Source organism: Jiella sp. M17.18 (assembly GCF_041027365.1).
Taxonomy (GTDB): domain Bacteria; phylum Pseudomonadota; class Alphaproteobacteria; order Rhizobiales; family Rhizobiaceae; genus VKMB-3413.
Map to the genome: position 1 here is coordinate 109,681 of NZ_JBFTEH010000006.1, position 109,569 is coordinate 219,249.

A 109,569-nucleotide genomic window follows, 5' to 3' on the forward strand; every position below is an offset into this window, starting at 1 on the left:
AGCCGCCGCGCCGGAGCGCCGGCGCCTGGCGGTCCTCTCCGGCCCGAGCTTTGCCAGCGATGTGGCCAAGGGCCTGCCGACTGCCGTCACCATTGCCGCCGGGACGACGGAAGAAGCCGACGCCGCCGCGCAGATCCTCTCCACCGAGACGTTCCGCGGCTACGCCTCCGGCGATGTCAGGGGCGTCGAGGCCGGCGGGGCGCTGAAGAACGTCCTGGCGCTCGCCGCCGGCGCGGTCGCCGGCAAGGGGCTCGGCGCCTCGGCGCAGGCCGCCATCGTCACCCGCGGCTTCGTCGAGCTGAGGCGCCTCGGCGAGGCGCTGGGCGGCCGGCCGGACACGCTGATGGGCCTCTCAGGTCTCGGAGACCTGGTGCTGACCTGCTCCAGCCCGCAATCGCGCAACTTCGCCTATGGCCGGGCGCTCGGCGAAGGCGCGGATCTCGGCCGGATGAAGCTCGCCGAAGGCGTCTTCACCGCCGACATCGCGGCCAGCCTTGCGCAGGATCGCGGCATCGACGTCCCGATCATCGCGGCGGTCGCAGCCATTCTCGCCGGCCGGATCACCGTCGACGACGCCATCCACGCGCTGCTCGCCCGGCCGCTGAAGCGGGAGATCGGCTGAACAGAAGTCGGGTAAGGAGAAGGTCGGTTGAAGTCCGGCCGTCGGCACGATAGCTGACGCGCGACATTTTCCTCCGCCCCGCGGTTTCGCCTGCCGGGCGCAACATCGAGGTTTCCCATGCTGTTCGCCATTCTGTGCAACGACAAGCCCGGCTCCCTGCAGCTGCGCATGGACACGCGGCCCGAGCACGTGGCGCATCTGAACGGCCTCGGCGACACGCTGAAGTTCGCCGGCCCGTTCCTCGACGCCGAGGACAAGCCCTGCGGCAGCCTGCTCGTCGTCGACGCCCCGAGCGCCGAGGCGGCGACGGCGATCGCCGAGAAGGACCCCTATGCCAAGGCCGGCCTGTTCGCCAACGTCACCGTCCGGCGCTGGAACTGGACGGTGAAGAACCCGGACGCCGCCTGAGCGCGAACCGGGCAGAGAGAGGGGGATCGGCGATGCGCTACTGGCTGTTCAAATCCGAGCCGTTCAAGTGGTCCTGGGACCACCAGAAGAAGGCCGGCGACAAGGGCCAGGAATGGGATGGGGTGCGCAACTACCAGGCGCGCAACTTCATGCGCGAGATGGCGATCGGCGACCGCGGCTTCTTCTACCATTCCAACGAGGGCAAGGCGGTCGTCGGCATCGTCGAGGTGATCGCCACGGTCCATCCGGACTCCACCGCCGACGACCCGAAATGGGAGTGCGTCGACCTCAAGGCGCTGATGGACGTGCCGCAGCCGGTGACGCTCGATCAGATCAAGGCCGAGCCGGCGCTGAAGGACATGGTGCTCGTCAACAATTCGCGCCTGTCGGTCCAGCCGGTCGCCGAGGCGGAGTTCGCCCGGGTCTGCGAGATGGGCGGCCTCGATCCGAAGGCGGCGGCTGGCTGAATGGCGCCGCCGACGCCGGATCGGCGCCGGCGGCAACGGGTTCTTGTCAGCACTTGCCGAAGGTTTCCGACACGACGGTGATGCCGGCGACGATGACCGACACCTTGACGCCGGTCGGGAAGCCGAACGTGGTGCAGATCGACAGGCACGCGCTGCCCGCCTCCCCGTTCGGGATGTTCAGCGGGATCGGAATGCAGTGCTTGCCGAGGCCGAGCGGAAGATCCACGCAAACCTTGTGATCTTGCACGCTGACCGAGACGCACTCGGCGAGCAGGCTGCGCTCCGAGCTCTTGGTGACCGTGCCGTTCGCGGTCAGGGTCTGGATGTCGCCTTCGGCGAAATCCTGTTTGGCGGCATCCAGGGCGGCCTGAACGGCCTGGGGGCTGAACTGATAGAATTGCGGCATTTCCATTCCTCCCGTTTTGGTTGTTACACCCAAAGATATATTCCTGCCTTTCGCTCATGTAAATCGGAAGTTGCTCCTGCGTCGTGGGCCGATCATCGTCCGCGCAGCGGGAGGAACAATCGGCAGAGCGGAACATTCTGTGAACGAAGCAATTGCGGGAGCATCATCATGTCCGACCTCGACCCCAAGACCGACACCGGCTCCAACACCGAGAAGAACCCCGACGACTGGACGACCGGCGGAGAGCCGATGACCGGCGCGCAGGCGTCCTACCTCAAGACGCTCTGCGAGGAGACCGGCCATCCCTTCGACGCCGATCTCTCCAAGGCCGACGCCTCGAAGCTGATCGACGAATTGCGGGGCGAGAGCGAGCGGGTGAAGACGAGCGCCTGACTGCGCAGCGCCCCCTCCTCTACCCGGGGACGCAACAGGTCGCCCTTTGTCGCGCCCATGTGAGGGGCACCGCGCCACCCGCCGCCCGAGAACTGCGTTGATCCAGATTGGAAGCGTTCTAATCTATCCGCGACGGAAACGCTGACGGGTAATCCTGCGGATGAGCGCGCTCACGGATTTGAGGGATCTGTTCTTCGACGACGAGGAGAATCGCGTCTGCAAGGACATTCCGGAGGCCGCCTGCCGCGACCAGCCGCGCAACGCCGCGCTTCACCTCGTCAGCATGGCATCGACCAAGATCGGCGACGGGCTGCTCGACCCGAAGCTGATCCTGCCCTGGCTGATCCATGCGGTGGGCGGCCCGGCGGCAGCGGTCGGCATGCTCGTTCCGGTGCGCGAGTCGCTGGCGCTGCTGCCGCAGATCCTGACCTCGCACCGGGTGCGATCCCTGCCGAAACGAAAATGGGTGTGGGCCTGCGGCTCGGCGGTCGAGGCCATCGCCGTCGCGCTCATCGCCCTGACGCTGACCTTCCTCGGCGGCTGGCTGGCCGGCTGGCTCACCGTCGGGCTCCTCTCCGTCTTCGCGCTCGGTCGCTCGCTCGCCTCGGTGTCGCACAAGGACGTCCTCGGCAAGACGATCTCGAAGACCCGGCGCGGCACGATCACCGGGATCGCCGGCTCGCTCGGCGCCGCCGTCGTGTTCGCCTACGGCGCGGCGCTCGCCTTCGGCCTCCTGCCGCTCGAACGCGGCGTCCTGCTGACGGGCGTCGCCGTCGCGGCGGGGCTCTGGGCGCTCGCGGCCTTTGTCTTCACGCTGCTCACCGAGGAGGCCGGCGCGACAGGCGGGGGCGCCGACGGGCTGAGGGCGCTCCTTGCCGACGGCCGCGACCTCTGGCGCGATCCGCAGTTCCGCCGCTTCGTGATCGCCCGGGCGCTCCTGACCGCGACGGCGCTCGCGCCGCCCTACATCCTGCTGTCCGCCGGCGAGAAGGGCGGACGGGCGCTCGGCAGCCTCGGCGCTTTCGTCATCGCCTCGTCCGTCGCTGCGATCCTCGGCTCGACCGTCTGGGGGACGATGTCCGACCGCTCCAGCCGCAAGGTGCTGGCCCTGTCGGGGGCGCTCGGCGCGGCCGTCCTCGCCGCCGCGGCCGCCGCGTCCCTCTTCCTGGCGAGCGGGCTGTGGCACGCGCTGGCGCCCGTCGCCCTCTTCGTCCTGCTCCTCGCCTATCAGGGCGTGCGCCTCGCCCGGAAGACGCATCTCGTCGACATGGCGCCGGCAGCGGACCGGTCGCTCTACACCGCCTTCTCGAACACGCTGATCGGCATTGTCCTGATCGTCATGGGCGGCTTCGGCTTCGTCGCCGACCGCTTCGGCGCGCCGGCGGTGCTCGTCTGCTTCGCCGCGCTCTGCGCCGCCTCGGTCCCGGTCGCGCTCCGCCTCGACGAGGTCCAGACGGCATGAGGCTCGATCCGGCGAAGGCGGACAGGTTCATCCGCGACAACACCGCCGTGCTCGCGCCGCCGCACGTGCCGGAGATCTGCCTGCACCTTGCCGACGAGGCGCATGACCTCTGGCTGAAGACGGAAGCCGAGCTGGACGCGATCGGCCTGCCGCCGCCCTTCTGGGCCTTCGCCTGGGCGGGCGGCCAGGCCCTCGCCCGCTACGTCCTCGACCGTCCCGGGACGGTCGCCGGCCGCCGGGTCATCGATTTCGCCACCGGCTCCGGCCTCGTCGCCATCGCTGCGGCGATGGCGGGCGCGACACGGGTAACGGCCGTCGACACCGACCCCTTCACCGCTTCCGCAGTGCGCGCGAACGCGGCGCTGAACGGCGTCACGGTCGAGATCCGCACGGACGACATCGTCGGTGGCATGGTCGACGCAGACATCCTCCTCGCCGGCGACGTGTTCTTCGACCGGGAGATGGCGGCGGCGATCACGCCCTGGTTCGACGGCCTCGCCGCCGCAGGCCTGCCGATCCTCGTCGGCGATCCGGGCCGGGCCTATCTGCCGGTCGACCGGCTCGAGAAGCTGGCCGACTACCGGGTGCCCGTCACCCGCGCGCTGGAGGATGCGGAGGTGAAGCACGGCACGGTCTGGCGCTGGCATGGACCAAATGGGGAGAATTCTCTTTCGCCGGAAGCTTGACGGTGTCCCGTCCCAAAGACAATCTTCCGGAAGGGGATGCGGGGGATACAGGGGCGATGGAACCGCCGGCGATCGACTACTTCGCCGTCTTTCTGGCGGCCGTCGCGTCGATGATCATCGGCACGATCTGGTACACGGCGTTCGGGCGCATCTGGGGAAAGGCCGCTCGGCTGCCCCCCGGGACGGCGCGCGCGACCGCGACGGCGGTCGCCACATCCTTCGTCTGCGAACTCCTGATGGCGCTGGTCTTCGCCATCCTGCTCGGACATTTCCAGAACTACACCTTGGGCGACGCCCTCGCCTCGGCGGTTTTCCTCTGGCTCGGCTTCGTGGCGACCACGATCGTCGTCGGCACGCGCTTCCAGGGCTTCGGCTGGGACCTGCCGCTGATCGACGGCGGCCACTGGCTGTTCGTGCTGCTCGCGCAGGGCGCCGTGCTCGGCGCCTTTCAATAGCGACGGGCCCGCGGCCACCATCAGGCGACCCCGGGCCCGTTCGATCGTGCGGCTCAGGCAGGCTCAGGCGGCGGCGCGCTTGATCAGCCGCACCGGCACCGACTTCGCCGCAGGCACATGCGCGCGGCGAGAGCGGTGCCAGAGCGGGATCAGCGCGTTCAGCTCGGGATAGTAGCCGGCGCAATCGCCCTTCGGCAGCTGCCAGGCATGGACGCGGTAGTTCTCCACCCGGCGCGTCACCCCGTCGTCGGCATGGGTCTCGACGTCGACGCGGTCCTGGTCCGTCAGCCCGAGGCGGCGCATGTCCTCCTCGTTCATCAGGATCACCATCCGCGTTCCGTGGACGCCGCGCAGCCGGTCGTCATAGCCGTAGATCGTGGTGTTGAACTGGTCGTTGGAGCGCAGCGTCAACAGGTTCAGCACGTTCGCCGGCCGCGTGTCGATGTCGGGATCGACGTCGAAGCTCTCCGGCACGAGGAAGTTCGCCTTGCCGGTCTCGGTCCGCCACTCCCGCTTGGTCGCGCCGATGTCGCGGTGGAAGCCGCCGGGCGAAGCGAAGCGGGCGTTGAAGTCCTTGAAGTCGTCGGGATAGGCCCGCTCGATCGCGTCGCGCACCTTCGCATAGTCGGACACCCACTCGTCCCACGGCACGGAAGACTTGCCGGGCACCGTCGCCTTGGCGAGCTCGGCGACGATCTTGGGCTCCGACAGGAGCTCCCTCGAGGCCGGCTCGCGCTCGCCGAAGGAGGCGTGGATGCAGGCGGTGGAGTCCTCCATCGAGACCGTCTGCGGGCCGCTGGTCTGCTTGTCGCGCTCGATGCGGCCGATGCAGGGCAGGATGTAGGTCACGTCCGTGGTCAGGAGATGCGTGCGGTTCAGCTTGGTGGCGATCTGGACGTTCAGCCGCATCTTCCGCCAGGCTTCCTCCATCCGGTAGGTGTCGGGGATCGCGCGGGCGAAGTTGCCGCCGAGGCAGACGAAGCCCTTGATCGACCCGTCCAAGACGCCTTCGCAGGCCTCGACGGTATCGACGCCGTCCTCCTTGGGGATGGTGAAGTCGTAGAACTTCTCGAACTTCTCGACCGGGATCAGCTTCAGCTTCTCGGTGATGCCGACGGTGCGCTGGCCCTGCACGTTGGAATGGCCGCGGATCGGCGAGATGCCGGCGCCGGGCTTGCCCATCATGCCGCGCATCAGGAGGAGGTTCACCAGCATCTGCACGTTCTCGATGCCGTGCCGGTGCTGGGTCAGGCCCATGCCGTAATTGCCGATGACCTTGGTCGCCCGGGCGTAGGTGCGCCCGACATGTTCGAGGTCGGCGCGGGACAGTGCCGAGCAGCGCTCGATCTCGTCCCAGTCGGCCTCGCGCACGAAGCGCTCGAAGTCGTCGAAGCCGTGGCAGTGTTCCTCGATGAAGGCAACGTCGAGGACGCGCGGCTTGCCCGCCGCCTTCGCCGCGTCGTCGAGCGCGAAGACCGCCTTGGCGATGCCGGTCATCGCCGCGATGTCGCCGCCGCCGCGCAGCTGGTAGTAGTCGCTCGACATCTTGGTGCCCTCGTCGGGCGACAGCATCTCGGTCGGCGACTGCGGGTTCTTGAACCGCATCAGCCCGCGCTCGAGCACGGGATTGAAGGTGATCACCGGCGCGCCGCGCTTCCTCGCCTCCTGCACCCAGTGGAGCAGGCGCGGCGCGTTCGTGCCGGTGTTGTGGCCGAAGAAGAACATCATGTCGCACTGGTCGAAGTCGGCGAGCGTCACCGTGCCGACCGGCGAGCCGATCGATTCCGGCAAGCCGACGGAGGTCGACTCGTGGCACATGTTGGAGGAGTCCGGCAGGTTGTTGGACCCGTAGATGCGGGCCATCAGCTGCCACATGTGCGAGGCCTCGAGCGAGGCACGGCCGGAGACGTAGAACACCACAGATTTGGGGTCGAGCGCGTTCAGCTCCGCACCGATCTCCCGGAACGCCTCTTCCCACGTCACCGGCACGAATTGGTCGAGCGAGCGGTCGTATTTCACCGGCGTCGTCAGCCGGCCCTGCTTCTCCAGGTCGTGGTCGGTCCAGTTGAGAAGCTCGGTGACGGTGTGCTTGGCGAAGAACTCGCGGTCGCAGCGCTTCGGGGTCGTCTCCCAGATCGTCGCCTTGGCGCCGTTCTCGCAGTATTCGAAGGTATGATGGTCGGCCGGCTTCGCCCAGGAGCAAGAGACGCACATGAAGCCGTCGGGCTTGTTCTGCCGCTGCAGCGTCGCCCAGAGGCTCGAGGCGATCAGTCCTTCATCCGCCGACTTCGCCAGCAGCGACTTGACCGACCCCCAGCCGCCGGTGGGCTCCTGATAGGGCTTGATCTTCGGGTCGTCGGTGATTTCGCTGCGGTCCATCTCGTCCTCCGTGAAGGGAAGTCTGCGCGTGCGGACGCGTCCGGGGCGGGAGCACCCGCACATTCCACAGCCAGCAACTCGATTGCGCGCTGTCGGTTGCATCGGGAACCGTTAGACGGGAGAGCCGGTCGGCCCTCCGCCGCCGTTGACAAGGGCGCCGCGAGGCGCCAACGCGGTCGGCACGAGGCGACGGAGGCGGGCTTGGGAACCTTGATGGGATTTGCCGCGGTGCTGATGTGGGCGCTGCTCGCGCTCCTCACCGCATGGAGCGGCAAGGTGCCGCCGTTCCAGCTGGCGGCGATGACCTTTGCCGTCGGCACCGTCATCGGCCTCGTCTCGCTGCGGCTGCGGCACGTGGACGCCCGCCTGTTCCGCCAGCCGCCGGGGGTCTGGATCACCGGCGTCGGCGGCCTGTTCGGCTATCACGCCCTCTATTTCGCGGCGCTGCGCCACGCGCCGCCGGCCGAGGCGAGCCTCATCGCCTATCTCTGGCCGCTCCTCATCGTCCTCGGCTCGGCGCTCCTGCCGGGCGAGCGGCTGCGCTGGTTCCACATCCTCGGCGCGCTCGCCGGTCTTGCCGGCGCGGCGCTGATCGTCACCGGCGGCCGGACGCTTGCCCTTTCGCCGCAATATGTCGTGGGCTACGGCCTCGCAGCGCTCTGCGCGCTCACCTGGTCAACCTATTCGCTCGCCTCCCGCCGCTTCAGCGGCGTGCCGAGCGACATCGTCACCGGCTTCTGCGCCGCGACCGCGGTGCTCTCGCTCCTTGCCCATCTCGCCTTCGAGACGACGGTCTGGCCGGCGACGGCGGGCGAGTGGCTGGCGGTCCTGATGCTCGGACTGATGCCGGTCGGCGCCGCCTTCTACGTCTGGGACTACGGCGTCAAGCATGGCGACATCCAGGTCATCGGCGCGGCGAGCTACGCGGCGCCGCTGCTCTCGACGCTGATCCTCGTCGGCGCGGGGGAGACGCAGATGCGCTGGAGCGTCGTCGCGGCCGCCTTGCTGATCACCGCTGGCGCCTGCCTCGCGGCGCTGCCCTTGTTCTCGCGACTGCTTCGCCGCGACGCGGGTCTCGCGGCGAACGCCAAGCGACAGCCCGGCTGAGCCGAAAGGAGCCATGATGCCGATGAATATGCTCCGGCTGTCCCGCCTCGCCTCGGGCGCCGCCTTCAGCGTGGCCGCCGGGCTGGCCGCCGTGCCGCAAGCCCGCGCCGCGCCGGGCGATCCCGCCTGCTTCGTCACGCCGATCCGCACCGGTGCGGTCCTCTGGCTGAAGGCGATGGCGACGGGTCCGGCGGGCCTGCGGGTGCACTACCGCTTCGACGTGACGAGCCGCGGCGGCGGCACCAGCTCGCTCACCCGCGAGGGCGACATCGCCCTGTCGGGCAAGCTCATGACGCTGGCACGGGTCGAGGCCGGATCCGGCGGCATGGCCGGCACGGCGGCCGCGCTGACCCTCACCGGCCCCGGCGGACGGGTCCTCTGCCGCGCCAAGTGACGCCCGCCCGGTTCAGCGCGCGCCCGTCTCCTGCGGCCCCAGATCGAGCTCCCAGTTCTGGCCGACGAGGTCGCGGCCGAAGCTGTGATGCCGTTCCTCGCCGACCAGCCGGAAGCCGGCGGCGACATAGATCCTGCGGGCGGAGACGAGGATGTCGTTGGTCCAGAGCGTCACCGTGCGATAGCCGCTCTGCCTGGCAAAGCCGATGCAGGCCTCCACCAGCCGCTGTCCGAGGCCGAGGCCGCGCGCGTTGCGCTCGACATAGAGAAGCCGCAGCTTGGCGACCTCCGCCGACTGGCGCACGAGGAAGATCGAACCGACGGCCGTGCCGTCCAACTCGGCGATCCAGCAGCGCTCGCCCGTCGGGTCGAAGTTCCTCGCAAAGCCCGCGACGATCTCCGCCACCAGCGCCTCGAAGGTCCAGTCCAAGCCATATTCCTCGGCATAGAGGCGTCCTTGTCCGGCGACCACGCGGCCGAGGTCGCCGGGACGCGGATCACGGATGATTGCGTCGGCCGGCTGTGATGCGCCGTCGCCGAGCAGCCGGCGAACCCGTGACATCGCCGCAACGAGATCGCGCCGCTCGCCCTCCGTCAGCGGTCGAAGCAGGTGCCGCACCTCGTCCGATGCGGCCGCCTGCAGCCGGTCGAACATCGCGCGCCCCTCCTCGGTCAGCGCCAGAGACATGCTGCGCGCGTCTTCGCGGGAAGGCGTTCGGGAGACGAGGCCGGCGGCCTCCAGCGCTGCGACGGTGCGGCTGAGATGGCCGGCATCCATCGCGGTCTCGCGTGCGAGCATGCCTGCCGTCGTCGCCGTCCCCTGCGCCAGCTCGTACAGGACCCGCGCCTGCGGCAGCGGCAGCGCGCTGGCGTGGATCCCCTCGTTCAGCGCGCCGAGGACGCGGGTGTAGAAGCGGTTGAACCCGCGGACGGTCTCGATCTCGCGATCGAGCGGCGATGAACCCGGCGCTTCCATCCTTGACTCAGTCAATGAATTGATTGACCGAGTCAAGAAGATTCACATCGACCGGCTCAGCCGTCGGAGGCCTTGCGCGGGGTCGGGCGCCAGTTCGGCGGCGCGAGCTCGAAGCTGGCGAAGTCGAAGCCCGGGGACACGGTGCATCCGACCAGCGTGAACTCGCCGAGCGAGGTCGCAGTCTGCCACCAGCCGGCGGGGACGGCGAATTGCGGCTCTTCCCCCGCCTCGAAGTTCGGGCCGACGCGATGCGAGGCGGCGTCGTGGCCGTTGGGCGAAACGGTGATGACCAGCGGCGCGCCGGCATACCAGTGCCAGACCTCCGCGGCGTCCGTCACCCGATGCCACTCGGAGGTCTCGCCGGCCTCGAGCAAATAGTAGATGGCCGTCGAGCGGGCGCGTCCGGTGGCGTCGGTGGCCTCGTCGCGAAAGGTCTCGCGATACCAGCCGCCCTCCGGATGCGGCTTCAGCCCCAGTTTCCTCACCAGTTTCAGCGCAGCCGAACTCATCAGTATGCGTCCCTCTTCTTCCTGATCGCGGCGAAGACCGCCACCGGATCGGCACCCGCCATGCCCATCGCGGCCATAAGCTCCGGATCGTCGGCCCGCAAGAAGGGATTGGTCTTCTTTTCGCGTCCGAGCAGCACCGGCAGCGTCGCCTTGTGCTCGACGCGGAGGGTCTCGACCTCCTTCACCCGTTCCTGCAAAGCCAGATTGTGCGGATCGATGGCGATCGCGCAACGGGCGTTGGTGGCGGTATATTCGTGGCCGCAATAGAGCATGGTGTCGTCGGGCAGCGCCCGCAGCCGCTTCAGCGACTCCCACAGCATCGCCGCATCGCCCTCGAACAGCCGGCCGCAGCCGAGCGAGAACAGGGCGTCGGCGGCGAACAGCGCCCGGCCCTCGGGCAGATAGTAGGAGACCTCGCCGAGCGTGTGGCCCGGCGTGTCGATCACCTCGACGCGCACGCCGCCGAGGTCGAGAACGTCGCCCCCCGTGACCGTGCGGTCGATCCCGGGGATCTTCGCGCGCTCCTTCTCCGGTCCGATGACCTCGGCGCGAAAGCGCGCCTTCAGCGCCTCGTTGGCAGCAACGTGGTCGCCGTGGTGGTGCGTCGTCAGGATGTGGGTCAGGGTCCATCCCGCATCGTCCAGCTCGGCGAGGATCGGGCCCTCCTCCGGCGCGTCGATCGCGATCGTCGTGCCACGCTCCGGCGCGTGGACGAGAACGCCGAAATTGTCGCTCCGGCAGGTGAACTGCCTGATCTGAAGTGACGCCATCACCCGTCTCCTTTGCTGGCACACGCCGAGAGGCGAGCTAGGGCGGCGGCGCGTCTTGTCAGCCGCCTGACGCGCCGTCTCAAAAGGCGGCGGCGCGCGATCCCGGCGCGAATCCGCCGACGGGAGTTTCGGGCCAGCCTCCTGTCGTTCTATGGTGCAGGCGACGCTTAGCCGCCTGCGCAGCTGACAGCACCGGCGGCCGGCGCATCGAAGGGAGCCGTTCGCACTGACGACCAACGCCGACATCGTCGATCTCTGCAGCTTCTACGCCTCGCCGCTCGGCCATGCGGCGGCGCGGGCGGTCTCGCTCGCCCTCACCCCGCTCTGGCGGCCGATCCCGGACGAGCACCTCCTCGGGCTCGGCTACGCCGTCCCCTATATCGACCGCTTCGCCGCCGATGCCGGGCGGGCGCTGTCCTTCATGCCGGCCGCCCAGGGGGCGGAGAGCTGGCCGGCCGGCCGCGCCTCGCGCACCGCGCTCGTCGGCACCGAGGATCTGCCGCTCGGCGATGCCGCCATCGACCGCATCCTGATGGTGCACGCGCTGGAATTCGCCGAAAGCCCGGAGGCGCTTCTGGCCGAATGCTGGCGGGTGCTGGCTCCCGGCGGCCGGCTGATCGTCGTCGTGCCGCACCGCCGCGGCGTCTGGGCGCGGTTCGAGCATACGCCCTTCGGCTCTGGCCGACCCTGGTCGCGCGGCCAGCTGACCCGGCTGATGCGCGGCATGATGTTCACGCCCTCCTCCTGGTCGGAGGCGCTGCTCTTCCCGCCCTTCCGCCGCCGGTCCCTGTTGTCCCTCGCCCCGGCCTGGGAAAAGGTCGGCCGCGACCTCTGGCCGCTGTTCGCCGGCGTCGTCATCATCGAGGCGACCAAGCAGCTCTATCGCGGCATCCCGGTCGCATCCGCGACGCGCGAACGGCGGCGGCTGGCAAAGCCGGTGCTGGTCCCGGCGGGCGCCGGGGCGGGCGCCAGGGTCTGGCAGAGCGGCAGCTGATCCTGGCCGCTGCCGGCAGGCGACGACGCGCGCCAGCGCCTTCCCGTTAAACCGCTGTAAGCCAACGCGGAATGGCGCCGCCCGCAGCCGCTTCGCCCGGCCTCGGTTGAAAAACATTTCATAGTCTATATCCTTTGAGCCTCAGTCGAGGCGAATGGAGACGCTCGGCTCCAGCGAGCCGGAGCCAGTGTCTTCGCTTCCTGTCTGTGAGTTGTCGCGGCGCCGTTCGTCGTGATTCTTGTTCGACACTCAAAAGACCTCAACCCATGGAGGAAAGATGACTGATCTCATCCGACGCAGCCTGTTCACGACCGTCCTTGCCGGGGCCGTTGCTGTCAGCGGACTTGCCGCAGCCGCCGACCTCGGGACGATCCGCGACAACGGCACGATCCGGATCGCAGTCGCCAACGAAATCCCCTACGGCTACATGGACATGAGCGGCGAGGCGAAGGGCGCGGGGCCCGACGTCGCCCGCCACATCGCCAAGGCGCTCGGCATCGACAACATCAAGTGGGTGCAGACCAACTTCTCCTCGCTGATCCCAGGCCTGAAGGCCGACCGCTTCGATGTCGCGGCGGCCGAGATGGCGGTGCTGCCGGAGCGCTGCAAGAGCGTGATCTATTCCGAGCCGAACACCTCCTACGGCGAGGGCCTGCTCGTCGCGGACGGCAACCCGAAGGACATCCACAGCTTCGACGCCTTCGCCAAGAAGGACGATGCCAAGGTCGCGATCATGGCGGGGGCCGATCAGCTCGGCATGCTGCAGAAGCTCGGCGTTCCCGAGGACCGGATCGTGACGATCTCCTCCAATGCCGACGCGATCTCCACCGTCTCGACCGGCCGCGCCGACGCCTATGCGGCGACGAGCCTCACGGTCGGCCAGCTCGCCGACAAGAGCGGCAAGGTGAAGAGCGCGGACAACTTCCAGGACCCGGTGATCGACGGCAAGCCGGTGCGCTCCTGGGGCGCCTTCGCCTTCAACCAGGACGACAAGGACCTGCGGGACGCCTTCAACGCCGAGCTCGCGAAGTTCAAGAAGACGGACGAGTGGCGCAAGATCCTCTCCTCCTACGGCTTCTCCAAGGCCGACATCGAGCAGTCGATGAAGCGTTCGACGCAGGAACTGTGCTCGGCCGACGAAAGCTGAGCGCACCTCCTTCGTCTCGAATTCGGCCCCGTCGGCGCAGGCCGCGCCGGCGGGGTCTTCCGTCGCCGGGAGCATCGGACCCAACGATCCGCGGTCTCGCGCCCGCTTGCCGAACAAGAAGACCATGAACTGGCTCGCCTACATCCCTCCCCTCCTCCAGGGGGCCGAAGTCACCGCCGAGATCGCGGTCGTCTCGACGCTGCTCGGAGCGCTCTTCGCCTTCGTCTTCGGCATCGGCAAGACGTCGCGCAGCCGGGCGATCCGGTGGATCTCCGTCGTCTATATCGAGATCTTCCGCGGCACCTCGCTGCTGGTGCAGCTGTTCTGGCTGTATTTCGCCCTGCCGCTGGCGGGACAGGCGATCGGAGTCGACCTGCGCTTCTCGCCGATCACCGTCGGCATCCTCGCCCTTGCCCTCAACATCGGCGCCTATGGCGCGGAGGTGGTGCGCGGCGCGCTGCAGGCGGTCGATCCGGACCAGTACGAGGCGGCGACGGCGCTGAACTTCACGCATCGCCAGGCGCTCTTCCGGATCGCACTGCCCCAGGCGATCCCCGAGATGATGCCGACCTTCGGCAATCTCGCGGTGCAGAACCTCAAGGACACCGCGCTGGTCTCGCTGATTAGCCTCGCCGACCTCGCCTACAAGGCCGAGCAGATCCGCAATTTCAGCCAGGACAGCGTGACGGTCTATTCGCTGGTGCTGGTGATGTACTTCGCCATGGCGCTGGTCCTGACCGCCTTCATGAAACTCCTCGAGCGCTCGGTCGGGCGCTGGCGCCGCGTGAGGGCCTGAGCCGATGCTGTTCGGATATCACTGGGACACCTCGAACGACCTCGCCTTCGCGGTCTCGATCCTGCCGATCCTGCTCCAGGGCCTCCTGATCACCGTCGAGGCGACGGCGCTCGGCTTCGTCATCGCCCTCGTCCTCGGCCTCGTCCTCGCCGTCCTGAAGGCGGCGCCGACGCGGCTCGTCTCCTGGCCGGCGCGCATCGTCACCGAGTTCCTGCGCGACACGCCGCTTCTCGTGCAGCTGTTCTTCCTCTATTACGTGCTGCCGGAGTTCGGCATCGTGCTGCCGGCCTTCCTGACCGGAGCGCTGGCGCTCGGCGTCCAGTACAGCGCCTATATGTCGGAGGTGTACCGCGCCGGCATCGAGGCGGTGGACGGCGGCCAGCACGAGGCGGTGCGCGCGCTCAACATGCCGGTGCGCCGCGGCTTCACCCACATCGTCCTGCCGCAGGCCGTGCCGCGCGTCGTGCCGGCCCTCGGCAACTATCTCGTGTCGATGATGAAGGACGTGCCGGTGCTCTCGGTCGTCACCGTCCTCGAAATGCTCAATGTCGCCAAGATCATCGGCGACCGCACCTTCAACTATCTGATCCCGCTGTCGATGGTCGGCGGGCTCTATCTCATCCTGACGCTCCTCGCCTCCGCCGGCGTGCGGGCGCTGGACATCACCCTTCCCAAACGGGGGCTGCCGCTGAAATGACCGCGCCGATCATCGAATTCGAGAACGTCGTCAAGCGCTACGGCGACCACACCGTGCTCGATCATCTGAGCTTTTCGGTGCAGCCCGGCGAGAAGGTGACGATCATCGGCCCGTCCGGCTCCGGCAAGTCCACGGTCCTGCGCATCCTGATGACGCTGGAGCCGATCGACGAGGGCGTGATCCGCGTCGACGGCGAGCCGCTCTGGCACGAGGAAGTGGACGGCGAACTGAAGCCCGCCTCCGAGGCGCATCTGCGCAAGATGCGCGAGAAGCTCGGCATGGTCTTCCAGAACTTCAACCTGTTCCCGCACATGACGGTGAAGCGCAACCTCACCGAGGCGCCGCGCACCGTCCTCGGCCTGCCCAAGGCCGAGGCGAACGAGCGGGCGGACGAGCTGCTCGAAATGGTCGGGCTGGAGACGCAGGCGGAGAAATATCCGGCGCAGCTCTCCGGCGGCCAGCAGCAGCGCGTCGGCATCGCCCGCGCACTCGCCATGCGCCCGCAGATCATGCTGTTCGACGAGCCGACCTCGGCGCTCGATCCCGAACTCGTCGGCGATGTCCTCAACGTCATCCGGCACCTCGCCGAGGAGCACGACCTGACCATGCTCCTCGTCACCCACGAGATGCGCTTCGCCCGCCAGATCTCCGACCGCGTCCTGTTCTTCGACGCCGGCCGGATCTGCGAGGAAGGCCCGCCCGAGGCGATCTTCGGCGAGCCGAAGGAGGAGCGCACCCGCGAGTTCCTGAAGGCGGTGCTGGACAGCGAGGAATAGCGCCGGCGGGCCGCCGCGGCGCTTCCCACTTCCACGGCGGAGGGCGCCTGGAGCAAAGGAGCAGGCGCGGACGCAGTGCCGACGCCCTGTCCTTCCGCGATCCGGTCAGTGGCCTTCCACGGCAAAGAGGATATCCGCGAAGCCCGGCACCGTCGTCTCGCGGTTCCAGTCGCGCTGCAGTTCGCAGATCAGCTGCACCCAACTCACCGGCCTGGCCCCCGCCTGGACGACCCGCTGCACCCCGAGGTCATGCGCCTCCAGGGACGTGCCGCCGACGCAGTCCACGACGGGATAGACCTCAAAGCCCGCCTGCAGGGTGTCGAGCGCGGGGTGGACAAGGCAGACCTCCGTCCAGAGTGCCGCCATCACCAGCTTCCTGCGCCCCGTGGCCTTCACCGCGCCGACGAAGTCCTCGTCTTCCCAGGCGTTGATCGCGGTGCGGTCGATCGGTTCTACGCCGGTCAGGACCTCCGTGATCTGGTGGATGGTGGGCTGATTGCGCCCGGTGGCGACGTTGACGGTGGTGAGCACCGTCGGAAGGTCGTAGAGCCGGGCGATGCGGGCGAGCGCGGTGATGTTGGCGACCAGTTCGCGCTTTGGCCGGGACTGGATCGACGACACCTGCACCGGCTGGAAGTCGATGATCAGCATCGCGGCATTCTGCGGCGTGAGGAGGTGGTCTTCGACCGCGTTCCGAACGGTTGGAAAGGACGCCATGGTTTGTCGCTCCGGTCAGTGGGAGGGGGCGGTCGCGGGATCCGAATATGTCGTGTCGCTCGGGCCCTGGCCCGTGATGTAGACGACCGCCGGCGCGTCGCCGGTGAAGGCGAAATGCGGCTTTCCCGCAGGTTCCGTGTAGAAGCCGCCGGGGCCGAGCGTCTTCGTCGCGGCCTCGCTCGCCTTCTCGCCATAGCCGAAATGCCATTCGCCCGACACCACGAGGGCAGTCCGATTGTCGCGATGGCGGTGCGCGGCTATTTTTGTGTGCGCCGGCACGCGGATCTCCAGGCTGTATGGGCCGGACATGGCGGGGTTGCCGGAGAGCACCGTCGTTTCGATGCCGGCAAGGCCCGACGTGCCGGCGACAGCGCCGGTTCGCGGCAGGGCGTCGACTTCGCCGGACGCCAGCCTTTGCGGGGCGAGCGGCTTGCCGATATCGAGGAAGGCGCGGATGACCGCGACGGTCGCGCGCGGCTGCTCCTCCATCAGCCAGTGGCCCGAATCGGCGATGACGGCCTGCTGCACGTCGTCGGCCGCAAATCGCATGACATAGGCCATGGTCGCGCCGAACGAGTGATCGCCGCCGATGGCCAGCACCGGCATCGTCAGGCGGCCCTTCGCCAGGAAGGCGCGGTTGTCGATGGCGTCCTGGTCGAAGGCGGCGAACTGCCGGAAGCCTGCATGCATCCGACCGGGACGAGAATAGAGCGCGGCGTAATGCTGCCGCGTCGCCTCGGGGAAGTGCGCCGGATCGGCCGAGAAGTCGTTCCAGAACCGATCCAGATAGATCCGCTCGCGCCCGGCGACGAGCCGCTCCATGTCCGGCCCGCCGAACCGGAAGTGCCACAGAAGCGGATTCTTCAGGATCTCGTCCCATGGTCCGACGCCCGGGACCGGCGCATCCATCATGACGAGGCGCGACGTTCGGGCGCCATGCGCCTCGGCGAAAGCGAATGCGACCATGTTGCCGATATCGTGGCCGACGATGTCGGCGCGCTCGATCTGCAGCGTATCCATCACCCCGGCGATGTCGTCGGCTTGCTTCTTCTTGGTGAATCCGTCCGTGGCAACCGCCGAAAGCCCCATGCCGCGCAGGTCGGGCACGACCACCGTATGGTCGCGCATCAGGTCGATTGCCAGCGGCGCCCACATGTCGCCGGTCTCGCCGTAGCCGTGGATCAGCACGACCGCAGGACCCGAGCCGCCGACGCGCACGTGGAGGGTCGTTCCGTTGGTCTCGATCTCTCTGTTGTGGAAGCTGGCCGGGAACGGAACCGCCTGCGCCGCGGCGGGCGTCGCCAGGAGCGCCGTCATTACGAGGATAGCTGCTCTCAGAAGCATGGCGCCTTTCCCGTGTCGCAACGGAACTCCAAGAGCCGGCGGCTCTGGACAGGATAGTGATCCCAGGTAGACTTGCTCACTAGCGGCCGACTTCCGAAACCGGCTTACGGATTCACCGAACAATGATGAAGTTCGATGGGCTGACGACATTCGTGGCGGTGGCCGAGGCCGGATCGGTGAGCGCCGCTGCGCGACGTCTGGGCCTTGCCAAGTCGGTGGTGAGCGAGCGTCTTTCGGAGTTGGAGCGCGCGCTCGCCGCTCGGCTGGTCCAGCGTTCGACGCGGAAACTTTCGCTGACGCCGGACGGGGAGGCGTTCCTCGTCAGGGCGCGCACGATTCTGCGCGAAGTGGCGGAGGCGACCGCGGAGGTGAGCGAGCGGCGCGGCACGCTGTCCGGGCCCCTGCGTCTGGCGGGGCCGATCAGCTTCGGCACCCTGCATTTGGGCCCGGCCCTTTACGGCTTTCTCGCCGCGCATCCGAGAATCCCCATCGATCTCGATCTCGACGACCGCTTCGTCGACGCCTCGGCGGATGGCTACGACGCCGTGATCCGCCACGGCCCCGTCCACGACACCCGGCTCGTCGTCAAGCATCTGGCGTCGAGCCGCCGGGTGCTCGTCGCCGCGCCGGACCATCTGGCCAGAGCGGGAACGCCGCGCGACATCGCCGAGCTCGAAACCGCCTGCGCGATCCTCTACAGCAACCGCGAGACGGACTGGCGCTTTCGCGGCGCCGGTAAGGATGCCGTGGCCCGCCCCCAGGCCTGCCTACGGGTCAACAACGGGATCCTGATGCGGGATGCGGCGGTCGCCGGCCTCGGCATCGCGCTCCTGCCGACATTCTTCGTATACCGGCATCTTGCGGAGGGGTCGCTCCGCCGGGTCGACATCGGGATGGAAGCCGAGGGCGCGACCCTGCACCTCGGCTATCCCGCCAATCGCAGCCCCTCCGCCAAGATCCTGGCCCTGACCGACTGGCTCCGGCGGGCGTTCGGAACGCCCCCCTATTGGGAGGATCAGGCCGGCGCCGCCGGAGCGGCCACATAGTCCAGCGCGGCGGCCGACCGTCTCCATGTCTCCGAATCGGTCCGGGCCGGCGACAGCCCGCAGCCGTATTCACATCAGCCGCACGCCCGTCACGTCCATCACCGCGCCGTAGCTCATCAGCGAGGCGATCACCATCAGTGCGGTGATCGCGACCGAGCCGGGCAGGTCCTTGGCCGTCGAGAAGAAGATCAGCCGCAGGGTCAGCGCCAGAGAGGCGACGGTGACGACGAGGCCGACCAGCGCCATGGCGTCGCCCGGGCCGAACAGCATCAGCAGGATCCAGTAGGGCGCGAAGAGCCAGGAGAGCAGCGCCTGGCCCCAGTTGGTGGCGATCACCAGCGGCACGACCTTGCGGGAATAGCCGACATGCTTCGCCGCGACGATCAAGAGGAAGACCGGCAGGAGCCAGGCGAGAAGGTCGGCGAAGGCGTGCGCCGCATAGACCGCGACGACGCCCTGTTCGGCCGGCGGCCCGCCCCGGTCGACCGCCTCGAACCCCACCCAGGACAGCGCCACCGGCGGCAGCGCGACGAGGATCGCCGAGAACGATTGCCAGAAGCCGTCGGCGGACAGGTCGAGCCGCTTCAGCCCCTCGCTGCGCCCCGACATCAGGAGGAACGCGCCGGAGAAGAAGCGCACGATGTCGTCGAAGCCGGGCACCAGGTCAGGCGTCGGCGAACCAGCGGGCGATGAAGGCTTCATAGATCCTCGTCAGTCCTTCCAGATCGGCAAGGGCCACGCGCTCATTGGACATGTGCATGGTCTTGCCGACAAGCCCGAATTCCACCACCGGGCAGTAGTCCTTGATGAAGCGCGCATCCGACGTGCCGCCCGAGGTCGACAGCTCCGGCCGGCGCCCGGTGACCGCCTCGACCGCGCCCGCCAGCGCCGCAGTCAGCGGGCCGCTCTCGGTATAGAACACCGAAGACGGCCGGTCGCGCCAGCGGATCTCGACATCGGCCGGCGCGCGCCCGGGCCGCAGGCCGCCATCCGCCGCGCCCGCGGCGATCCGCCGCTGCAGTTCCGCCTTCAGCGTCTCCACCGTCCAGGCGTCGCAGAAGCGCACGTTGAAGAACAGGCTGCAGCGCGCCGGAATGACGTTAACGGAAGGATTGCCGGTCTCGATCGCGGTGATCTCGAGGTTGGACGGCTGGAAGCGCTCCGAGCCATCGTCCAGCGGCGTCGCCAGCAGCGCCTCGGCGATGGCGACGGCGGCGCGCAGCGGGTTGTCGGCGAGATGCGGGTAGGCCACGTGGCCCTGCCGGCCGGTCACCCGCACCTCGGCGGACAGCGAGCCGCGGCGCCCGACCTTGATCATGTCGCCCAGCGCTTGCGGATTGGTCGGCTCGCCGACGACGCAGGCGTCGAAGCGCTCGCCGCGCTGGTGCGCCCAGGACAAGAGCTTGTCGGTGCCGTTGATCGACGGCCCCTCCTCGTCGCCGGTGATCAGCAGCGAGACCTGTCCGGCGGGTGCCCCGTGCGTCTCGACATGGCGGGCATAGGCGGCGACGAAGGCGGCGATGCCGCCCTTCATGTCGACCGCGCCGCGCCCGTAGAGCTCGCCGTCGATCACCTCGCCGGAAAACGGGCCGACGCGCCAGTCGGCTTCGTCGCCGGGCGGGACGACATCGGTGTGGCCGGCAAAGACCAGATGCCGCCCGGCCGTGCCCGCCCTGGCGAAGAGGTTCTCGACGTCCGGCGTGCCGGGCTCGCAGAACACCGGCCGCGACACGGCAAAGCCGAGCGGCGCGAGCATGGCCTCCAGCGCCGCCAGCGCGCCGCCCTCGGCGGGCGTCACCGAGGGACAGCGCACGAGGCGGGCGAGGATGGCGACGGGATCGGTGGGAAGGGTCATCGGATCGCGAGATAGAGGAGGACGGTGCCGGGATCAAAGGCGGTTGCGCCGGCTCCGGCAACCCGGTTGATGCATGGCTGCCACAGAGCGCCCTGCAAGGTAACAATGCGTTAATGTGTGACACGATTGCGGCGTCGGCCGCCACGCTTTGGCCCCGTTTGCTGCGGAAGGCTGGCGCGGGGACAAGTTGGAGAGGCCGGGGGCTGATGGTCCAGGGGGATTTCGGCAGGGCAATGGTGCGCGCGGCGGGTTTCGCCGTCGGCGTTCTGGCGTTGTCGGCGCTCGGCGGCTGTCTCGCCGACGGCCCGTCCGGCGGCCCGCTCGGCGTCAACTTCGCCGGCAATGCGGCGGACAAGGCGGACAAGACCGCAGCGGCAGAGCCGGCCAGCGACAGCCGCAAGGACGAGCGCGGCGCCCGGGTGATTAAGGCCTCGGCCGAGGACCGTCGGATCGCCTCCCGCGAGATGGCCGCCGCCGCCGAATCCGGCACGATCAGCGGAAGCGCCGCGCTGGACAGGCTGATCGAGGCCCATGCGGCAAAGAACGACATCCCGCCCGCCCTCGCCTATGCGGTCGTGCGCGTCGAGAGCCGCTACAACCCGCATGCGCATGGCGTCGGCGTCTACGGCCTTTCGCAGATCAAGCCGGCCACCGCCCGCAGCCTCGGCTTTTCCGGGCCGACCGCCGCGCTCTACGATCCGAACGTGAACCTCACCTACGGCATGCGCTACCTCAAGGGCGCGTGGGAGGCCGGGGGTCACGACATCTGCCGGACGGCGATGAAGTACAAGGGCGGCCACCGGGTCACCCATATGAGCCGCGCCGCCGCCCGCTACTGCTCGCAGATCAAGGCGCAGATGGCAGCCATCAACGAGCAGCGCGGCACGCTGGTCGCCGGCGCGCCGGCGAAGCGCAAGAGTCTGATCCAGACGCTGGTGGCCGCGGTGACGCCGTCGCCGTCCGAGGCGGCCGAACCGCAGGCGGCGGTTGCCGCGAAGCCGGACAAGGCGCAGGCGAGTTCGAAGACGCGCGCCCGCGCCACCGCGGCCCGCCCGCATCGCTCGGCGGAGAAGCCGCAGCTGACGGTCGCCGCCGCCTACGCCCCGGCCAGGGCGCGGTCGATGCCGCAGCCGGACGATGCCGGCACGGCCCTGCTCCACGAGGAAGCCGCTCAGGGCCACGCGGCCTCGGCGCCCCGCGAGAGCGCAGCGGCCAGCAGGCCCGCGGCGGAGCAGAAGCCCGGACAGGCCGCCGCGCACGACACCGCCGACGCCGCAGATCCCCTGGCCGCGCGCATGGCCGGCTTCTCCGACGACGATGTCACGCCGCTCCTGCGCGGCGGAGCCTCGGCCGCCCGCTGAGGGCCTGTCCGGTAACGCCGTAACGATACTAGGCGCGGAGGCGCCGGGGGCGCGGGTGCCGCAGTCCGGACCCGAGACGGCCGCTTTTTCTCCGCTTGGTGCCGCGGCGCTGGCCGTCTCAGCGGTCGGTGACCACCAGCATCGGCCCGAGCCGGTCCTGCCGATAATCGATGCCGCCGGCGGGATAAAAGAGGCTGGAGACGTGGCCGTCGAAGAACAGCGCGTTCCGGCAGCCGATCTCGTCGCGGAAGAAGCTGGCGAAGTCCCAGAAGTTCACCGGCGCGCGGGACAGGACGAGGTGCACCGTCCGCCCGTCATGGCTGGCGCAGACGCCGTTGCGGACGTAGCGGCTGTCCGAGCCCTCGATGAAGCGGGGGTGCAGGTGGCCGTCGATCAAGAGCATGGGGCCGGACTGCGTGGCGAGTTCCGGCCGGTGATGCTCGCCGCGGTAGCGCGACGTTTCCGCGACATGGGCGCGGCCGTCCTCGATGTAGAAGATGCCGTTCGGCTTCATCGAGAAATTGCCGGAGCCGGTGCCGGAGACGGCCGGATGCACCTCGTGCCCGTCCTGCACCGCGAGGCCGACCGGCCGCCGGTCCTCATGGTACATGCCGGCATTCATGATCAGCCGGACCGCCGCCCCGCCCATGCTCTGCGCCGCCTGTTCGAAGGTCTCGTACGGCTTGCCGTCGGCGTCCTCGGCCCGGAGCGACAGGCGGTAGCGCGACAGCGGCACGTCGCAGCGGATGTAGTCGATGCCCTTGAAGCGCTCGGTGCGGCAGAGACCGTCGTGGCCGGCGGGCAGCTGCGGCACGGCGCTGAACAGGCCGAACAGGCCGCCGGCCGCCATCAGCGACAGCGGCCAGATCGAGAAGAGGGTGGGCATCTGCGGCAGGTCTCCCGGAAGCTTCTGCTGACAGACGCATGGGGCGTGCGGCGGTTCCGGGCGGGGCGCAGACCGCCGAGCGGCGACGCTCCGCCCGCCGGCCATGTCCCGCTCATCTCGGAACCGTCCCGCCGCCCCGCACGCAGGAGATAGGGCGCAGCTGGCGGACGAACGGCCGCCAACGCCCCCTTCTCCCGCAGTCGGGAGAAGCTGCCCCAAAGGGGCGGATGAGGGCATGACGGGCGCAGGTCGTCGAGAACCGGGCGCCCTCGCCGGCGCGATCAGTTGCGCAGGAGCTCGTTGATCGAGGTCTTCGAGCGGGTGCGCTCGTCGACGCGCTTGACGATCACGGCGCAGTAGAGGCTGGGGCCGGGCTCGCCATTGCCCATCGGCTTGCCCGGCAGCGAGCCGGCGACGACCACGGAATAGGGCGGCACCTCGCCGTAGGAGACGGTGCCGGTGGTGCGGTCGACGATCTTGGTCGACTGGCCGATGAAGACGCCCATGCCGAGCACCGAGCCTTCGCGCACGATGCAGCCTTCGACGACCTCGGAGCGCGCGCCGATGAAGCAGTTGTCCTCGATGATCGTCGGGCCGGCCTGCATCGGCTCGAGGACGCCGCCGATGCCGACGCCGCCGGACAGGTGAACGTTCTTGCCGATCTGGGCGCAGGAGCCGACCGTCGCCCAGGTGTCGACCATCGTGCCCTCGTCGACATAGGCGCCGAGATTGACAAAGGAAGGCATCAGGACGACGCCCCTGCCGATATGGGCGGAGCGGCGCACCACCGCGTTCGGCACGGCCCGGAAGCCCGCCTCGCGGAAGCGGTCGGCGCCCCAGCCCGCGAACTTCGACGGAACCTTGTCCCACCAGGTGGCGCCGCCGGGCCCGCCGTCGATCACCGCCATGTCGTTGAGACGGAAGGAGAGGAGCACCGCCTTCTTCAGCCACTGGTGCACCGTCCAGGCGCCGTCCGCGCCGCGGGTCGCCACGCGCGCCTCGCCGCGGTCGAGAAGCTCCAGCGCCGCCTCGACGGCGTCGCGCACCTCGCCTTTGGTCGCGGCCGAGACCTCGTCGCGCGCCTCGAAGGCGCGTTCAATCGTCGTTTCGAGGGCGGCGCGGTTGTGCGCGGTCATCGGCGGAACTCCTGATGCTGACGGGAATGTAAGGGAACGGCGCCCTGTCCAAATCGCCGCGAACCCTAGTTGAAGCCTCTATACGGGTCAACGAAATCGCCGAGTGAAGCCGCCCATGTCCGACGTCCCGCGCAATCCACACGGCTGGGATCCGTTTCCGAGTTCCAGGCGCGACAAGGAGGACTCGGCAAAACGCAGAGAGACGCCGCAGACCCGCTCGCCGACCTATGCGCTCGCCTATGACGATCCGGAGTTCCTGACCCGCGAGGAGACCCGCGGCGTCCGTCTGCAGCTGGAGCTGATGAAGCCGGAACTCGCCTTCATCGACGCCGGCATCCAGTCGACGGTGGTGCTGTTCGGCGGCGCGCGGATTCCCGAGCCGGGCAAGGACGCCTGGGCGGCGCGCAACGAGACGCAGAAGAAGAACCTCGAGGCCAACTCGCATTTCTACGAGGAGGCGCGGCGTTTCGCGCGCCTCGCCTCGCAGCACTCGGCCGACACCTCCGGCGGCAAGGAATTCGTTATCGTCACCGGCGGCGGGCCCGGCGTGATGGAGGCGGGCAATCGCGGCGCGGCCGATGTCGGCGCGGTATCGATTGCGCTCAACATCACCCTGCCGCACGAGCAGATGCCGAACCGCTACGCCACGCCCGAGCTGTCCTTCAACTTCCACTACTTCGCCATCCGCAAGATGCACTTCCTCCTGCGGGCGAAGGCGATGGCGATCTTTCCCGGCGGCTTCGGCACGATGGACGAGTTGTTCGAGGCGCTGACGCTGATCCAGACGCGGCGCATGCAGCGCATCCCGGTCGTCTTGTTCGGCGAGGCCTTCTGGCGCCGCGTGCTCAACCTGGAGGTCCTCGCCGAGGAAGGCACGATCGCGCCCGCCGATCTCGACCTCATCACCTTCGCCGAAACCGCCGAGGACGGCTGGGACAAGATCAGGCGGTTCTACGGGTTCGCTTAAAAGGAAACCGAACCGGCACTGAAGACGCCGGCCGGCACGCGTCACGGAAAGTCACGGCCGACCTTAGAAAAGCTGAGGGGATCGCCATATTGATCCCAGGGGGCGTCGGCGCTACAGCCGGCCCAGCACCGTCGGGCCGATCCCAGCCCCGCGTCATCGTGAGACATCGCCGAAGGAGACAGGAAATGGCAGTTCGCGTCGCAATCAACGGCTTCGGGCGCATCGGACGCAACGTCCTTCGGGCGCTGGTCGAGTCCGGCCGCACCGATATCGAGGTCGTCGCCATCAACGATCTCGGCCCGGTCGAGACGAACGCGCACCTGATCCGCTACGACAGCGTCCACGGCCGCTTCCCCGGCACCGTTACGGTCGAGGGCGACACGATCGACGTCGGCCGCGGCCCGATGAAGGTCTACGCCAAGCGCGACCCGAAGGAACTGCCCTGGGGCGATCTCGGCATCGACATCGCGATGGAGTGCACCGGCATCTTCACCGACCCGCAGAAGGCCTCGATGCATCTCGAAGCCGGCGCCAAGAAGGTGCTGATCTCCGGCCCGCTGTCCGGCACGCCCGGCAACGAAAAGACCGTCGTCTACGGCGTCAACCACGAGACGCTGACCGCCGAGGACAGGATCGTCTCCAACGCCTCCTGCACCACCAACTGCCTCGCCCCGCTCGTCTACGTCCTGCATTCCGAATTCGGGATCGAGAAGGGCATGATGACGACGATCCACTCCTATACGGGCGACCAGCCGACGCTCGACACCATGCACAAGGATCTCTACCGCGCCCGTGCGGCCGCGATGAGCCAGATCCCGACCTCGACCGGCGCCGCCAAGGCGATCGGCCTCGTCATGCCGGAACTGAAGGGCAAGCTCGACGGCATCTCCGTGCGCGTGCCGACGCCGAACGTCTCGCTCGTCGACTTCAAGTTCGTCCCGAAGAAGAAGGTCACGGTCGAGGAGATCAACAACGCCCTGATCGCCGCCGCCGACGGGAAGCTGAAGAACATCCTCGGCTACACGCGCGACCCGAACGTCTCGATCGACTTCAACCACGATCCGCATTCCTCGACGGTCGCCCTGCCGCAGACCAAGGTGATGGACGGCGACCTCGTCTCGGTGCTGTCCTGGTACGACAACGAGTGGGGCTTCTCGAACCGCATGAACGACACCGCGATCGCGATGAGCAAGGCCGGCTGACGGACCGCTCGGCCTTCAAGCGACTTCCGGCAGGGCCGTCCGAAAGGGCGGCCCTGTCCGTTTCGCCTCCGGCACGCGGGCGGGCGGGGTCGGGCCGCATAACCGTCACGCCCGGAACCTTTCCCGGTTGGTCCCGGCAGGCAATCGCCGCGTTCCGGCCACAACTGCCCGTATCTTCCGAGTGCTGCGCCCGTGGCCGGGCGGCACCTGTCCGGCGACCCAGCCGCGGCACATCACGCTCCCGCCCCGCTGTGACCGGATCCGATGCTCGAACTTCTCTACGTCGCGATCCTAGTCGGCACGCTCCTGATCCTCGTTGCCGCCTTTTCGAGCCTCCTCGCCTTCCGCTTCGGCGCGCCTCTGCTGCTGCTCTTCCTGTCGATCGGGCTGATCGCCGGCGTCGACGGGCTGGGGCTCGACTTCAACAATGCCGGCCTCGCCTATTTCGTCGGCACGGTGGCGCTGGCGATCATCCTGTTCGATTCCGGCTTCGGCACGCAGCTCTCGGCCTTCCGCCAGGCCGCCTATCCCGCGATCACGCTCGCGACCCTCGGCGTGCTGATCACCGCGATCCTCTTCGGCCTCGCGGCTTCGGCGCTCCTGCATCTGCCGGTGCTGGAGGGCGTCCTCCTCGGCGCCATCGTCGGCTCGACGGATGCGGCGGCGGTGTTCTTCCTGCTGCGCGTCGGCGGCGTGACCATCCGCGACCGGGTGCGCTCGCTGCTCGAGATCGAATCCGGCACCAACGACCCGATGGCGATCTTCCTGACGATCGCGCTGGTCGAGGCGATGGGCAAGGGCGAGAACGCCGACGGCCTCGGCCTCGGCGTCCTTGTCGGCTTCGCCGAGCAGATGGGGATCGGCCTCGTCTTCGGCCTCGCCGGCGGCTGGATGATCCGCTTCGTGCTGACCCGGCTCACCATCGACCGCGGGCTCCTGCCGATCGTGACGCTCGGCCTCGCGCTGCTGGTCTTCGCGCTGACCGGCACGGTCGGCGGCTCGGGCTTCCTCGCGGTCTACGTGGCGGGGCTCTTCGCCGGCAACAGCGGCATCAAGTCGGCCTCCCACATCAAGCATTTCCAGGAAGGACTGACCTGGCTCGCCCAGATCATCATGTTCCTGATCCTCGGCCTGCTGGCGACGCCGACGGAGTTCGGCGTGATCATCTGGCCGGCGCTCGGGCTCGCCGCCTTCCTGATCTTCGTCGCGCGGCCGATCGCGGTCTGGCTGTGCCTCCTGCCCTTCCAGGTGTCGCGGCGCGAGACCGCCTTCGTCTCCTGGGTGGGCTTGCGCGGCGCCGTCTCGATCCTGCTCGCCATCGTGCCGCTGATCGGCGGCCTCGACGACGCCCGCGTCTTCTTCAACAGCGCCTTCATCATCGTGCTCGCCTCGCTGCTCGTGCAGGGCTGGACGATCGGCGTCGTCGCGCGCCGGCTCGGCCTCGTCGTTCCGCCGCGCATCGGGCCGATCGAGAAGTTCGAGCTGGAACTGCCGGGCACGCCCGACCACGAACTCCTTTCCTACCGCGTCGTCGCCGACAGTCCGGTCGCCAAGGGCGAGCGCGTGCCGCGCTGGGCGCGGCCCTCGCTCGTCATCCGCGACGGGCGTTCGATGCGCTACCAGTATGCCGGGCGGCTGCAGCCGGGCGACTACGTCTACCTCTTCATCTCGCCGCGCTTCCCGCCGCTGCTCGACCGGCTGTTCGCGAGCCCCGCCCCGGTGACGCAGGACGACGCCGAGTTCTTCGGCGAGTTCTCGCTGGATCCCTCCGCCGAGGCAAGGGAACTCGCCGCCGCCTACGGCGTGAAGCTCGCCGCCGACGAGGCGGAGATGACCGTGTCGGAGCTGATGATCCGCAGACTCGGCGGCGAGGCGGAATATGGCGATCGCCTCTATCTCGCGCCGGTCGAGCTGATCGTGCGCCAGACCGGCATCGACGGCGAGGTGGTCGCGGCCGGCCTGTCGCTGGAGCCGGAAGGCGGGCGCGGCAAGCCGCTGCCCCTGTTCTTCAACCGCGGCGACATCGCCGCCGCCTTCCGCCGGCTGACCGTCAGGCGGCGGTGACGGAGCCTGCCGCAACGGCCCGGCCACAGCCCGCCTTACGCCGGCCTCAGAAGAACTGACGCGGCGTCCGGAACGGCCGGCTTGCCGCATGCCCGCCGCGCGCCCTAAACAGGGCGCACAAAGCCGCATATTCGTTGCGGCGAGAAGACGAGGCCGGAGGCAGGACGATGACCACGCAGTTCAAGACGCTCGACGACGCCGACGTGACGGGAAAGCGCGTGCTCCTGCGCGTCGACCTGAACGTGCCGATGCAGGACGGCAAGGTCACCGACACGACGCGCATCGAGCGCGTGCTGCCGACGATCCGCGAGATCGCCGAAAAGGGCGGAAGGGTCATCCTGCTCGCCCATTTCGGCCGGCCGAAGGGCAAGCCGGTCAAGGAGATGTCGCTGGAGCCGATCGCGCCGGTGCTGTCCGAGATGCTCGGCCAGCCCGTCGGCTTCTCCGACGACTGCATCGGCCCGGTCGCCGCCGGCATCGTCGCGGCGCTGAAGGACGGCAATGTCGTGCTCCTGGAGAACACCCGCTTCCATGCCGGCGAGGAGGCGAATGACGAGGACTTCGTCACCCGCCTCGCCTCGCTCGGCGATCTCTATGTCAACGACGCCTTCTCCGCCGCGCACCGCGCCCATGCTTCGACGGAGGGCCTCGCCCGCCACCTGCCCTCCTATGCCGGCCGCACCATGCAGGCCGAGCTGGAGGCCTTGGAAAAGGGCCTCGGCGATCCGCAGCGCCCGGTGGTCGCCATCGTCGGCGGCGCCAAGGTCTCCTCCAAGATCGACCTCCTGCAGAACCTCGTGACCAAGGTCGACGCCCTCGTCATCGGCGGCGGCATGGCGAACACCTTCCTCGCGGCGCAGGGGATCGATGTCGGCAAGTCGCTCTGCGAGCACGACCTCGCCGACACGGCCCGCAAGATCGCGGCGGCGGCAAAGGACGCCGGCTGCGAGATCGTCCTGCCGGTCGACGCGGTCGTTGCCCGCGACTTCAAAGCCGGCGCCCCTAGCGAGACCGTGCCGGTGGACAAAGTCCCGCAAGATGCCATGATCCTCGATGCGGGCCCTGAGACGGTCGCGGCGGTGAACGCCTGGCTCGACAAGGCGAAGACGCTGGTCTGGAACGGCCCGCTCGGCGCCTTCGAGATCAAGCCGTTCGACGCCGCGACGATGGCGGCCGCCGCGCATGCGGCGGAGCTGACCAAGGCCGGCAAGCTCGTCTCCGTCGCCGGCGGCGGCGATACGGTGGCGGCGCTGAACCAGGCGGGCGCGGCAAGCGACTTCACCTATGTGTCGACCGCCGGCGGCGCATTCCTGGAATGGATGGAAGGCAAGGCCCTGCCGGGCGTGGAGGTTCTGAAGGCATGAACTCATCGGAGACCGAGTTCTCGGCGACGGCACCCGGCTGGGGCATCGACCCCGGCGGGCTCGCCGCATCGTTCAAGACCGGGCTGGTCTCCTGGCTGCTCTTCCCCGTCTATGTCTGGCAGGGGATCGCGGCGCGCCGCCGCATCCCGCGGCTGTTGCCGCCGGCCGGCAGCGTCTCCGGCTGTCTCGGCGCCGACACCGCCCGCGACGCGGCGGTGCGGCTGCTCGTCATCGGCGACTCATCGGCCGCCGGCGTCGGCGTCGACCGGATCGAGGATTCCCTCGGGCCGAAGCTCGCCGAGCGGATCTACGCCCTGACGGGTCTCTCGGTGTTCTGGCGCGCGGCGGGCTCGAACTCCGCCGTCTCGGCCGAGGTGCGCGACCATGTCGTGCCGAATGTCGCCCGCGAGGCCTTCACCCATATCGTGCTGATGATCGGCTCGAACGACGCCAAGAATTTCCACAGCGCCCGGCGCTTCAAGAAGGGCTTCGGCGGCCTGCTCTATGCGCTGAAGGCGAAATGGCCGGAGGCGCGGATCGTCTGGTCGCCGCCGGTGGACCTGAAGCGCGTGCCGGCCCTGCCGCGCGGCCTCGCCCATGTGCTGGAGCTGCGCGCCCGGATCATCCGCAAGATGGGCGCGCGCCTGTGCGCCGAGCGCGGCGCCATCGTCTCAACTACCCTCCCCCGTGTCGAACCCGCCGGCTTCTCCCGCGACGGCTTCCACGCGTCGGTGGAGGGCTATGCGTATTACGCCAACCACCTCGTGGGGTATGTGCTGGGGGAGCGGTAGGCGCGCCTGCGCCTCTTCCTACCGACGATCAGCCGTCGACATATTCGTGCAGGATCGAATTGATCAGCGTCTGGTAGGGCATGCCCTTTTCCGCCGGCGCTCGCCGTCGAGCACATGCCGCGCCGCGTCCTCCCAAAGGGCCCGCTGGTCCGCAAGCGGACCGACCTCCGTCCAGTCGCCCTCTTCGCTCGCCCGGAAGTCGGCGAGTTCATCCTCCGTGAGGATCGGTGCGGGAGGGCTCGTGGACGCCATAGCTTCTCTCCCGGTCTGTTTTTCCCACCGCGGCCGAACTCACGCCGGTTCGACACGTCGAAGTCTAAAGCGCCGGGGGCCCGGCTGTCACGACCCTACTCCCGTGTCGCCGCCTGCGCCTCGCCGTCCGCATCGCGCACGCCCGGATGCACCGTCACCGTCGCCGTCAGCCCCGCGACGAGCTTGGTGCCCCCCGGCACGTGATCGAGCGCGATGCGCACCGGCACGCGCTGGGCAAGGCGGACCCAGGAGAAGGTCGGCGTGACATTGGCGAGGAGGTTCGAGCCATCGGCCCGCTCGCGGTCCTCGATGCCGGCGGCGATCGACTGGACATGGCCCTTCAGCGGCTGCTCGTGCCCCATCAGCCGGATCTCGGCGGGGTCGCCGACGGCGATGTGCGGCAGTTGGTTCTCCTCGAAATAGCCCTCGACGCGCAGGGTGTCGGTGTCGACCAGGGCCATGACGCCCTTGCCCGCCGCGACGTAGTCGCCGGGGTTGAGCGACAGGTTGCTGATGACGCCGTTCGCCGGCGCGCGCACCGTCGCCCGCTTCAGGTTCAGCGCCGCGACGTCCTGGTTCGACAGCGCCTCCTGATAGGCGGCGGCCGCCTGCGTGGCGGTCAGGCCGGCCTGCTCGATCGTCTGCTCGGAGACCGCCGAGGAGCCGCGCAGCCTGTCGTAGCGCGCGGCGTCGCGCTGGGCCTGCTTCAGCGCCGCCGCCTTGTCGGCGACCGACGCCTTGGCGAGGTCGAGCGCCAGCTGGAAGCGCTGCGGGTCGAGCTGCAGGAGCACGTCGCCTTGCTTCACCGTCTGATTGTCCGAGACCATCACCTTGGCGACCGGGCCGGAGACGTCGGGCGCGATCTCCACGACGTCGGCCCGCACATGCCCGTCGCGGGTCCAGGGCGTGTCCATGTAGGCGGCCCAGAAGTTCCAGCCGACGGCGGCGGCGAGCACGACGACGGTGAGGGTGAATGCGACCTTCAACATGCGGGAGAGTGCGGCGGTCATGACAGATACCAGCGGGATGCGTCGGAAAGACCCGACAGGACGAGGACGAAGAGGGCGAGGTCGAACAGCGCGGGGTGCCAGACCATGCGGTAGACACCGAGGCGCGCGATGACGCCCTTGAGGAGGACGAGGCAGCCATAGGCGAGGAGCGCCAGCACCAGGAGGCGCGGCAAGTAGACGCCGAAGAATGCGAAATCACCGGTCATGGCGCTCTCCTATTCGGCCGCGATGGCGAAGCCGGCTTCCGGCGGCAACGCCGGCGCGAGGATGTCGCCGGCCGGCGACGGGGCATTGCCGCAGAGCGCGCGACGCAGGCCGACGAGGCTCTGCAACACCCGGGCGCGCGCCGCCCCGGCGGGTGCGTCGAGGCAGCCGGCGAGCGCGTCGTCGATGCGCCGGGCGAGGTCGTCCGGATCGCCGACGCGGCGGCGCCCGGCGGCGAGCGCCTCGAAGCGGGACGAGACGCGGGCGAGAACCGCTTCCAGCGCCGGCCGCACCGGACGCGGCATCGCCCGCACGTTTTCGCGAAGATCGAGCACGCCGAGCCCGACCCGCATCTCCACCAGCGCGTCCGCCTTCGCGGCCTCGCCGCCGATGTCCTGCGACAGCCGCGGCGCGACCTGGCCGAGGCGGTCGAAGACGCGGCCTGCGAAGACCTCCGGCGCGATGCCGCGCCGGCCGTCCGCGATCGCCGCGATCTCCCGCCATCCCTGCCGCACCAGGCGGCGGGCGGCGAGCGCCGCGCCGAAGGGACGCGTCAGGATCATCCAGACCAGCGCGAACAGGCCGCCGGCGACGGTGGCGATCGCGCCGTTGACGAAGCGCTCGAAATCGGCGGCATAGACCTCCTGCAGCGAGACGAGCGTTGCCGCGTTCACCGCCAGGAGCAGCCCGATGAAGGAATGCTTCGGCCGCGCGATGATCGGCCCGAACAGGATGAAGGGCGAGAAGACAAGCGCGAGCCCGGCGAATGTCTCGACATGCGGCAGGATGGCGAAGAGGTAGAGGCCCGCCACCGCGGCGCCGCCCGCCGTCAGGATCGTCAGCATGCGGATCTGCGGGATCGGATTATCGGAACTCGCGAAGAACGAGCAGGCGACGCCCGCAATCATGACGAAGCCGGCGCCCTGGTCCCAGCCGGAATAGATCCAGGCGCAGCAGGCTGCGAAGATCGCCAGCATGGCGGAGCCGGCGGAGAAGGCCATCATGCCCCAGTCGTAATGCGGCACGTTGGCCGCGACGTTCTGCAGCCGCAGGCTCGGCCGCCAGCTCGCATGCTTGCCGGCGAGGATCTCCGCTTCGAGCGAGAGGCAGTCGCTCCAGAGATCGACGAGATCGGCGATGCGGGCAAAGGCACTCGCGACGAGCAGCCCGTGCCAGTCATGGGCGGCGGCGTAGCGGGCCTGCAGCTCCGCGACGCGTGCGGCGAGCTCGTCGGCCGCACCCGAACCGGCGCCGGCCTCGGCGATCCATGCCTCGACATCGCGCGCCAGCGCCGCGAGGTCCGCCGGCATCTCGCCCGCTCCGGAGACCGCGCCGAGGCGGTCGGCGAGCGAAGAGAGCAGCACCGGCAGCATGACCAGACGGCCGCGCAGCTGGCGCGCGTTCTTCACGACCGCACCCATTTCCGGATCGTAGCGCAGCTGCGCGATCAGCTGGTCGACCGCCTTGATGTCGGGCGCGAGGCGCTGCGTCTCGCCGAGGCGCGACGAGCCGCCGCCCGAGAGCACGTGCCGGATCCATTCGCCGGCATCGGCGAGCCATCCGGAGACGCGGGCGCCGACGACCGGCCCGAGGCTCTGCGGGAAGACCAGCGCATTGACGAGGGCGGTGCAGGTAATGCCGAGGGTGATCTCCTCAGCCCGGGCGGTCGCCACGTCGAAGATCGTCGTCGGGTCGCCGACCGTCGGCAGCGCGATCAGCGGCAGCGTGTAGCCGGCCAGCATGAACATGTAGGAGCGGGGCGTGCGGTCGAGGAAGGAGACGAAGAGCAGGCCGCCCGTCCAGATGCCGACGACGGCGCTCATGATCAGAGGGCGGCCGACGAAGAGCGGAACGAAGAAGATCGCGGCCGCCGCGCCGAGGCAGGTGCCGGCGGCACGGTAGACCGCCTTGGAGCGGGTCGCGCCGGACAGCGGATTGGCGACGATGAAGACGGTCGCCATCGCCCAATAGGGGCGCGGCAGGCCGGCGGCGAGCGCGATGTAGAGCGCCAGCATCGAGGCCGCGAAGGTCTTCGCCCCGAACACCAGCTCGCTGCGCGTCGGCATGCTCTGCAGAAGGCTCACGACGCCACCGTTTCCGCATCGGCGGCGGACGCAGCCGTCGACCGGGTCTGGAAGGTCTCGAACGCGTGAAAGACGCGCAGCGTCGCCTCGAGGTCCTCGCGCGGCACATCGGCGAAGATTCGGGCGCGCAGCGCGACGAGATCCGCCTCGATGCGCTTCATCACCTGATGCCCCCGCTCCGTCAGCCAGAGCGTCTTGGCCCGTCGGTCGGTCGGGTCGTCGCGCCGCTCGACGAGGCCGCAGGCGGCGAGCTGGTCGAGCAGGCGGACGAGGGACGGCCCCTCCATTCCCACTTCCTCGGCGAGGACGCCCTGGCGCACGCCGTCGCCGAGCCGACCGATCGACACCAGCGGATGCGCGCAGGCCTCGGAAATGCCCTGCGCCTCGACGGCCTCGCGCACCAGCTTGCGCCAGTGCCGGCCGAGCCGGTGCAGCGTCGTGGTCAGGGCAAAATGAATCTCGGTGTCGGTCGGCATGGCGAAAAGATAGGATCCTACCTAATAGGATGCAATTGTTCAGCTATGCGTCGTATGCACGCCATGTCAGCGAAATCGACACGCCTCGATCCTCCGGAAACGCCGAGGGCGGCGGACCGTTCGGTCCGCCGCCCTCGCTGAAGCCGTAGCCGGGAATGGACGATGATGGCGGTCAGACCGCCTTCACCATCGCCTCGCGCGGCCAGTGGCGGAGCTTCCGGCACATCTCGACGAAGCCGGAGGCATCCCCGCCCGAGCCGAGCTTCACGCAGCCCTCGTCCAGATCGGAGGCGATTCCGGCCTTCTCGAACAGCGGCATGGCCTCCGGCGAATAGGCGATGAACTTGCAGTGCGCAAAGGCGTCGGAAACGAAGTCCTTCGCCGTCGGCTCCTTGGCGAGCAGCGCCCCGCCCTCGGCCGAAACGAGCACCGCCACCGCGTCGAACACCACCGACGGGCCGCCGTCGACCTTCTCGTCGCCCTCGACCGTCTTGCCGCCCGCGGTCGTCACGCCGCCGATCATCGGCGCGACGATCTTGACCATGGCGCCTTCCGCCTTGGCCGCGGCCTTCAGCCCGTCCAAGAGCGCGTCGTCGACGCCGTCCGAGACGAGGACGCCGATCTTGCGGCCCTTGAAGCTCTCCGGTCCGTTGAGCAGGATCGACAGGGCCGGCGACTTCGCGAGGTCCTGCCGGGTCGGCATGGCGGCCGGCGCGGGCTTCGGCATCTCCTTCAGGCGCAGGCCCGTCGCGACCTTCTTCGCCAGCGCCTCGTCGATGTTGAGGAGGTGCGAGACGACGCGGGCGCGGATCGCCGGGGTCTCCACCTTGGACAGTTCGAAGGTCAAAGCCAGCGCCATATGGCCCTGCTCGACCTCGGTCTGCGAAATGTAGAACTGCCGGGCCTGGCTGTAGTGGTCGGCAAAGCTCTCCGAGCGCAGCCGCCGCTTCATGCCCGCCTCCTCGGCGGGGAAGGAGCGGAAGCCGCGGGCCGGATCCTCGCGCGGACCGCCCATCTCGCCGCCCCAGGAGTTCGGCTCGTAGTTCGCCCGGCCCTTGGGATTGTGCATCGCCATGTGGCCGTCCTGCTGGAAGTTGCAGACGTTGGCGTTGCGCGGCGCGTTGATCGGGATATGGGTGAAGTTCGGCGAACCGAGCCGCTTCAGCTGGGTATCGAGATAGGAGAAGTTGCGGCCCTGGAGCAGCGGGTCGTTGGTGTGGTCGATGCCGGGGACGAGGTTGGCGGTGTGGAAGGCCGCCTGCTCGGTCTCGGCGAAGAAGTTGTCTACGCAGCGGTCGAGGACCATCTTGCCGACGATCTTCACCGGCAGGATCTCCTCCGGAATGATCTTCGTCGCATCGAGGATGTCGAAGTCGAACTTGTCGGCGAAGTCGTCGTCAAAGAGCTGGAAGCCGAGCTCCCATTCCGGATAGTCGCCGGCCTGGATCGCGTCCCACAGATCGCGGCGATGGAAGTCCGGATCAGCGCCGTTGATCTTCAGCGCCTCGTTCCAGACCACCGACTGCATGCCCTGCTTGGGCTTCCAGTGGAACTTGACGTAGGTCGACTTGCCCTCGGCATTGACGAAGCGGAAGGTGTGGATGCCGAAGCCTTCCATGAAGCGCAGCGAGCGCGGGATGGTACGGTCGGACATGATCCACATCACCATCGCCATCGCCTCCGGCGTCAGCGACATGTAGTCCCAGAAATTGTCGTGCGCCGTCTGCGCCTGCGGAAAGCCCCGGTCCGGCTCGGCCTTGGCGGCATGGATGAGATCGGGGAACTTGATGGCGTCCTGGATGAAGAAGATCGGGATGTTGTTCCCGACGATGTCCCAGTTGCCCTCCTTGGTGTAGAACTTGACGGCGAAGCCGCGCACGTCGCGGGCGAGATCCGGCGAACCCTTGTTGCCGGCGACGGTCGAGAAGCGGACGAAGACCGGCGTCTTCTCGCCCTTGCGCTGGAAGAGGTCGGCCGAGGTGATGTCCGACAGCGACTCGTAGGTCTCGAAATAGCCGTGCGCGCCGTAGCCGCGGGCATGGACCACGCGCTCGGGAATGCGCTCGTGGTCGAACTTGAACATCTTCTCGCGGAAGATCTGGTCTTCCATCAGCACCGGCCCACGCGGGCCGGCCTTCAGCGAATTCTGGTCGTCGGCGACCGGCACGCCCTGCTGCGTCGTCAGCACCGGCACGTCGCCGCCGGCAACCTGATGCACCTCGCCGCCATTGCCGCGCTGAAACTCGACATCGCCGTAGCGCGTCGTCGGACCATGCTCGTGGTTGTTCGCCATCTCACCCTCATTTCGTCGGAGGAATTTTCGCAGGCGCCAGCCCCCGCAGGACAAGCGAAGCGGCGCATCCCTCCGGCAACTCCGCCTCACGCGGCCCGTTCCCCGCCCGTCCGCTTTTCCGGCAAAGAAAAATTCCGTGAGAAGGCAGTCAGGCTCCGGCATCCGCGCCGGCATCGCCCGCAGAACCGGGGCCTTGTGCAGCAAGTGCGGCAGTCCGACGCAGCCTTAGGCCGGCACGCCAGCGGGGCACGCAATCGCAAGTGTCGACGGGTGTTCGACAGGCCCCGCTTCCTTCCGGACGCGGAATGGCCGCCTGCCCACCGGACTGTCGCGCGCGGCGAGCCAGCCCGGAAGCGAAGCGGCCGCGTTCCCGCCTGATCGCGGCGGCCGGCGACGGGACGCTGGTCGCGAGGGGTGGGTCGTCGGGAGATGCCGCAGGCGGCGTCGCAAAGCGCCGCGTCAGTTCGCCCGTCGGCCTTCAGGAGGAAGCAGTGTATGATCGCGGCGGGATCCGTGCGATCGGGTCCCGGCATCCGCGTCGCGCGGCTTTCAGCCGATGCGCCGCACGAGAATTCTTGACATCCCGACCCGTTCCGATGCCGATCGAGCCGATCCCGCTTCGGCCGGGATCGAAGCCGAGAGCGAGGCCCCGATGGCAGTTCCCTACGAGCATCTGTCCGGGGCCTGGCGCTACCCCGCCGCGGCGCGGGCGCTCCACTGGCTGATCGCGCTCCTGGTCCTCGTCGTCTGGCCGTTCGGCATGGTGATCAAGTTCATCAAGGACGACGCCAAGACCGGCTTCTACTTCGTGCACGAGTCCTTCGGCTTCCTGATCCTGTGGCTGATGCTGGCACGGCTCGCGGTGCGGCTGATCAACCCGCCGCCACCGCGCCCGCCGCTGCCGCTCTGGCAGGAGCGGATCGCGACGCTCAACCACGTCCTCCTCTACGCAGCGCTGATCGCCCAGCCGATCTTCGGCTTCCTCGCGACCAACGCTTTCGGCTTCCCGCTCTCCTGGTTCGGCCTCGTCACCGTGCCGAGCCCGATCGGCAAGTCGCCTCTCGCGCCGACCCTGATGTCGGTGCACGTCTTCCTCGGCTGGTCGATCCTCGTGCTCTTCGCGCTGCACATCGCCGGGGTGATTCACCACCACGTCATCCGCCGCGACCCGACGCTGCAGCGCATGCTCTGACGCGCAGCCGGCTTTGCCGATCAGCGCGGCGGCAGCGCCAGCACGTCGCGGTGGCCGATCGTGCAGCGGCTGTGTGGCGCGGCGTCGAGGCGCGCAGCCCGCCACTCCTCCAGGTCGTCGCAGGCGAGCGTGCCGATCTCGCCCGCGGCCCTGGCCATGCCGTCGGCGAAGGCGCACATCAGATCCGCATCCTCGGGACCGAGCAGCCAGGGTGTCGACGCCGTCGTCACGGCAAAGCCGCGCGCCGCGAAGGCCTCGGCCAGCGCCGCCCCGGAATCCGGCCCGAGCGCCGGCCCGAAGCCCTTGTCGCCGCGCTGGTGACGGTTGAAGGCCGCGACCACCGCAAGATCCAGCGGATGCGGCGCGCTCCAGCGCACGTCGCCGTCATAGCTGAGGACGGCGTAGAGCCCGGCACCGAGCGAGGCGAGCCGGTCCGCCAGCGCTTCGACGAAGGCCCGCGACGTCAGGTCGAACAGCGCAGAGGCGGTGACCAGCCGGGCGCCCTCCAGCGGCGCGGCGGAGAGATCGGCGAGGTCGCAGCGGAGGGTCTCGACCGCGGCCGCGCCCGCCCTGCTCTCCGCCTCGGCGAGCAGCGCCGGATCGTTGTCGACCAGCCGCCAGCGGGCGGCCGGCAGCAGCGGCGCCATCGCCCGCAGCGTCGAGCCGGTGCCGCAGCCGAGATCGACCAGCAGCGGGTCCGGCGCCTCGGCGGCGAAGGCCGCGGCCTTGTCGAGAAGCCCCGCGTCGCGCGACCGACGGTCCACCGGTTCGCGCAGGTCCAGCCATCGGCTCTCGAAGCCGCTCATGGCGCCACCCGCTCCAGGGCATCCGACAGGACGCGGGCGGAATCCGGCCAGCTCGGCAGGCGGCCGCCGGCTGCCCGCGCCGCCGCTGCGGCGGCCTTGCGTCGTCCGGGGTCGGCGAGCAGCGCCCGCAGCGCATCCGCGAGCCCCGCCGCGTCTCCTGCCGCAAAGCGGGCGCCCGCTTCTGCGGGAACGAGATCCGCCGGCGCCCCCTCGGCGCAGGAGACGATCGGCAGGCCATGCGCCATCGCTTCGGCGAAGACCATGCCGTAGCCTTCGTAGCGGCTCGCCAGCGCGAAGACGTCGGCGCCGCGATATTCCGGCGCGACGTCGGCGAGAACGCCGACCAGCGTCACCCTTTCCTCCAGTCCGCGCTCGGCGATCTGCCGCTTCAGCGCCGCCGCCGTCGCGGCGTCCAGCGCATCGCTGCCGGCGATGCGGGCGCGCCAGGGAAGGTTGCGGATCGCCGCCAGCGCCTCGATCAGCGTCGCATGGTCCTTGCGCGGGATGAGGCTGCCGACCGACAGGATCACCGGCGGATCCCCCTCCCCTTTCGCAGCCTCGTCGTCCGGCACGGGATCGACGCCCGGCACGGCGACGCTCAGCTTCTCCGGCGCCACGTCGTAATCCGCCGTCAGCGTGGCGGCGGTCGCCGGGCTCGTCACGACGACCGCGCGGGCCGCATGCAGCGCCGCGCGTTCGCTGGCGGCGAAATGCTTCTGCGCGGCCGGCGACAGGCCTGTCTCCAGCGCCAGCGGGTGATGGACGAGCGCGACGAGGCGCAGCCGCTTCGCCTCGTGCCGCGCGATCTCCGGCAAGACGCCGAAGGCGAGGCCGTCGACCAGGACGAGCTCGCCGTCGGCAAGGTTGGAGAATTCCGCCGCTGCCGTCGCCATGGCGCGCCCGTCCGGCTCGGGAAAGCCCGGCGGCAGGCCGAGATGGCGCACCTCCCAGCCGAGCGCTTCGAGCTCCGCGATCATCCGGCGATCGTAGCCGTAGCCGCCGCTCGGCGTATCGAGACGGCCGGGGATGGCGAAGGTCAGCCGTCTCGGAGGTGCATCGCTCACAGCGCGCCCTCGTACCAGGCGCGCGCCACATGGCTCTCGTGCAGCGTGATGCGCAGCTTTTCGATCCGCCCGCTGCCGGGGCCGAGTTCGCCGGCGGCGATCTTCGCGGCGATCGCGTCGAAGAGATGCTTCGCCAGCACCTCGGTGGTGGTCACTTTGCCGGCGAACATCGCGAGGTCGTCGAGGTTCTGGTAGTTCAGCGGCTTCAGGACGTCGCCGAGCACCTGCGTGGCGAGGCCGATGTCGATGCCGAGCCCGTCATCGTCGAGGTCCTGCGTGAAGAAGGCGGCGTCGACGACGAAGGTCGCCCCGTGCAGCCCCTGCGCCGGCCCGAACACCTCGCGCTTCAGGCTGTGGGCGATCATCATGTGGTCGCGGACTTCGACGGCGAACATGGCTTCTCCTCGGATCGGGTCAGTCGTAGCGGATGCGGTGGCAGAGGGTGCCGGGATCGGACAGGATCGCGGCATAGTGCTGCGGCAGGTCGGCAAAGCGGGTCTCGCCGGAGATCAGCGCGTCGAGGCGGGGATCGGCGAGGAGCCGCAGCGCCGTCTCCAGCCGCCGCCGGTTGTCCCAGCGGGCGCGCCGGCCGGGCGGGATGCTGCCGACCTGCGAGCCGACGATCGACAGGCGCTGCGAATGGAAGGCGCCGCCGAGCGGCACGGTGACGCTGCGGTCGCCGTACCAGCTGAGTTCGACGATGCGCGCCTCGAAGCCGGCGGCGGCGATGGCGGTGGCGAGGCCTTCCTCGCTAGCCGAGGCGTTGATGACGATGTCGCAGCCGCAAGGCGCCGCGTCCGGCAAAGCGAAGCCGCAGCCGAGCGCCGCGGCGATCGCGGCGCGGTCCGGGTTGACGTCGACGAGCACGGTTTCGCTCGCCGGGATGCGCGCCGCGAGCGTTGCGACGAGCGCACCGACGAGGCCGCCGCCGATCACCGCCACGCGGTCGCCCGGCGCGATGCCGGCGTCCCAGACGACGTTGAGCGCCGTCTCCATGTTCGCGCCGAGGACGGCGCGCTCCGGCGGAACCCCCTCCGGCAGCGGGATCGCCATGTCGGCGGAGACCCGGAACAGGTCCTGGTGCGGGTGGAGCGAGAAGACGTCGCGCCCCTGCAGCGCCTCCGGCCCGTCGGTCACCCGTCCGACGGTGGCGTAGCCGTATTTCACCGGGAACGGGAAATCGCCCTCCTGCAACGGCGCGCGCATGCGATCGGCTTCGGCCTCCGGCACGCGGCCGGCGGCGACCAGCGCCTCGGTGCCGCGGCTGATCGCGCCGAACCGGCTCTCGACGGTGACATCGCCGCCGTCGCCGGCGGCCGGCAGCGGCTCGGCCTTCATCTCGGCTCGGCCCTCGCCGACGAGCCAGAGGGCGCGACATTGTGTCGTCATGGCCGCCGGTCTCCGCAGCGCGCGGCATCACGGCTGCGGCGCAGCGCGGGCGGCCGCCTCGGCGATGCCTTGCGGGGATCAGGAAGAAGAAGGCGTTCCAATTGCTTGCAGATTCCAACTGAAGCCGCGGCTCGGGCCGCCCGGCGGGGGATGCGTCTTTGCGCAAACTGTGCTGGAGGCCGGCGCGGTCAACGTCTTCCCGGCCAACCGTCTTCGTCGGAAAGACGCTCCGGCGCCGCCCCGCGAGGATGGCCAATCGCGTTTCGCTCAATAGATGAAGGCCAACCGCGAGAATGCCGGCCTTGCTGCGGCCGGACGCAACGAAGGCGAAGATCCGTGAACGAATTTTCCTTCTTCAAGACGCCAGGCACCGAGACCTCCGACGACGCGGCCGCCGCCATCCGCTGCGAGCGGGCCGCGGCCGAGCTGCGCTACGGCCGGCCGATCCGCGTCCTTGGCGAGACGGGCCGCGCGCTCGTCGCCCTGGCGCTCGATACCGTGACCGCCGATGCCTATGACGGCTTCGCGAAAGCCCTCGGGCGGCGCCACCGCCTGTTCCTGACGGCGCCGCGTGCGGCGGTCCTCGGCCTCGACGCGCCCGACGGGGCGCTGGTGCCACTCGCCGGCGTCTCGCATGCCGAGGCCTGCCACACCGGCTATCTGCGCGGCGCGGTCGTCCCGCAGGCCTGGCGCGCCGGCAACCCGCTCGCCCGCGAGGCCGCGGGCCTTGCGCGGCTGGCGCTGCTGCTTCCCGCGCTCGTCGTCGCCGAGGTGGCGGCCGAGGATCCGGCCTTTGCCGAGGCCGTCACGATCCGCCTCGGCGACGTCGCGGCGGCGCAGGCCTCGCAGGGCGGCCGCTTCACCGTCGTCGCCGAGACCGATGTGCCGCTGAAGGACATCGGCTTCGCCCGCTTCGTGGTCTTCCGCGGCGGCCTCGCCCAGCGCGACCAGATCGCCATCGTCGTCGGCAATCCGGACCCGGCGAAGGTCGTGCCGGTGCGCGTCCACTCCTCCTGCATCACCGGCGACCTCTTCGGCTCCCTGAAGTGCGACTGCGGCGACCAGCTGCGCAACGGGCTGAAGACGCTGAAGAAGAAGGGCGGCGGCGTGCTGCTCTATCTCGACCAGGAAGGGCGCGGCACCGGGATCGCCGCCAAGATGCGCGCCTACGGCCTGCAGGCGCAGGGGCTCGACACGATCGACGCCGACGCCGAGCTCGGCTTCGGGGCCGACGAGCGGCGCTACGAGACGGCGGCGGCGATGCTCTCCGGCCTCGACATCGGCCGCATCGACCTCCTCACCAACAATCCGCGCAAGATCGCCTATCTCCGGGCCTGCGGCATCGAGGTGGTGGACCGCACGCCGGTGACCGGCACGCTGACCGCCGAGAACGAGAACTACCTGAAGACCAAGGCCGCGCGGGCCGGCCACCTGATCGACGTCGCGAGCCTCGCCGGCCCCGCCACCTGAGGCCCGGCGCCGGGGGCCCGTCCTCCCGGGATCGGTTGCCGGGCCACGAACCTCGGCGGAGAGCGCAAGCGCCTCCGCCGGCGAGGTCTCAGCCGCGGCCGTCGGCACCGCCCTCGGTAACGGGTCGACCGAGGGCGATCGGTGCTGCAGACCGGATCGATCGCACCGGTCGGCGCCAGCGCCGCGCCGCGTGCGGCACGATGCCGCCGAGCACGCGTGGCAGGGCCGATTCCTCCGGAACAGCAAACAGGCCGGCGCGGGCCAGCAGGCGCCCGAGGCGGGGTGCGGCGGTCGCGACCGTGAACGGCGCCGCGAGGCACAGTCCGCCGACGAAGGGCGCCGCCCAGAGCAACGCCGAGGCGCCGAGCGGCCAGAGGACCGCCGCCAGCGCGAGGCCGAGCAGCGTCTGCGGCGCCATCGCCGCCAGCGCCGTCGGCCAGCCGATCCCGAGGCGGTCGCGGTTCTGCCCGCTCCAGACGACGCGCCGCCCGAAGGGCAGGCCGAGGAGGAACAGCGTCACCGAAAGCGCGACGATCGGCGCCATCAGCATCGACGCGAGTACCTCCAGCACGGCCGAAGCTCCGAAGCGCAGCGTTCCGCCATAGGCCCGCAGCGCGCCGGGCGTGAGGACCACGTCCAGCATGCCGGCCAGCTTCGGCGCGATGCTGAGGGCGAAGATCGTCAGGAACAGGCCGAGGCCGAGCCGCAGCATCGCCGGGTCGAAGCCGCCCTGGAACGCCTTGGCGACAGTCGCGAGCGTCATGACGATCCAGGCCGCCGGCGCGGCATACATCAGCATCGCCTGCAGCAGCTGGAAGCGGCTGACCGGCGTCAGGCCCGGCGACAAGAGGAACCGCCCATACTGCATGTTGCCCTGGCACCACCTGAGGTCCCGCTTGATGAAGTCCGGCAGCGTCGGCGGATTGGCCTCGAAGCTGCGGGTCTCGATCGGGATGACCCGCACCTCGAAGCCCGCCCGGCGCATGAACACCGCCTCCAGCTGGTCGTGGGACAGCACCGGTCCGCCGAGCGGCGGGCGCCCCGGCAGATCGGGCAGCCGGCAGTGCTGCGCGAAGGCGCCGGTGCGGATGACGGCGTTGTGGCCCCAGTAGGGTCCGCAATCGGCGCTCCACCAGGCCGAGCCCATGGTGAAGGCGCGCATGCCGTGCCGCATGCCGAACTGGAAGATGCGGGCAAATCCGCTCTCCGCCGGCATGCCGACGACGAGGCTCTGCAGGATGCCGATCCGCGGGTCCGCCTCCATCGCCGCGACCATGCGCACGATCGCCTCGCCGCTCATCACGCTGTCGGAATCGAGCGGCAGGAAGAAGTCGCAACCCTCGCCGTGAGCCTTGAGGAAGTCGCGGATGTTGCCGGCCTTGAAGCCGGTATTCTCGCGGCGCCGGCGATAGACCGGAACGGGTGCGTCCGCCGCCTCGGCAAGGCGCCGCGCGAAGCAGGCGAAGGCCGCCTCCTCCGCCGCGGCGATCTCGGGGTCGTCGGTGTCGCTGAGGACGAAGAATCGGAAGTGCCGGCCGCGCCCCGTCGCCTCGAGACTCTGGCGCATCGCCTCCAGGCGGCGGAAGACCGGCTCCGGCGCCTCGTTGCGCAGGCACATCAGGATCGCCGTGCGGCTCGAAAGCCGGCGCGGGCGCTCGGCGGCGGGGAAATAGGGATAGACGCTGCTTCCCGGGTCGGCCGGCCCGTGCAGGAGGAGGAGGCCGATCACCGCATTCCAGAAGCCGAGGACCGTCCAGGGCGTCGCGAGGCAGAAGCCGGCGAAGATGACGCCGTCCAGCCCGTCGAAGCCGCCGGCGGAGAGGAAGGCGAAGACGGCGAGCGCGAGCGCCGCGATCGTCGCCAGGTTCAGCGCCAGGACGAGCATCCGCCGCCGGCGCACCGGCCAGCCGGCCATCGGCGCAGGTGCGCCGCCGAGGCTCTCGCCGGGACGGGGGGCGCCGCCGCCCGGCGCAAGGGACCGGTTTTCGTCGGCAAGGTCCGGCAGTTGTCGCAGCATGACGGTCCATTCGATTCGCAGGGGCTCTCTCGCCCACGCAAATTGGGACGGTGGACCGGCCGAAGAAGCGCGACAATCCGCGGCACCCGCTCACGCGCGGTGAACTTTCCGGCATGAGGCCGTGATATGGTTACTGGTGCAACCGTCGGCGGAGGCCGGATCGGGTATCTGCACCGTCCCGCACGGTCCGCGGTTCTCGATGCCGCGGACCGGCGATCGACCGGACCCTACCGCGCCGCGGTCGAGGCGGCGACCGCCGGGGCCGGCCGGTCGGCGTCCGGATACCAGTAGCGCGCATCGACAGCGCCGCGATCGATCAGCACGAAGTTGTTGGCGAAGACGCGGTAGGGGTGGCTCCACTCTCCGTCCGGCCACTGGACGCGGATTTCGGCGCGCTCGGCCGTGCCGACGCCGACATGGACGAAGCCGGACGTTCCGGACGCGTGCCCGCCGCCGACCTCGATCGTCCGGTTCAGCGTCTTCGCGCCGATCTTCACCGCCAGCTTGGCGCCGACGGCGTCGCGATTGGCCCCCTTCTGGGAGAGCGAAATCTCCAGGAAGTTGCCGAGTTCGCGCGTGCCGTAGTCCGTCTTGCCGCCGAGATTGCGGAACAGGCTCGCCGGTTGGCCGCGGTTGATCACCAGGAGATCCAGCGCGCCGTCGAGGTTGAAGTCGGAAATCAGCGCGCCGCGCCCCTTGGTCGGCAGCGCGATCCCGGCCGCCTCGCCCTCCTCGGTGAAGCGGCCGTCGAAGCCGCCCATCAGGAGGTTGTCCGGGTCGTAGGAGGCGAAGTCCGGCATCGCCTCGACATTGCCCTTGGCGATGAAGAGGTCGAGCGCGGTGTCGTTGTTGAAGTCGGCAAAGCCGGCGTCCCAGCCGGTCGAGGGCTTGCCGGCATCGTGGACATAGGGGCGGTGCGCCGTCGCCCCGCGCTCATAGGCCTCGTCGCGATAGGTCGGCGCGTCCTCGAACTCCCGGTCGAGGAACTGCATCTTGGTATCGCCCATCGAGGTGATGGCGTAGTCGGGATAGCCGTCGTTGTCGACGTCGCCCTCGGCGATGCCCATGCCCCAGATCGACAGGTGCTGCCAGCCGTCGGAGCGGCGATAGAGCCGCGGCGCATGGCCGGGCTCGACCCGCCAGAGCTGTTCCTCGCCACCGCGATAGTACTGCCGGTCGTTGGCGATCCTGAGCGCCGGCTCGCCGGAACGGTTCCAGTCGGTGAACAGCATCGACAGGGCGCAATAGCCGGGGGTGAGCGCCATGGGCTCGGAATAGTCCGGCACCTCCTTCGCGTCCGATTTTGGGCGGATCAGCACGTTGTCGGCGCAGGTGCCCCAGGGCGAGCCCGGCGCGGCGCGGTCGACATAGTTGCCGAAGGCGAGCGTCGGGAACTTGTTGCCCGGTTCGAACTCCGCCGAGAAGGCGGTCGTCCAGGCGCGGCCGCCGTCGAAGTGGAAGGGGAAGTTCGCCTTGGTGAAGCGGCAGTCGGGACCGCCCTTCAGGATGACGTTCTGCCCGACGCGCAGCAGGACGAGGTCCTGATAGCCGTCCTGGTCGATGTCGAGGGGATAGGCGCCGGTGACGTTCTGGAGGTCCTTCGGATCGACGTCGATGGCGGTCTTCTCGAAGGCGAGTCGGCCGCCGGCTTGCGAGCGGTTGACATAGAGCGCGCTGTCGCCCTTCCCGCCGGCGAGGAAGACGTCGGGAAAGCGGTCGCCGTTGCAGTCGAACGCCGCGCCGCCGCCGCCGACGAAGAACTCCCAGGGGCCGCCATAGGTGTGGTCGATCCCCGCAGCCTTCGCCTCCTCGTGCATCACCGGAATGTCGCCGGCGAACGGCAGGTGCACGTCCTTCTTCGGCTCGGCGGCCGATGCGGGAGCGGTCATGGTGGCGAGACCGAGAATCGTGACGGCCGAGGCTGTAAGAAGAGCACGCAGCGATCGAGGGCGACGCCCATCGACGCGCGCATGCAAAACCGACGCCTGCGGGATCAGCGCCGAAACGATCTCGGTGCAGCGCCCACTGGTGTGCGGCCACAAAACGTCGCGCCCCTCCCCCTCACCCGGCTGCTGCGCAGCCACCCTCTCCCCACGGGGGAGAGGAAGAGCGCCCCGTCCGGCGAAGCCTGCGCCCGTCAACCATGAACCCCGAGCGGCAAAGCCGAAGCCGGAGGCGAGCAAGCCGGTTCCGGAAAAGATGCGGCCGCCGCGACCGCCTTCTTCTCCCCCCTGGGGAGAAGTGCCGGCAGGCGATGAGGGGGCTGGCCGCGTCCTGAGCGAGTCCCGTGCAAAGAGGCGCAACCTCCTTCTCGACCAGTTCCCCTCTCTCATGGCTCGATCCTCAGCGTCTTCAGCCAGGCGATGAGCGCCGAGCGGTCGGATTCGGGCAGCGCGGCATAGGCCTCGCTGCCCTTTTCGGCCTCGCCGCCATGGGCGCGGATCACCTCGTCCAGGGTGGTGATGTCGCCGCGGTGGCCGTAGGGCGCGGTGTCGGCGATGCCCCAGAGATTGGCGGTCTTGAAGACGTCGCGCTCGACGAAGCGCTGGGCCAGCGTCTCGTTGCCGAGCGCGGCCGTCTGCGTGTCGGCGATGCGGTGGCGCTTCATGTCGCCGAATAGCGGCACCATCACCTCGCCCTTGTCGTTGCGCGGCAGGCTCTTGGCCCAGGCGAGCGAGGCGAGGTCGTAGACCGTCGGCGCCCTCACGTCGCCGGCGCGCAGCGTTCCCGCCATGTCGAGGGGACCGGGATCGGCGAAGGCGAGGCTCTTCAGGGGCAGCGCCGGCCGGTGGCAGCTCTCGCAGCCGATATCGGCAAAGACCTTGCGGCCGCGTTTTGCCGCCGCCTGCCAGGCCGGATCGTCCGGCGCCTGCTCGACCGGCGGCGGCAGGCTTGCCTGGAAGGCCACCAGCGCCGAGACCGCGCCCTCGCCGAGCTCGTCCGGGTGGCCGTCGCCGTCGAAGTCCGCAGTGCCGGTCCAGCGCGCGCCCCAGCGCTCGTCCGGCTCGATGCCGTGATGCTGGTTCAGCGCGTTGTCGGTGAACTGGCGCAGCGACGTCATCACGCCCTTCTGCGAGAACGGCCGCACGACGAGGTCGCCATCGACGCCGTCCACCCCGGAGAGGTCGACGGAACCGTCCGGCAGCGCGGTGATCTCGCCGAAGGTGACGCCCTTCGACTGGAGCGCCTGCTTCACCGGCTGGCCGCCCTTGCGCGCCTCGCGCAGCGCGTCGCGCCGTTCCGCCTGAAGGTCCTGCGTCATCTCGCGGGCGAGAAGCTCGACGAGGCCGGAGCCGAAGAGATGCACCGTGCCGCGCTCGTTGGAGAACTGCGGGTCCAGCGTGTCGAAGTCGGCGCTCTCGAAGCCCTCCGACACGAAGGCGTTCGAGACGAAGCCGCCCGCCCCGCCGGGCACCGGCTCGTTGTGGCAGGAGGAGCAGGCATTGGAATCCGGCCCGGCCAGACGCTGGAAGGCGTGCTCGGCCGGCCGGCGCGCCGCCGTCGGCACGATCGCCTGAGTCGCGTCGGGTCGTCCGGCGCCGTCGAGCACCGTGAAGCGGGCGGTGAAGAGCGCCCGCCCCTTCAGCGCGAAGGCCTTCAGCGTTTCCCCGGAGAGCGTTCCCGCGGCTGGCGGGATCGTCTCCTTGATCGCATGCTCGCTCCATGGCGGCTCGCCGGCAGTGGCCGATCCGACCGCCGCTATTGCCGCCGCCGCGAGCATCGCGGCCGCAAAGATCGTCTGCATCAGGCAGCCTCCCAATTTTCGCCCCCGCCGGAGCGGGCGAAGGTCTCGTCCAGCCCGGCCAGCGCATGCGCCGTCGCCGCATCGAAGATCAAGGCATCGACGTCTTCGGCGAGCGAGAACGGCGTGTCCGCCCCGAAGCCGTCGATCGAACTCTCCTTGATGCCGACGCGGATCGCCGGCTCGAGCAGGTCCATCGCCTCCGCCCCGGAGCCGGTGAAGACGATCGGCAGCGGATCGATCAGCGTGAAGATCCGCCCGAGACCATAGCCGATCGCGGTGCCCGCCTCCTCGAAGGCGAGGCAGGCTGCCTGTTCCCCGGCCCGGGCGGCGGCGGCGAGGCACCGCATCTCCTCGTCGCTGATGCGCCGCGTCGGCACGTCTTCCGGCCGCCCGTTCACCCGCCGCCAGATGGCGTAGTCGCCCGCATAGGCTTCGACGCAGCCCCGATTGCCGCAGCGGCAGAGCGCCCCGCCGGGAATGTGGTTGATGTGGCCGAACTCGACCGCCGACGAGCGCTTGCCCTGGAAGGTCGCGCCGCCGAGCCGCAGCCCCATGCCGACGCCGAAGCCCATGAACAGCGTCGCAAAGTCCAGCGCCTCGAAATCGGCGTTCCAGCGAAAGGCTTCCGGCATCATCGAGCAGTCGTTGAAGACGTCGACCTCGGCTCCCGTCAGCGCGGCCAGAGGGCTGGCGAGCTCGATGTCGCGCGTCTTCAGCGCCGGCGACCACAGGAGCCGCGTCAGGCCGCTGTCGGTCTTGCCCTGGACGGCGACGACGATCTTGCGCGGCACCGGCTGCCCGGGGCCGTGAAAGCCGAGGTCGCGCAGGAGGTCGACGATCGCGGCGACGATCTCGCCCTGCCCCCAGCCGGCGATGTTGGCCTCCCGGCGCATTTCGCCGCGCACCGTCCCGGCATAGTCGCTGACGCGCACCGCCACTTCGCCGACGCCGAGCTTGGCGGCGGCGACGGTCGCCGCCTCACCGGACAGTTTCAGGCCCTTGCCGGGACGCCCGCGGCGCGCCTCCAGCCGGTCGTCCTCCTCGATCTCCGTCAGGAGACCGGCACGGATGAGGCTGTTGGCGATTGCGGAAGCGGCCGAGACCGACAGGCCGGTCGCCGCGCTGATCGCTTTGCGACTGGCGGTTCCGGATCGTCGCAGATGGTCGAGCACGGCACGCCGGTTGTGTGCGCGCACCGCGTCCGCGTCTGTTTTGGCCAGCACTCGCACTGGTATTCCTCCCATTCGCCCACTACCGCTCTCCCGGTCGGTCCGCAGGCGCCTCCGTCACGACGTTGACACGGATCGGATTTGCTGTCACCATTTTTTCCGAGACTTGGAAAAAGTCTCGGCCGGTCGGGAGACGAGCCGGTTCCGTGACATTTCGCGCGCATCTTTGCGCATGGGAGGAAATCGATGAAGATGTTGAAGCTCGCGCTCGCCGGCGCGGTGTTCTCGATGGCCGTGGCCGGTTCGGCCTACGCCCAGGACAACAGCAGCAAGGGCAAGATCGTCGGCGTGTCCTGGTCGAACTTCCAGGAAGAGCGCTGGAAGACCGACGAAGCCGCGATCAAGAAGGCGCTGGAAGCCCAGGGCGCCAAGTACATTTCGGCCGACGCGCAGTCCTCGGCTTCCAAGCAGCTGACCGACGTCGAGTCCCTGATCAGCCAGGGCGCCAACGCGCTGATCATCCTGGCGCAGGACTCCGACGCCATCGGCCCGGCGGTCGAAGAGGCCGTCAACAACGGCATCCCGGTGGTCGGCTATGACCGCCTGATCGAGAACCCGAACGCCTTCTACATCACCTTCGACAACAAGGAAGTGGGCCGCATGCAGGCCCGCGCGGTCGAGAAGGTCCAGCCGACCGGCAACTACGCCTTCATCAAGGGCTCGGCGGCCGATCCGAATGCCGACTTCCTGTTCTCGGGCCAGATGGAAGTGCTGGAGCCCGCCATCAAGGCCGGCAAGATCAAGAATGTCGGCGAGGCCTATACCGACGGCTGGCTGCCGGCCAACGCCCAGCGGAACATGGAACAGATCCTGACCGCCAACAACAACAAGGTCGACGCGGTGGTCGCCTCCAACGACGGCACCGCCGGCGGGGCGATCGCGGCGCTGCAGGCGCAGGGCATGGCCGGCTCGGTGCCGGTCTCCGGCCAGGACGCCGACCACGCGGCGCTGAACCGCATCGCCCGCGGCACCCAGACCGTGAGCGTGTGGAAGGACTCCCGCGAGCTCGGCAAGCGCGCCGCCGAGATCGCTCTCGAACTCGCCGACGGCAAGAAGATGTCGGAGATCGAGGGCGCCCAGACGTTCGACGGCGGTCCGAAGCACGTCAAGATGGAATCGGTCTTCCTCAAGCCGGTCGCGATCACCAAGGACAACCTTCAGAAGGTGATCGACGCGGGCTGGATCACGAAGGACGAAGTCTGCCAGGGCGTGAAGCCGGGCAGCGTTCCGGCCTGCAGCTAAGGCCATGACACAGACGGCCGCCCGCCTCCGGGGCGGGCGGCCGTTCTTTTTCACCCGACGCAAGCGCGCCTTCGATCCGCGGCATCCGGTCCGGGTGACCGGCAGGACGGGCGACGCCTCCGGGTATAGTATCAGCGAAAAGCTCAAGGCATGGCGCGTGCGATCGCGGGACGCCTTGCTGTCAGGGAGGCGCAGATGAGCCAGGCAACGACCGGTATGCCGGCGCTCAAGGCCAATTCGGGCGTGAAAGGCATCATCCGCTCGACCGAGATCGACACCCGCATGCTCGGCATGATCGGGGCTCTCGTCGTCATCTGGGTGCTGTTCCACTTTCTTTCGGGCGGCATCTTCCTGAGCCCCCGCAACCTCTGGAACCTGACGGTCCAGACCTCGTCGATCGCCGTCATGGCGACCGGCATGGTGCTGGTGATCGTCACCCGCAACATCGACCTGTCGGTCGGCTCCCTGCTCGGCTTCACCGGCATGGCCATGGCCGCGCTGCAGACCGACGTGCTGCCGCAATATCTGGGCCTCGACAACCCGTTCACCTGGGTCGTCGCGCTGATCCTCGGCATCGCCCTCGGCGTCGTCATCGGCGGCCTGCAGGGCTATGTCATCGCCTTTCTCGGCGTTCCCTCCTTCATCGTCACGCTCGGCGGCCTCCTGGTCTGGCGCGGCGGCGCCTGGTGGCTGACGTCCGGCCGCACGGTCGCGCCGCTCGACGACACCTTCCGGCTGATGGGCGGCGGAGCGGAGGGCTCGCTCGGCACGACCTGGACCTGGATCATCGCGCTCGTCGCCTGCGTCCTCGTCGCCGCCTCCATGGTCATGGCCCGCAAGCGGCGCACGAAGTTCGGCTTCCCGCTGCGCCCCGTCTGGGCCGAACTTGCGATCGCCGTCTTCGCCTTCGTGGTGCTCGCCGGCGCCGCCGCGGTTTTCAACGCCTATGAGTGGCCCTCGATGATCGCCGCCCGTTATGCCAAGGCGCATGGGATGACCGTGCCGGAAGGCGGCCTGCACATCGGCTATGGCGTCGCGATCCCGGTCCTGATGGCCATCGTCACCGGCATCGTCATGACCTTCGTCTCGCGGCGCACCCGCTTCGGCCGCTATGTCTTCGCCATCGGCGGCAATCCGGAGGCGGCCGAACTGGCCGGCATCAACACGCGCTGGGTGCTGATGAAGGTGTTCATGCTGATGGGGGGCCTCGCCGCCATCGCCGGCGCCATCGCCACTGCACGCCTGAACGCCGCCACCAATGCGCTCGGCACGCTCGACGAGCTCTACACCATCGCCGCCGCGGTCATTGGCGGCACCTCGCTCGCCGGCGGTGCCGGCACGATCGCCGGGGCGCTGATCGGCGCGCTGGTCATGCAATCGCTGCAGTCGGGCATGGTGCTCCTCGGCGTCGACTCGCCCCTGCAGTCGATCGTCGTCGGCATCGTCCTCGTCATCGCCGTTTGGATCGACTCCGTCTATCGCAGGAGGGCCGCATGAGCACCACGATGGCCGATATCGCCGACCACGGTCGTGGTCACCACCATGCGGGCGTCGATCGCTCCGGGCCGCCGCTGGTCGAGATGCAGGACATCTCGATCGCCTTCGGCGGCATCCACGCCGTCGACCGCGCCTCGCTCGACCTCTATCCCGGCGAAGTCGTCGCCCTGCTCGGCCACAACGGCGCCGGCAAGTCGACGCTGATCAAGATCCTGTCGGGCGCCTACAAGCGCGACGCGGGCGAGATCCGCGTGCGCGGCGAGGCGGCGACGATCGCCAATCCGCGCGACGCCAAGACCTACGGCATCGAGACGATCTACCAGACGCTGGCTCTGGCGGACAATGTCGACGCGGCGTCGAACCTCTTCCTCGGCCGCGAGATCCTGACCGCCTGGGGCACGCTCGACGATGCGGCGATGGAGGCCGAGGCGCGCAAGGTGATGGGCCGTCTCAACCCCAACTTCCGCCGCTTTAAGGAGCCGGTGAAGGCGCTTTCCGGCGGCCAGCGGCAGTCGGTCGCGATCGCCCGCGCGATCCTCTTCAACGCCAAGATCCTGATCATGGACGAGCCGACCGCAGCGCTCGGGCCGCAGGAGACCGCACAGGTCGGCGAGCTGATCAAGGAGCTGAAGAAGGAGCAGATCGGCATCTTCCTGATCAGCCACGACATCCACGACGTGTTCGACCTCGCCGACCGCGTCGTCGTGATGAAGAACGGCCAGGTCGTCGGCAGCGCCCTCACCGAGGACGTCACCAAGGACGAGGTTCTCGGCATGATCATCCTTGGCAAATGCCCCCCGGGCGCAACGCCCGGCCCCGGCGCGATGCGGGAGTAGCGGCGCCGCACCGAACCGGCGGGGCCCTTCCGGCCCCGCTCTCTCGGGTCGTCCGACAGGCTGCCCGCAGGGCGTCCCGAGTCTGCAAGTGTGGCGTCCCACCCGCCCCTTCGGATCCGCTGCTGTGATGAATCGGCTATTCACGCCCGTGGTGCTATATACCGGCGAGTGAGGCCAGCAGGCCTCGTGGTGGAGCACCTCGCCGGAGCCCGAGCCCCGTGTATGTCACGATCGAAGACCGCAAGCGGCGCGAAGCCGAACGTCGGCGCCGGGCCGTCGGCCTGATCGCGGAACAGCTCGGCCGCTTCGCCCGCGAGCGCGGCGGCAAATATGTCCTCTACGGCTCGGCCGCTCGCGGCGACATGCGGCACGACAGCGACATCGATCTCCTCGTTGATTTTCCTGCAACCGATGAAGCCGATGCCTGGCGCGTGGCGGAAGATCTGGCCGCAGAGTTCTCGCTGGACGCCGACATCCAGCCACTCAAGTGGTGCGATCCGACCTTCCTTGGAAAGATCCTCCCGCAGGCACGGATCATCCCATGAGCGACGCACGCTGGCTGGAGGTCGAGGACGATTTGGGCTGGGCGGTCGAGCACTTCCGTCGCACCGGGGAACTGAGACGGGAGGGACGGTTCGAGGGACAGTCCCTCGAAGCCTACAAGTCTCGGATGGCGCTGATGCAGGCGATGCAGTCGGGATATACGTCTATGAAAGCGCTTTGGAGCGCATTCTCGAGATCCTTGGAGAGGAAAAGCCCGTCGGTGGCAGCTACCATGCCGATCTGGTGCGCCGTGTCAGCCGCGCTGTCCCCGCCTCCCGCCCTGCCATTCTGGACGTCGAGCTTGCGAAGGCGGTCGACGAGACGCGGCGCTTGCGGCACGTGGCGCGAAAGAACTACAACATGTTCAGGATCGAAGAGGCTGCAAAGGCGCTCGCCGCGGCGGAATACATCGCCGCGCACCTGATGGCTGGCTTCCAGCGGTTTCGCGCAATGCTGGAGGGGGCCTCAGGCAGTTGAAGGGTGAGGGGCTCCGTCCACGGACGGCCGAGTAGTTCTACGTCCGTCCGCTGTCCGCCAGCTTGAGCATGTCGCGGGTCATCTCGTCCGCCGTCTTGTAGACCGCGGCGTTCGTCTGAAAGGCGAAGACGGCCATCACCTGGTCAACCGCTTCCTGCAGGTAGTCGACATTCGGATCGGCGACGAGGCCCTCGGCGTTCGCATAAGGCGCCTGCGGGTCGTAGGCTTCCGAATAGGACGGCAGACGCGGCGTCACGTCGACCGCGACGCCCATGCCGGCGTCACCGCTGCCGATGCTGACGGAATTCGCGTCGACCGCCTGATAGACCTGCGGCTCATCCGCCTGGCCGGCCGAGGCGACGGGCTGTGTCGGCGGCGTTGCGGGGACGGCGCCGGGCGTGCCGGCATTGGCGACGTTGGAGGCACTGGCGGCCAGCCGCGACATGGCCGCAGACATGCCGGAGACGGAGATCGAGAGCGCGTTCATGAGCGCCAGGATAGCCTCTCCGATGGAAGGTTTCGTCAATCCGTGCCGCAAAGCTTGAGTCGAAGTGTCCGGGACCGGCGCCTGGCACGCTCGGGACCGCCCGGCGCGGTGGCACGGGAAGCCGCCCTTGTCAGCCGCCCGCCGTTTGGCGACAACGGCAGGCGAGAGATCAAACGGCTTCGGCTCGGCGGCACTGGTCATGCGGCCGCACTGCGGGGAAGCCAGCAAGGTGACGCACCCCATGCTCGACCGGGCACGACTGATCGAAGCCTTCCGGCGACTCGGCCAGGATCTCTCGCGGCGCGGGCTCTTCATCGAGATCGCCGTCTACGGCGGCAGCGCCATCATGATGCAGTTCGAGTGGCGACGCTCGACCCGGGATGTCGACGCGATCGTGCGCGAGGGGTACGACGAGGCGGCCCTTGCACCGTCCGTGCTGGCGGTCGCAGAGCAGATGGCGCTCGATCCCGGCTGGCTGAACGATGCCGTCGGAATGTTCACGCCGCTCGCCGAGAGCGACGATCTCTTCGAGATCGCCGGGACCTACCCGGACAGCGGCATCCCGGGTCTCCGCGTGCTCACGGCGACGCCGCGCTACCTCCTCGCGCTGAAGCTGCAGGCGATGCGAAGCGTCGACCGCGGAGAGTGGGATGTCAACGATGCCAGAGCCCTCGCCGCGCATCTCGGCATCACGAGCGAGGCCGAGCTTCACGACCTTTACGTCGCGATCCATGGCGAGCGGCCTCCGGCGGAGGCGGCCTTCCGCTTCCGCTCGGTCCTGCCGGGGCCCTGACGCCATGCGGCCGGCGACCCTTGCAGAGGTGGCGTCCCGGACCGCCGCGGACGGCGCATGGGACCATCATGTGCGCGAATTCATGGACGCCTTCTATGCCTCTGACGGCGACACCGGCCGGCAGTCCGCGATGATCGCGGAGGAGCCAGTGATTGTCGGCGAGGAGCGTGCCGACGCCTTTATCGGCGGCGTCGGCGAGCATCTCGCCCGGCGCTGGCGCCTCGCCATGCCCTTCTGGGTGCGCGACGCCCGGCGCTATCTCGCCCTGCCGATGTTCATCCCCGGCGATCCGCAGCTGAAGCCATATCTGCTGGTCGTCAGCCCGGTCGCGTTCCGCACGCGGCTGATCTTCACCGGGCCGGACCCGCTGCAGCGGGCCCGGTTTCCCTATCACAAGGGCACGGCGACCTTCCCGCTGCCCGAACCGGACTGACGCCCAGCCGGCAGACGCGCAGCGGCCACGCCTCAGATGTCGAGGTTCGCGACCGACAGGGCGTTGTCCTGGATGAACTCGCGGCGCGGCTCGACCTCGTCGCCCATCAGCCGCGAGAACAGCTGGTCGGCGTCGGTGGCGTCGGCGACGCGCACCCGCACCAGCGTGCGCGCCTCGGGGTCGAGCGTCGTCTCCCAGAGCTGCTCCGGGTTCATCTCGCCGAGGCCCTTGTAGCGCTGCGTCGCAATGCCCTTGCGGCCGACCTCGAAGACGGCGAGCAGCAGTTCCACCGGCCCGGCGATCGGGCGCTCGGTGTCCTTGCGCCGCAGCACCGGCACGCCGCCGTCATAGACCTCGGCGAGCCGCGGCGCGTGGCGCATCAGCTGCAGCGCGTCGGCCGAGTGGATGAGGCCGGCGTCGAGGACGCGCACCTCCTTCACGCCGCGCACGGTGCGCTGGAAGCGGTAGCCGCCGTCGACGGCTTCGCCCTCCCAGCCGCGCTCGGTCTCCTCGGCGATGAGGTCGAGCCGTTCGGCGACACGCTCGGCCATCTTCGGGCCGTCCTGCGGATGGTCGGCGATCTCGGCCGACAGCGCCCCGAGGATCGCCGCCTGCTCGACCACCGAGCGCTCGTAGCGCGAATGCAGCCCCGACAGCACCTGGCGCACCGCAAGCGCGTCGTCGACGACCGCGCGAAGATCGCGGCCGGTGCGAACCTCGCCGTTCGCCAGCGTCAGCGCCGCGTCCTCGAGCCCGCCCTCGATCAGGTAGTTCTCCAGCGCCTTCTCGTTCTTGAGATACTGGCTCTGCTTGCCGCGCGTCACCTTGTAGAGCGGCGGCTGCGCGATGAAGACGTGGCCGCGCTCGATCAGCTCCGGCATCTGCCGGAAGAAGAAGGTGAGCAGGAGCGTGCGGATATGGGCGCCGTCGACGTCGGCGTCCGTCATGATGATGATCTTGTGGTAGCGCAGCTTGTCGGCGTTGAACTCGTCCTTGCCGATCGAGGTGCCGAGCGCGGTGATCAGCGTGCCGATCTGGTCGGAGCCGAGCATGCGGTCGAAGCGCGCCCGCTCGACATTGAGGATCTTGCCGCGCAGCGGCAGGATCGCCTGGTTCTGGCGCGAGCGCGCGCCCTTGGCCGAGCCGCCGGCGGAATCACCCTCGACGATGAAGATCTCGGACTTCGCGGGATCCCGCTCCTGGCAGTCGGCGAGCTTGCCGGGCAGCGAGGTGATGTCGAGCGCCCCCTTGCGCCGCGTCAGCTCGCGCGCCTTGCGCGCCGCCTCGCGCGCCGTCGCCGCCTCGACGACCTTGGCGACGAGGACCTTGCCCTCCTGCGGATGCTCCTCGAACCAGGTCGACAGCGTCTCGTTGACGAGACCCTCGACCACCGGGCGCACCTCGGAGGAGACCAGCTTGTCCTTGGTCTGCGAGGAGAATTTCGGGTCCGGCACCTTCACCGAGAGGACGCAGGTCAGCCCCTCGCGGCAGTCGTCGGAGGTGAGTGCCACCTTCTCCTTCTTCAGCGAGCCGGAGGCCTCGGCATAGCCGGTGACCTGGCGCGTCAGCGCGCCGCGAAAGCCCGTCAGATGCGTGCCGCCGTCGCGCTGCGGAATGTTGTTGGTGAAGCAGAGGACGGTCTCGTTGTAGCTGTCGTTCCACCACAGCGCCGCCTCGACGGTAATGCCGTCCTTCTCGCCGGAGAGCACGATCGGCTCGGCGATCAGCGGCTTGCGGGCGCGGTCGATGTAGCGCACGAAGGCCTCGAGCCCGCCCTCGTAGAACAGCTCGATCTTCTTCTCGTCGGCCGGCCGCTTGTCCGTCAGGATGATCCGGACGCCCGAGTTCAGGAAGGCGAGCTCGCGCAGCCGGTGCTCCAGCGTCGCATAGTCGAAGCTCGTCACGCCCTTGAAGGTCTCGAAGGACGGCAGGAAGGTGATCGACGTGCCGGTCTCGTCCCCGGCCTCGCCGGTCACCTGCAGCGAGCCGTTCGGCACGCCGTGGGTGAAGGAGAGCTCGTGGATCTTGCCCTTGCGCTTGATCTTCATCGACAGCTCGGAGGACAGAGCGTTGACCACCGAGACGCCGACGCCGTGCAGGCCGCCGGAGACCTTGTAGGAGTTCTGGTCGAACTTGCCGCCGGCATGCAGCTGGGTCATGATGACCTCGGCCGCCGAGACGCCCTCGCCGGTGTGGATCTCCGTCGGGATGCCGCGGCCGTTGTCGGTCACGGTGCAGGAGCCGTTGGCGTTCAGCGTCACGGTCACCCGCGTCGCATGGCCGGCCAGCGCCTCGTCGATGGCGTTGTCGACCACCTCGTAGACCATGTGGTGCAGGCCCGAGCCGTCGTCGGTGTCGCCGATATACATGCCAGGACGCTTGCGAACGGCGTCCAACCCCTTGAGAACCTTGATCGAATCCGCGCCATATTCGGCGCCGGCGGCGGGGTTTGTCTCGGGAACTGCTGACATGATATTCCTTCGCTCGAGCCGGCCGCGCTGATCGTCCGCGAATCGGCGGTATTCCGGCTTCTTATATAGGGGCTCACAGCGTGCGGCGAAAGCGCCGGACGCCCGTCCGGATGCTGTCCCGCAGCCGCCCGCAAACGCCCCGCTTCCTCTCGCTGACACGCTTCAAGGGCCATCCGATGACGCACGCGCCGAGCCTCGACGCCTTTCCCTTCCACGCCCGCGACAAGCTGCGCTATTCCGACACCGACCAGCAGGGCCATCTGAACAACGCGGTCTTTGCGACCTTCTTCGAGACCGGCCGCGTCGAAATCCTCTACGACCCCCAGCGCCCTGTGCTGCCGGAGGGCACGTTCTTCGTCGTCGCGCGCATCGCCATCGACTTTCTCGCCGAGGTGCGCTGGCCGGGCGAGATCGCGATCGGCACCGGCGTCGCCGGCCTCGGCCGCAGCTCGATCCGCCTCACCCAGGCGCTGTTCCAGAACGGCAAGCCTTGCGCTGCGGCGGAATCGGTCGTCGTGCTGATGGATGCTGCGACACGGCGCCCGGCGGAGATCCCCCCGGAGATGCGCGAGCGGCTGTCGGCGTATCTCGTTAAGGCGGAGGATGCAGGAGACTGACTCAGCACGCTGCGGGTCGGCGAGAGCGCTGGATTACGAATAGGTGGCAAACGCGCGACCATCTGCTGGTCAAACGTTCAAAGTGCCGCGCACACCGATCCAGTACCTGCGCCGTTCAGCGACATCTTCCGGAGAACAGTTCTCGATTGCAGCAAAAACCACCGAGAGCCCTTTTTCGCGTGCCTCGACAACCTGGCGGTGAATCTTCCGGAATCCGTCGGGATTGGTGGAGCTGTATGGCTCATGGTTTCGGAGCTGTCGGAACCTCTTCTTGTAGTTCTTCAGCCGCTTACGGATCGTAGTTTCCTTTGACGTCGCGATGTAGGTGCCGGTCTTCTCGATCCGCCACTCGAATATCCCTGGACGGTCGAGATCAATCCCGACCGGTGTCTCGTCTTCGAACCAATGTTCAGCCTCATCGGCAGGCATGGCACCAACCTCTGTGCGAAAAGCTCCACGTCGTCGCAGCCGGTCGACGCTGCGCATCGATGTCACCATATCCAAAACTGATTTCTGTTTCGAACGGGTTGTCCTAGCTGATGTCAATGACGAACAACGAAACCCTCTCGTCGCCCACTGGAGCCGGCTGGCCGCACGCATCCGCTCCCGCGCCGACCGCGTCCCGCCCCTTCCGCGCGCCGGCGCCGGTGCCGCATGCGACGCCGCTCGGCTTCGTCTCCTTCGTGCGGACCGCGACCAGCAACCCGATCGAGATCTGGGGCACGCGGGCGTTCAAGGAGCCCTATATCCGCGGCAAGTGGCTGGGCGTTCCGAACATCGTCGTCAACGACCCCGCCGGCGTGCGCCACTGCCTCGTCGAGAACGCCAGGAATTACGTCATGCAGCCGCTGCGCCAGCGCATCCTGCGCCCGCTCCTGCGCGACGGTCTCCTGACCGCCGAGGGCGAGCTCTGGCGGCGCACCCGCAAGGCGATCGCCCCGGTCTTCACGCCCCGCCACATCTCCGGCTTCACGGAGACGATGCAGGCGCGCGCGGCGCTCTTCGCCGAGGGCCTTGCCGCGCGCGAGGGCGGCGAGGTCGACATGGCGCACGAGATGGCGATGCTGACCTTCGACATCCTGCAGGAGACGCTGTTCTCCGGCGACATCGCCTCCGAGCCGCAGAGCTTCGCCCAGTCGACGCGGGAGTTCCTCGGCTCGATGGGCCGCGTCGACCCGCTCGACCTCCTCGGCGCGCCGAGCTTCCTGCCGCGCATCCGGCAGTTGAAGGGCAGGAAGTCGATGGCCTATTTCCGCAGCCTCATCGCCGAGACGATCGAGAAGCGCCGGGCGAAGATCGCGCGCGATCCGGAGGGCGCGCCGCACGACCTCCTGACCCTGCTGGTCAAGGCGGACGGGCTCTCCAGCGCCGAGATCGAGGACAACATCATCACCTTCATGGGCGCCGGCCACGAGACGACGGCCCGCTCGCTCGCCTGGACGCTCTACCTCCTCAGCCAGGCGCCGGACGAGCGGGCGCTGGTCGAGGCGGAGATCGACGCCGTCCTGCCGACGCTCTCCCATCCCAGCGAGTGGGTCGAGAAGCTGCCGCATACCCGTGCCGCCTTCGAGGAGGCGATGCGGCTCTATCCGCCGGCGCCCTCGCTGAACCGCACCGCCCTCGCCCCGGACCGCGCCGGCGACGTCGACATCCCCGCCGGCTCGACGGTCCTCGTCATGCCCTGGCTGATCCACCGCCACGAAATGCTCTGGGACCGGCCCGACCACTTCATCCCCAGCCGCTTCCTGCCGGAGAACCGCGACAGGATCGACCGCTACCAGTACCTGCCCTTCGGCGTCGGCCCGCGCGTGTGCGTCGGCGCGAGCTTCGCCTTGCAAGAAGCGGTGATCGCCCTCGCCCTCCTGATGAAGCACCTGCGCTTCGACTACGCCCGGCAGACCCCGCCTGAAGTCGTGCAGCGCATCACGGTGCAACCGGCGAACGGCCTGCCGATGCGGGTGCAGCGGCGGTAGGGACAGGCGCATGCGGGGCGGAACCGTCCGGAAGCGCCGGTGCTCGAGGGCGCGGCCGGCGCAGCCGGGCCTGCCGCTGGCCGACAGCATCTGGATCGCCCGTCAGAGCCCGGTCAGCCAGTCGGCCAGATACACGGTCTCCCGGATCCTCTTCTCCACGTCCGGCCGGTCGTAGAGCACCAGAAGGCCTCTCTCGCCGTCCCGCAGCAGCGGGCAGATCCCTTCCGGCTTCTCCTCGCTGTCGGGCCAGGAGAAGAGCCGCGTCGGCGTCTGGATCGAAGTGCAGGACCGTGGCGACCAGAGATAGAGGCGGAACATCCCGTGGGCGTCGCTGACCGGTCCCGCCAGGATCAGGAGGTCGTTCCCCCATCGCGCAAGGTCGCGGACGGCGAGGCCGTTCAGATCGAGGAAGCTGAGCTCGTAGCCGCGAAGATGAAACCTCGGCGACAGGTCGAGCGTGACGATGACGGCGAAGCTGTCGAGCAGCGGACCGCGCAGGCCGAGAAAGACGCGCCCGTCAACGACCGCCATTCCCTCGATGTCGAGGCCGTTCTCCTTGCTGGGCAGGTCGAGGAACGGGGCGAGGTAAGGGTCGTCCTTCAAAGCATGGCGCAGGCTGCCCTTGCGGTCGAACGGCAGAACGGCGTTGGACCGGGGCTGATGGTCAGGTCCGAGATCGAGCGCTGCGAGGATGTTCCGGCTCGGCCGGGCGCGGATGCTGTCGTTGAGGAGACCGGCGGCTTTCGGCTTGCGCCTGACGAGGCAATGCGAGCCGCAGACCCAGAGCCTGTCACCTACCAGATCGATCGATTCCAGGTCGCATTCGGCGCTCTTGCCGGCCCCCGGGATATCGTCGCACCAGTCGTCGAGCGGGATCTGCTCGGCGAGCACGAAGCCTGCTCCGGCTGCCCGCAGACACTCGACGGTGCGGCCCTCGTCCGACACGGTCCACAAGCGTTCGCTGTCTCCCGCGACGCCGGACAGGTTCTTCAGCAGATCATCCGTGGCTGCATCGCCGTAGTCCAGCGCGATCGCTGCAGATTGAAGGTCTGGCATCTCCACCTCCGCCAGCGACCGGCCGCAACCGGGCCCCCGCCGCCACATCGGATCAGATTACACCATATCTTCCGAAGGGGAATGGTGTGTTCAGCCTTGGGAAACGCGCTGGAAGCTTGATCTTGCGTCTCCCGGCGATCCCGCGCATAATGCAGGCTCGGGCATTTGCAGACCCGGAGTCTGGCAGACGGTTCCCAGTCGCATCCTTGCGGCCTTCTTGCCCGCCGATCGCAGAAATCGATCCGGTGCCTTTGCGAGCCGTCCCTTTCGCCGCCCTTTGTGAACCTCCGAAGCATCGGACGCCGGCGACCGCCGCCGTCCCCCGCATCGAGACCAGCGCGCCCGCCGATCGCGGCGCAGGATCGCCGCACCATCACGCAAGCGGCACAAGACTTAAAGGTAACCACGCCATGAGCCAGACAGGCACCGTCAAGTTCTTCAACGAGACCAAGGGTTTCGGCTTCGTCACGCCGGACGGTGGGTCGAAGGACGTGTTCGTCCACGTCTCGGCGCTCGAGCGCGCCGGCATCTCCTCGCTCCAGGAGGGCGACAAGATCAGCTTCGACACCGAGCCCGACACCCGCGGCAAGGGCCCGAAGGCGATCAACGTCCAGCGTCTCTAGAGGGCGCGGCGGCCGAGCCTCTACGGCGGATTTGCCTCGCCGGCCGTTTGACCATATCTAAGCGTCCGGAACGATCCTCGTCCGGATGCCTTCAGGAAGGAGTCCGGTCGATGGACAAGTCCGAAATGGCGCGCGAGCGCGCCGAAGCGCTGATGCCCGGACCGCCGGCCCGAGCCGAAAAAGGCTCGGCGGGCGTGATCATCGCGGCGGAAGCCAAGGCGACGCAGGAAAAGACCGCTCGGCTGAGAAAGCTGCGGCTCGAACGCGACGCCGCGACGCCGCCGGTCGAGGCGGCCCCGAAGCGGGCCGCTGCAAAGACCACGCGGTCCCGCAAGAAGGCTGCCGGCTGAGCCGAGCGAGACGCTCGTCAGCCGCCGCGCCGCTCCGGCTTCGGGAGCGGCCGCAGCCTGTCGGTATTGGCAACGGAAGCAGAGGGAGTCGCTTTGAAAGTCGACGTCAGAGACAACAATGTGGACCAGGCCCTGCGGGCCCTGAAGAAGAAGCTGCAGCGCGAAGGCGTGTTTCGCGAGATGAAGGCGCGCCGCGCCTATGAGAAGCCCTCGGAGCGCCGCGCGAGAGAGAAGCAGCAGGCGATCCGCCGCTCGCGCAAGCTCGCCCGCAAGCAGGCGCAGCGCGAGGGACTGCTCCCCGCCCCGAAGAAGCGCGCCTCGCGCTGATCCTGGAATTACGAGGCAGGCGACTGCCTCTCCGCTCGCCGCCGGCCGCCGATACGGTCGGCCGATGGCGAGTCATGGCCGGCTGTCCCCCGAGCGGGGCCGCCGGCCTTTCTGTATCGGCTGGCGAGCACGTTCCGCCTTCGGTCGCCGCAACGGCAAGGCAGCGACGCTCACGGCGGCCGGCGGCGTCTGCCGGCGTCAGTCGACCAGGGCGAAGATCAGCCCGAACACGATGATGAAGCCGGCGATGAAGGTGAGCAGCCGGATGAAGCCCAGTCCTTCAGCCGCGCCGAACATTCCTTCCCAGATCCTGTCGATCGTATCCAACCGTTCCTCCTGAACCAGGCGTCGCTGGGCCTCGGGCGTTGAGGCCGTCCGTCGCGCTTCCCGCGGCTCCTGGGCAGCAAATGTGCAGCGGCGGCCGACTGTCCAGTTCGTCTGCGTGATGGATCGGCCCGGCCGCTCCGCAAGACGACTGCGATCGGGATGAGATTCGTCGGACGACGAGGCCGCTGCCGAGCCCGCCGCGGCGTTGAAAGCCCTGTGCCGCAAGCATGTCCGGGGGTCGAAGAGGCATTTCCCGAAGATTCGAAATTCGTTCGCCTATGTTAACGACAGCAGGGAGTATGGCGACCTACCGTTAACAGACGGATCACCCGGCCGTGAATCTTCGGCGTTCCATGCCGTTCGCGACCGAATCCGATCGATGTCTCGTGCCGGGCCTGAGGCGGCCGATGAGGTTGGCGCGAGGCTGCTGAAACGAAGGGACATGAGCACCGGTCAAGAGAGACTCGGACTGCGGGACGACCTTCAACCTGCCGTTTTGTTTCTCGCGGTGCGTAACCGAGGAGACGTCAGCATGAATCACCTGTGGCAGTCCACCCCAGAGCGCGCGGCCGGCCCCGGCGAAGATGCGGTGAGCATCGTGCCCTCCCTGCTCTGCATCTCCAAGACCACCCGCGCCTTCAACGCTCTGACCCTCGCCGAGATCGGGCTTCATCCCGGTCAGGATCGCCTGCTCGACCGGCTCGAGGTGGACAAGCCGATCTCCGTTTCCGCCGTCGCGGACGAACTCGGCGTGCGGCCGTCGACCGTCTCGAAAATGCTGGACCGACTGGTCGACAAGCAGCTGATCGAGCGATGCGCGAATTCCTCCGACGCTCGCCAGACGATGGTCCGGCTGCTGCCGGAAGGCGTCAAGGCGCAGAAGGCCGTCCGCAACATCTGGCGCCGGATGGAAGAATACCTGACGACGACGATCCCGAGCGACGAGCTGGAAGCGATCAGCGTCGCACTGCAGCGCACCGACACCGTGCTGACGACGCGCCTGCGCCGCCTGCGATAGCCGCGGAGAAGCATGACGAGGCCACCGGCGCCGGTCGCAGCGCCCCTCGCCGTCGCTCTCCTCGCAGGGAGCCGGCGGCGACCCCGCGGGCGGAATATGGCGCCGGTGACGCTTGGCCGGGCGCCTTTTCCCCGGCGACGGACCCTCCAGTTTCTGGAACCGTGAACGCCCCAGGCGGTTGAGGCCGAGACGGCCGGGCCGAGATGCACGTTCAACTGCCCGGCGCTTACCGGCAGAAAGGCGCATCATGGTCCCCGACTGGCTCCACATCCTCTCCATCGTCTCACTGTGCGTCGCCGCGCTCTGCGCGATCTGGATTGCGCTCGACGAGAGGCGCGAGCCGCAACACATGGGCATCATGAACCTCGTCTGGCCGCTGACCGGGCTCTTCGCCGGGCCGCTCGCCGTCTGGGGCTACCTCACCTACGGCAAGCTCGCGACGCACAAGCGCATGCATCAGGCGATGCAGAACGACGAGGAGATGCCGAACAAGAAGTACACCCCCTTCCCGGCGATGGTCGCCAAGGGGGCGACGCATTGCGGCAGCGGCTGCACGCTCGGCGACATCGTGGCCGAATGGCTCGCCTTCTTCGTCCCGACGATCGCCGTCTGGCTCGGCTGGAAGAGCATCTTCCCCGACAAGATCTTCGCCGTCTGGATCCTCGACTTCATCGTCGCCTTCGGCTTCGGCGTCGTCTTCCAGTACTTCACCATCAAGCCGATGCGGAACCTCTCGCCGATGCAGGGCATCATCCAGGCGGTGAAGGCCGACACGCTGTCGCTGACCTCCTGGCAGCTCGGCATGTACGGCTTCATGGCGATCGCGCATTTCTGGATCTTCGCCAGCCTTCTGAACGTGAAGCTCGAGGTGAACAGCGTCGAGTTCTGGTTCATGATGCAGATCGCCATGCTCTGCGGCTTCGCCACGGCCTACCCCGTCAACTGGTGGCTGATCGAGAAGGGCATCAAGGAGAAGATGTGAGCCGCGGCCGGGGGACGTCCGGAACGGCCGCGCAGGGAACGGACCGCTACTCCTCCGCCCCTACGAGCCCGGGTCGGCCGCACCCGCTGTGAACGCTGCCTGCGCCTCCGCGTCGAGGCTTTGCGGCCGGTCGAGATAGCGGGCGGAGTGGTGCAGCGTGGTCATCCGCTTCGCCCCGGCCTTCGCGGCGAGTTCGCCGGCCTGGCGCGCCGTCAGGTGATGGCGGGCCCGGGCCTCGTCGGCATCCTCCTCGAGGAAGGCCGCCTCGATGTAGAGGTGGTCCGCCGCCGAGGCGAGGCCGACGATGCGGTCTATGTTTTCCGGCGTGTATGCGGTGTCGACGACATAGGCGATCCGTTGGCCCGGCGCGACATGGAGGGCGCCCTCCTTGAGGCGGCCGAGCGGCACGCTGCCGCCCGTGCCGACGTCGATCGGGTAGTCGTCGGAGGCGCCGGCGCGCACCGCCGTCTTCGCCGCATCGAGCCAGGGACCGACTTCCAGCCCGAGAGCCGTCAGCCCCTCCGTCCAGACATTCACCCGCAGCCGCTCCTGCAGGGCGAAGGCGAGGCAGGGCGTGGCGTGATCGAGCGTCACCGCCTCGACGACGAGATCGGCCTCGTCCAGCACGCAGCCCGGCGCGACCTCCGCCGGCTCCAGAGCACGTTGCCGGAAGGCATCCCGCGCGGCAAATTCGCTCCAGTTCTCCAGCCGGCCGTCGTGGAACGCCGCGGCGCGGATCCGGTAGTCCTGGAAATCCTCGCCGAGGAGGTTCCAGGTATAGGCGGCGAGCTTGCCTGCGATGCCGGCGACGAGCCCCGGCGGGCCGATCACCGTCAGCGTCCCCGCCCGATAGAGCTGCACGCGCAGCAGCCGGTCGAAGCCGATGAAATGGTCGATATGCCGGTGCGAGATGAAGACATGGCTGACCCGGGAGAGTTCGCGCCGGGAGAGCGGCGACAGATCACCGAGGTCGAAGAGGAAGGCTCTCCGGCCGAACTGGAAGTCGACGAACAGGCCGGGATCGGAAAACGGCTCGTTGACGAGCCGCGTCTGGACGAGGGCGCTCATGCCTCGGCAATCGCCGGAGCCGGCGGATGTTCCGGGACAAGCGGGAAGAAGCCGCCACCCGGACGGAAGGCCGGTGGCCGGAAGCTCTCGGTCCACGACCCCGGCGGAGGCTCTCCGCCGGAGCGTCCGCCTCTCGTCAGGCCTTCACCGGCAGCGGCGTGTCGGCGGCCTGCGCGGCGGGTCGAGCGTCGGTCACGTCCGGCGTGGTCTTCGCCGGAGCCGGAAGGGCGGCGGCAAGGCTTTGCGCCGATGCCGTCGCGGCCGGGGCGACGGCATCGCCGGCCGCAGGTTCCGCCGAGCCGACCAGCGGCGCGGAAGCGTCGTCCGCCGGGGCGAGGCGCACGACCTTGTAGCCGTGCGACTGCAGTGCCGCGAGGAACTGCGGCAGCATGGCCGCCGTGCGCCCCTGAATGTCGTGCATCAGGATGATGCCGTGCCCGCGCTTTTCCACGGCGGCCATGGCGCGGCCTTCCACCGTCTCCGGCGTGTCGCGGAAATAGTCCTTGGTGTCGATGTCGACGTCGATCACCGCGACGCCCTCGCCGGCGAGGCGGCTGCGCAGGCTCTGCGTGTCCGCGAGATAGGGAAAGCGGAAGAAGGGCGCCGGATGCCGCCCGATCGGCGCGAGCGCGTCGGTGACGGCGTCCTGGCCCTTGCGGATCTCCGCCATCGCCGCGTCGAGGCTCATCGTCTTCAGATTGGCGTGGCGATAGGTGTGGGTGCCGATCGTGTGGCCATGCTCTGCGACCTCGCGCACGAGTTCGGGATGGTAATGCGCCATCTCGCCGACCATCATGAAGGTCGCCCCGACGCCGAATTCGTCGAGCGTCTTCAGGATCTTCGGCGTCTTCCCGGGCATCGGGCCGTCGTCGAAGGTGAGCACCACCTCCTTCGGGCGGAGCGCGATGTCGGAGATGCGCGACACGGCGATGGTGCGCCCGTTCAGGGCCGAGTTCGACACCGGCTTGAACGACTGGAAGAGCGGGAAGATGTCGCTCTCCTTCTTCTCGCTGGCATAGCCGAGGGCGGTGACCGTCGCCTCGCCCGGACGCTTCAGCGCGAGATGGCCGGCCTGATTGCTGGCGCAACCGGCAAGGAGACTGGCCGCCAAGACGGCCAGACCAACAGAGCGAAGACGCATGGGAACGGGTCCGAAACGATTGCTGACGTTACGGTTCGTACCGCGTTAAGGTTAACGCCCGGTTGAGACCCCGGCGCTTCTCGCCCGCGCAACCGAGTTCCGCAACGTGCGTCGGCCACTCGCCGGCCTCGCCGTGATGACGAACCGGCCCCTCTTCGGCGCAGAGCTGAGGCGGGCGGGAGGCGTCGGCCGTCCCGCCCGGCCCATCAGGTCTTGGCGTTCCAGGCGGCGATCGCCTCCTTGAAGGCGCGATCGCCGGGGATGCCCTTCTCGATCGAGAGCAGCGCGCGGCGTCCGGTCGCATAGGCCAGCGGAATATCGATCCACTGCTGCCCCTGCAGGAGCGACAGATTGTTCTGGACGGCCTGATCCAGGTTGTTCAGCGCGATGATGAAGAAGTTGTCCGAGATCTTGCCGGCGACGCCGATCAGCGGCTCGCCGCGGGCCTGCTCGGTATCCTTCAGCGCCAGCCGCTGGACGTTGGCGATGCTGCCGCCGGAAAAGTCCTTCGGCACCTGGAACAGGAGCTCGATGACGTGGCTCGCGGGCAGCGTCGGATCGGTGTTCCGCTTGATCGTCATCGTCAGCTTGAGGTTCTCGTCGGGAATGTCCGCGACCGCGCGGATCGCGTCTTCCGCCGGCTGACCGTCCGAGGGCGGCTCCTTGACCACCGACCAGACGACGTTGCCGGTTTCCTGGGTGCCCGGCTTATCCTGGGTCTTTTCCTGGTAGAACACCGCCTTCTGCGCGACCTGCGGGGCGCCCTTGTCGGCCGCGGCTGCGGTCGCCGCCGCGTTACCTTGCGGCGTCGCGACGCCGGCCGGCGTCGCGACGCCGGCCGGCGTCGCGACGCCGGCCGGCGTCGCGACGCCGGCCGGCGTCCCGGACGCGGCTGCGGCGCCGGCGTTGGCGCCGGTATCGGGGATCGTCCCGCCGACGACGGAGGGGTTCTGGCCGATCTCGCTCTTCACCGTTGGCGTGCCCGATGTCTCCGGCGTTGCTTGGATCGGCGAGGCCGCGGCGACATTCGTCCCCTCGTCGAAGGCGTTCGGCGTCGGCTTGGCCGGCCCTTCGTCGACCTCCGTTCCATCGGGAAGCAGGCGCTGGGTGAAGCGGCGCGTCGCCGTCGCCGGATTCTCGCTGTCGGCGGCGGTGGTCGTCGCGGCCGCACCGTTGGAGGTGTTCGACGCGGTCGAAGATGCGCCGCTCGTGCCGGTATTCGCGGTCTTGGCGAGGTCGCCGAGGCCGTTGGAATCGACGAGGGTCGCCTGGATCTGGGCGCGGTAGATCCAGCCGAGCGTGCCGAGGCCGCCGAGGAGCAGGACGGCGACGCCGGCGACGATCGCGGTGCGGGCGCCGCCCCGGCGCGGCTGGCGCCGCGGCGCATAGCGCGGGGCGGTGAGGTCGGCCTCCGGGATCTCGGCATCGTCGTCGATGCGGATGTCGCGGGGAACGCGCCGCTCGTCATGGACCCGCGGCTCCGCGCGAAGCCGGCCGAAATCCACCGGAGCGTCCGCTTCGTCCGTCTGAGGCTCGCCGGCTTCCGACGGCACGATGAACGGCGCGCCGATCGCCGGACGATCCAGCGCTTCCGGTTCAGCCGTCTCGGCCGGAAAGAAGGGAGGCGGCGCCTGGCGTGCGGGGGCGGTCCTGGCAGTGCCCGGCTGTGCCGACGCGGGATTGGCCCGGCCCGGAGCCTCCGCCGCCTCGGCGATGGCGGCCGGAGAGCGCGGCGGGCCTTGCCGTCCGTCCGCCGCGGCGACGGCCGGGGCTTGGCGCGCTCCCGGATTCGGGCCCTCCGCCGGGCGGACAGTGGGCCTCGGCTGGGAGGGCGCCTGCGGCCGTGGCTGCGCGGCCGAACCGCCATTGCTGCCCTGCGGCGGCTGTTGCGGGGCGGCGGGCGAGGCCTTCGGCGCGGCAGCTGCGCCGTCGCCGGGGGCACGGGCCGAAGGCTGCGGCTGCGCGGGACGAGCCGGCTGACCGTTGCCGGAGCCGTTCTGCGACACGGGCCGCTCCACGGCCGGAGCTGCCGGAGCCGGACGCTGCGGCTGAGGTGCAGGACCGGGCTCACGGGCTGCCGCCTCGGCTTCGCCGCCACCGGCTGCGTCGCCGGCATAGTGCGCCTCGGTGCGGGCGATGGCGTCCTCGAGCGCCGACATGCGCGCGGCGACCACCGCCTCCGAAAGCGGCGGGTTGGCGGCACTGATCTGACGCTGGATGGCCGCGCGAGCCTTTTCGTAGACTCTTTCGCGCATCTGCGGCGTTGCTTGCGGCAGGCCGTCGATGGTCTTACGGAGAACGCCGCTCAAGTCCGCCATGGATCGCAGTCACTCACTTGTCTAGCTGTTCGATCGAGGTCCCGGCTCGGCGCGACCTTAATCCTGAAACGGATCGCGAACAAGGATTGTATCGTCGCGCTCGGGCGAGGTGGAGAGGAGCGTGACCGGGGCCGCCACCAGCTCCTCTATGTGCCTGACATATTTGACGGCTTGCGCCGGAAGCTCGCTCCAGCGGCGCGCGCCCGCCGTCGTCTCCTGCCAGCCTTCCAAGGTCTCGTAGACCGGTTCGACCCGCTGTTGCTCGGCAAGACTTGCAGGGAGATAGTCGATCGTCTTGCCGTCTAGCCTGTAGCCGACGACGATCTTGATCTCCTCAAGTCCATCGAGGACGTCGAGCTTGGTCAGGGCCAGACCATGGATGCCGTTGATGGCGACGGCTTGGCGCACCAGCACCGCATCGAACCAGCCGCAGCGGCGCTTGCGGCCGGTGACGGTGCCGAACTCATGGCCCTTCTCGCCGAGGAACTGGCCGATCTCGTTCGTCTGCTCGCTCGGGAACGGCCCCTCGCCGACGCGGGTCGTGTAGGCCTTGGTGATGCCGAGGACGAAGCCGACGCTGCCGGGGCCGAGGCCGGAGCCGGCGGCCGCCTGGCCGGCGACGGTGTTCGACGACGTCACGAAGGGATAGGTGCCGTGGTCGATGTCGAGGAGCGTGCCCTGCGCGCCTTCGAAGAGGATCCGGTCGCCGGCCTTGCGCCGCTCGTCGAGCAGCCGCCAGACCCGGTCCATATAGGGGGTGATCGCACCGGCGACGGAGGTCAGTTCGTCGAGGATCGCCGAGGCGTCGATCTCGTCCTGGCCGAGCCCGCGGCGCAGCGGATTGTGGTGGGCGAGCAGCCGCTCCACGCGCTCCGGCAGGCTTTCGGGATGGGCGAGGTCCATGACGCGGATGGCGCGCCGGCCGACCTTGTCCTCATAGGCCGGGCCGATGCCGCGGCCGGTCGTGCCGATCTTGGTGCCGGAATTGGAGTTCTCGCGCGTCGCGTCGAGCTCGCGGTGCAGGGACAGGATCAGCGCGGCGTTGTCGGCGATCCTGAGCGAGGTCGGATCGATCTTGACACCCTGCCCTTCCAGCCGCGCCTTTTCCGCGACGAAGGCGTGCGGATCGAAGACGACGCCGTTGCCGATGACCGAGAGCTTGCCGGGCCGCACGACGCCCGAGGGCAGGAGCGACAGCTTATAGGAGACGCCGCCGACGACCAGCGTATGGCCGGCATTGTGGCCGCCCTGGAAGCGCACGACGACGTCGGCACGCTCCGACAGCCAGTCGACGATCTTGCCCTTCCCCTCGTCACCCCACTGCGATCCGACGACGACGACATTGGCCATCCGGCATTCCTTCCTGTCTTACGGCCTTCTCTCGTCCGGTCGCCGGACGGGCGCGAAATTCGCGCGGACTATAGTGGAGCGCATGCCGCGACGCGAGACGCGAGTTGGCATTTCAACGGCTTGAATCGGCAGAAACGGCAAGCCTGCCGAAAGGCTCGCGGCGGCGTCCGCTCCTGTCGATCCGTCAGATCGGCTTATTTTCGCAGCGGGCGCTTTGCGCGTCCGCCCCTGCCCGATAAACGGGCGAAATGAGAAGCCGATTCGCCCACCCCTATCTCGTCCTCGCGACCGTCGCCCTGTTCTGGGGCGGCAATGCGGTCGCCGGCAAGCTCGCCGCCGGCCATGTCTCGCCGATGCTGATCGTCCTGATCCGCTGGACGTTCGCGACGCTGCTGATCGCGCCCTTCGCCTGGCCGCATGTGCGGCGCGACCGGCTGGTGATCCGCCGCCACCTGCCGACGCTGTTTCTCCTGGGGGCGGCCGGCTTCGCCTGCTTCAACGCGATCTTCTATCTCGCCGTCACCTACACGACGGCGATCAACGTCACCATCGAGCAGTCGGCGATGCCGCTGATCGTGTTCGTCGCGAACTTCATCCTGTTCCGCACGGCGGTCATGCCGCTGCAGATCGTCGGGTTCCTGCTGACGCTCGTCGGCGTGCTCCTGACGGCGGGGCACGGCGATCTCGGCTCGCTGCTCCGCCTCGACCTCAACCGCGGCGACGCGCTGATGATGATCGCGGTGGTGCTCTACGGCGGCTATACGGTGGGGCTCCGGTTCAAGCCGGCGATCGACTGGCGCGCGATGCTGTTCGTCCTGTCGGCCTCGGCGCTGGTCGTCGCCATCGCCTTCGCCATCGCCGAGTGGTGGCTCGGCTACTCGCAGCTGCCGGACTGGCAGGGCTTCACGGCATCGCTCTACACCGCCGTCTTCCCCGGCCTCCTCGCCCAGGCGCTCTACATCAAGGGCGTCGAGATGATCGGCCCGAACCGGGCCAACCTCTTCATCAACCTCGTGCCGATCTTCGGGGCGGTGCTCGCCGTCGCCATCGTCGGCGAACAGTTCCACCTCTACCACCTCCTGGCGCTCGCCTGCGTCCTCGGCGGCATCACGCTGGCGGAGAAGAGTGCGCGGGGGAAGGCTTAGGCCGACCGGGCGAGGACTGGCGGCCTGATCGCACCCGGCTTGTGGCAGGCGGTGCCAAGCACTAGCTTCGGCCTGCGACGTGGCACGCGCGACGACGGAGATCGACCGATGCTCACCCTTGAGCTATCGCCCGAGGTGAACGAACGCCTGGAAACGCTGGCGAAGCGCACGGGGCGTTCGAAGAGCTTCTTCGCAGAAGAGGCCATCCTGCGGCAAATTGAGGATCTCGAAGACGTCTACCTCGCAGAGCAGGAACTCGCGGAGGTTCGCGCCGGTCGCAGCCGCACGCGCCCGCTTGCCGACGTCATGAAGACCTATGGCGTGGAGGATTGAGCTTTCCGAGGAAGCCGAAAGGAACCTGCAGAAACTGGACCGCCAGACCGTCTCGCGCTTGCTCCGATTCCTTCACGAGCGGGTCGCTAGGCTGGATGACCCTCGCGCGCTCGGCAAGCCATTGAAGGGCTCCGACCTGGGAAAGTTCTGGCGCTACCGGGTCGGCGATTATCGCATCGTCGCCCATATCGCGGATGCGGAACTGTTGGTTCTTGTCGTGAGAATCGGGCATCGGCGTGAGGTCTATCGCTGAAACCACAAGGCGTTCGGCTGCCGGACTGGAACGCCGCGACGGCCGGCGAGAGCGCCCGCAGTCGGCATCTGCGTCTGGCACGACCGAGCGCTTCAAGCGGCGAGCGGCTGCGCCACCGGCGCGACTGCGCCCTCGCCTTCGGCGGTGACGAAGCCGCCGCCGGCGCGCTTCGCCCGGTAGAGCGCCTGGTCGGCCCGCCGGATCAACACCTCGGGCGCGGCGGCTTCGCGCATCGAGGCAAGGCCGATGCTGACGCCGACTTCGGCCGCCGTGCCGTCGATCGCGAACGGCGCCTCGATCGCATCGACGATCGCTTCACATAATCGCAGGGCATCGGCTTCGTCGGTGCGCGGCAACAGGATCGCGAACTCGTCCCCGCCGAGCCGGGCGACGGTCGCCGTCTGCGGCGCCGCCTGCTTCAACCGCGTCCCGACGGCGCGGATCAGCGCGTCGCCCGCGGGATGGCCGAGCGTGTCGTTCACCTGCTTGAACCGGTCGAGGTCGAGGAGGAGCAGGCTGGTGTCGCGTGAACCCGCCCTGCAGGCGGCGGCCAGCCTCTCGTTGAAGCAGGCCCGGTTCGGCAGTTCCGTCAGGACGTCGTGGAAGGCGCGGTGGCGCGCCAGCGCCTCGCTCGCGCGAAGGGCCCGGGCGCCCTTGCGCAGGCTGGCGACGAGAACCGCGACGACCACCAGGATGGCGCACAGGGTGGCGAGAAGCGCAGGCACCATGCGCCCCGCGAGAATCTGCCCCGGCAGGTGCACCCGCCAGATCAGGTAGCCGACTGCCTGCCCCGCATCGTTGCGGAGCGCGAAGGACAACTCGTCGGTGCGCGGCCGGTCCCGCCAGGAGAACCGCGCCCCCTCGAACTGATACGTCTGCTGCAATTCCTTGAGGAAGCTGCCGTCGAGATAGTGGACGGCCAGATGGACATAGGCGTCCCGCGGGTCCTGCTTGATCTTCTGCGTGGAAGGGACGACCGGCTTGACGCTCAGCATGGCGGGGTGGCCGTCGACGACGACGATGTCGTTCGCGCCGGGGCTGCGGATCGTCGGGTCGGCGCTGTGCCATGTCCCGCTGGCGAGCGCCCGCCGCACCGCCGCCACCATCGGGCGCGCCACCGGCGCGATGGCGTCGTAGACGGCGGGCTCGGCCCGGCTGGTGCCGAGGGAGGCGTAGATCGGCCGATCCTGCGGATCGAGGATGACGATCCGCTCATGCCCGAAATACATGTTCATCCAGAGGCCGATATTGTCGTCGATCCAGTCGGGATCGAAGGGCCCGTGCAGATGCCGCACGGCCTCGTCCCAGTCGGTCACGCTCTCCTGGTCGTGGGCGATGCGCCGCACGGCCTGATCGAGGATCGAGGCCGCAAGATGCCGGTCGCGCTGGATGACGAGGTCGTTCGCCTCCCGGACCGACACGGCCAGAAGCAGGCAGGCGAGGCCGCCGATCAACAGGATCGCCAGGCCGGCAGGCACGGCGACGGTGAGCCAGCGATCGGGATCGGGAAGATAGGAGCGGTTCGGCATGCGAGCCTTGTCGCACGCCGCCGCTAAGAAGTTCCAACGTCCTGTTCGCAAACCATTTTCGGGATGAACAGGAGGTTAAGAGCGCCGTCGGAGCCGAGGCCCCGGCGGCGCGACGCCCGGATGAAGCCGGCGGGCGCTGCCGTGGCAGCGCCCGCCGAGCGTCCGGTCCTCAGCCCGTCACTTCCGCGACGTCGAACACCAGCGGCTTGGCGCTGGCGATCGTCTTGTGAGCGCGGACCTGGTCGAGCACGGCCTCCGGCACCGGCGAATCGACGTAGAGCAGGGCGATGGCGTCGCCGCCCGGGCGATCGCGGCCGAGCTGGAAGTTGGCGATGTTGACGCCCGCGTTCCCGAACGTGGTGCCGAGCAGGCCGATGATGCCCGGCGCGTCGTTGTTCGTGGTGTAGACCATGTAGCGGCCGACCTCGGCGTCGAGATTGATGCCCTTGATCTGGATGAAGCGCGGCTTGCCGTCCGAGAACACCGTGCCGGCGACCGAGCGGGTCTGCTTCTCCGTGGTGATCGTCAGCTTGATGTAGGTCTCGAAGACGCCGGACTGGTCGCGGCGGGACTCGGTGACCTGGATGCCGCGCTCCTTCGCCATCACCGGCGCCGAGACCATGTTGACGTCGGCCACCTGGCTCTTCATCAGGCCGGCGAGCGCGGCCGAGGTGAGCGCCTTGGTGTTCATCGTCGACACCGTCCCGTCATAGACGATCTCGACCGACTTGATCGGCTCCTCCGTCACCTGGCCGACGAAGGCGCCGAGGCATTCCGACAGCTTGACGAAGGGCGTCAGGATCGGCGCCTCCTCGGCGGTGATCGAGGGCATGTTGATGGCGTTCGAGACGGCGCCACGGATCAGGTAGTCCGACATCTGCTCGGCGACCTGCAGGGCGACGTTCTCCTGCGCTTCCGAGGTCGAGGCGCCGAGATGCGGGGTGCAGACGACGTTGTCGAGGCCGAAGAGGACGCTCTCGGTCGCGGGCTCCACCTCGAACACGTCGACGCCGGCGCCGGCCACCTTGCCCGACTTCAGCGCCGCGGCGAGATCCGCCTCGACGACGAGGCCGCCTCTGGCGCAGTTGATGATCCGCACGCCGTCCTTCATCTTCTCGATGGCGGCGGCGTTGATGATGCCCTTGGTCTTGTCGGTCATCGGCGTGTGCAGGGTGATGAAGTCGGCGCGCTTGAAGAGCTCGTCCAGCTCCACCTTCTCGATGCCGAGCTGCGCGGCGCGCTCGGCCGACAGGAACGGGTCGAAGGCGACGACGCGCATCTTCAGGCCGACGCCGCGCGAGGCGACGATCGAGCCGATATTGCCGCAGCCGATGATGCCGAGCGTCTTGCCGGTGATCTCGACGCCCATGAAGCGGTTCTTCTCCCACTTGCCGGCCTGCGTCGAAGCGTCGGCGGCGGGAAGCTGGCGGGCGACGGCGAACATCAGCGCGATGGCGTGCTCGGCCGTGGTGATCGAATTGCCGAAGGGCGTGTTCATCACGATGATGCCCTTCCGGCTGGCGGCCGGGATGTCGACATTGTCGACGCCGATGCCGGCGCGGCCGATCACCTTCAGCTTGGTCGCCGCCGCGATCAGCTTCTCCGTCGCCTTGGTGGCCGAGCGGATGGCGAGGCCGTCATACTGGCCGATGATCTCGAGAAGGGCGTCCTTGTCCTTGCCGATGTCGGGCATGTAGTCGACCTCGACGCCGCGGTCGGTGAAGATCTGCACGGCGGTGGGCGACAGCTTGTCGGATACGAGTACGCGAGGTGCCATGGGTCTGGTCCTTGTGACTGCGACGCGGCGACTTCGAGCCGGCGTCGGAGAATGACGAAAGCGAACGCTGAACTCGGCCGTCATCCCGGCTTCGAGCCGGGATCCATGCCTGACCATCTCGGCAGGCAGTCCGATCGAGGAAACGCACTCTTCCTCGACCCGATCGGTTCATGTTCGCCGATTTGGAATGGGTCCCGGCTCGAGGCCGGGATGACGAAGCGGTAAAGCTCGACGCCCTCCCTTCTCCGGCCTGCGGGAGAAGGTGGCCCGAAGGGCCGCATGAGCGGCTTCGCAGGGCGTGGACCTTGCAGAAACTCCGGTGGCGAGGCGCTGCGGCCCTCACCCGGCCGGCGCTCCGCGCCGTCCACCCTCTCCCGTTCCGGGAGAGGGGCAGGCGCCCGGCCCTCTCCCGTTGCCGGGAAAGACGAATGCTCAGGCCGCCTTCTTCAGCGCTGCCTTCTGCTCGCCGTAGGCCCAGCCAATCCAGGGCATCAGCGCCTCGATGTCGGCCGTCTCGACGGTCGCGCCGCACCAGATGCGGAGCCCGGCCGGGGCGTCACGATAGGCGCCGATGTCGAGGGCGACGCCCTCCTTCTCGAGCAGCGAAGCGACGCCCTTGGCGAAGGCGTTCTGCGCGTCTTCCGACTGGGCGACGAGGTCCGGATCGGTGAAGGTGAGGCAGACCGAGGTGTTGGAGCGGATCGCCGCGTCCTTGGCGAGGAAGCCGATCCAGTCGTTTGCCGCGACATAGGCTTCGACTGCGGCGAGATTGGCGTCGGCGCGCGCCTTCAGCGCATCGAGGCCACCGATCCGCTTGCCCCAGCCGAGCGCGTCGAGATAGTCCTCGGTCGCCAGCATCGAGGGCGTGTTGATGGTCTCGCCCTTGAAGATGCCCTCGATCAGCTTGCCGCCCTTGGTCATGCGGAAGATCTTCGGCAGCGGCCAGGCCGGCTTGTAGCTCTCCAGCCGCTCGACGGCGCGTGGACTGAGGATCAGCATGCCGTGCGCGGCCTCGCCGCCCATGACCTTCTGCCAAGAGAAGGTGACGACGTCGAGCTTCTCCCAGGGCAGGTCCTGCGCGAAGGCGGCCGAGGTCGCGTCGCAGATGGTGAGGCCCTGGCGGTTCGCGGGGATCGCGTCGCCGTTCGGCATCTTCACGCCGGAGGTCGTGCCGTTCCAGGTGAAGACGACGTCGCGGTCGAAGTCGACCTGGGAAAGGTCGACGATCTCGCCATAGGGTGCGTCGAAGGTCCTGACGTCCTTCAGCTGCAGCTGCTTGACCGCGTCGGTCACCCAGCCGGCGCCGAACGATTCCCAGGCAAGGACGTCGGTGCCGCGGGCGCCGAGCAGCGACCACATCGCCATCTCGACCGCGCCGGTGTCGGACGCCGGGACGATGCCGATGCGATAGTCGGCGGGCACGCGGAGCAGGTCGCGCGTGTCGTCGATCGCCTGTTGAAGCTTGGATTTGCCGACCTTGGCGCGGTGCGAGCGGCCGAGGGCGGCGTCGCTGAGCGCGTCCAGCGTCCAGCCGGGACGCTTGGCACAAGGGCCGGACGAGAATCGGGGATTGGCCGGACGCACGTCCGGCTTGGAGATGTTCGCCATCTGATAGCTACCCTTACAGATAGTTGCCTCTCGTTGGGGAGAGGTGTCCCACTGACGGCGCTACTCCCGGAGTACCCCTTCGGTCAAGCGACATTTCGGCGACAGCGCGGCGAACATCGCTGCGCCCGGGCGATGGATGGCCCAGCGCAGTCGCGAGAACACGCTGTCAGACGGGCCCTCCACCTGCGATCGCGGCTCAGTGGAGGCGGCTGGCGACGCGCCGGTAGAGAAGAGGACTATTTGCAATTTAAAGCTGTTGACGAAAAACGAATTCTCGTTCAACCTCCGGAATTCAAAGATGTGAGCCTGCGACTGACCTGCGCATCGGAGGTCGTGGCGGCACATACATTTTGCAATCATTCAGTTGTCGCATTGCAGTACGCGTCCGCGTAGATTTCTCACGACCGTGTGATGACGGGAGGGGATATCATCGAGAGCGAAATGACCGTGGCGAGCGACGGAACCTCCGTAACGGATCTGACTGGCCTTCTGGAGCAGGTCGCGCGGCGGCTGCACTCGCAGGGCTACGCCGCGCAGCTGTTTCCGGCGCAATGGTCGGCGCTGCGCTACCTCCACACCGCACCGCAACATCTTCGCACTGCGATCGACCTGGCGCGGCATCAGGGTCTCGCGTCTGGCGCCGTTGCGCGGACCGTGCGGACGCTGATCGAGAAGGGCTATCTTTCCAAGGGCGGGACGATCGGCCGCGGCCGCGCAGAGCGCCTTGAGCTCACCGATCGCGGTGTTCTGCTGCTGAAGAAGGATCCGCTGCGCATCATCGGACGATCGCTCGAGTCACTGTCCGACGAGGAGCGGGCGATCTTCGCCAAGGGGCTGAGGGCCGCCATCGGTGCGACGCGCGGCGAGGGTGTGCCGAAGCGCAGCGCGCCACGGCGCGTCAAGCCGCCGGCGCTTTCGGAAGTCTGAGTTCGACGACGACCGGCAGATGGTCCGACGCGCCGTCAGCCTGCCGGTCGACGCAGACGGTTAGCGACGCCCCCTCTCCCCGCAGGTAGATCCGGTCCATCCGGGCGAGCGGCCAGCGCGACGGCCAGCTCCGGGGCGCGGCATGCTCCGGCAGGACGGCGGCGAGCGTTCGATGGACCGGGCCGCGGGCCCATTCGTTGAAGTCGCCGAGGATCAGCATCGGCATGTCCGCTTCCGCCGCTGTGACGCGCGCCGCGATGAAGCCGGCCTGACGGCGACGCCCGCGCGGCGAGAGGCCGAAATGCGCAGCGATCAGGCCGAGCGGCCCGGCGGGTGTGGCGAGACGCGCCGCGATCGCGGCGCGCGGCTCCAGTCCCGGTCCCGGCAGCCGATGCACCTCTCCCCCGACCAGCGGCACCCGCGACCAGAGGAGATGGCCATAGGCGCGATCGCCCTCTCCCGTCGTTCGCGCCTCGACGACATGGCCGCCGAACGCTTCGGCGAAGAACCGGAAGGCGCCCGGCCGGCGGCCGAAATGCGCCCGGCCGTCGACCTCCTGCAGCGCCAGGACGTCCGGGTCGAGGCGCCGGACATGTTCGACGATCCGCTCGGGACGGCAGCGGCGGTCCGATCCGACGCTGCCATGGCAGTTCCAGGTGACGATCCGGATCGGATCGTGGAGATGGTCCTGTTCAGGCAGCGAAGCGGCTGTCGGCGGCATCGAGTTCGGCGCGCATGCGGGTGACGAGAAGGCTCGCATCCGGCGTGCAGTTCTCGTGGGTGAGGAGTTCGCCTGCCGCGATCGGCCGTGTCACGCGCGACTTCTCCGCCAGGCCGAGCGGCAGGGCGCGCTTCCCCCGCGCGTCCTCCCAGGTCATGGCGTAGCCGCGATAGTCGGCCTGGCCGATGCGGCCGAGGATCTCGCCGGGCGATAGTGCGCGTTTGGCGACGGCGCCGCATTCGGCGACCGGCCGGTCGACCGGCACCATGTCCGGCCGGCGGTACATCACCGCCCGCGCGGCGGACAGCGGCGTCTCCAGGCTGGTCAGGTGGAACGGCCGGATCAGCCCGAAGCAGGGACCCGGCCCGACCTTCAGGTCGGCGATGCGCTCGATGGCGCGGGGATGGCGCGGCTTCACGACGCAGAAGACGCCGGGCGCGACGCCCTTGCCGATCGTGTAGTCGACGCAGCCGGACTTCGACAGGATGCCGCCGTCCTCGGCGGTGCAGAGGACCTGGCCGATATTGTCGCGCGTCACCTCCGGCCCGTGCATGCCCGGCACGTCGGGCTTCAGCCCGGTGCAATTGGCGATCGCGGTCATCTCCACCATGGTCTTCGACCCGTCGATGAATTCGACCAGCATGCGGGCGTTCATGTTGCGCTGGCGCGCTTCCTCCTCGTACTCCTCGGGCACGGCGGAATGGCGCAGCGGGTTGTTCTTCCCCTTGCCGGCGGCGACGACATCCATGCCGAGCGCCTGGGCGAAGCCGATGAGTTCCAGCGTCGAAGCCGGCTCGTCGCCGGCCGAGCCCGTGTAGACGATGCCGGCCTCGCGCGCCTTCGCCGCGAGCAGCCGGCCGACCGTGATGTCCGCCTCGACGTTCAGCATCACGATGTGCTTGCCGTTGCGGATCGCCTCCAGCGCGAGGAACGTGCCGACCTCCGGGCTGCCGGTCGCATCCACCACCACGTCGATGCGGCCTGCCGCGCAGAGGGCGCCGAGATCGTCGGTGACGGCGATACGGCCGGCCTCGATCGTGCGGTCGATGTCGGCGGGCGAGGAGGCGAGCTGCCCGTGCCCGTCGGAATAGCCCGCCATGGCGATCGCCTCCATCGGCCGCTTCGGGCTGTTCGCCGCGACCGCGCCGACCCGGATGCCCTCCATCAGCGCCACCTGGACGACGATGTCGGTGCCCATCTGGCCGGCCCCGGCGAGCCCGATCGTCACCGGTCCATGGCGGTCGGTATAGGCGGAAAGCTCGGCGGCGAAGCCGACGCGGTCGATCATGGGCTGCGTTCCTCGGCGGGAAGATGTTTCGATGCGGGCACGATGCTAGCTGCCTTTGCGGGGGCCGGTGTCAAGCCCGGAACCCCGGCCCTGGCCTTCGCCGCTCGGCCGGCATAGATCGGAACTCATGAGCGAGGACCGCGACAACACCGCGAAGTCGAAGCGCCAGGAGCGGCTGGAAGCGGCTTTGCGGGAAAATCTAAAGCGGCGCAAGGAGCAGGCGCGCGCGCGGCGGAGGCCGGCGGCCGAGCCTGCCGAGGGGGGCGCGGAGAGCGCGGCTGCGGAGGCCGACGCGCCCGCCGCGGAAGCCGGCGACCAGCTAGGACATTTTGTCGAAGACAAGAACGCCCGGCGTTGACATATTTCAAACAGGTCTAAACCGGCATGGTGCATAGCTGGAGCGTGCGGTGGAGCGGTCGTCGCAGAACGGCGTTCCCCCGGCGCGAAACAGCAATTGCAGAACCCGCCATCGTCAGAATCCTCTGACACTCACAGCCACGTCGAGTGTAAAGTCTACTTGACACCAGCCGCCAGTGTGGTCTCCTCAGGCATGGACAAGGCCGGTGCCCAGACTTAGAACGCTTCTGACAAGGAGCCCCAGATGATCGACTACCAAAGCCACTTTGCGTCCGCGATCGAAGCCTTGCACGCCGAGAAGCGCTACCGGGTCTTCGCTGACCTCGAGCGGATCGCAGGTGCCTTTCCGCGCGCGATCTGGCGGCACGACGGCACGGCGCGGGAAATCACCGTGTGGTGTTCCAACGACTATCTCGGCATGGGCCAGCATCCGGACGTCATCGCCGCGATGACGCGCACCGTCAGCGCCATGGGCTCCGGCGCCGGCGGCACGCGCAACATCTCCGGCACCAACCATCCGCTGGTCGAACTCGAAGCCGAGCTCGCCGACCTCCACGGCAAGGAAGCGGCGCTGGTCTTCACCTCCGGCTTCGTCTCCAACGAGGCGTCGATCTCGACCATCGCCAAGCTCCTGCCGAACTGCCTGATCTATTCCGACGAGCTGAACCACGCCTCGATGATCGAGGGCGTGCGCAAGTCCGGCGCCAAGAAGCAGATCTTCCGGCACAACGACCTCCAGCATCTGGAAGAGCTGTTGAAGGCGGCGGAGCCCGGCCGACCGAAGCTGATCGTCTTCGAGAGCGTCTATTCGATGGACGGCGACATCGCCCCGATCGGCGCGATCTGCGACCTCGCCGAGAAGTACAACGCCATGACCTATATCGACGAGGTCCACGCCGTCGGCATGTACGGCCCGCGCGGCGGCGGCATCTCCGAGCGCGACGGCGTCGCGAACCGGATCGACGTCATCGAGGGCACGCTCGCCAAAGCCTTCGGCGTCCTCGGCGGCTATATCACCGGGTCGAAGGACCTGATCGATGCGGTGCGCTCCTATGCGCCGGGCTTCATCTTCACCACCGCCCTGCCCCCGGCGCTCGCCGCGGCCGCCACCGCCTCGATCCGCCACCTGAAGGCGAGCCAGGCCGAGCGCGATGCGCAGCAGCGCCAGGCTGCCCGCGCCAAGGCGGTGTTCGCCAATGCCGGTCTGCCGGTGATGCCGTCGGACACCCACATCGTGCCGGTGCTGGTCGGCGATCCCGACCTCTGCAAGAAGGCCTCCGACCACCTCCTGCAGCGCCACGGCATCTACATCCAGCCGATCAACTACCCGACCGTGCCGCGCGGCACGGAGCGGCTGCGCATCACGCCGACCCCGCTGCACGACGACGCGCTGATCGCGACGCTGACCGAGGCGCTGGTCGAGACCTGGAACGCGATCGGCATCGACTTCGCCGCGGAACGCCCCGCGAGCCCGGAGCGTTCGCAGAAGGTCACACCGCTGGTCGTCTCGCAGGCCGGCGGCTGATTCGAGGCGGCCTGCGATGGGGCGGGTCCGCCCTGCCTGAAAGGACCCGCCAAGGCCATGATGACAGTTTCGCTGCGCGATTATCTCGCCCGCCTGCCGCTCCCCGGCGACGCGGCCTGGCCGGACGGGCGCTTCGACATCGAGACGCTGGCGCACGGGACGATGTCCCTGCAGGTCTTCGCCCCGCGCGGCACCGACCACCAGACGCCTCACACCCAGGACGAACTCTACATCGTCGCCTCCGGCACCAGCGGCTTCGTCCATGAAGGCGAGCGGACCGAGGTGAAGGCCGGCGACGCGCTGTTCGTGCCGGCCGGCGACGACCATCGCTTCGTCGGCATGTCGGACGACTTCGTCGCCTGGGTGGTCTTCTACGGCCCCGCCGGCGGCGAGGCGGAAGCGCCGGAGCCCTCGGTCTTCGCTTCCGTCGACGCGTAGCGCGTCCAATCAGGCACCGGCGAGCCCGTTCGCGGCTCCTGTCGCAGCCAAGCCCGCGCCTCGTGCTCTAACGGCGGTAGAGCGTGCCGGGATAGGCGGCCTCGTCCGGCAGGCTGTCGCCGCCCTCGCCGAGCGGCAGTTGCATGAGGACGGTGTCGATCCAGCGGCCGAACTTGAAGCCGGACTTCTCGAAGATGCCGATCATGCGGAAGCCGGCGCGCTCGTGCAGCTTGATGGACGGCGCGTGGTCGGAACCGCCGATCACCGCGACCATCTGGCGGAAGCCGCTCTCCGTCGCCACCTCGACCAGCCGCGTCAGCAACGCCCGCCCGATCCCCTGCCCCTTCGCTTCCGGCGCCAGATAGATCGAATCCTCGACCGACCAGCGATAGGCCGGCCGCGTGCGGAAGGCGTTGGCATAGGCATAGCCGACGACCGTGCCGTCGGATCCTTCCGCGACGATGTAGGGATAGCCCTGGCCGATCGTCGCCTCGAAGCGGTTCGCCATCTCCGCCTCGTCCGGCGGCGTCAGCTCGTAGGTCGCCGTGCCGTGAAGGACCGCATGCTCGTAGATCGACGTGATGGCGGGAACGTCGGCGCGGGTCGCGGGGCGGATGGTGAAGGCGGTCATGGAGCGGCTCGGCGTCAAAGGGTCGGCGCGCGATCTTGCAGAACCCCGCCCAAAAGAAAAGGGCGGTCCCGAAGGACCGCCCCGTCGTCTGGCTCTGATCCTGCCGCTCAGTTGCGGTTGCCGAACAGCTGCAGGAGGAAGAGGAACATGTTGATGAAGTCGAGGTAGAGCCGCAGGGCGCCCATGACGGCCTTGCGGCCCATGACGGCCGAGCCGTCACCCTCGTAGTACATCTCCTTGATCTGCTGCGTGTCGTAGGCGGTCAGGCCCGCGAAGACCAGGACGCCGATCACGGAGATCGCGAAGGTCAGCGCCGAAGAAGCGAGGAAGATGTTGACGATCATCGCGATGACGATGCCGATCAGGCCCATGAACAGGAACGAGCCCATGCCCGACAGGTCGCGCTTGGTCGTGTAGCCGTAGAGCGACAGGGCGCCGAAGGACGCGGCCGTGATGAAGAAGACCTGGGTGATCGATTCCTGCGTGTAGACGAGGAAGATCGTCGACAGCGACAGGCCGACCATCGCGGCGTAGATCCAGAAGGTGCTCTGCGCCGCCGACACGCTCATCCTGTTGATGCGGAACGACAGGAAGAACACCATTGCGAGGGGAGCGAGCATCAGCACCCACTTCAGCGGCGACACGAAGACGGTGTAGCCGAGGTTGGTCAGGAAGAGGTCGGTCCCCACCTGATAGGCCGTCGGCTCATGCGTCGTCGCCGCCGCGAACAGCGCGTATGCGGCGATGCCCGTCAGGACGAGGCCGCCTGCCATCAGGTTGTAGACCTTGATCATATAGGACCGGAGGCCCTGGTCTATGTCGGCCCTGGTCCCGGCAGCGGGCACGGAGCGCATGCCCGTATTCCGAAAGTCAGCCATGGATCGAATTCCTTTCTGCGTGTCCCGTCCGGTGTCCGTCGGCCGGACCCTGTCGGATCTCGCCGCACGGAGGCGCCGCTGGCGGGACCCCCAGCAGTCCTGCGGACAATATGCGGATCGCAGGTTTCCAGCACAAGAGCGGGCCTGGGCGAACCGAGCAAATCCCACGGAATCGGGATTAATTCTGCGTTATCTTCCGTGACCGGCGGCACGCGCCGTGACACCGAAGATTGTAATCCCAGCCGCTTGGGTTAAGGTGGACTTGATGGTGACGGTTCTGCGGGAAGGCGGCTTTCGCTTCGTCATCTACACCGACGATCACGAACCGGCACATGTGCATGTCTTCGGCGATGGCGAGGCACGGATCGACCTTCTCCGGCTGGTGCCCCTTTCGGTCCGCGGCATGAAGCACCGCGACGTCGGCGAGGCCCTGGAGATCGTCGCCCGGAACCGAATTTCGTTCATCGCACGGTGGGAGCAGATCCATGGATGACCTTCTCGACGAGGGTGCCTATCGCGCCGCGGTCCAGGCAGGAGAAGAAGAGCGGCGACGGCAGCCGCTTCCCGCGGCCGCCACCTACGACCGCCGAAGTGGTCGAATTGTCGTCGAGTTCGAGAACGGCGCGGCGTTCATGGTGCCTGCCAGGTTGCTGCAGGGTCTTCAGGATGCATCCGACGACGATCTCGCCTCGGTCGAGCTTCTCGGTGAGACCGGCCTTCATTGGGAGGCTCTCGATGTCGACCTGTCGATCGCCGGCCTGATGGCCGGAATCTTCGGCACGGCGCGGTTCATGGCGCAGAGAGGCGGAGCGTCGCGTTCGCCGGCGAAGGCTTCCGCAGCCAGAGCCAATGGCGCGAAGGGAGGCCGTCCGAAGAAGGCCGGCAGCTGAGACGGTCGGCTAGAGCGAGATGAGATGAGCTCCGCTCATCATCTAGCTCTAGCTCTCTGGTTTCGCATAAGCTTTTCCGAAAACCGGTTCCCACTTTTCGGGATCATGCTCTAGAGGTTCCGCAGCACCGGTGCGGCCTTCTGGCCGAGGATGCGCCAGGTGCCGGCGAGGCCGAAGCCGACGGTGAGCACCAGCGAGACGACCAGCGTCGTCAGCGCCACCGTCCAGTCGAAGACGTAGGGCAGCGCCATGATCTTGGACACCACGAACCAGGCGGCGAGCGCGCCGGCGCCGATCGCGAACATCGCGGTGGCGAGGCCGAGCAGCAGGTACTCCGTCGCGAACGCCCGGATCAGCGTCCGCCGCGTGGCGCCGAGCGTCTTCAGGACGACGGCGTCGTGCACCCGGCCGCGACTGCCCGCCGCGAGCGCTCCCGCGAGCACCAGCACGGAGGCGACCAGCGCCACCGCCGCCGCGACCCGGATCGCCAGCGCCAGCTGCGCGATGAGGTCGTTGACCGCCTGCAGCGCCTCCTTCACCCGGATCGTCGTCACCGCCGGATAGGCATTGGTGACGCCGTTGACGATCGCCTTCTCGGCCGCCGCATTGTCCGTCGCGGCGGGAATCGTCAGCGTCGCGAGCCAGGAGTTCGGCGCGCCGGCGAAGGTCTCAGGCGTGAACACCATGATGAAGTTGATGCCGAGCGACTTCCATTCGACGGTGCGCAGATTGGCGATCCTCGCCGTGATGTTGCGGCCGAGGACGTTGACGGTCAGCGTGTCGCCGATCTTCAGGCCGAGTTCGTGGGCCTCGTCGGCGGCGAAGGAGACGAGCGGCTCGCCGTGATAGTCCTTCGGCCACCACTTTCCTTCGACAACGGTCGAGTGCTCCGGGACGGTCGGCGAATAGGTGATGCCGCGGTCGCCCTTCAGCACCCACCGCCCCTCCGGGGGCACTTTGACCTTCGTGGCATCGACACCGTTCAGCTTGACGATGCGGCCGCGCAGCATCGGCGCGGCATTGAGGTGCGAGCCGGGCGCGAGGGTCTCGATCTTCTGGCGGAAGGCGTCGATCTGGCCGGACTGGATGTCGACGAAGAAGAAGTCGGGGGCACGGTTGGCCATGCCCGTGCCGATCTCCTGGCGCAGGTCGAAGTCGATGATCGCGAGCGTCACGAGCAGCGTCAGGCCGAGGCCGAGCGACAGGACGACGGAGGGCGTCAGCGCGCCCGGCCGGTGGATGTTGCCGATGGCGAGCCGCAGCGGCGTCGAGCGAACCTTCGGCGCGCGGCGCGCGGCGAAGGCGATGCCGACCGCGACGAGCCGCAGGATGACGAAGGACGCCGCGGTGCCGGCAAGGAAGGTGAGCGCCACCTTCTTGTCGCCGGCCATGAGATAGGCGAGCGCGGCGATGACGAGCGCCAGCGCCACGGCGCCGCCGAGATAGGCGAGCCGCATGCGCCCGCTCCGACCGGTGCCGAGCTCGCGAAACAGCGCGGTCGCCGCGACGTCCCGCGTGCGCCCGAGCGGGATCAGCGCGAAGGCGAGCGCGGTGAGGACGCCGAAGGCCGCGGCCAGCGCCAGCGCCGCCGGATAGACCGAGGCATGGGCGGCGACCGGGATGACGCTTTCGAGGAAGCTCGCGGCGGCGAAGGGCGCGATCGCCCCGAGGATCAGGCCGAGCACGACGCCGACGCCGGCGAGCGTCATGATCTGCGCGAGATAGACGCCGACGACGAAGCGCCCGCTGGCGCCGAGCGACTTGAAGGTGGCGATCACCGGCCGCTTGGAGTCGAGATAGGCGCCGACCGCATTGGCGACGCCGACGCCGCCGACGATCAGCGCGGTGAGCCCGACCAGCGTGAGGAATTGCGAGAAGCGTTCGATGTTGCGCTGGAGTTCAGGCGCGGCCTGCTGCGAAGTGCGGATCTGGAAGCCGGAGTCCGGCAGCTTCTTGCGCGCCGCCTCGGCCACCGCCTGCGGGTTCTTCCCCTGCGGCAGGCGGATCCGATAGGCGTATTGAACGAGGCTGCCCGGCTGGATCAGCCCCGCGGCATCGAGGGCGGCGCGCGAGATCATCAGCCGTGGCGCGAAGTTGAAGCCGTCCGACAGGACGTCCGGCTCGCGCGTCAGCACCGCGCGCAGCTGCAGCGTCGCGTTGCCGAGCCTCACCGTCGCGCCCGGCTTGATGCCGAGGCGGTCGAACAGGCCCTGCGCGGCTACTGCGCCATAGGTGCCGTTCCGCTGCGCCAAGAGACTTTCGAGCGGACGCGCTGGATCGGTCTCGGCCTTGCCGTAGAGCGGGTAGGCGCCGTCCACCGCCTTCACCTCGGCGAGCGACTGGTCGCGGCCGTCCGGCAAGCGCACCATCGAGCGCAGCGTCGCCGCCTCCGACACGGTGCCGAGGCTGTGGAGATAAGTGGTCTCCGCCGGTGTCGCCTGGCGCTGGATCAGCGCGAAGCGCAGGTCGCCGCCGAGGATCGAACGACCCTCCTGCGCGATTCCCGTCGTCATCATGATCGCGACGGAGTTCACCGCCGCGATCGCCGCGACGCCGAGGGTGAGGCAAGCGAGGAAGATGTAGAAGCCGGAGAGGCCCCCGCGCATCTCGCGGAGCGCAAAGCGCCAGGCGAGCCGCGCCCCTTGGAACCGGCCGGCCGGCGCCGAGGCAGACGCCGCAAAATCCGAGCCGCGCTCGATCGCGGTCATGGCGCTGCCGCTTCGGCGACGGAGTGCGGACGGCCGGCGGCGGCGGAGCCCGCCGCCCCGGACGCGCCCTCGCCCGCCGGATCGCCGGCGCCGGATGCACCGCGCCGGCCGCCCTCGTCGTGGATCGTGCCCGACCGCACGGCGATTTCGCGGCTGCAGCGATGCGCGAGGGCGGGGTCGTGGGTGACCAGCACCATGGTCATGCCGCGGCGCTCGCGCTCGGCAAACAAGAGGTCGGCGACCTGCCGCCCGGTCTCCTGGTCGAGATTGCCGGTCGGCTCGTCGGCGATCAGGATCGCGGGCTCCGGGGCGAGCGCCCGCGCCATGGCGACGCGCTGCTGCTCGCCGCCGGACAGGGCGCCGGGATAATGGCCGGTGCGATCCGCAAGGCCGACATTGGCGAGCTCGCGCTCGGCCCGCTCAAACGCGTCGGGGGCGCCGGCAAGCTCCAGCGGGACCGCGACGTTCTCCAGCGCGGTCATGTTCGGGATGAGATGGAAGGACTGGAAGACGATGCCGACGTTCTGGCCGCGAAAGGCGGCGAGCGCGTCTTCGCTGAGTCCGACGAGCGAGCGGCCGGCGATCTCCACCTCGCCGGAATCGGCGCGCTCCAGCCCGGCGAGCACCATCAGCAGCGTCGACTTGCCGGAGCCGGACGGGCCGACGATGCCGACCGATTCGCCGCGGTCGACGCTCAGGTCGATGCCCTTCAGCACATGGACGGAGCTGCGTCCGGAGCCAAGCGTCAGATGCACGTTTTTCAGTCGGATCGCCGCTTCCGCCAAGACGCATGCTCCTATATTTCGGTGCCCGGCCGGCTCCCGTTCGGGCCCGAGCAATATGGGTGTGCGATGCAACGCTTCCAACCGATCGCGGCGATGGTGACGGTTTTGTCATTCCTCGTCTTTTGCGGCGCAGCGTCGGCTCAGACCGGCGGCGCTTCGGGGAAAAAGGCGGACGACGCGCTGCAGATCGTCGCCTTCGGCGACAGCCTGACCCAAGGCTATGGTGTCGGCCCGGGCGAAGCCTTTCCCGAACAGCTGCAGGCGGCGCTGAGGAAGGACGGCTACGACGTCACCGTGGCCAATGCCGGCGTGTCGGGCGACACGACAACCGGGGGCCTTGCGCGTCTCGACTGGTCGGTGCCGGCAAGCGCCGATCTCGTGATCCTCGAACTCGGCGCCAACGACGCCCTGCGCGGCGTCTCGCCCGACATCGTGCGCAAGAACCTCGACCAGATGCTCGCCAAGCTGACGGGCCGGGGCCAGGCGGTCATCCTCGCCGGAATGCTGGCGCCGCCGAACATGGGCGCCGACTACGCCAAGGCCTTCGACGCGATCTATCCGGAGCTGGCGGACAAGTACCACGTCGCCTTCTATCCGTTCTTCCTCGACGGGGTCGCGGCGCAGAAGGATCTCGACCAGGCCGACGGCATGCATCCGAACAAGGCGGGCGTCGCGGTGATCGTCAAGCGCATGCTGCCGCTGGTGGAGAAGACCCTCGACGAGATCAAGGCCGGCTGAGAAGAGTCCCGACCGCGCGGGTGGCACCCGCAGGCTCCGCCCGCCCGGCCGAGCGGCGGCATCGCGCCCTCGGATTTGTTGTGCATTGCGGCTGAACCGGCCAGCTTCCCACAGGTTTCGCGGCCCGCCTCGCCTTGAAAGATGGCGAAGCTGATGAAAGTCTCCTTCTCGAAGGCAACGACGCACGGAGGATTTCCGATGCCGCGACTGTTCACTGCCCTCGAGATCCCACAGGACGTTTCGGTGTCGCTGTCGCTGCTGCGCGGCGGGCTGCCTTCCGCCCGCTGGATCGATCCGGAGAACTATCACCTCACCCTCCGCTTCATCGGCGACGTCGAGCCGCGCCTCGCCGACGAGATCGTCGCCGCACTCGACCGGATCGAGCGCTCCGGCTTCACGCTGTCGCTGAAGGGGCTCGGCGCCTTCGGCTCGAAGAAGCCGCACTCGGTCTATGCCGGCGTCGAGGCCTCGCCCGAACTCTTCGCGCTGCAGGCCGACATCGACCGTGCCTGTAAGCGGCTCGGCCTGCCGGCCGACCAGAAGAAGTTCACCCCGCATGTGACGATCGCCCGGCTGCGCCAGCCGAAGGCCGACGAGGTGGCCCATTACCTGGCGCTGCGCGGCGGCTTCGGCACGAGGGCCTTCCGCGTCGAGCGGTTCGGCCTGTTCTCCTCGCGCGACTCGGTCGGCGGCGGCCCGTACCTCCTCGAGGAGGCCTTCGGACTGCGTGGCCGAAGCCTCGCGCAGGGACGGCCGGTCGAGGATGTGCCGGCCGGCCAGTTCGCCTGGCAGTTCGGCTGATCGCCCGGCATCCGGCCTTGCGCGCCGCGCCGTTGCGCGGGATCGCCCGCCACCGCTAAGCCGAGGCGGCTCCACGGTTTTCCGTGGCCTGCAGGAGGGCTGCCCCTTGAGGCCGTGCCCCTCTCTCGCCATGTACCTCCCCGCATCAGCAGGGAGACGACGATGGCGTTCGACAAGACGATGATTGGCGAAATCCTGCGGCCCGGCTCCGACGAGGAGCAGCGTCGGCAGGAGGAGCGCGTGCGCTCCGGCTTCTTCGGAACGGTGCGGCGGGCCCTTCGCCACATTCCGTTCATGGAGGATGTGGTCGCGTCCTACTACTGCGCCATCGATCCGGAAACGCCGGCCGCCAGCCGCGCCATCCTGTTTGCGGCGCTCGCCTATTTCGTGCTGCCGACGGACATCATCCCGGACTTCATCGTCGGCCTCGGCTTCACCGACGACATCGCCGTGCTCCTGACCGCCTTCCGGGCCGTCCGGCAGAACATTCGGCCGGACCATTACGAGCACGCGCGCGAGACGCTCGGCACCATCCGCAGCTGACTTCGCCAGACCGCGCCGGCATCATGCCCGGCGCGGCCTTCGCCGCCGATCCTTTGCCGGCCACCGGTCCGGCCGCGCCCGACCCGCGGTGGGCGGGCGCCGCTCCTGCCCGACCAGCGTCAAACTGTCGCCGGATTCCTTGCCTCTTTCCGCCTTCGTGAACTGGCCCGGCGGGTGCCCTGCCCGCTGCCTCGCCGTCTCTGTCGATGCGATCGCGCATCACGTTGTTTCGATGTTGCCCGGCAGTCTTTGCCATGTGTTAACCATCGATAAACGGGCAGGCCCTAGTGTGGCCGAGGATCATCGCTTCCGGGCCCGACGTCGCTTGCGGCAACGGCCACGGGGGCAGCCAGACGTACGCGACACAAGAGAGCAGGAAACCATGAACCTCAAACACGTCCTGACGGCTACGGCGGCCATCCTGATCATCTCGAGCGCAGCGAATGCGGCTCAGACCCCGACCCGCATGAACCAGTTCGACGCCTGGGGCACCTATGCCTATCAGGGCTCGAGCGGAAAGGTCTGCTACATCCTCTCGACCCCGACCACGATGAAGCCGACCAATGTCGATCATGGCGACATCTTCTTCCTGGTCTCGCAGAAGCCCGGCCAGGGCGTCACCTACGAGCCGCAGGCGGTGATGGGCTATCAGCTGAAGCCGGGCTCGAAGGTGAAGGTCGGCGTCGACGGCAAGAACTGGACGATGTTCACCAAGGGCGATTCCGCCTGGATGGAGAACGCCGCCGAGGAGCCGCAGCTGGTCGCGGCGATGAAGGCCGGCAAGATGCTGTCGCTCGACGCCGTCTCCGACCGCGGCACCAATACCAGCTACACCTACTCCCTCTCGGGCGTGACCGCCGCGCTCAACTCGATCAAGACCTGCAAGTGACGAGGCGAGGACCGGCCGCCGCCGGCCGGTCCGCCGTCATCTCACGGAACTAGAGAAAGCGCCGGCCAGTCCGGCGCTTCTTGCGTTTCGGGAGCCACGCTATGCGGCCGACGACGACGCCGACCGCGCACCCTCCGGACGCCTCGCGAGGGCTGAGCTCCGGACCGGAGCCGAACGAATTATAGGCATCGGCGCCGAAAGCCGCTGCCGGGCCGCGCCGGTTACGAGCGCTGCCGCGCGCCTTCCGGCGGCACCGCCGGAGAAGCAGGGGGCGCAGGGCTCTGCTCCGACTTCGGTCCCGGGGCCGACGGCCCGGGCACGGACGAGCCGGCTTCAGGAGCATTCGCGGTCGGCTCGGGGGCCGTCGTTCCCGGCTTTGAATCTGAGCCGGCGGCCGGCGACGGCGCCGTGTCCGTGGCGGCCGGCGCCGCCGACTTTTCCACGGGCTTCGGCTCGGCGATGATCAGCCGCCAGAGATCGTCGGTCGCCTCGCGCGCCTTGTCGAGCGGCAGGACCAGCCGGCCGGAATTGACCGCCTGCGTGAGTTCGTCGCGAAACGTCGCGGCGATGCGGTCGCCGCCTGCCGCGGCGATCGAGGCCCAGCCATAGGCGCGCATGACGTTTCGCGGCATGGCGACGCCCTCGTAGTAGGAAAAGGCGAGGCGGCGCACGGCCGGCCAGTCGTGGCTCTGGAAGGCGGCGACCTCGGCCTTGCGCTGCTGCATGCCGACCGGTGTCTGACGCCATCTCTGCGCGGCATCGTCCTCGGCCGCCGCGATTTCGGCGGGGCTGAGGCGGGACCGGATGGCCGCCAGGCTCTTTTCGGCCGGATCGAGCCCGTCCGCCTTGGCGAGGATCAGCGCCACATAGGTGCCGACGAGCTGGTCCTGCGGGATCTTCACGCCGGGGTCGAGCGTCAGCGCACGGGCGAGCAGCGCAATCGCCGCCCTGTTGTCGGCACGGGCCGGCGGCAGCAGCAGGCCCACCGCGCGCTCGATGTCCTGCGGCACGCCGCGCCCTTCCACCAGGATCTGGGCGGTGGCAAGGACGTCCTGCAGCGGCGCGTTCGGCGGCAGCGTCAGGCCGGCGGGATCGCGTAAAGCGAGCTTCGGCGCCGGGCCGCTCGCGACCGTCGGGTTCAGGGCGAGCAGCGCGTCGGCATCCAGCGGCTTCTGCGGGCCGATGCGCGACAGGTCGAACGGCTCGGCCGGATCGAGCGCGACGGCGATCTCGCTCGGCTCGACGAGGAACGCCTGGACGGCCGCCGACCACTGATGCTCGCGCTGGCGCAGCTGAGGCTTGTCGCCGCCGGGAATGTCGTTGAACAGCGAGGCGACGGCAATGCCCGCGATCATCGAGGCGGTGGCGCGCGCCTGCTCGGCGGTCAGTCCGCGGCCCTTGCCGACGACGTCGTAGAGCGCGGCCGCGAGCCCGGCGTCGGTGAAGCGCGCCCTGGCCGACTTGAGGCGGCCGGCGATCTCCGGCGGGCTATTGCCGCCGCGCCCTTCGATCTCCCCCAGCGGCACCATCACATGGAAGCCGAGAAGGTCGGTCGACAGGTCGAGCGTGCCGATCCCGTCGAGGCGCAGGGACGCGTGGAGGTCGTAATCGGCCTGCGCCGTGTTCACGGCCGCACTGATCGTCATGTCGCCGGTCACCGTCTCGCGCCCCAGGCGCTGCAGCACCTGGCGCACCGTCGGATCGAGCGGCAGCGCCCGCGTGTCCACCGCCACATCGTCGTAGATCGCCGCGTCTGCGCCGATCCGCGCCTCGCCGACGCGCATGGCGAAGCCGGCACGCTTGATCGTCAGGTCGTCGACCACGAGCATGCGGGTGATCGGGTCGTAGCGACGCGAGCCATAGGTGATCTCGGCAAGGCTGCGGCCGGCCGTCACGACCGCGTCGAACAGATAGGGGCTGTAGGGCAGCAGAAGGTCGGACAGGCTCCGGTTGCCGTCGGACGGCATCGAAGGCGCGGCAACGCCCACCGCGACGCTCGCCGGCTGGGCGGCGGCCGACGGCCCCACAACGGCAAGTGCCAGGGCGGCGCTCAACGCCCCTGCCGCCAAACTCGATGTCATACCCGGACCTCCCGAACGCGCCCTTGCACCGCCACGCTAGCGCGAATCCCGCCCCGCTCCAATGCCGGCGCGAGCCTCCGACATCCGATCAAGACATAAGCAAGTCTTTATGTCCCCTTGCCCGGTGCACCGGCAACTGATAAAGCCGGGCTCGGATCGCCGGGTCGCTTCCCGGCAGAACGCTCACCATCGAACGGACGCCTCAGACATGACGGACACGCACGACTACGTCGTCAGGGACATCTCCCTCGCCGACTACGGCCGCAAGGAACTGGACATCGCCGAGACCGAGATGCCGGGCCTGATGGCCTGCCGCGAGGAATTCGGCTCCTCGAAGCCGCTGAAGGGCGCCCGGATCACCGGCTCCCTGCACATGACCATTCAGACCGCCGTGCTGATCGAGACGCTCGTCGCGCTCGGCGCCGAGGTCCGCTGGGCCTCCTGCAACATCTTCTCGACGCAGGACCATGCCGCCGCCGCGATCGCCGCCGCCGGCATCCCGGTCTTCGCCATCAAGGGCGAGAGCCTGACGGACTACTGGTCCTACACCGACCGGATCTTCCAGTGGCCGGACGGCCAGCCGTCGAACATGATCCTCGACGACGGCGGCGACGCCACGATGTACATCCTCACCGGCGCCAGAGCCGAGGCCGGCGAGGACGTCCTGTCCAACCCCGGCAATGAGGAGGAGGAGATCCTCTTCGCGCAGATCAAGAAGCGCATGTCGGAGACCCCGGGCTTCTTCACCAGGCAGCGCGACGCCATCAAGGGCGTCACCGAGGAGACGACGACCGGCGTCAACCGGCTCTACCAGCTGCAGAAGAAGGGCCTGCTCCCCTTCCCGGCGATCAACGTCAACGACAGTGTCACCAAGTCGAAGTTCGACAACAAGTACGGCTGCAAGGAATCGCTGGTCGACGGCATCCGGCGGGGCACCGACGTGATGATGGCCGGCAAGGTCGCCGTCGTCTGCGGCTATGGCGACGTCGGCAAGGGCTCGGCCGCCTCGCTTCAGGGCGCCGGCGCCCGCGTCAAGGTCACCGAGGTCGATCCGATCTGCGCCCTGCAGGCGGCGATGGACGGCTTCGAGGTGGTGCAGCTCGAGGACGTCGTGTCGTCGGCCGACATCTTCATCACCACCACCGGCAACAAGGACGTCATCCGCATCGAGCACATGCGCGAGATGAAGGACATGGCGATCGTCGGCAATATCGGCCATTTCGACAACGAGATTCAGGTCGGGGCGCTGCGCAATCTGAAGTGGACGAACATCAAGCCGCAGGTCGACATGATCGAATTCCCGAAGGGGAACCGCATGATCCTCCTGTCGGAAGGACGCCTGCTCAACCTCGGCAACGCCACCGGCCATCCGAGCTTTGTGATGTCGGCCTCGTTCACCAACCAGACGCTGGCGCAGATCGAGCTGTTCACCAAGGGCGAGCAGTACCAGAACCAGGTCTATGTCCTGCCGAAGCATCTCGACGAGAAAGTTGCCCGTCTGCATCTCGGCAAGCTCGGCGCAAGGCTGACCGAACTCTCGGAAGAGCAGGCCTCGTATATCGGCGTCACGCCGCAGGGCCCTTACAAACCAGAGCATTACCGCTACTGACAACGCAGCACCGTTAACCACGATTCAGAAAGGCCGCCGATCCGCAAGGGGTCGGCGGCCTTTCTTTCTTGCGAAGTGGTAAATCTTGTGCATTGCGCGTGACTCGCCCTGCGCTAATATGGCCGAATCGTGGCTCATGAGGGGTCTTCGGACTGCCACGAAGAATGCGTTGAGTTCAGTCTCACGAAGCGGCGGCAAGGACGAGGACATACGCGGATGTCGGAGGTCGGCGGATCCGGGCGCGCGAGCGCTAGCGGAACGATGAGGGATTCCACCACAGTCTGGACGTGCATCGACGGCTCCCCGGCCGGAATGGGACTGCGCGCGGCGGGCGCCTTCCCGCTGGTGCTCATGCCCCAGGTGGCGATGGCCCAGAGCCTTCGCGCCCCGCTCGGCCCCCTCGGCATCGGCGACGGCCAGATCGAGGTGCTCTACCTCACGATTCTCGCTTTGCTCGTCGGTGCGGCGATGTTCGCCACCACCTTCCTCATTCGCCAGCGCGCGGCGCTCGCCGCGGAGAACGAGAGCCTGCGTGCCAGCCTCTTCCAGGTCCGCACCGAGGCGGAGGTCCGGATGGCGCTCCTGTCGTCCGTAGACGAGCGCCTGCTCGTCTACGCCGGACCGGGGCGGCCGGAAGTCCTCGGCCAGCTGCCGGCGAGCATCGCCGCCCCGGCCGACGAGACGCGCTTCCTCGCCTTCGGCGACTGGATGGCCGCGGACGAGGCGGCGCGGCTTCAGGCGGCGATCGAGCGCCTGCGCCGCGACGCCGAGACCTTCCGGCTGAGCTTTGAGCGGGCGAACGGGGCGACCGTCGAGGCGAGCGGCCGCACGGTCGGCGGCTATGCCATGGTCCGCTTCGTGGTGCTCGAGGGCCTGCGCGAGACGGTGCACGATCTGCAGCGCGCCGAGGAACTGTCGCGCGCGACGATCAGCACCATGCAGAACCTCTTCGACCATGCGCCGATCCCGATCTGGCTGCGCGATCGCGCCGGCAAGCTCGCCTGGATGAACGAGGCCTATGTGCGGTCCGTCGACGCCAAGTCCGCCGCCGACGCGCTCGACCGGCAGATCGAATTCCTCGGCGAGCACGACCGCATGCGCATCGCGGCCGACCTTGCCGCGGGCGGGCTGTTCTCGGCCAAGCTGTCGACCGTCGTCGAGGCGGACCGGCGCAACTTCGCGGTGGTCGAGGCCGCCGGCCCGCTCGGCTCGGCGGGCCTCGCCATCGACGTGTCGGAGACCGAGCAGGTGCGCATGGAACTGCGCCAGACGATCGACAGCCAGTCCGAGACGCTGGACCAGCTGACGACCGCCGTCGCCCGCTTCGACGAAAAGACCCGGCTGACCTATTACAACGCCGCCTTCCAGAAGCTCTTCGACCTCACCAGCGCGTACCTCGAGACCGAGCCGGACCACCTGTCGCTGCTCGACCACCTGCGCACCGAGGGCATCCTGCCGACCGAGAAGCTGTTCCGCTCGGAAATGCAGGAACAGGACCTCGCGGCCTATCGCGCCACCGAGCCGACGGAAGCGATGTGGCACCTGTCCGACGGGCGCACGCTGCGGGTGATCGCCGCGCCGCAGCCGCGCGGCGGCGCGACCTGGGTGTTCGAGGACATCACCGAGAAGCTGGAACTGGAAAGCCAGGTGAAGTCGACGGTGCGCCTCCAGCGCGAGACCATCGACTACCTGACCGAGGCGGTCGCCGTGTTCGGCAGCGACGGGCGCCTGCGGCTGTCGAACCCGGCCTTTGCCGAGATGTGGGGCTTCGATCCCGCCTACCTGCAGAGCAAGCCGCGCATCCAGACGCTGCCCGAGATGACCGCCGTCACCGTCCTGTCCAATCCAGCGCCCGAAGCCGGCCGGGCAACGGGGTGGAAGCTGTTTTCCGAAGCCGTCACCGCCTTCGACGAGACCGGCCGGCAGACCGAGATCGGCGAGATCGCCCTCTCCGGCGGGCGGACCTTCGTCTACGGCATCGTGCCGCTGCCGAATGGGCAGACGATGCTGACCTTCTCGGACGTCTCCGATGCGCGCGCCGCCGAGCGCATGCTGCGCGAGAGGAACGAGGCGCTGGAGCAGGCGAACCAGGTCAAGAACGACTTCGTCCAGCACGTGAACTACGAGCTGCGCTCGCCGCTGACCAACATCATCGGCTTCTCGGCCCTGCTGCGCTCGCCGGAGACCGGGCCGCTCACCGAGCGCCAGAGCGAATATCTCGACTACATCTCCTCCTCGACCTCGACCCTCTTGACCATCGTCAACGACATCCTGGACCTCGCCACGGTAGACGCCGGCATCATGGAGCTGGACCTGTCGGAGGTGGACATCGCCAGAAGCGTCGAACAGGCGGTGGACGGCGTGCGCGACCGGCTGGAGACGGCGGGCGTCCAGCTCAATGTGGATCTCTCCGCCGCCGGCGACAGCTTCCTCGCCGATGGCCATCGCATCACCCAGATCCTGTTCAACCTTCTGTCCAACGCGGCGAACTTCGCGCCGAGCGGATCCACGGTGGACCTCATCGCGCGGCGCCGCGAGGGCATGATCCGCTTCGAGGTGACCGATCGCGGGCCGGGGATCGCGCCGGACCAGATCGAGCGCATCTTCGAGCGCTTCGAAGCCAATCCGAGCGGCGGGCGCAATTCCGGAGCGGGCCTCGGCCTGTCGATCGTCAAGAGCTTCGTGGAGCTGCACCACGGCGCGGTCGACGTCGTCTCGGCCCCCGGCCGCGGCACGACGGTCGCCTGCAGTTTCCCCCTCGGCCCCCTGCCCCCCGAGGACAGCGAGGAAGGCGCGGCGCGCTACGAGGACGCCGCCGAATGAAGGCAGCCGACACGGAAACCTGCGCGGGCGGAGGGGCCGCCCCCGAAGCCGCGACGTTCGAGGCGGAGGTCATCCTGGCCGACACCGAGGCGACGGAACGGCTCGGCGCCGACCTCGCGCTGCTCCTGCGGCCCGGTGACGTCGTCGCGCTGGAAGGCGACCTCGGCGCCGGCAAGTCGACGCTCGCCAGAGCCGCGGTCCGCGCCATCGCGGACGATGCCGGGCTCGAAGTCCCCTCGCCGACCTACACGCTGGTCCAGAGCTACGACACAACGCCGCCCGTCGCCCATTTCGACCTCTACCGGCTCGGGGACGCGTCGGAACTGTCGGAACTCGGCTTCGAGGACGCCGCGGAGAGCGGTGTCGTGCTGGTCGAGTGGCCGGAGCGGGCCGCAGATGTGCTGGCGGCCGCGAATGTGCGGATTCAGCTTGCCACGCTGCCGGGCGGTGCCGGCCGCATCGCGACGATCACCGCGGACGGGCCGGCTGCCGCCCGCATCGCCCGCACGCTTGCCCTTCGCGCCTTTCTCGTCGATGCCGGCCTCGGAACGGCTGCGCGCCACCGCTTCACCGGCGACGCCTCGCCGCGCCGCTACGAGACCGTCGATGCGGACGACTCCAAGCTGGTGCTGATGGACGCACCGCGGCAACCCGCCGGACCGGTGATCCGCGACGGCCTGCCCTATACGCGCATCGCCCATATCGCCGAGGACGTCGTTCCCTTCGTCGCGCTCGCCCGCACGCTTCACGCGGCCGGCTTCGCGGTGCCGGCGATCCTGCGCAGCGACATCGAGAAGGGCATTCTCCTCATCAACCATCTCGGGTCCGGCTCGGTGCTGGACGATGCGGGCCGGCCGATCGCGGCGCGCTACGAAGCTGCCGCCGAGTGCCTCGCCGAGCTCCACGCCTTCCCCTGGCCACAGGATATCCCGGTGGCGGACGGGATCGTCCACACCGTGCCGCGCTTCGACCGCCGCGCCATGCAGGCCGAGATCGACCTCCTGATCGACTGGTTCCTGCCCTCCCGCAAAGGACGCAAGGCGACCGGCGACGAGCGCGCGCTGTTCGAAGAGATCTGGTCGGAACTGTTCGACGAACTGGCAAGCGCCGAGACGAGCCTCATTCTGCGCGACGTCCATTCGCCGAACATCATCTGGCGGCAGCAGGAGAGCGGCCGCGCCCGCGTCGGCCTGATCGACTTCCAGGACGCGATGATCGGCCCTTCCGCCTACGACCTCGCCTCGCTGGCACAGGATGCGCGCGTCAACATCCCCGCCGAGCTCGAGGCGTCGCTGGTGAGCACCTATATCGACAGGCGCAGGGCTGACCGGGCCGACTTCGACGCCTTCGGCTTCGAGCGCGACTATGCCATCATGGCGACACAGCGCGCCTCGAAGATCCTCGGCATCTTCGTGCGGCTCTGCGAACGTGACGGCAAGCCGCAATATCTGCGTCACATACCGCGGCTTAAGACCTATCTTGCGCGCACGCTCGGCCATCCGTCGCTGGCGGCGCTCCGCTCCCTTTACGCCGACTGGGGCGTCCTCGACGAGGATCCCGGTGACGCATGAATCTCTAGGCAGTCAGACGCTATGACCCTCCGCCCCATCAGACACCAGAAGCCGAAGACCGCGATGGTGCTCGCCGCCGGCCTCGGCAAGCGCATGCGCCCGATCACCTCGACCATGCCGAAACCGCTGGTCGAGATCCGCGGCAAGGCCCTGATCGACTACGGCCTCGACGCGCTCGCACGCAACGGCGTCGAGAAAGTCGTCGTCAACGTCCACTACCTCCCCGACCTGATGCGGGCGCATCTGCGGCGGCGCAAGGACATGGAGATCGTCATCTCGGACGAGACCAGTGCTCTGCTGGATTCCGGCGGCGGCATCGTCAAGGCGCTGCCGGACCTCGGCCCCGAACCGTTCTACGTCGTCAATTCGGACACCTTCTGGATCGACGGCTACCGCGACAATCTCGACCTCCTGGCGGAATTCTGGAACCCGGAACGGATGGACGTCCAGCTGCTGATCGCCGACATGCGCCAGGCGACCGGCTACGAGGGCCGCGGCGACTTCGTCATGGATCCGGAGGGGCGGCTCACCCGCGTCGGGGAGCGGGACTTTTCGCCCTACATCTATGCCGGCGCGGCGATCGTGAAGCCGGAAGCGTTTGCGGGCATGGCGGCGGAAAAGTTCTCGCTGAACCGCATCTTCGACAACGCCATCGAGGCGGCGCGCTTCTTCGGCGTCAGGCTCGACGGCGTCTGGATCACCGTCGGCACCCCCGCCGCCATCCAGGAAGCCGAAACGGCGTTCCTCGCAAGCGCGGCTGCGTAGGAAGCCAAACGCTCCGCAACAACGCCCGAGGCGTCTTCCTCTCGACAACGGCCGCCTTTGATGCCACTTCGAAGGCATGACGCTCGACATCAAGATCTGCGGCCTGAAGACGCCCGAAGCCATGGGAGCCGTGCTTGCGCGGGGGGCGACGCATGTCGGGTTCATCCATTTCGCCAAGAGCCCGCGGCATCTGGAGATCGAGCCGACGGCCGACCTTCGAGCCTTCGTCGGTGATCAAGCCGAGACGGTGGTCGTCGCGGTCGATCCCGACGATGCGCTGGTAGACCGTTTCGTCGCACAGGTGCGTCCCGATTGGCTGCAGCTGCACGGGCGCGAGACGCCGGAGCGGGTCGCGGCGATCAGGGCGCGGACCGGGCTCAAGGTGATGAAGGCGCTCGCGGTCTCCGAGGCCGCCGACCTTGCCCGGATCGACGCCTATCGGGACGTCGCCGACCGGATCCTGCTCGATTCCAAGCGGCCGAAGGGCTCGGTCCTGCCGGGCGGCAACGGCGTCTCCTTCGACTGGACGCTGCTGACCGGTCTCGACCCGGCCCTCTCCTACATGCTCTCCGGCGGGATCGACGCCGCGAATGTCGCCGAGGCCGTCAAGATCGCCCGGCCCGCCGGCATCGACATCTCCTCCGGCGTCGAGAGCGCCCCGGGCGTCAAGGACATAGCCCGCATCCATTCCTTCTTCGACGCGCTGGACGCCATTGCGGCGAGCGCGAAGACAAGAAAGGCCAGAGCCTCGTGAACCAGATCCAGCCCAACTCCTTCCGCGCCGGTCCCGACGAAGAGGGCCGCTTCGGCCTGTTCGGCGGGCGCTTCGTCGCCGAGACGCTGATGCCGCTGATCCTCGACCTGCAGGCGGCGTGGACCGAGGCGCGCAACGACCCCGCCTTCAAGGCCGAGCTCGACGATCTGAACACCCATTACACCGGCCGGCCCTCGCCGCTCTATTTCGCCGAACGGCTGACCGAGAAGCTCGGCGGGGCCAAGATCTATTTCAAGCGCGACGAGCTGAACCACACCGGCTCGCACAAGATCAACAACTGCCTCGGCCAGATCCTGCTCGCCCGCAAGATGGGCAAGACGCGGATCATCGCCGAGACAGGCGCCGGCCAGCACGGCGTCGCCTCGGCGACGGTGGCGGCGCGCTTCGGCCTGCCCTGCGTCGTCTACATGGGCGCGACCGACGTCGAGCGGCAGGCGCCGAACGTCTTCCGCATGAAGCTGCTCGGCGCCGAGGTGGTCCCGGTCACCGCCGGCCACGGCACGCTGAAGGACGCGATGAACGAGGCGCTGCGCGACTGGGTGACGAACGTCGAGTCGACCTACTACCTCATCGGCACCGCCGCCGGCCCCCACCCCTATCCGGAGCTGGTGCGCGAATTCCAGTCGGTGATCGGCAAGGAGACGAAGGAGCAGATCCTGGCCGCCGAGGGGCGCCTGCCGGACATGCTGGTCGCCGCCGTCGGCGGCGGCTCCAACGCCATCGGCCTCTTCCACCCCTTCCTCGACGACAAGGACGTTTCGATCGTCGGCGTCGAGGCGGGCGGCAAGGGCCTCGACGGCGAGGAGCACTGCGCCTCGCTGACCGCCGGATCGCCCGGCGTGCTGCATGGCAACCGCACCTATCTCCTGCAGACTCCGGACGGGCAGATCAAGGAAGGCCATTCGATCTCGGCCGGCCTCGACTATCCCGGCATCGGGCCCGAGCATTCCTGGCTGAAGGACACCGGCCGCGTCGAATACGTGCCGATCATGGACGACGAGGCGCTGGCCGCCTTCCAGCTCCTGACGCGAACGGAAGGCATCATTCCGGCGCTGGAGCCGTCCCACGCCCTCGCCGAGGTGATCAAGCGCGCGCCGACGATGGCCAAGGACCAGATCATCGTGGTGAACCTGTGCGGCCGCGGCGACAAGGACGTGTTCACGGCGGCGAAGCATCTGGGCGTGGAGCTTTAGGAGCTGTCCTCGCCCGCCGGCCGACCCAGGAGCGTGCTGCGCGATCATCGAAGGAGGTGCATTGATGGCATCGACCGATTTCTCTCTGCCTTTAGGACCGGCTCTGAGAGCGGACCTCGACGCGGAAGCCCGCCGGTCCAATCAGCCGGCGACCGAGATCGCCGAGGCGGCGATCGCCCAATATCTTGCCGGCCGCAAACGTAAGCGCGAAGCGGTCCGCCAGGCTCTGAGAGAGGCGGACGACGGTGTCTTCATCTCCGAAGAGTCCGTCGCCCGATGGGTGCAGAGCTGGGGGACCGAGAGCGAACTCCCCCCGCCGGACCCGGATGTCTTGCCGACGCGATGAACATCGTCTTCCTGCCGCGGACCCGCGCCGACCTCGCCTGGTTTCGGCGGTACTATGAGCAGGTATTTCCGGACGGCGCGGTCAAGGCTCGCGAGGCGTTCGAAAGGACGATCCGGACGCTCCGGCAACATCCGTTTACCGGACGGCCAGGAGACGACGACACACGCGAAATCGTCGTCGGGCGCACGCCGTTCCTGTTCGTCTATGTCGTGCGTCGCGACCGGATCGAGATCATCCGGGTATGGGATCAACGCGCCGAGCGGTCGCCCGATTGGCCGTAGACCACCCTAACTTGGAGCGTCTTCGTGACCGACATCGTTGAAATCCACGTCACCTGCCCGACGCTCGACGTCGCGCGCCAGCTCGCGCGCGCTCTGCTCGACGCCCGCCTCGCCGCCTGCTGCAACATCGCCAGCCAGCCGGTCGACAGCCGCTACCTCTGGAAAGGCGCGGTGGAGCGGCAGGACGAGTGGCCGCTGACGATCAAGACGCGCGCCGACTTCTTCGACGCCTGCGCCGCCAGGATCCGCGAGATCCACCCCTACGAGACGCCGGCGATCTTCGGGTTCAAGGCCGATTTCGTCGACGCGGCGACGGCCGCCTGGATCGCGGAGTGCTGCGCTGCCGGGTGAGGCGCACGGCCCGGCGGCAGCAAGCGGCCCACAATTCGTGGGAGCGTCCGCGCGGGCCGATCGGCGTCGACCATCCGGTCGGCTGAAGACGAGCCGATCCCCTCGCGCGATCGATGGAGTTCCGTCCCGCGCCCTTTTCAGCCGCGCCATCCTGTCGTATCCCCGCGGCAGAAATTGCGGCCGCCCCGCAGCGCCTGCGCCGACCATCGAAGGCCCGACCATGACCACACGCATCGAAGACCGTTTTCGCGACCTTCAGGCCGAGGGCCGGCCGGCGCTCGTGACATTCGTCATGGCCGGCGATCCCGACCACGCGACGGCGCTCGACATCGTCAAGGCGCTGCCTGCGGCCGGCGCCGACATCATCGAGCTCGGCATGCCCTTCTCCGATCCGATGGCCGACGGCCCGGCGATCCAGAAGGCCGGCTTGCGCGCCCTGACGGCCGGCGAGACGCTGCGGAAGACGCTGTCTCTCGTCCGCGACTTCCGGTCCGGCGACGAGAAGACACCGATCATCCTGATGGGCTACTTCAACCCGATCTACATCTACGGCGTCGAAGCCTTCGTGGCCGATGCGCTGGAAGCCGGCGTCGACGGGCTGATCGTCGTCGACCTGCCGCCGGAGATGGACGAGGAACTCTGCCTGCCGGCGCTGAACGCCGGGCTGAACTTCATCCGCCTGGCAACGCCGACGACCGACGACAAGCGCCTGCCGGCGGTCCTGAAGAACACCTCCGGCTTCGTCTACTACGTCTCGATCACCGGCATCACCGGCGCCGCGGCACCGGATGCCGGGAAGGTCGCCGCCGCCGTCGGCCGGATCAAGGGCCACACCGACCTGCCGGTCTGCGTCGGCTTCGGCGTGCGGACCGGCGAGCAGGCGCACGAGATTGGCAAGGCGGCGGATGGCGTCGTCGTCGGCTCCGCCCTCGTCGGCGCGGTGGAGGCCTCTCTCGATGACGGGCGCGCCACCGACCGGACCGTCGCCGCCGTCACCGCGGTCGTTGCCGAGCTTGCCGCAGGCGTGCGCTCCGCGCGCCTTGCGAAGGCCTGAATGAGAGGCCATGTCCGGCCGAACTGAAGCATTGCCGAGGAAATCGCCGTGAACTGGATCACCAACTACGTCCGCCCGAAGTTCTCCAGCCTGCTCGCCGCGCGGCAGGTGCCGGAGAACCTGTGGATCAAGTGTCCGGAGACCGGCGAGATGGTCTTCCACAAGGACCTCGAGGCGAACCAGTGGGTGGTGCCCTCCTCCGGCTTCCACATGCGCATCCGCGCCAAGGACCGGCTCGACCATTTCTTCGACGACGGCACCTACGATCTGGTCGACCTGCCGACGGCGCCGGTCGATCCGCTGAAGTTCCGCGACTCCAAGCGCTATGTCGACCGCCTGAAGGAATATCGCGCCAAGGCCGAGATGGACGATGCGGTCATGGTCGCCAAGGGCGCGATCGAGGGCCTGCCGATCGTCGCGACGGTGCAGGACTTCGCCTTCATGGGCGGCTCGCTCGGCATGGCAGCCGGCGAGGCGATCATCCGCGGCTTCGAGACGGCGATTGCCGAGAAGCGGCCGCTCGTCCTGTTCTCCGCCTCCGGCGGCGCGCGCATGCAGGAGGGCATCCTGTCGCTGATGCAGCTGCCGCGCACCACCGTCGCGGTGGAGATGCTGAAGGAGGCGGGCCTTCCCTACATCGTCGTCCTGACCAATCCGACCGCCGGCGGCGTCTCCGCCTCCTATGCGATGCTCGGCGACGTCCACATCGCCGAACCCGGCGCGGTGATCGGTTTCGCCGGGGCCCGCGTCATCGAGCAGACGATCCGCGAGAAGCTGCCCGACGGCTTCCAGCGCGCCGAATATCTGATGGAGCACGGCATGGTCGACATGGTCGTGCATCGCCATCAGCTGAAGTCGAAGATCGCGACGCTGCTGAAACTCCTGACCAAGACCCCCGCGGCCGAAGCCGTTCCTGCGGCCGAGCCGGTGCCGGCCGAGGACGCCGTTCTCTCGGCCGAACCCGAGCCGCAAGCAGCCGAGTGACGAGGGGCTTTGCATCCGGCGCCCGGCTGGCGTAACGCAGGGCGATGACCACGACTTCCCTGGCCGCGGCCGAGATCGAGCGCCTGATGCAGAAGCATCCCAAGGGCTTCGACCTCTCGCTCGAACGCATCACCCGCCTGCTCGAGGCGCTCGGCGATCCGCATCTGGTTCTGCCGCCGGTGATCCATGTCGCCGGGACGAACGGCAAGGGCTCGGTCACCGCCTTCGCCGCGGCGATCCTCGAGGCGGACGGCAAGGGCGTCCACGTCCACACCTCCCCGCATCTCGTCAACTGGCACGAGCGCTACCGCATGGCTGGAAATGGCCGCCGCGGCGCGCTGGTGGACGATGCGGTGCTGGCCGAGGCCGTGCGGCGCGCCGCCCATGCCAATGCGGGGCAGCCGATCACCGTCTTCGAGATCCTGACGGCGGTGACCTTTCTCCTCTTCTCCGAACATCCCGCGGACGCGGCGATCGTCGAGGTCGGCCTCGGCGGGCGCTTCGACGCGACCAACGTCATCCCGCGGCCGGCCGCCAGCGTCATCACCGCGATCTCGCTCGACCATCAGGCCTATCTCGGCGACCGGGTCGAGCTGATCGCGGCGGAAAAGGGCGGCATCATCAAGCCCGGAGTCCCGCTGGTGATCGGCCAGCAGTCCGAGGAGGTCGCGCTCGAGGTGCTGACGACGATGGCGGACCGCGCCGGCGCGCCGCTCCTCGTCTACGGCCAGGACTTCTTCGCCTTCGAGGAGCATGGGCGGCTGGTCTATCAGGACGAGGCGGGCCTCCTGGACCTGCCGATGCCGCGCCTGCCCGGGCGCCACCAGATCGCCAATGCGGCGACCGCGATCGGGGCGCTGCGCCAGGCCGGCTTCAACCCGAGCGCCGAGGCGATCGAGGCGGGCATCGCCAGTGTCGAATGGCCGGGGCGGATGCAGCGGATCACCGCCGGTCCGCTCCACCGCATGGCCGTGGACGGCGCCGAACTCTGGCTCGATGGCGGCCATAATCCGGGCGCCGGGACCGTCATCGCCGAAACCCTGGCCGATATGGAGGAGCGGGTCTCGCGGCCGCTCTTCCTGATCGTCGGCATGATCAACACCAAGGATCCGGTCGGCTTCTTCTCGGCCTTTGCGGGGATCGCGCGGCGCGTCTTCACCGTGCCGGTGCACATGTCGGAAGCCGGCATCGATCCGGACGAACTCGCCGACGCGGCGATCGCCGCCGGGCTCGACGCCGAACCCTGCGACAGCGTCGAGGAGGCGATCGCGCTCGTCTCGACCAACTGGCAGGCCGATCCCGCGCCGCGCTTTCTGATCTGCGGCTCGCTCTATCTCGTCGGCGAGGTGCTGCAGCGCAGCGGTATGGCGCCGCGCTGAAGCGCGACGGCAGCGGGACAATTTTCCGGGAAATGGTCGGAGCGAGAGGATTCGAACCTCCGACCCCCTGAACCCCATTCAGGTGCGCTACCAGGCTGCGCTACGCTCCGACTGGGGAAAGTCCTAGAGAAGGCCGGCTGTCGAAGCAAGAGGCTTTCGCGGGTCGCCGGTGAAGACCCCGCGACGACGGCCGTCATACCGCACCGGTGGATCTTCCTTGAGGCCCGGCGGGAGACGTAGCGGCCGGCGAGACGAGCCGGAGGTCCTCGCCGCCGCCGGCTGATGCAGGCCCGATGTTCCGCTCGGAAAGAGAGGTGGCCGGCTCCGCCGGCCCCGCCGCGAAGGCGGCGCCCTGGTTCCGCTGCGGTTTTCAAGGCAAGCGCCGACCCGTCTGGTGCAGAATCGGCGCGCATGTCGAAACCTCTCGTCGGCTGCCCGGAACCCGTAAGAGTTTCTTCAATCGGCGGATCTATCGTCTTGCGATCGTTCGAGGGGGAGACGACGTCCGTGATGAGACCGTTCGGCAAGCACAAGCGCAGCTATCAGGAACAATTCGCGGACGAGGTTCTGCGGGTGTCGCCGGATGCCTATTACGTCATCCAGGACGGGACGATCCGCGACTGCAACCCCGCGACCGAGCGCTTCCTGCGCGGCGAGCGTTCGCAGATCGTCGGCCTGTCGCCGGACGCGATCGCGCCGGAGTTCCAGTCCTGTGGCTCGAAAAGCGCCGAGAGGGGGAAGGGGCACGTCCAGAACGCGCTGAAGAACGGCACCGAGCGCTTCGAGTGGACGGTGAAGCGCCTCGACGGAACCACCTTCCCCGGCTTCGTCACCATGATCTCGGCCGAGATCGAGGGCCGGCAGGCGATCCTGGTCTTTCTGGTCGACATGACGATCATGGTGGAGCTGCGCGAACAGCAGGCGAAGACGCAGGCGGCCGAGGCCGAACTCGCCGAGGCGCGTGGCCGCGCGATGGAGACGCTGGCAGGCGCGCTGGCGAAGATCGCCGACGGCGATCTCGGCGTCCGGCTGTCGGGACGCCTGCCCGAGGCCTTCGCGAAGATCGGAACGGACTTCGATACCGCCGTCGGATCGCTCGCCGAGGCGATGTCGGATGTCGCGGCAACGGTCCAGACGGTGGAACGCGCGACCGACGAGATCGCCGGTTCCGCAAACGACCTGTCGCACCGCACGGAGACCCAGGCGGCGAGCCTGGAGGAGACGGTGGCCTCGCTCGGCGAGGTGACGCGGGCGGTGAACCAGACGGCGGAGGGCGCCGGCCAGGCCCGCAAGGTCGCCACCTCGGCGCGGCAGAAGGCGGAAAAGGGCGGCGCCATCGTCGCCCGTGCCGTCGACGCGATGAGCCGGATCGAGGCCTCGTCGGAGAAGATCAGCCAGATCATCTCGGTGATCGACGAGATCGCCTTCCAGACCAACCTTTTGGCGCTGAACGCCGGCGTCGAGGCGGCGCGCGCCGGCGAGGCCGGCAAGGGCTTTGCGGTCGTCGCGCAGGAGGTCCGCGGCCTCGCCCAGCGCTCCGCCGAAGCGGCCAAGGAGATCAAGGCGCTGATCCAGACGTCGAGCGAGGAGGTGCAGAGCGGCGTCGATCTCGTCACAGCGTCCGGCAAGTCGCTGGAGGAGATCGTCGAGGAGGTCTCGACCATGACGGCGGCGATTGCCAAGATCGCCGATTCGGCCAACGAGCAGGCGGTGAGCCTGCGCGAGGTCTCGAGCGCGGCCGACCAGATGGACAAGCTCACCCAGCAGAATGCCGCCCTGGTGGAAGAGACGACCGCGGCGGCGCAGGCTCTCGCCGGCGACGCCCGGCGGCTCGGCCAGATCGTCGAACGTTTCAGGGTGTCCGACGAAGCTGCGGCGCAAGCGGCAAGCGTCCCGGGGGGGNGACCGCGGCGGCGCAGGCTCTCGCCGGCGACGCCCGGCGGCTCGGCCAGATCGTCGAACGTTTCAGGGTGTCCGACGAAGCTGCGGCGCAAGCGGCAAGCGTCCCGGCGCGGCGGGATTATCGCCGCGCCGCCTGACGCAAAGGCAGTCACCCCACGAATCCTGCCGGGAAGAAGCCGAACCGGGCCTCCCGGCAGGAGAGCGCAATCCCATCGCTCGCAGCGGGAATGGCGGATTGGCCGCGTCCCGCTGAAACTGCGCATTCTGGCCGCAGCGGCTGGGCCGCATGACGAGAAGCTTCGCGCGAGGGCCGGCCGCACCGCTGCCAGACGTGCCGGCGATTTGTCCTCGCCCG

At 68.7% G+C, this 109,569-nt stretch carries 104 protein-coding genes, 1 tRNA gene and 3 pseudogenes (1 of these 108 only partly in view); 64 read left to right on the top strand and 44 right to left on the bottom strand.

Annotated features, from left to right (window positions below; genetic code table 11):
- The 3 genes from AB5S17_RS12930 to AB5S17_RS12940 all read left to right on the top strand — a co-directional run.
- On the top strand, positions 1-622 hold the 3' portion of the coding sequence (locus tag AB5S17_RS12930; RefSeq protein WP_369239950.1) for an NAD(P)H-dependent glycerol-3-phosphate dehydrogenase. It extends 362 nt beyond the left edge of the window; the window shows 622 of its 984 coding nt (coding positions 363-984); its start codon lies beyond the left edge, outside the window; it ends in the stop codon at positions 620-622.
- 117 nt (positions 623-739) lie between these two features.
- Positions 740-1,030 (top strand): YciI-like protein, encoded by a 291-nt coding sequence (locus AB5S17_RS12935; protein ID WP_369239952.1) that lies wholly within the window; start codon positions 740-742, stop codon positions 1,028-1,030.
- A 32-nt stretch (positions 1,031-1,062) separates the two neighbouring features.
- Entirely contained in the window at positions 1,063-1,497 is a 435-nt protein-coding gene (locus AB5S17_RS12940; protein ID WP_369239954.1) for an EVE domain-containing protein, read from the top strand.
- Positions 1,498-1,543: 46 nt separating this feature from the next.
- On the opposite strand, the gene AB5S17_RS12945 is transcribed toward AB5S17_RS12940, so the two are convergent.
- Positions 1,544-1,903, bottom strand: coding sequence for a hypothetical protein (locus tag AB5S17_RS12945; protein ID WP_369239956.1), 360 nt, complete (start codon positions 1,901-1,903; stop codon positions 1,544-1,546).
- 168 nt (positions 1,904-2,071) lie between these two features.
- Between AB5S17_RS12945 and AB5S17_RS12950 the strand changes: the two genes are divergently transcribed.
- The 4 genes from AB5S17_RS12950 to AB5S17_RS12965 all read left to right on the top strand — a co-directional run bounded on the left by AB5S17_RS12950 (position 2,072) and on the right by AB5S17_RS12965 (position 4,899).
- Positions 2,072-2,296 (top strand): DUF3072 domain-containing protein, encoded by a 225-nt coding sequence (locus tag AB5S17_RS12950; RefSeq protein WP_369239958.1) that lies wholly within the window; start codon positions 2,072-2,074, stop codon positions 2,294-2,296.
- A gap of 160 nt (positions 2,297-2,456) precedes the next feature.
- Positions 2,457-3,758 carry an MFS transporter permease gene (locus AB5S17_RS12955; protein WP_369239960.1) on the top strand — a complete coding sequence of 434 codons (1,302 nt, stop codon included), beginning with the start codon at positions 2,457-2,459 and terminating at the stop codon, positions 3,756-3,758.
- Positions 3,755-4,444: a methyltransferase gene (locus AB5S17_RS12960; RefSeq protein ID WP_369239962.1), complete on the top strand. Its 690-nt coding sequence runs from the start codon at positions 3,755-3,757 to the stop codon at positions 4,442-4,444. The genes AB5S17_RS12955 and AB5S17_RS12960 overlap by 4 nt, the downstream gene beginning before the upstream one ends.
- A gap of 56 nt (positions 4,445-4,500) precedes the next feature.
- Positions 4,501-4,899, top strand: a complete 399-nt coding sequence (locus AB5S17_RS12965) for a DUF1761 domain-containing protein (protein WP_369239964.1) — start codon at positions 4,501-4,503, stop codon at positions 4,897-4,899.
- 63 nt (positions 4,900-4,962) lie between these two features.
- Here AB5S17_RS12965 and AB5S17_RS12970 read toward each other — a convergent pair whose 3' ends face one another.
- Positions 4,963-7,278 carry an FdhF/YdeP family oxidoreductase gene (locus tag AB5S17_RS12970; protein WP_369239966.1) on the bottom strand — a complete coding sequence of 772 codons (2,316 nt, stop codon included), beginning with the start codon at positions 7,276-7,278 and terminating at the stop codon, positions 4,963-4,965.
- 213 nt (positions 7,279-7,491) lie between these two features.
- On the opposite strand from AB5S17_RS12970, the gene AB5S17_RS12975 reads away from it, so the two are divergent.
- On the top strand, positions 7,492-8,385 hold the full coding sequence (locus AB5S17_RS12975; protein WP_369240295.1) for a DMT family transporter: 894 nt from the start codon (positions 7,492-7,494) through the stop codon (positions 8,383-8,385).
- A 22-nt stretch (positions 8,386-8,407) separates the two neighbouring features.
- A complete protein-coding gene (gene csgH / locus AB5S17_RS12980; RefSeq protein WP_369239968.1) occupies positions 8,408-8,779 on the top strand; it encodes a curli-like amyloid fiber formation chaperone CsgH in 372 nt (123 codons plus the stop codon).
- A 12-nt stretch (positions 8,780-8,791) separates the two neighbouring features.
- On the opposite strand, the gene AB5S17_RS12985 is transcribed toward csgH, so the two are convergent.
- From AB5S17_RS12985 to gloB, 3 genes are read right to left on the bottom strand one after another with little or no spacing between them, the layout of a single operon-like run.
- Positions 8,792-9,754 (bottom strand): GNAT family N-acetyltransferase, encoded by a 963-nt coding sequence (locus AB5S17_RS12985; RefSeq protein WP_369239970.1) that lies wholly within the window; start codon positions 9,752-9,754, stop codon positions 8,792-8,794.
- 56 nt (positions 9,755-9,810) lie between these two features.
- The gene (locus AB5S17_RS12990; protein ID WP_369239972.1) at positions 9,811-10,263 is read right to left on the bottom strand and encodes a cupin domain-containing protein; all 453 of its coding nucleotides are present in this window, start codon (positions 10,261-10,263) and stop codon (positions 9,811-9,813) included.
- Positions 10,263-11,033, bottom strand: coding sequence for a hydroxyacylglutathione hydrolase (gene gloB / locus AB5S17_RS12995; RefSeq protein WP_369239974.1), 771 nt, complete (start codon positions 11,031-11,033; stop codon positions 10,263-10,265). Before gloB ends, AB5S17_RS12990 begins: the two co-directional genes overlap by 1 nt.
- Positions 11,034-11,454: 421 nt before the next feature.
- On the opposite strand from gloB, the gene AB5S17_RS13000 reads away from it, so the two are divergent.
- From AB5S17_RS13000 to ehuA, 5 genes are all read left to right on the top strand, one after another.
- On the top strand, positions 11,455-12,027 hold the full coding sequence (locus AB5S17_RS13000) for a class I SAM-dependent methyltransferase (RefSeq protein ID WP_369239976.1): 573 nt from the start codon (positions 11,455-11,457) through the stop codon (positions 12,025-12,027).
- Between the two features lie 277 nt (positions 12,028-12,304).
- Positions 12,305-13,174, top strand: coding sequence for an ectoine/hydroxyectoine ABC transporter substrate-binding protein EhuB (gene ehuB / locus AB5S17_RS13005; protein WP_369239978.1), 870 nt, complete (start codon positions 12,305-12,307; stop codon positions 13,172-13,174).
- Between the two features lie 124 nt (positions 13,175-13,298).
- The gene (ehuC, locus tag AB5S17_RS13010; RefSeq protein WP_369239980.1) at positions 13,299-13,970 is read left to right on the top strand and encodes an ectoine/hydroxyectoine ABC transporter permease subunit EhuC; all 672 of its coding nucleotides are present in this window, start codon (positions 13,299-13,301) and stop codon (positions 13,968-13,970) included.
- A gap of 4 nt (positions 13,971-13,974) precedes the next feature.
- A complete protein-coding gene (gene ehuD, locus AB5S17_RS13015) occupies positions 13,975-14,667 on the top strand; it encodes an ectoine/hydroxyectoine ABC transporter permease subunit EhuD (protein WP_369239982.1) in 693 nt (230 codons plus the stop codon).
- Positions 14,664-15,443: an ectoine/hydroxyectoine ABC transporter ATP-binding protein EhuA gene (gene ehuA, locus AB5S17_RS13020; protein ID WP_369239984.1), complete on the top strand. Its 780-nt coding sequence runs from the start codon at positions 14,664-14,666 to the stop codon at positions 15,441-15,443. Before ehuD ends, ehuA begins: the two co-directional genes overlap by 4 nt.
- Before the next feature lie 105 nt (positions 15,444-15,548).
- Here ehuA and AB5S17_RS13025 read toward each other — a convergent pair whose 3' ends face one another.
- Positions 15,549-16,160 carry a hydrolase gene (locus AB5S17_RS13025; protein ID WP_369239986.1) on the bottom strand — a complete coding sequence of 204 codons (612 nt, stop codon included), beginning with the start codon at positions 16,158-16,160 and terminating at the stop codon, positions 15,549-15,551.
- Between the two features lie 438 nt (positions 16,161-16,598).
- Positions 16,599-17,477: pseudogene (locus AB5S17_RS13030) on the bottom strand (alpha/beta fold hydrolase); the annotation flags it as partial.
- Positions 17,478-17,626: 149 nt separating this feature from the next.
- Between AB5S17_RS13030 and AB5S17_RS13035 the strand changes: the two are divergent.
- Positions 17,627-18,550 carry a LysR family transcriptional regulator gene (locus AB5S17_RS13035; RefSeq protein WP_369239988.1) on the top strand — a complete coding sequence of 308 codons (924 nt, stop codon included), beginning with the start codon at positions 17,627-17,629 and terminating at the stop codon, positions 18,548-18,550.
- A gap of 69 nt (positions 18,551-18,619) precedes the next feature.
- Here the strand turns inward: AB5S17_RS13035 and AB5S17_RS13040 are convergent, their stop codons facing one another.
- Both AB5S17_RS13040 and dapE read right to left on the bottom strand, forming a co-directional pair.
- A complete protein-coding gene (locus AB5S17_RS13040; RefSeq protein ID WP_369239990.1) occupies positions 18,620-19,210 on the bottom strand; it encodes a hypothetical protein in 591 nt (196 codons plus the stop codon).
- 4 nt (positions 19,211-19,214) lie between these two features.
- The gene (gene dapE / locus AB5S17_RS13045) at positions 19,215-20,405 is read right to left on the bottom strand and encodes a succinyl-diaminopimelate desuccinylase (RefSeq protein ID WP_369239992.1); all 1,191 of its coding nucleotides are present in this window, start codon (positions 20,403-20,405) and stop codon (positions 19,215-19,217) included.
- A gap of 206 nt (positions 20,406-20,611) precedes the next feature.
- Between dapE and AB5S17_RS13050 the strand changes: the two genes are divergently transcribed.
- Complete coding sequence (locus AB5S17_RS13050) at positions 20,612-21,766, top strand: transglycosylase SLT domain-containing protein (RefSeq protein ID WP_369239994.1); 1,155 nt, start codon at positions 20,612-20,614, stop codon at positions 21,764-21,766.
- A gap of 118 nt (positions 21,767-21,884) precedes the next feature.
- On the opposite strand, the gene AB5S17_RS13055 is transcribed toward AB5S17_RS13050, so the two are convergent.
- On the bottom strand, positions 21,885-22,652 hold the full coding sequence (locus AB5S17_RS13055) for a phosphodiester glycosidase family protein (RefSeq protein WP_369239996.1): 768 nt from the start codon (positions 22,650-22,652) through the stop codon (positions 21,885-21,887).
- Positions 22,653-22,933: 281 nt separating this feature from the next.
- Entirely contained in the window at positions 22,934-23,788 is an 855-nt protein-coding gene (gene dapD, locus AB5S17_RS13060; protein ID WP_369239998.1) for a 2,3,4,5-tetrahydropyridine-2,6-dicarboxylate N-succinyltransferase, read from the bottom strand.
- A gap of 115 nt (positions 23,789-23,903) precedes the next feature.
- Here dapD and AB5S17_RS13065 point away from each other — a divergent pair, with 115 nt between their 5' ends.
- The 5 genes from AB5S17_RS13065 (at position 23,904) to AB5S17_RS13085 (ending at position 30,176) form a co-directional block, all read left to right on the top strand.
- Positions 23,904-24,755, top strand: a complete 852-nt coding sequence (locus AB5S17_RS13065; protein WP_369240000.1) for an LOG family protein — start codon at positions 23,904-23,906, stop codon at positions 24,753-24,755.
- A 185-nt stretch (positions 24,756-24,940) separates the two neighbouring features.
- A complete protein-coding gene (gene gap / locus AB5S17_RS13070) occupies positions 24,941-25,957 on the top strand; it encodes a type I glyceraldehyde-3-phosphate dehydrogenase (protein WP_369240002.1) in 1,017 nt (338 codons plus the stop codon).
- Between the two features lie 264 nt (positions 25,958-26,221).
- On the top strand, positions 26,222-28,021 hold the full coding sequence (locus tag AB5S17_RS13075; protein ID WP_369240004.1) for a potassium/proton antiporter: 1,800 nt from the start codon (positions 26,222-26,224) through the stop codon (positions 28,019-28,021).
- A gap of 167 nt (positions 28,022-28,188) precedes the next feature.
- A complete protein-coding gene (pgk, locus tag AB5S17_RS13080) occupies positions 28,189-29,385 on the top strand; it encodes a phosphoglycerate kinase (protein ID WP_369240006.1) in 1,197 nt (398 codons plus the stop codon).
- Positions 29,382-30,176, top strand: coding sequence for an SGNH/GDSL hydrolase family protein (locus AB5S17_RS13085; RefSeq protein ID WP_369240008.1), 795 nt, complete (start codon positions 29,382-29,384; stop codon positions 30,174-30,176). Before pgk ends, AB5S17_RS13085 begins: the two co-directional genes overlap by 4 nt.
- Positions 30,177-30,523: 347 nt before the next feature.
- On the opposite strand, the gene AB5S17_RS13090 is transcribed toward AB5S17_RS13085, so the two are convergent.
- From AB5S17_RS13090 to AB5S17_RS13110, 5 genes are all read right to left on the bottom strand, one after another.
- Entirely contained in the window at positions 30,524-31,438 is a 915-nt protein-coding gene (locus AB5S17_RS13090; RefSeq protein WP_369240010.1) for an efflux RND transporter periplasmic adaptor subunit, read from the bottom strand.
- Positions 31,435-31,644 carry a DUF1656 domain-containing protein gene (locus AB5S17_RS13095; RefSeq protein ID WP_369240012.1) on the bottom strand — a complete coding sequence of 70 codons (210 nt, stop codon included), beginning with the start codon at positions 31,642-31,644 and terminating at the stop codon, positions 31,435-31,437. The genes AB5S17_RS13090 and AB5S17_RS13095 overlap by 4 nt, the downstream gene beginning before the upstream one ends.
- A gap of 9 nt (positions 31,645-31,653) precedes the next feature.
- Positions 31,654-33,726: an FUSC family protein gene (locus AB5S17_RS13100; protein WP_369240014.1), complete on the bottom strand. Its 2,073-nt coding sequence runs from the start codon at positions 33,724-33,726 to the stop codon at positions 31,654-31,656.
- Positions 33,723-34,202, bottom strand: a complete 480-nt coding sequence (locus AB5S17_RS13105; RefSeq protein ID WP_369240016.1) for a MarR family winged helix-turn-helix transcriptional regulator — start codon at positions 34,200-34,202, stop codon at positions 33,723-33,725. Before AB5S17_RS13105 ends, AB5S17_RS13100 begins: the two co-directional genes overlap by 4 nt.
- A 172-nt stretch (positions 34,203-34,374) precedes the next feature.
- Positions 34,375-36,495, bottom strand: coding sequence for a catalase (locus tag AB5S17_RS13110; RefSeq protein ID WP_369240018.1), 2,121 nt, complete (start codon positions 36,493-36,495; stop codon positions 34,375-34,377).
- Positions 36,496-37,147: 652 nt separating this feature from the next.
- Here AB5S17_RS13110 and AB5S17_RS13115 point away from each other — a divergent pair.
- A complete protein-coding gene (locus AB5S17_RS13115; protein WP_369240020.1) occupies positions 37,148-37,687 on the top strand; it encodes a cytochrome b in 540 nt (179 codons plus the stop codon).
- Between the two features lie 20 nt (positions 37,688-37,707).
- On the opposite strand, the gene AB5S17_RS13120 is transcribed toward AB5S17_RS13115, so the two are convergent.
- The 4 genes from AB5S17_RS13120 to AB5S17_RS13135 are packed head-to-tail and all read right to left on the bottom strand — an operon-like array spanning position 37,708 to position 40,946.
- Positions 37,708-38,493: a trans-aconitate 2-methyltransferase gene (locus AB5S17_RS13120; protein ID WP_369240022.1), complete on the bottom strand. Its 786-nt coding sequence runs from the start codon at positions 38,491-38,493 to the stop codon at positions 37,708-37,710.
- On the bottom strand, positions 38,490-39,557 hold the full coding sequence (locus tag AB5S17_RS13125) for a glycosyltransferase family 4 protein (protein ID WP_369240024.1): 1,068 nt from the start codon (positions 39,555-39,557) through the stop codon (positions 38,490-38,492). Before AB5S17_RS13125 ends, AB5S17_RS13120 begins: the two co-directional genes overlap by 4 nt.
- Positions 39,554-39,952 carry a 6-pyruvoyl tetrahydropterin synthase family protein gene (locus tag AB5S17_RS13130; protein WP_369240026.1) on the bottom strand — a complete coding sequence of 133 codons (399 nt, stop codon included), beginning with the start codon at positions 39,950-39,952 and terminating at the stop codon, positions 39,554-39,556. Before AB5S17_RS13130 ends, AB5S17_RS13125 begins: the two co-directional genes overlap by 4 nt.
- A gap of 19 nt (positions 39,953-39,971) precedes the next feature.
- Positions 39,972-40,946 carry a zinc-binding alcohol dehydrogenase gene (locus AB5S17_RS13135; RefSeq protein ID WP_369240028.1) on the bottom strand — a complete coding sequence of 325 codons (975 nt, stop codon included), beginning with the start codon at positions 40,944-40,946 and terminating at the stop codon, positions 39,972-39,974.
- 336 nt (positions 40,947-41,282) lie between these two features.
- On the opposite strand from AB5S17_RS13135, the gene ribA reads away from it, so the two are divergent.
- Entirely contained in the window at positions 41,283-42,416 is a 1,134-nt protein-coding gene (gene ribA, locus AB5S17_RS13140; RefSeq protein WP_369240030.1) for a GTP cyclohydrolase II RibA, read from the top strand.
- A gap of 88 nt (positions 42,417-42,504) precedes the next feature.
- Here the strand turns inward: ribA and mdoH are convergent, their stop codons facing one another.
- The 4 genes from mdoH to AB5S17_RS13160 all read right to left on the bottom strand — a co-directional run bounded on the left by mdoH (position 42,505) and on the right by AB5S17_RS13160 (position 49,401).
- Complete coding sequence (gene mdoH / locus AB5S17_RS13145; protein WP_369240032.1) at positions 42,505-44,433, bottom strand: glucans biosynthesis glucosyltransferase MdoH; 1,929 nt, start codon at positions 44,431-44,433, stop codon at positions 42,505-42,507.
- Between the two features lie 227 nt (positions 44,434-44,660).
- Positions 44,661-46,322 (bottom strand): CRTAC1 family protein, encoded by a 1,662-nt coding sequence (locus AB5S17_RS13150; protein ID WP_369240034.1) that lies wholly within the window; start codon positions 46,320-46,322, stop codon positions 44,661-44,663.
- 440 nt (positions 46,323-46,762) lie between these two features.
- Positions 46,763-48,178 (bottom strand): di-heme oxidoredictase family protein, encoded by a 1,416-nt coding sequence (locus AB5S17_RS13155; RefSeq protein ID WP_369240036.1) that lies wholly within the window; start codon positions 48,176-48,178, stop codon positions 46,763-46,765.
- On the bottom strand, positions 48,178-49,401 hold the full coding sequence (locus AB5S17_RS13160) for an ROK family protein (RefSeq protein WP_369240038.1): 1,224 nt from the start codon (positions 49,399-49,401) through the stop codon (positions 48,178-48,180). Before AB5S17_RS13160 ends, AB5S17_RS13155 begins: the two co-directional genes overlap by 1 nt.
- Before the next feature lie 192 nt (positions 49,402-49,593).
- On the opposite strand from AB5S17_RS13160, the gene xylF reads away from it, so the two are divergent.
- The 5 genes from xylF (at position 49,594) to AB5S17_RS13185 (ending at position 54,002) form a co-directional block, all read left to right on the top strand.
- Positions 49,594-50,649, top strand: a complete 1,056-nt coding sequence (gene xylF / locus AB5S17_RS13165; protein ID WP_369240040.1) for a D-xylose ABC transporter substrate-binding protein — start codon at positions 49,594-49,596, stop codon at positions 50,647-50,649.
- 216 nt (positions 50,650-50,865) lie between these two features.
- A complete protein-coding gene (locus AB5S17_RS13170; protein ID WP_369240297.1) occupies positions 50,866-52,146 on the top strand; it encodes a sugar ABC transporter permease in 1,281 nt (426 codons plus the stop codon).
- Positions 52,147-52,229: 83 nt separating this feature from the next.
- Positions 52,230-52,982 carry an ATP-binding cassette domain-containing protein gene (locus AB5S17_RS13175; RefSeq protein ID WP_369240299.1) on the top strand — a complete coding sequence of 251 codons (753 nt, stop codon included), beginning with the start codon at positions 52,230-52,232 and terminating at the stop codon, positions 52,980-52,982.
- Between the two features lie 218 nt (positions 52,983-53,200).
- A complete protein-coding gene (locus tag AB5S17_RS13180) occupies positions 53,201-53,527 on the top strand; it encodes a nucleotidyltransferase family protein (protein WP_369240042.1) in 327 nt (108 codons plus the stop codon).
- Positions 53,528-53,702: 175 nt separating this feature from the next.
- A complete protein-coding gene (locus tag AB5S17_RS13185) occupies positions 53,703-54,002 on the top strand; it encodes a hypothetical protein (protein WP_369240044.1) in 300 nt (99 codons plus the stop codon).
- Positions 54,003-54,039: 37 nt separating this feature from the next.
- Here AB5S17_RS13185 and AB5S17_RS13190 read toward each other — a convergent pair whose 3' ends face one another.
- Entirely contained in the window at positions 54,040-54,489 is a 450-nt protein-coding gene (locus AB5S17_RS13190) for a flagellar basal body rod protein FlgC (protein ID WP_369240046.1), read from the bottom strand.
- Between the two features lie 229 nt (positions 54,490-54,718).
- Here AB5S17_RS13190 and AB5S17_RS13195 point away from each other — a divergent pair, with 229 nt between their 5' ends.
- The gene (locus AB5S17_RS13195; RefSeq protein WP_369240048.1) at positions 54,719-55,282 is read left to right on the top strand and encodes a hypothetical protein; all 564 of its coding nucleotides are present in this window, start codon (positions 54,719-54,721) and stop codon (positions 55,280-55,282) included.
- Between the two features lie 4 nt (positions 55,283-55,286).
- The gene (locus AB5S17_RS13200) at positions 55,287-55,715 is read left to right on the top strand and encodes a hypothetical protein (protein WP_369240050.1); all 429 of its coding nucleotides are present in this window, start codon (positions 55,287-55,289) and stop codon (positions 55,713-55,715) included.
- Between the two features lie 32 nt (positions 55,716-55,747).
- Here AB5S17_RS13200 and gyrB read toward each other — a convergent pair whose 3' ends face one another.
- Entirely contained in the window at positions 55,748-58,186 is a 2,439-nt protein-coding gene (gene gyrB / locus AB5S17_RS13205; protein ID WP_369240052.1) for a DNA topoisomerase (ATP-hydrolyzing) subunit B, read from the bottom strand.
- A gap of 110 nt (positions 58,187-58,296) precedes the next feature.
- Here gyrB and AB5S17_RS13210 point away from each other — a divergent pair, with 110 nt between their 5' ends.
- Complete coding sequence (locus tag AB5S17_RS13210) at positions 58,297-58,803, top strand: acyl-CoA thioesterase (protein WP_369240054.1); 507 nt, start codon at positions 58,297-58,299, stop codon at positions 58,801-58,803.
- A 69-nt stretch (positions 58,804-58,872) separates the two neighbouring features.
- On the opposite strand, the gene AB5S17_RS13215 is transcribed toward AB5S17_RS13210, so the two are convergent.
- Positions 58,873-59,289 carry a hypothetical protein gene (locus tag AB5S17_RS13215; protein WP_369240056.1) on the bottom strand — a complete coding sequence of 139 codons (417 nt, stop codon included), beginning with the start codon at positions 59,287-59,289 and terminating at the stop codon, positions 58,873-58,875.
- 59 nt (positions 59,290-59,348) lie between these two features.
- Here AB5S17_RS13215 and AB5S17_RS13220 point away from each other — a divergent pair, with 59 nt between their 5' ends.
- Positions 59,349-60,776, top strand: a complete 1,428-nt coding sequence (locus tag AB5S17_RS13220; protein ID WP_369240058.1) for a cytochrome P450 — start codon at positions 59,349-59,351, stop codon at positions 60,774-60,776.
- A 102-nt stretch (positions 60,777-60,878) separates the two neighbouring features.
- Here AB5S17_RS13220 and AB5S17_RS13225 read toward each other — a convergent pair whose 3' ends face one another.
- Positions 60,879-61,832, bottom strand: a complete 954-nt coding sequence (locus AB5S17_RS13225; RefSeq protein WP_369240060.1) for a DUF3616 domain-containing protein — start codon at positions 61,830-61,832, stop codon at positions 60,879-60,881.
- Positions 61,833-62,242: 410 nt separating this feature from the next.
- Between AB5S17_RS13225 and AB5S17_RS13230 the strand changes: the two genes are divergently transcribed.
- The 3 genes from AB5S17_RS13230 to rpsU all read left to right on the top strand — a co-directional run bounded on the left by AB5S17_RS13230 (position 62,243) and on the right by rpsU (position 63,132).
- Positions 62,243-62,455, top strand: a complete 213-nt coding sequence (locus tag AB5S17_RS13230; RefSeq protein ID WP_369240062.1) for a cold-shock protein — start codon at positions 62,243-62,245, stop codon at positions 62,453-62,455.
- 110 nt (positions 62,456-62,565) lie between these two features.
- Positions 62,566-62,805: a hypothetical protein gene (locus tag AB5S17_RS13235; protein WP_369240064.1), complete on the top strand. Its 240-nt coding sequence runs from the start codon at positions 62,566-62,568 to the stop codon at positions 62,803-62,805.
- Between the two features lie 93 nt (positions 62,806-62,898).
- Positions 62,899-63,132, top strand: a complete 234-nt coding sequence (gene rpsU / locus AB5S17_RS13240) for a 30S ribosomal protein S21 (protein ID WP_369240066.1) — start codon at positions 62,899-62,901, stop codon at positions 63,130-63,132.
- Positions 63,133-63,330: 198 nt separating this feature from the next.
- Here rpsU and AB5S17_RS13245 read toward each other — a convergent pair whose 3' ends face one another.
- On the bottom strand, positions 63,331-63,459 hold the full coding sequence (locus AB5S17_RS13245; RefSeq protein WP_369240068.1) for a hypothetical protein: 129 nt from the start codon (positions 63,457-63,459) through the stop codon (positions 63,331-63,333).
- Positions 63,460-63,901: 442 nt separating this feature from the next.
- On the opposite strand from AB5S17_RS13245, the gene AB5S17_RS13250 reads away from it, so the two are divergent.
- Complete coding sequence (locus AB5S17_RS13250) at positions 63,902-64,477, top strand: MarR family winged helix-turn-helix transcriptional regulator (protein WP_369240070.1); 576 nt, start codon at positions 63,902-63,904, stop codon at positions 64,475-64,477.
- A gap of 247 nt (positions 64,478-64,724) precedes the next feature.
- On the top strand, positions 64,725-65,459 hold the full coding sequence (locus tag AB5S17_RS13255) for a DUF4396 domain-containing protein (RefSeq protein WP_369240072.1): 735 nt from the start codon (positions 64,725-64,727) through the stop codon (positions 65,457-65,459).
- A gap of 60 nt (positions 65,460-65,519) precedes the next feature.
- Here the strand turns inward: AB5S17_RS13255 and AB5S17_RS13260 are convergent, their stop codons facing one another.
- The 4 genes from AB5S17_RS13260 to AB5S17_RS13275 all read right to left on the bottom strand — a co-directional run bounded on the left by AB5S17_RS13260 (position 65,520) and on the right by AB5S17_RS13275 (position 71,336).
- Complete coding sequence (locus tag AB5S17_RS13260; RefSeq protein ID WP_369240074.1) at positions 65,520-66,527, bottom strand: ribonuclease Z; 1,008 nt, start codon at positions 66,525-66,527, stop codon at positions 65,520-65,522.
- 136 nt (positions 66,528-66,663) lie between these two features.
- Positions 66,664-67,638, bottom strand: coding sequence for a polysaccharide deacetylase family protein (locus tag AB5S17_RS13265; RefSeq protein ID WP_369240076.1), 975 nt, complete (start codon positions 67,636-67,638; stop codon positions 66,664-66,666).
- 236 nt (positions 67,639-67,874) lie between these two features.
- Complete coding sequence (locus AB5S17_RS13270) at positions 67,875-69,977, bottom strand: hypothetical protein (RefSeq protein WP_369240078.1); 2,103 nt, start codon at positions 69,975-69,977, stop codon at positions 67,875-67,877.
- A 66-nt stretch (positions 69,978-70,043) separates the two neighbouring features.
- Entirely contained in the window at positions 70,044-71,336 is a 1,293-nt protein-coding gene (locus AB5S17_RS13275) for an adenylosuccinate synthase (RefSeq protein WP_369240080.1), read from the bottom strand.
- Positions 71,337-71,584: 248 nt separating this feature from the next.
- On the opposite strand from AB5S17_RS13275, the gene AB5S17_RS13280 reads away from it, so the two are divergent.
- The 3 genes from AB5S17_RS13280 (at position 71,585) to AB5S17_RS13290 (ending at position 73,067) form a co-directional block, all read left to right on the top strand.
- Complete coding sequence (locus AB5S17_RS13280) at positions 71,585-72,481, top strand: DMT family transporter (protein WP_369240082.1); 897 nt, start codon at positions 71,585-71,587, stop codon at positions 72,479-72,481.
- A 108-nt stretch (positions 72,482-72,589) separates the two neighbouring features.
- On the top strand, positions 72,590-72,814 hold the full coding sequence (locus tag AB5S17_RS13285; protein WP_369240084.1) for a DUF6290 family protein: 225 nt from the start codon (positions 72,590-72,592) through the stop codon (positions 72,812-72,814).
- Positions 72,798-73,067, top strand: a complete 270-nt coding sequence (locus AB5S17_RS13290; RefSeq protein ID WP_369240086.1) for a type II toxin-antitoxin system RelE/ParE family toxin — start codon at positions 72,798-72,800, stop codon at positions 73,065-73,067. Before AB5S17_RS13285 ends, AB5S17_RS13290 begins: the two co-directional genes overlap by 17 nt.
- A 92-nt stretch (positions 73,068-73,159) precedes the next feature.
- Here the strand turns inward: AB5S17_RS13290 and AB5S17_RS13295 are convergent, their stop codons facing one another.
- The 3 genes from AB5S17_RS13295 to AB5S17_RS13305 all read right to left on the bottom strand — a co-directional run bounded on the left by AB5S17_RS13295 (position 73,160) and on the right by AB5S17_RS13305 (position 77,981).
- Entirely contained in the window at positions 73,160-74,596 is a 1,437-nt protein-coding gene (locus AB5S17_RS13295; RefSeq protein ID WP_369240088.1) for a diguanylate cyclase, read from the bottom strand.
- 169 nt (positions 74,597-74,765) lie between these two features.
- On the bottom strand, positions 74,766-76,373 hold the full coding sequence (gene serA, locus AB5S17_RS13300; protein ID WP_369240090.1) for a phosphoglycerate dehydrogenase: 1,608 nt from the start codon (positions 76,371-76,373) through the stop codon (positions 74,766-74,768).
- Between the two features lie 432 nt (positions 76,374-76,805).
- Positions 76,806-77,981: a phosphoserine transaminase gene (locus AB5S17_RS13305; protein ID WP_369240092.1), complete on the bottom strand. Its 1,176-nt coding sequence runs from the start codon at positions 77,979-77,981 to the stop codon at positions 76,806-76,808.
- Between the two features lie 411 nt (positions 77,982-78,392).
- On the opposite strand from AB5S17_RS13305, the gene AB5S17_RS13310 reads away from it, so the two are divergent.
- The gene (locus AB5S17_RS13310; RefSeq protein ID WP_369240094.1) at positions 78,393-78,908 is read left to right on the top strand and encodes a MarR family winged helix-turn-helix transcriptional regulator; all 516 of its coding nucleotides are present in this window, start codon (positions 78,393-78,395) and stop codon (positions 78,906-78,908) included.
- Here the strand turns inward: AB5S17_RS13310 and AB5S17_RS13315 are convergent.
- Positions 78,880-79,629 (bottom strand): endonuclease/exonuclease/phosphatase family protein, encoded by a 750-nt coding sequence (locus AB5S17_RS13315; RefSeq protein WP_369240096.1) that lies wholly within the window; start codon positions 79,627-79,629, stop codon positions 78,880-78,882. The genes AB5S17_RS13310 and AB5S17_RS13315 overlap by 29 nt on opposite strands.
- A complete protein-coding gene (locus AB5S17_RS13320; RefSeq protein ID WP_369240098.1) occupies positions 79,601-80,917 on the bottom strand; it encodes an NAD(P)H-dependent oxidoreductase in 1,317 nt (438 codons plus the stop codon). The genes AB5S17_RS13315 and AB5S17_RS13320 overlap by 29 nt, the downstream gene beginning before the upstream one ends.
- Before the next feature lie 127 nt (positions 80,918-81,044).
- Between AB5S17_RS13320 and AB5S17_RS13325 the strand changes: the two genes are divergently transcribed.
- The 3 genes from AB5S17_RS13325 (at position 81,045) to AB5S17_RS13335 (ending at position 83,237) form a co-directional block, all read left to right on the top strand.
- Complete coding sequence (locus tag AB5S17_RS13325) at positions 81,045-81,275, top strand: hypothetical protein (RefSeq protein ID WP_369240100.1); 231 nt, start codon at positions 81,045-81,047, stop codon at positions 81,273-81,275.
- Positions 81,276-81,521: 246 nt separating this feature from the next.
- A complete protein-coding gene (gene hemA, locus AB5S17_RS13330) occupies positions 81,522-82,799 on the top strand; it encodes a 5-aminolevulinate synthase (protein WP_369240301.1) in 1,278 nt (425 codons plus the stop codon).
- A gap of 57 nt (positions 82,800-82,856) precedes the next feature.
- Positions 82,857-83,237, top strand: coding sequence for a cupin domain-containing protein (locus AB5S17_RS13335; RefSeq protein WP_369240102.1), 381 nt, complete (start codon positions 82,857-82,859; stop codon positions 83,235-83,237).
- A 67-nt stretch (positions 83,238-83,304) separates the two neighbouring features.
- On the opposite strand, the gene AB5S17_RS13340 is transcribed toward AB5S17_RS13335, so the two are convergent.
- Both AB5S17_RS13340 and AB5S17_RS13345 read right to left on the bottom strand, forming a co-directional pair.
- Entirely contained in the window at positions 83,305-83,868 is a 564-nt protein-coding gene (locus AB5S17_RS13340) for an N-acetyltransferase family protein (RefSeq protein ID WP_369240104.1), read from the bottom strand.
- 107 nt (positions 83,869-83,975) lie between these two features.
- Positions 83,976-84,746, bottom strand: a complete 771-nt coding sequence (locus AB5S17_RS13345) for a Bax inhibitor-1/YccA family protein (protein ID WP_369240106.1) — start codon at positions 84,744-84,746, stop codon at positions 83,976-83,978.
- 265 nt (positions 84,747-85,011) lie between these two features.
- Between AB5S17_RS13345 and AB5S17_RS13350 the strand changes: the two genes are divergently transcribed.
- Complete coding sequence (locus AB5S17_RS13350; protein WP_369240108.1) at positions 85,012-85,239, top strand: DUF4160 domain-containing protein; 228 nt, start codon at positions 85,012-85,014, stop codon at positions 85,237-85,239.
- The gene (locus tag AB5S17_RS13355) at positions 85,232-85,636 is read left to right on the top strand and encodes a DUF2442 domain-containing protein (RefSeq protein ID WP_369240110.1); all 405 of its coding nucleotides are present in this window, start codon (positions 85,232-85,234) and stop codon (positions 85,634-85,636) included. The genes AB5S17_RS13350 and AB5S17_RS13355 overlap by 8 nt, the downstream gene beginning before the upstream one ends.
- A gap of 110 nt (positions 85,637-85,746) precedes the next feature.
- Here AB5S17_RS13355 and AB5S17_RS13360 read toward each other — a convergent pair whose 3' ends face one another.
- Both AB5S17_RS13360 and AB5S17_RS13365 read right to left on the bottom strand, forming a co-directional pair.
- Complete coding sequence (locus AB5S17_RS13360; RefSeq protein WP_369240303.1) at positions 85,747-88,242, bottom strand: ABC transporter permease; 2,496 nt, start codon at positions 88,240-88,242, stop codon at positions 85,747-85,749.
- Positions 88,243-88,340: 98 nt separating this feature from the next.
- Complete coding sequence (locus AB5S17_RS13365; protein ID WP_369240112.1) at positions 88,341-89,129, bottom strand: ABC transporter ATP-binding protein; 789 nt, start codon at positions 89,127-89,129, stop codon at positions 88,341-88,343.
- A 66-nt stretch (positions 89,130-89,195) separates the two neighbouring features.
- Here AB5S17_RS13365 and AB5S17_RS13370 point away from each other — a divergent pair, with 66 nt between their 5' ends.
- From AB5S17_RS13370 to AB5S17_RS13385, 4 genes are all read left to right on the top strand, one after another.
- On the top strand, positions 89,196-89,867 hold the full coding sequence (locus AB5S17_RS13370) for an arylesterase (protein WP_369240114.1): 672 nt from the start codon (positions 89,196-89,198) through the stop codon (positions 89,865-89,867).
- A 198-nt stretch (positions 89,868-90,065) separates the two neighbouring features.
- On the top strand, positions 90,066-90,668 hold the full coding sequence (gene thpR, locus AB5S17_RS13375) for an RNA 2',3'-cyclic phosphodiesterase (RefSeq protein ID WP_369240116.1): 603 nt from the start codon (positions 90,066-90,068) through the stop codon (positions 90,666-90,668).
- A 162-nt stretch (positions 90,669-90,830) separates the two neighbouring features.
- Positions 90,831-91,211: a YkvA family protein gene (locus AB5S17_RS13380; RefSeq protein WP_369240118.1), complete on the top strand. Its 381-nt coding sequence runs from the start codon at positions 90,831-90,833 to the stop codon at positions 91,209-91,211.
- A gap of 382 nt (positions 91,212-91,593) precedes the next feature.
- Complete coding sequence (locus AB5S17_RS13385; protein WP_369240120.1) at positions 91,594-92,100, top strand: invasion associated locus B family protein; 507 nt, start codon at positions 91,594-91,596, stop codon at positions 92,098-92,100.
- A 221-nt stretch (positions 92,101-92,321) separates the two neighbouring features.
- Here AB5S17_RS13385 and AB5S17_RS13390 read toward each other — a convergent pair whose 3' ends face one another.
- Entirely contained in the window at positions 92,322-94,181 is a 1,860-nt protein-coding gene (locus AB5S17_RS13390) for a hypothetical protein (protein ID WP_369240122.1), read from the bottom strand.
- Positions 94,182-94,389: 208 nt separating this feature from the next.
- Here AB5S17_RS13390 and ahcY point away from each other — a divergent pair, with 208 nt between their 5' ends.
- The 12 genes from ahcY (at position 94,390) to AB5S17_RS13450 (ending at position 107,312) form a co-directional block, all read left to right on the top strand.
- Positions 94,390-95,790: an adenosylhomocysteinase gene (gene ahcY, locus AB5S17_RS13395; protein ID WP_369240124.1), complete on the top strand. Its 1,401-nt coding sequence runs from the start codon at positions 94,390-94,392 to the stop codon at positions 95,788-95,790.
- Between the two features lie 312 nt (positions 95,791-96,102).
- On the top strand, positions 96,103-98,613 hold the full coding sequence (locus AB5S17_RS13400) for an ATP-binding protein (RefSeq protein ID WP_369240126.1): 2,511 nt from the start codon (positions 96,103-96,105) through the stop codon (positions 98,611-98,613).
- The gene (tsaE, locus tag AB5S17_RS13405) at positions 98,610-100,184 is read left to right on the top strand and encodes a tRNA (adenosine(37)-N6)-threonylcarbamoyltransferase complex ATPase subunit type 1 TsaE (protein WP_369240128.1); all 1,575 of its coding nucleotides are present in this window, start codon (positions 98,610-98,612) and stop codon (positions 100,182-100,184) included. Before AB5S17_RS13400 ends, tsaE begins: the two co-directional genes overlap by 4 nt.
- A 21-nt stretch (positions 100,185-100,205) precedes the next feature.
- Positions 100,206-100,949 carry a nucleotidyltransferase family protein gene (locus tag AB5S17_RS13410; protein WP_369240130.1) on the top strand — a complete coding sequence of 248 codons (744 nt, stop codon included), beginning with the start codon at positions 100,206-100,208 and terminating at the stop codon, positions 100,947-100,949.
- A gap of 76 nt (positions 100,950-101,025) precedes the next feature.
- Entirely contained in the window at positions 101,026-101,703 is a 678-nt protein-coding gene (locus AB5S17_RS13415; RefSeq protein WP_369240132.1) for a phosphoribosylanthranilate isomerase, read from the top strand.
- On the top strand, positions 101,700-102,917 hold the full coding sequence (trpB, locus tag AB5S17_RS13420; RefSeq protein ID WP_369240134.1) for a tryptophan synthase subunit beta: 1,218 nt from the start codon (positions 101,700-101,702) through the stop codon (positions 102,915-102,917). Before AB5S17_RS13415 ends, trpB begins: the two co-directional genes overlap by 4 nt.
- A gap of 64 nt (positions 102,918-102,981) precedes the next feature.
- A complete protein-coding gene (locus AB5S17_RS13425) occupies positions 102,982-103,263 on the top strand; it encodes a hypothetical protein (protein ID WP_369240136.1) in 282 nt (93 codons plus the stop codon).
- Positions 103,260-103,544 (top strand): type II toxin-antitoxin system RelE/ParE family toxin, encoded by a 285-nt coding sequence (locus AB5S17_RS13430; protein WP_369240138.1) that lies wholly within the window; start codon positions 103,260-103,262, stop codon positions 103,542-103,544. The genes AB5S17_RS13425 and AB5S17_RS13430 overlap by 4 nt, the downstream gene beginning before the upstream one ends.
- A 24-nt stretch (positions 103,545-103,568) precedes the next feature.
- The gene (gene cutA / locus AB5S17_RS13435) at positions 103,569-103,895 is read left to right on the top strand and encodes a divalent-cation tolerance protein CutA (RefSeq protein ID WP_369240140.1); all 327 of its coding nucleotides are present in this window, start codon (positions 103,569-103,571) and stop codon (positions 103,893-103,895) included.
- A gap of 220 nt (positions 103,896-104,115) precedes the next feature.
- A complete protein-coding gene (gene trpA, locus AB5S17_RS13440) occupies positions 104,116-104,949 on the top strand; it encodes a tryptophan synthase subunit alpha (RefSeq protein ID WP_369240142.1) in 834 nt (277 codons plus the stop codon).
- Positions 104,950-104,997: 48 nt separating this feature from the next.
- Positions 104,998-105,933 carry an acetyl-CoA carboxylase, carboxyltransferase subunit beta gene (accD, locus tag AB5S17_RS13445; RefSeq protein ID WP_369240144.1) on the top strand — a complete coding sequence of 312 codons (936 nt, stop codon included), beginning with the start codon at positions 104,998-105,000 and terminating at the stop codon, positions 105,931-105,933.
- Positions 105,934-105,977: 44 nt separating this feature from the next.
- Positions 105,978-107,312 (top strand): folylpolyglutamate synthase/dihydrofolate synthase family protein, encoded by a 1,335-nt coding sequence (locus AB5S17_RS13450; protein WP_369240146.1) that lies wholly within the window; start codon positions 105,978-105,980, stop codon positions 107,310-107,312.
- Positions 107,313-107,345: 33 nt separating this feature from the next.
- Here the strand turns inward: AB5S17_RS13450 and AB5S17_RS13455 are convergent.
- Positions 107,346-107,422 (bottom strand) — tRNA-Pro (locus AB5S17_RS13455).
- A 400-nt stretch (positions 107,423-107,822) separates the two neighbouring features.
- Between AB5S17_RS13455 and AB5S17_RS13460 the strand changes: the two are divergent.
- Positions 107,823-108,194 (top strand): annotated as a pseudogene (locus tag AB5S17_RS13460) (PAS domain-containing protein); the annotation flags it as partial.
- A gap of 120 nt (positions 108,195-108,314) precedes the next feature.
- Positions 108,315-109,169, top strand: a pseudogene (locus AB5S17_RS13465) (methyl-accepting chemotaxis protein); the annotation flags it as partial.
- Positions 109,170-109,569: the final 400 nt, after the last annotated feature.

What these genes read in the sequence shown, in the direction of transcription:
- AB5S17_RS12935 (WP_369239952.1), top strand. Translation starts at nt 740, where the DNA reads ATGCTGTTCGCCATTCTGTGCAACGACAAGCCCGGCTCCCTGCAGCTG.
- AB5S17_RS12940 (WP_369239954.1), top strand. Translation starts at nt 1,063, where the DNA reads ATGCGCTACTGGCTGTTCAAATCCGAGCCGTTCAAGTGGTCCTGGGAC.
- AB5S17_RS12945 (WP_369239956.1), bottom strand. Translation starts at nt 1,903, where the DNA reads ATGCCGCAATTCTATCAGTTCAGCCCCCAGGCCGTTCAGGCCGCCCTG.
- AB5S17_RS12950 (WP_369239958.1), top strand. Translation starts at nt 2,072, where the DNA reads ATGTCCGACCTCGACCCCAAGACCGACACCGGCTCCAACACCGAGAAG.
- AB5S17_RS12955 (WP_369239960.1), top strand. Translation starts at nt 2,457, where the DNA reads ATGAGCGCGCTCACGGATTTGAGGGATCTGTTCTTCGACGACGAGGAG.
- AB5S17_RS12960 (WP_369239962.1), top strand. Translation starts at nt 3,755, where the DNA reads ATGAGGCTCGATCCGGCGAAGGCGGACAGGTTCATCCGCGACAACACC.
- AB5S17_RS12965 (WP_369239964.1), top strand. Translation starts at nt 4,501, where the DNA reads ATGGAACCGCCGGCGATCGACTACTTCGCCGTCTTTCTGGCGGCCGTC.
- AB5S17_RS12970 (WP_369239966.1), bottom strand. Translation starts at nt 7,278, where the DNA reads ATGGACCGCAGCGAAATCACCGACGACCCGAAGATCAAGCCCTATCAG.
- AB5S17_RS12975 (WP_369240295.1), top strand. Translation starts at nt 7,492, where the DNA reads ATGGGATTTGCCGCGGTGCTGATGTGGGCGCTGCTCGCGCTCCTCACC.
- csgH (WP_369239968.1), top strand. Translation starts at nt 8,408, where the DNA reads ATGAATATGCTCCGGCTGTCCCGCCTCGCCTCGGGCGCCGCCTTCAGC.
- AB5S17_RS12985 (WP_369239970.1), bottom strand. Translation starts at nt 9,754, where the DNA reads ATGGAAGCGCCGGGTTCATCGCCGCTCGATCGCGAGATCGAGACCGTC.
- AB5S17_RS12990 (WP_369239972.1), bottom strand. Translation starts at nt 10,263, where the DNA reads ATGAGTTCGGCTGCGCTGAAACTGGTGAGGAAACTGGGGCTGAAGCCG.
- gloB (WP_369239974.1), bottom strand. Translation starts at nt 11,033, where the DNA reads ATGGCGTCACTTCAGATCAGGCAGTTCACCTGCCGGAGCGACAATTTC.
- AB5S17_RS13000 (WP_369239976.1), top strand. Translation starts at nt 11,455, where the DNA reads ATGCCGGCCGCCCAGGGGGCGGAGAGCTGGCCGGCCGGCCGCGCCTCG.
- ehuB (WP_369239978.1), top strand. Translation starts at nt 12,305, where the DNA reads ATGACTGATCTCATCCGACGCAGCCTGTTCACGACCGTCCTTGCCGGG.
- ehuC (WP_369239980.1), top strand. Translation starts at nt 13,299, where the DNA reads ATGAACTGGCTCGCCTACATCCCTCCCCTCCTCCAGGGGGCCGAAGTC.
- ehuD (WP_369239982.1), top strand. Translation starts at nt 13,975, where the DNA reads ATGCTGTTCGGATATCACTGGGACACCTCGAACGACCTCGCCTTCGCG.
- ehuA (WP_369239984.1), top strand. Translation starts at nt 14,664, where the DNA reads ATGACCGCGCCGATCATCGAATTCGAGAACGTCGTCAAGCGCTACGGC.
- AB5S17_RS13025 (WP_369239986.1), bottom strand. Translation starts at nt 16,160, where the DNA reads ATGGCGTCCTTTCCAACCGTTCGGAACGCGGTCGAAGACCACCTCCTC.
- AB5S17_RS13035 (WP_369239988.1), top strand. Translation starts at nt 17,627, where the DNA reads ATGATGAAGTTCGATGGGCTGACGACATTCGTGGCGGTGGCCGAGGCC.
- dapE (WP_369239992.1), bottom strand. Translation starts at nt 20,405, where the DNA reads ATGACCCTTCCCACCGATCCCGTCGCCATCCTCGCCCGCCTCGTGCGC.
- AB5S17_RS13050 (WP_369239994.1), top strand. Translation starts at nt 20,612, where the DNA reads ATGGTCCAGGGGGATTTCGGCAGGGCAATGGTGCGCGCGGCGGGTTTC.
- AB5S17_RS13055 (WP_369239996.1), bottom strand. Translation starts at nt 22,652, where the DNA reads ATGCCCACCCTCTTCTCGATCTGGCCGCTGTCGCTGATGGCGGCCGGC.
- dapD (WP_369239998.1), bottom strand. Translation starts at nt 23,788, where the DNA reads ATGACCGCGCACAACCGCGCCGCCCTCGAAACGACGATTGAACGCGCC.
- AB5S17_RS13065 (WP_369240000.1), top strand. Translation starts at nt 23,904, where the DNA reads ATGTCCGACGTCCCGCGCAATCCACACGGCTGGGATCCGTTTCCGAGT.
- gap (WP_369240002.1), top strand. Translation starts at nt 24,941, where the DNA reads ATGGCAGTTCGCGTCGCAATCAACGGCTTCGGGCGCATCGGACGCAAC.
- AB5S17_RS13075 (WP_369240004.1), top strand. Translation starts at nt 26,222, where the DNA reads ATGCTCGAACTTCTCTACGTCGCGATCCTAGTCGGCACGCTCCTGATC.
- pgk (WP_369240006.1), top strand. Translation starts at nt 28,189, where the DNA reads ATGACCACGCAGTTCAAGACGCTCGACGACGCCGACGTGACGGGAAAG.
- AB5S17_RS13085 (WP_369240008.1), top strand. Translation starts at nt 29,382, where the DNA reads ATGAACTCATCGGAGACCGAGTTCTCGGCGACGGCACCCGGCTGGGGC.
- AB5S17_RS13090 (WP_369240010.1), bottom strand. Translation starts at nt 31,438, where the DNA reads ATGACCGCCGCACTCTCCCGCATGTTGAAGGTCGCATTCACCCTCACC.
- AB5S17_RS13095 (WP_369240012.1), bottom strand. Translation starts at nt 31,644, where the DNA reads ATGACCGGTGATTTCGCATTCTTCGGCGTCTACTTGCCGCGCCTCCTG.
- AB5S17_RS13105 (WP_369240016.1), bottom strand. Translation starts at nt 34,202, where the DNA reads ATGCCGACCGACACCGAGATTCATTTTGCCCTGACCACGACGCTGCAC.
- AB5S17_RS13110 (WP_369240018.1), bottom strand. Translation starts at nt 36,495, where the DNA reads ATGGCGAACAACCACGAGCATGGTCCGACGACGCGCTACGGCGATGTC.
- AB5S17_RS13115 (WP_369240020.1), top strand. Translation starts at nt 37,148, where the DNA reads ATGGCAGTTCCCTACGAGCATCTGTCCGGGGCCTGGCGCTACCCCGCC.
- AB5S17_RS13120 (WP_369240022.1), bottom strand. Translation starts at nt 38,493, where the DNA reads ATGAGCGGCTTCGAGAGCCGATGGCTGGACCTGCGCGAACCGGTGGAC.
- AB5S17_RS13130 (WP_369240026.1), bottom strand. Translation starts at nt 39,952, where the DNA reads ATGTTCGCCGTCGAAGTCCGCGACCACATGATGATCGCCCACAGCCTG.
- AB5S17_RS13135 (WP_369240028.1), bottom strand. Translation starts at nt 40,946, where the DNA reads ATGACGACACAATGTCGCGCCCTCTGGCTCGTCGGCGAGGGCCGAGCC.
- mdoH (WP_369240032.1), bottom strand. Translation starts at nt 44,433, where the DNA reads ATGCTGCGACAACTGCCGGACCTTGCCGACGAAAACCGGTCCCTTGCG.
- AB5S17_RS13150 (WP_369240034.1), bottom strand. Translation starts at nt 46,322, where the DNA reads ATGACCGCTCCCGCATCGGCCGCCGAGCCGAAGAAGGACGTGCACCTG.
- AB5S17_RS13155 (WP_369240036.1), bottom strand. Translation starts at nt 48,178, where the DNA reads ATGCAGACGATCTTTGCGGCCGCGATGCTCGCGGCGGCGGCAATAGCG.
- xylF (WP_369240040.1), top strand. Translation starts at nt 49,594, where the DNA reads ATGAAGATGTTGAAGCTCGCGCTCGCCGGCGCGGTGTTCTCGATGGCC.
- AB5S17_RS13170 (WP_369240297.1), top strand. Translation starts at nt 50,866, where the DNA reads ATGCCGGCGCTCAAGGCCAATTCGGGCGTGAAAGGCATCATCCGCTCG.
- AB5S17_RS13175 (WP_369240299.1), top strand. Translation starts at nt 52,230, where the DNA reads ATGCAGGACATCTCGATCGCCTTCGGCGGCATCCACGCCGTCGACCGC.
- AB5S17_RS13190 (WP_369240046.1), bottom strand. Translation starts at nt 54,489, where the DNA reads ATGAACGCGCTCTCGATCTCCGTCTCCGGCATGTCTGCGGCCATGTCG.
- AB5S17_RS13200 (WP_369240050.1), top strand. Translation starts at nt 55,287, where the DNA reads ATGCGGCCGGCGACCCTTGCAGAGGTGGCGTCCCGGACCGCCGCGGAC.
- gyrB (WP_369240052.1), bottom strand. Translation starts at nt 58,186, where the DNA reads ATGTCAGCAGTTCCCGAGACAAACCCCGCCGCCGGCGCCGAATATGGC.
- AB5S17_RS13210 (WP_369240054.1), top strand. Translation starts at nt 58,297, where the DNA reads ATGCTGTCCCGCAGCCGCCCGCAAACGCCCCGCTTCCTCTCGCTGACA.
- AB5S17_RS13215 (WP_369240056.1), bottom strand. Translation starts at nt 59,289, where the DNA reads ATGCGCAGCGTCGACCGGCTGCGACGACGTGGAGCTTTTCGCACAGAG.
- AB5S17_RS13220 (WP_369240058.1), top strand. Translation starts at nt 59,349, where the DNA reads ATGACGAACAACGAAACCCTCTCGTCGCCCACTGGAGCCGGCTGGCCG.
- AB5S17_RS13225 (WP_369240060.1), bottom strand. Translation starts at nt 61,832, where the DNA reads ATGCCAGACCTTCAATCTGCAGCGATCGCGCTGGACTACGGCGATGCA.
- AB5S17_RS13230 (WP_369240062.1), top strand. Translation starts at nt 62,243, where the DNA reads ATGAGCCAGACAGGCACCGTCAAGTTCTTCAACGAGACCAAGGGTTTC.
- AB5S17_RS13235 (WP_369240064.1), top strand. Translation starts at nt 62,566, where the DNA reads ATGGACAAGTCCGAAATGGCGCGCGAGCGCGCCGAAGCGCTGATGCCC.
- AB5S17_RS13250 (WP_369240070.1), top strand. Translation starts at nt 63,902, where the DNA reads ATGAGCACCGGTCAAGAGAGACTCGGACTGCGGGACGACCTTCAACCT.
- AB5S17_RS13255 (WP_369240072.1), top strand. Translation starts at nt 64,725, where the DNA reads ATGGTCCCCGACTGGCTCCACATCCTCTCCATCGTCTCACTGTGCGTC.
- AB5S17_RS13260 (WP_369240074.1), bottom strand. Translation starts at nt 66,527, where the DNA reads ATGAGCGCCCTCGTCCAGACGCGGCTCGTCAACGAGCCGTTTTCCGAT.
- AB5S17_RS13275 (WP_369240080.1), bottom strand. Translation starts at nt 71,336, where the DNA reads ATGGCCAATGTCGTCGTCGTCGGATCGCAGTGGGGTGACGAGGGGAAG.
- AB5S17_RS13280 (WP_369240082.1), top strand. Translation starts at nt 71,585, where the DNA reads ATGAGAAGCCGATTCGCCCACCCCTATCTCGTCCTCGCGACCGTCGCC.
- AB5S17_RS13285 (WP_369240084.1), top strand. Translation starts at nt 72,590, where the DNA reads ATGCTCACCCTTGAGCTATCGCCCGAGGTGAACGAACGCCTGGAAACG.
- AB5S17_RS13290 (WP_369240086.1), top strand. Translation starts at nt 72,798, where the DNA reads ATGGCGTGGAGGATTGAGCTTTCCGAGGAAGCCGAAAGGAACCTGCAG.
- AB5S17_RS13295 (WP_369240088.1), bottom strand. Translation starts at nt 74,596, where the DNA reads ATGCCGAACCGCTCCTATCTTCCCGATCCCGATCGCTGGCTCACCGTC.
- serA (WP_369240090.1), bottom strand. Translation starts at nt 76,373, where the DNA reads ATGGCACCTCGCGTACTCGTATCCGACAAGCTGTCGCCCACCGCCGTG.
- AB5S17_RS13305 (WP_369240092.1), bottom strand. Translation starts at nt 77,981, where the DNA reads ATGGCGAACATCTCCAAGCCGGACGTGCGTCCGGCCAATCCCCGATTC.
- AB5S17_RS13310 (WP_369240094.1), top strand. Translation starts at nt 78,393, where the DNA reads ATGACGGGAGGGGATATCATCGAGAGCGAAATGACCGTGGCGAGCGAC.
- AB5S17_RS13315 (WP_369240096.1), bottom strand. Translation starts at nt 79,629, where the DNA reads ATGCCGCCGACAGCCGCTTCGCTGCCTGAACAGGACCATCTCCACGAT.
- AB5S17_RS13320 (WP_369240098.1), bottom strand. Translation starts at nt 80,917, where the DNA reads ATGATCGACCGCGTCGGCTTCGCCGCCGAGCTTTCCGCCTATACCGAC.
- AB5S17_RS13325 (WP_369240100.1), top strand. Translation starts at nt 81,045, where the DNA reads ATGAGCGAGGACCGCGACAACACCGCGAAGTCGAAGCGCCAGGAGCGG.
- AB5S17_RS13335 (WP_369240102.1), top strand. Translation starts at nt 82,857, where the DNA reads ATGATGACAGTTTCGCTGCGCGATTATCTCGCCCGCCTGCCGCTCCCC.
- AB5S17_RS13340 (WP_369240104.1), bottom strand. Translation starts at nt 83,868, where the DNA reads ATGACCGCCTTCACCATCCGCCCCGCGACCCGCGCCGACGTTCCCGCC.
- AB5S17_RS13345 (WP_369240106.1), bottom strand. Translation starts at nt 84,746, where the DNA reads ATGGCTGACTTTCGGAATACGGGCATGCGCTCCGTGCCCGCTGCCGGG.
- AB5S17_RS13350 (WP_369240108.1), top strand. Translation starts at nt 85,012, where the DNA reads ATGGTGACGGTTCTGCGGGAAGGCGGCTTTCGCTTCGTCATCTACACC.
- AB5S17_RS13355 (WP_369240110.1), top strand. Translation starts at nt 85,232, where the DNA reads ATGGATGACCTTCTCGACGAGGGTGCCTATCGCGCCGCGGTCCAGGCA.
- AB5S17_RS13360 (WP_369240303.1), bottom strand. Translation starts at nt 88,242, where the DNA reads ATGCGCGGGGGCCTCTCCGGCTTCTACATCTTCCTCGCTTGCCTCACC.
- AB5S17_RS13370 (WP_369240114.1), top strand. Translation starts at nt 89,196, where the DNA reads ATGCAACGCTTCCAACCGATCGCGGCGATGGTGACGGTTTTGTCATTC.
- thpR (WP_369240116.1), top strand. Translation starts at nt 90,066, where the DNA reads ATGCCGCGACTGTTCACTGCCCTCGAGATCCCACAGGACGTTTCGGTG.
- AB5S17_RS13380 (WP_369240118.1), top strand. Translation starts at nt 90,831, where the DNA reads ATGGCGTTCGACAAGACGATGATTGGCGAAATCCTGCGGCCCGGCTCC.
- AB5S17_RS13385 (WP_369240120.1), top strand. Translation starts at nt 91,594, where the DNA reads ATGAACCTCAAACACGTCCTGACGGCTACGGCGGCCATCCTGATCATC.
- AB5S17_RS13390 (WP_369240122.1), bottom strand. Translation starts at nt 94,181, where the DNA reads ATGACATCGAGTTTGGCGGCAGGGGCGTTGAGCGCCGCCCTGGCACTT.
- ahcY (WP_369240124.1), top strand. Translation starts at nt 94,390, where the DNA reads ATGACGGACACGCACGACTACGTCGTCAGGGACATCTCCCTCGCCGAC.
- AB5S17_RS13400 (WP_369240126.1), top strand. Translation starts at nt 96,103, where the DNA reads ATGGGACTGCGCGCGGCGGGCGCCTTCCCGCTGGTGCTCATGCCCCAG.
- tsaE (WP_369240128.1), top strand. Translation starts at nt 98,610, where the DNA reads ATGAAGGCAGCCGACACGGAAACCTGCGCGGGCGGAGGGGCCGCCCCC.
- AB5S17_RS13410 (WP_369240130.1), top strand. Translation starts at nt 100,206, where the DNA reads ATGACCCTCCGCCCCATCAGACACCAGAAGCCGAAGACCGCGATGGTG.
- AB5S17_RS13415 (WP_369240132.1), top strand. Translation starts at nt 101,026, where the DNA reads ATGACGCTCGACATCAAGATCTGCGGCCTGAAGACGCCCGAAGCCATG.
- AB5S17_RS13425 (WP_369240136.1), top strand. Translation starts at nt 102,982, where the DNA reads ATGGCATCGACCGATTTCTCTCTGCCTTTAGGACCGGCTCTGAGAGCG.
- AB5S17_RS13430 (WP_369240138.1), top strand. Translation starts at nt 103,260, where the DNA reads ATGAACATCGTCTTCCTGCCGCGGACCCGCGCCGACCTCGCCTGGTTT.
- trpA (WP_369240142.1), top strand. Translation starts at nt 104,116, where the DNA reads ATGACCACACGCATCGAAGACCGTTTTCGCGACCTTCAGGCCGAGGGC.
- AB5S17_RS13450 (WP_369240146.1), top strand. Translation starts at nt 105,978, where the DNA reads ATGACCACGACTTCCCTGGCCGCGGCCGAGATCGAGCGCCTGATGCAG.